This window comes from Micromonospora sp. LHW51205 (genome assembly GCF_003315815.1).
Lineage (GTDB): Bacteria > Actinomycetota > Actinomycetes > Mycobacteriales > Micromonosporaceae > Micromonospora > Micromonospora chalcea.
This window is the reverse complement of the sequence record NZ_QMEZ01000001.1, coordinates 622,874-737,371: the sequence shown is the minus strand read 5'-3', so window position 1 is coordinate 737,371 and position 114,498 is coordinate 622,874. Positions and strand designations below refer to the sequence as shown.

Below are 114,498 nucleotides of genomic sequence, written 5' to 3'. Positions count from 1 at the left end.
CCCAGCGGCAGGTCGCCGAGATCATGGGGGTCACGCCCGGCCGGGTGAGCCAGATCGAGAACGGCGACCTCGACGTCAACGAGGTGGCAACGCTGAGCCGGTACGCCAATGCCCTCGGAGCCCGGCTGCGGATCATCTTCGACTACGGCGACGACCTCCGGCAGATCGCCTGACCGGAGGCCGCCGAGACGGTCAGGGGCGGGCGCAGCGGGGGCGCAGGCGTACGGGCTCGGTGGTTTCGGTGATCGAGTTGGGCTCGATCACCAGGCGGGCGATCGTGGTGGCCGGGCCGGGGCGGAACCTGCCCTGGTCGGCGGGGATGGTCGCGGTCCAGGTGCCGGCGGTGCGCTCGTCGGTGCACGCGCCGATCACGCCGAACCCGAAGCCGTTGACCGAGCCGCGCCGCTGCTCCAGGTGCACCTCGATGTACGCGAGGCCGCGCTCGGCGCCGCAGTCGAACCGGCCGCCGACGGTGGCGGTGTGCGCCCGCCCGTCGGCCGTGCCGAACCAGTTGACGGAGATGCTGGGGGAGGCCGCCGGGGCGGCGACGGCGGCGCCGGGTGCGAGCCCGAGCGTGGCGGCGGTGGCCAAGGCGGTGAGGCCGGCGGCGAGCACTGGCTGTCGGACCGGGTGCATGGGCGGTCTCCTGTCGGGCGGTGGGATGCGACTCCGAAGTGGACGGCGTCAGCATCCCACCGCCGCGATGCCCGCGAGCTGCAAGATCTCGGACAGATCAGCGGTTCAGGTGGGACCGGATGAGGAACCGGACGCCCTCCGGGGCCTCCAGGGAGAAGCCGCTGCCCCGGCCGGGCACCACGTCGACGGTGAGCCGGGTGTGCTTCCACAGCTCCCACTGGGCTTTCGACATCCAGAACTCCACCGGCTCGGGTACGCCGTCGACAGTCAGCGAGGCGAGCAGCACGTCCGAGCCGCCGGTGCGGAACTCACCGGCCGGGTAGCACATCGGGGCGCTGCCGTCGCAGCAGCCGCCGGACTGGTGGAACATCAGCGGGCCGTGCTGCCCCCGCAGCGACCGGATCAGGTCGGCCGCCGCGGGGGTCACTGTCACGATGTCGCGCATCAGAAGAAGCCGAGCTTCTTCGGCGAGTAGCTGACCAGGAGGTTCTTGGTCTGCTGGTAGTGCTCCAGCATCATCTTGTGGTTCTCCCGGCCGATGCCGGACTGCTTGTAGCCGCCGAACGCCGCGTGCGCCGGGTAGGCGTGGTAGCAGTTCGTCCAGACCCGGCCGGCCTGGATGGCGCGCCCGGCCCGGTACGCGGTGTTGAGGTCCCGGGTCCACACGCCCGCGCCGAGCCCGTACAGCGTGTCGTTGGCGATCTTCACGGCGTCGTCCAGGTCGGCGAAGGAGGTCACCGACACCACCGGGCCGAAGATCTCCTCCTGGAAGATCCGCATCGAGTTGTCGCCCTCGAAGATCGTCGGCTGGACGTAGTAGCCGCCGGACAGCTCGCCGCCGAGGTCGGCCCGCTCGCCGCCGGCCAGGACGCGAGCGCCCTCCTGCCGCCCGATGTCCAGGTAGGACAGGATCTTCTCCAGCTGGTCGTTGGAGGCCTGCGCGCCGACCATCGTGTCGGTGTCCAGCGGGTGCCCCTGCTTGACCGCCTTCGTCCGCTCGACGGCGGCGGCGAGGAAGTCGGAGTAGTGGCCCTGCTGGATGAGCGCCCGGGACGGGCAGGTGCACACCTCGCCCTGGTTGAGGGCGAACATGGTGAAGCCTTCGAGAGCCTTGTCCAGGAAGTCGTCGGAGGCGGCGCTGACGTCGTCGAAGAAGATGTTCGGGCTCTTGCCACCGAGTTCCAGCGTGACCGGCTTGATGTTCTCGCTGGCGTACTGCATGATCAGCCGCCCGGTGGTGGTCTCGCCGGTGAACGCCACCTTCGCCACCCGCGGCGAGGACGCCAGCGGCTTGCCCGCCTCGACGCCGAAGCCGTTCACCACGTTGATCACGCCCGGCGGCAGCAGGTCGCCGATCAGCGAGAGCAGGTAGTGGATCGAGGCGGGCGTCTGCTCGGCCGGCTTGAGCACCACCGCGTTGCCGGCGGCCAGCGCCGGGGCGAGCTTCCACACCGCCATGAGGATCGGGAAGTTCCACGGGATGATCTGCCCGACCACGCCGAGCGGCTCGTGGAAGTGGTAGGCGACGGTGTCGTCGTCGAGTTCGCCGAGCGAGCCCTCCTGCGCCCGGATCGCCCCGGCGAAATAGCGGAAGTGGTCGATCGCGAGCGGGATGTCGGCGGCGAGCGTCTCGCGTACCGGCTTGCCGTTCTCCCACGTCTCGGCGATCGCCAGGGACTCCAGGTTGTCCTGCATGCGGTCGGCGATCCGGTTGAGGATCAGCGAGCGTTCGGCGACCGACGTGCGGCCCCACGCGTCGGCCGCGCCGTGTGCCGCGTCCAGCGCCTTCTCCACGTCCTCGGCGGTGCCCCGGGCCACCTCGCAGAAGGTCTGCCCGGTCACCGGGGTCGGGTTCTCGAAGTACTTGCCACCGTGCGGCTTCACGTACTCGCCGCCGATGTAGTGGTCGTAGCGGGACTGCCAGTGGGTGGGGGCGTCGTAGCGCGTCATGGGTACCTCCGCCGTCCGTCTGGGGTGGATGGCGGGCAGGCTAGTTTCCAGGACGTTGCAGGAACGTTGCGCGCGGCAGCGCGTACTCCTCGGCGAGCTGGCGGGCCCGCGCGAGCGCGAGCGGCCGGCGGGGCGCGCCCGGCGGCAGCGCCCGCGCCAGGGCCTGCCAGGCGGCCAGGTCGTCGGCGCCGGCCGCCGTCGCGGTCCAGGCCGCGAGCAGCCCCGGGTCGCCGCCGGCCAGCACGGCGGCGCGCAACTGGCCGTCGACCAGGCGGCGCAGTCGCGCGACTCCCGGTGCGTCCGACAGGGGCAGCAGGGGCCCACGGTACGCGCGCAGCGCCGCCGCCGGATCGCCACGTTCCAGCAGTTCGGTGACGGTACGGAAGTCGGCGCGTACGGTCGGGCGCAGCCGGTACGGGCGGGAGTCGAGCAGTTCCTCGCCGAGCACGCGGCGCAGCCGGGACAGCTCGGCGCGCAGCGTGACCGGGTGCCGCCTGTCGTCGCCGTAGAGGTCGAGGCCGAGCTGTTCCCCGGTGCGCCCCTCGGGATGGTCGACGAGCAGCACCAGCAGCTCGCTGTGCCGGCGACCGAGCCGGATGCGCCGGCCGCCGACGCGCAGCTCCGCCTCGTCGCGGCCGAGCGCCGACACGTACGCGACGTCCGGCGCGGCGGGCGCGACGCCGGCCAGGAACGCCTCGGCGGCCCGGGCGGTGGCCCGGACCAGAGCCAGGCTCTGCGGGTTGGCCAGGTGGTCCCCGCCGGTGATGTCGACGGCGCCCAGCAGCGCGCCGCTGACCGGGTCGTGGATCGGCGCGGCGGCGCAGGTCCAGCGCTGCACCGGCCGCACGAAGTGCTCGGTGGCGAAGATCTGCACGCCGTGGTCGACGGCGAGGGCGGTGCCGGGCGCGTTCGTGCCGGCGTGCGCCTCGTCCCAGCGTGCGCCCGGTACGAAGTTCATCCGCTCGGCGTGCCGCAGCACCCCAGGGTGGCCCTCCACCCAGAGCAGCCGCCCGGCGGCGTCGCAGACCGCCATCAGGTGCGCGCCGTCCTGCGCGATGCCGCCGAGCAGGTCGCGGAAGAGCGGCATCACCCGGGCGAGCGGGTGCGCGGCGCGGTACGTCTCCAGCGCGTCGTCGGTGAGGTCGACCGGCGCGGTGGCCTCCGGGTCGAGCAGCGCGGACCGCTCCCAGGAACGGGCCACCACCTCCCGGACCCGGCCGGATGTGGTGCCGGCGGTGAGGAACGCCTCGTGGGCGGCACCGACCTGCGCGATCCGCTCCGCCGGATCCGCGCCGAACTCCAGGGCGAGCCACGGGTCAGCCACCAGCGCCTCCTTCCACCCATCGTGACCCACCTCACGCCCGAGCGCCAATGCGTGATCCGGGTCACTTCAGCGGTGCTCGCGCCGCCCGCGGACCGGACGAACGGCCCAGACGGCCGTACGCCGGTTGTCGCAGCGTGGCCCGCGTGGAGGATGGCTGCTGCGGACGCTTACAGAACCCTTAACTCCGGCCTGCGAAGGTGTGCCGGACGACGAGGGAAGACACGGGGAGCGCAAGGTGCGGGTGCTGGTGGCGGACGACGAGCGGCTCTTGGCGGACACGGTCGCCGAGGGGCTGCGACGGTTCTCCATGGCTGTCGACGTCTGCTACGACGGCGACGGCGCGCTGGAACGGATCGGGGTCAACCGGTACGACGTGGCGGTGCTGGACCGGGACATGCCCGGCGCCACCGGCGACGAGGTGTGCCGGAGCCTGGCCGGGTCCGACGCCGGCACCCGGGTGCTGCTGCTGACCGCAGCCGCCGGCATCCGGGACCGGGTCGCCGGCCTCGGGCTGGGCGCCGACGACTACCTGACCAAGCCGTTCGCGTTCGCCGAGCTGGTGGCGCGGGTCCAGGCGCTGGGCCGCCGGTCCACGCCGGCGCTGCCGCCGGTGCTGGAACGGCACGGCGTGGTGCTCGACGTGGCCCGGCACACCGCTACCCGGGACGGCCGCCCGCTCGGGCTGAGCCCGAAGGAGTTCGCCGTCCTGCACGTGCTGATGCGGGCCGGCGGCCGGGTGGTCAGCGCCGAGGAGCTGCTGGAACAGGCGTGGGACGAGTTCGCCGACCCGTTCACCAACGCGGTCCGGGTGACGGTGATGACCCTGCGCAAGAAGCTCGGCCAGCCGTCGGTCGTCCACACCGTGCCGAAGGCCGGCTACCGGATCGGCGAGCCGGAATGAGCCCCCGTCGCCGCATCCTGCTGGTCGGGCTGCTCGCCCTGCTCGCCGGGTTCTTCGTGCCCAACATGGTCAAGTCGCTGCTCGAACTGGTGTGGGGGCAGGCCCAGTGGTTCTGCGGCCTGGCCACCATCGGCGCGGTGTGCGAACCGGGCCGCCCGTTCGTCCCGCTGTTGCCGCTGCTGGTCCAACTGCTGGTGCTGGTGGCCGCCGGATTCGCGGTGTGGGGAGCGGCCCGCTGGTGCCTGCGTCCGGTGCGCGACCTGGCCGCCCCGATGGCGAACCTGGGCCCGCAGAACCTCGGTTACCGCATCCGGCATCGCGGCCGGGACGAGCTGGCCGGGCTCGCCCGCGCGATCGACGCGATGCTGGACCGGGTCACCGCCGGGTACGAGGGGCAGCGGCGGTTCGCCGCGAACGCCTCCCACGAGCTGCGTACGCCGCTCGCGGTGCAACGCACGCTGATCGAGGTCGGCATGGCGCAGTCGCTCACCGGTGAGCAACTGGAGCTGCTGACCGCGCAACTGCTCGCCACGAACGAACGCAACGAGCGGCTGATCGAAGGGCTGCTGGCGCTCAGCGAGAGCGACCAGGGCCTGCGGTCATCCACCCCGCAACGCCTCGAACAGATCGTCAGCGGCGTGCTGGCCGCGTACGCCGACCGGGCCGCCGAGGCCGGCGTGACGGTGGAGCCCCGGCTGTCGCCCCGGATCGTGACCGGGGAACGGGTGTTGCTGGAACGCCTGGTCACCAACCTGGTGGAGAACGGCATCAAGTACAACCGCGCGGGCGGCCGGCTCGTCGTCACCGTCGGCGGCGACCCCGCGCTGACCGTCACCAACAGCGGGCAGGCCGTGCCCGCCGAAGCGGTCGACGGGCTGTTCGAACCGTTCCGGCGCCTCGCCCGGGACCGGACCAACCAGGGCGGCGGCGCCGGGCTCGGCCTGGCCATCGCCCGCTCCATCACCCAGGCGCACGGCGGCATCATCGCTGCCCGCCCAGGTGACGACGGCGGCCTGCGGGTCGACGTCCACCTGCCCCACGTGGGCTGACCACCCCACATACGACTCCGGGAGCCGCCGTCGCGGCATCCCGCGATGACACCTGCCCGAGGACCGGACCGGCGGCACCGCCGCCTGCCCCGGAGAGGGCCGGAGAGGAGACCGCAGTGCCGACGCGTACCGAGGGGAGCGCACCACCCGGTGACCGGGTGGCCTGGGCCGACGTGGCGAAGGGCGCCTGCATCGTGCTCGTGGTGCTGTGGCACGTCGTCGTCAAGGACTACCTGCGCATCGACTGGCGGGCCGGCCTGCCGGTGCCGGGCGCGTGGGGGCTGCTCGGCGAGCAGTTGCTGCCGCTGCGGATGCCGTTGTTCTTCGCGATCTCCGGCATCTTCGCGGCGAACGCGGTGGCCCGCCCGTGGCGGGTGTCCGGACGGCCCCGGATCGCGCGGAACCTCTACCTGTACGCGATCTGGCTGCTGATCCACACCGCGCTGCTGGCGCTGGCGCCCGGCTTCCCGACCGACCGGGCCACCGACCCGGGTGAGCTGCTGGCCCAGCTCACCGTGACGCCCTCGAACCTGTGGTACCTGTACGCGCTGGCGCTCTACTTCGTGCTCGCCAAGGCGCTGCGCCGGGTCCACCCGGCGGTGCTGCTGACCGCCGCGGGCGCGCTGTCCGCCGTGGCGGCCACCGGGCTGCTGGACAGCCCCGGCAACCGGGGGCAGGTCTACCAGAACCTGGTGTTCTTCCTGGCCGGGGTGCGCCTGAAGCCGTACCTCACGCGGTGGGCGGACGGCGCGAGCACCCGGCGGCTCGCCGGCACCGGCGCGGCGTACGCGATCGGGCTGGCCGCCATGGGCCTGGCCGGCGCGCAGAGCTGGCCCGGCGCGTACCTGTTCGTCTCCGTGCTCGCTGTGGCGTTCGGGCTGACCGCCGCCGCCCGGCTGGCCCGGCACCGCCTGGCCGGTCCGGCGCTGGCCCGGCTGGGCCGCCGCACGCTTGGTGTCTACGTGATCCACATGCCGGTGCTGGCGCTGCTCGACCGGCTCCTCGCCGCGCCGGTGGCCGGTCTGGGCGGACCCGGCCGGGCGCTGCTGGTGACCGTCTACCCGGTCCTGCTCACCGCGCTCGTGCTGGCGCTCAGCCTCGCCGCGCACCGCGGCCTCACCGTGCTCGGCGCGCGCTGGCTGTTCGACCTGCCGCGCCGCCGCGTCCACTCGAATCCCGAAGGAGAGACCATGCCCCGAATCGACGGGCCGGCGCTGCCGGACCGCACACATGTCGAGGAGGCCGCCCGCGCGCTGTCCGGCCGGGTGGTGCGTACCCCGGTGCTGCACAGCCCGGTGATCGACCGCCTGGCCGGCGCCCGGATCCTGCTCAAGGCGGAGAACCTGCAGGACGGGGGCTCGTACAAGATGCGCGGCGCGATGCTGGCGGTGGGCCGGCTCGCCGCCGCCGGGCACACCGGCGTGGTCGCGCAGAGCACCGGCAACCACGCCGTCGCGGTGGCGCTGGCCGCGCGCCGGCACGGGCTGGCCGCGACCGTCGTGCTGCCGGTGGACGCCGCGCCGGTCAAGGTGGACCGGGCGCGGGCCGCCGGGGCTCGGGTGGTCCGGGCCGGCACCACGGTCGAGGAGCGCCTCGCCGTCGCCCGGCGGATCGCCGAGGTGGAGGGCCACCCGCTGGTCGACGCGTACGACCACCCGGATGTGGTGGCCGGGCAGGGCAGCGCCAGCCTGGAGCTGATCGAGGAGGCGGCGCGTCGCGGCACACCGCTGGACGCGCTGGTGGTGCCGGTGGGCGGGGGCGGCGGCATCGCCGGTGCCTGCCTGGCCGTGGCCGGAACGCCGATCCAGGTGTACGGCGTGGAGCCGGTCGGGTGCGACTCGCTGGCCCGCAGCCTGGCCGCCGGACGGCCCACACCCGTCGCCCCGGCGCCGAGCCTCGCCGACGGGCTGCGCCCCGGGTGCGTCGGCGACCTGCCGTTCGCGGTGGCCCGCACCGGTGTGCGGGGCGTGGTCCGGGTCGACGACGACGCGATCGTCGAGGCGTTCCGGCTGCTCCTGCTGGACCTGAAGGTGCTGGTCGAGCCGTCCGGCGCGGCCGCGCTGGCCGGCGCGCTGCGGCTGGACGAGGTGAGCGGTCCCGGCAGCTCGGGCGCCGGGACGCGGCGGACGGTCGGCGTGGTGCTGACCGGCGGAAACGTGGAAGCGGACCTGGTGGCCCGGCTGGCGGGCGACCCGATGACTGTGGGAGTTGCGGCATGAGGTCGACAGTGCGGATCGGTGTCCTGTTCGGAGGCCCGTCGGCGGAACATGAGGTCTCCTGCGCCTCGGCGCTGGGCGTGGCCCGCGCCCTGGCCGAGCAGGGGCACCGGGTGGTGGCGCTCGGCCTCACCCGTACCGGCGGGCTCCGGCTGCTGCCCGAGCCGGTGCTCGCGCAGCATCTCGGCACGGTGGCGGCCGGACGGGCGATCGACGACCGGCTGCCCGTCACCGGCGAGGCGGTGGAGCTGCGACGCGGGGCAGCCGCCGGCACCGTCGCGGTCACCGCCGCCGACGCCCCGGCCACCGTGCACGCCGAGCTGGACGTGGTGTTCCCGGTGCTGCACGGCCCGTACGGCGAGGACGGCGTGGTGCAGGGGCTGCTGGAATCACTCGGCGTGCCGTACGTCGGGTGCGGCATCCTCGCCTCCGCCGTCGGCATGGACAAGGTGGCGATGAAGCGGGCGCTGCGCGCCGAGGGCGTCCCGACGACGCCGTACGTCTGGTTCGACGAGCCGACCTGGCGGGCCGCGGCGGACCCGGAGAAGCTGGTCGTCGGGCTGCGCGGGCCGCTGTTCGTCAAGCCGGCCCGGATGGGCTCCTCGATCGGCATCTCCCGGGTCGCAGGCGGCGACGACCTGGTCGCGGCCGTGGAGGAGGCGTTCCGGCACGACCACGTGGTGCTGGTCGAGCAGGGCGTGACCGGCCGGGAACTGGAGTGCGGCGTGCTCGGCGGCTGGCAGCCCGAGGCGTCGGCGGTCGGCGAGGTCCGGGTCGCGGGCGGCTGGTTCGACTACCGGCAGAAGTACTTCGGCGACGCCGACCCGATGATCGTCCCGGCCCCGCTGCCGGACGAGGTCACCGAGCGGATCCGCGAGCTGTCGGTACGGGCGTTCACCGCGATCGGCGGCTGGGGCCTGGCCCGGGTCGACTTCCTCTACGACGAGAGCACCGGCGACCTTTACGTCAACGAGCTGAACACGCTGCCCGGCTTCACCGCGCACTCGATGTACCCGAAGGTGTGGGCCGAGTCCGGCGTCGCGTATTCCGAGGTGGTGGACCGGCTGGTCGCGCTCGCCTTCACCCGGCACGCGGCCCGGCCGTCCACCGCGCACCCCGGGGGTACGCCGTGATCCTCCTCTCCGACCCCCGCGTCGCCGCCGTGTCCAGCCGGGACGACGGCGAACCCCTGGTTGACCTGCGCGAGGTGCCCGGGCTGCGGGTGGACGCGCGGGCCGCCGACCCCGCCGGGGCGTACGCGCGGGTGCGGTGCGGTGTCGCGGACCGCCTGCTGGCCGCGCAACGCGCGCTGCCGGCCGGGCTGCGCCTGCTCGTGGTCGAGGGCTACCGGCCGTACCGGGCGCAGCTCGACATCTTCACCGGCTACCGGGACGAGCTGCGGCGGCGGCACCCGGACTGGCCGGCGGACCGGCTGCACCGGGAGACCACCAAGTTCGTGTCGCCGGTCGAGGTGGCCCCGCACAGCACCGGCGGAGCAGTCGACCTCACGTTGTGTGACGCCGACGGGGTGGAGTTGGACATGGGCACGGCGCTCGACGCCACCCCGGAGGAGAGCGCCGACGCCTGCTTCACCGCCGCCCGGCACATCCCGGTGAGCGCGTGGCGCAACCGGAACGTGCTGGTGGCGGCGTTGAGCGGCGCGGGGATGGTGAACTACCCGACGGAGTGGTGGCACTGGTCCTACGGCGACAGGTACTGGGCGCTGATGACCGGGGCGCCGCACACCCGTTACGGTCCGTTGTAGCCCGTCGGCTCAGGTGAACGTTCCGGCCCTCCCGTCCGTACCACGCGGGGAACGACAGTGACGACGGGAGAGAACGTGAGGGTGCAGCGTAAGCACGCGATGGCGGCAATCGTGGCGGTGACCGCCACGGTGGCGGTCTCGGTGGGAACCGGACTGGGATTCGCGGACACCGCGCCGGTCGGGCGGTCGGCCTGCGCCGGGTCGGTGACCTTCTCGGCCGAGAGTGGCCCGCCGGCCGCGACGAGCGACAGGTTCCCGGTGGGCACACGCCTGCGGGTGACGAACCTCGACAACCGCAAGGTGGCCACGGTGACGGTCACCGGGCCGTCCGGTAGCTGCGTGCTGCTCAACGCCGCCGCCATGGACCTGGTACGCGAGCCGGGCAAGAACGTCATCCGCCGCAACGTGGTGGAACGCCTCGACGGCGCCGCCGCTCCGGCCCCGGGCACCCAGCCGGGCGAGACCCGGCCCGGCGCCGCGCAGCCGATCGGCGGCAGCGTCTGCTCCGGCGCGCTCACGTTCTTCGCCGAAGGTGGGGCGCCGGCCGCCACCAGCGGCCAGTTCCCGCTCGGCACCCGGCTGCGGGTGACGAACCTCGACAACAACAAGGTGGTGACGGTGACTGTCACCGGGCCGTCCGGTAGTTGCGTGCTGCTCAACACCGCCGCCATGGACGCCATCCGGGAACCGGGCAAGAACCTGGTCCGGCGCAACACCGTCGAGCTGATTCGCTGAATTCCGGGGTGGGACACCATGGGCCGGTCCTGGGGATGATCGGCCCATGGTGTTCCACGTCCGGGGTCAGCCGAAGGCGGCCGCCAGGATGTCCAGCCCTCGGCCCAGCTCGTCGTCGGAGATGACCAGCGGCGGCAGGAACCGCAGCACGTTGCCGTAGGTGCCGCAGGTCAGCGTGAGCAGCCCGGCCGCGTGGCAGGCCGCCGAGATCGCCGCCGTGGCGGCCGGGTCGGGGGTCGACGTGCCCGGTACGACGATCTCCACGGCGAGCATCGCGCCCCGGCCGCGTACCTCGGCCACGCGCGGGTCACCGGCGGCGATCGCGCGCAGCCGCTCACCCATCACCGCGCCGATCCGGCGCGCGGCGGCGGCCAGGTCCAGCTCCCGCATCGTCTCGATCGACGCGAGCGCGGCGGCGCAGGCGATCGGGTTGCCGCCGTACGTGCCGCCCAGACCGCCGACGTGCACCGCGTCCATCAGCTCCGCCCGGCCGGTCACCGCCGCCAGCGGCAGCCCGCCCGCGATGCCCTTGGCCAGCGTGATCAGGTCCGGCTCGACGCCCTCATGCTCGCAGGCGAACCAGTCGCCGGTGCGGCAGAAACCGGTCTGGATCTCGTCGGCGACGAACACCACCCCGGCCGCCGTCGCCCACTCGCGCAGCGCCGGCAGGAAACCCTCAGCGGGTACGACGAAACCGCCCTCGCCCTGGATCGGCTCGATCAGCAGCGCGGCCACGTTCTCCGCGCCCACCTGCTTCTCGATCATCTCGATCGACCGGGCCGCCGCGATGGCGCCGTCCAGCCCGCCGTCGCGCAGCGGGTACGACATCGGCACCCGGTAGACCTCACCGGCGAACGGCCCGAACCGGTGCTTGTACGGCATGTTCTTCGCGGTCAGCGCCATGGTCAGGTTGGTCCGGCCGTGGTACGCGTGGTCGAACACCACCACCGCCGGCCGCCCGGTCGCGTGCCGGGCGATCTTCACCGCGTTCTCCACCGCCTCGGCGCCGGAGTTGAACAACGCCGAGCGCTTCCCGAAACCACCCGGTGTCAGCGCGTTGAGCTGCTCGCAGACCGCCACGTACGACTCGTACGGCGCGACCATGAAGCAGGTGTGGGTGAACCGCTCGACCTGCGCGCGTACCGCCTCGACCACACGCGGCGCGGAGTTGCCCACGTTGGTGACGGCGATGCCGGCGGCGAAGTCGATCCACTCCCGCCCGTCCACGTCGGTGATCGTGCCGCCGCCCGCCCGGTCCACGTACGCGGGAATGGTGCTGCCGACGCCCCGCGCCACCGCCTCGACCCGGCGCTTGTGCAGCTCCTCGCTGGTGGCCATCGCGATCAGCCCTCGATGTTGTGCATGACGTGCTTGACCCGGGTGTAGTCCTCCAGGCTGTAGACCGACAGGTCCTTGCCGTGGCCGGAGTGCTTGAAGCCGCCGTGCGGCATCTCCGAGACGAACGGGATGTGCGTGTTCACCCAGACGCAGCCGAAGTCCAGCCGCCGCGTCATCCGCATGGCCCGGCCGTGGTCGCGCGTCCACACCGAGGCGGACAGGCCGTAGTCCACGCCGTTGGCCCAGCGCACCGCCTCGTCCTCGTCGGAGAAACGCTGCACGGTGATGACCGGCCCGAACACCTCGTCCTGGATGATCTCGTCGGCCTGGCGTACGCCGGAGACCACGGTCGGGGCGTAGAAGAAGCCGCGCTCGCCGACCCGCGACCCGCCGGTGGTGACGTTCGCGTGGTCCGGCAGGCGGTCCACGAACCCGCTCACCCGGGCGAGCTGGTTGGCGTTGTTCAGCGGGCCGTAGAGCACGTCGGCGTCGTCCGGCGCGCCGGTACGGGTGTTGCGGGCCTGCTCGGTCAGCGCGGCCACGAAGTCCTCGTGGATGCCCGGCCCGGTCAGCACCCGGGTGGCCGCCGTGCAGTCCTGACCGGCGTTGAAGTAGCCGCCCATCGCGATCGCCTCGGCCGCCGCCGCCACGTCGGCGTCGTCGAAGATCACCACCGGGGCCTTGCCGCCCAGCTCCAGGTGCGTCCGCTTCAGGTCCGGCGCCGCCGCGGCGGCGACCTCCATGCCCGCGCGGGTCGAGCCGGTGATCGACACGAGCTGCGGGGTCGGGTGGGAGACCAGCGTACGGCCGGTGTCGCGGTCGCCGCAGACCACGTTGAACACACCCGGGGGCAGGTGCTCGGCGGCGATCTCGGCCAGCAGCAGCGTCGACACCGGCGTGGTGTCCGACGGCTTCAGCACCACCGCGTTCCCGGCGGCGAGGGCCGGGGCGATCTTCCAGACCGCCATCATCAGCGGGTAGTTCCACGGCGTCACCTGGGCGCAGACGCCGATCGGCTCGCGCCGCACGTACGAGGTGTGCCCGGCCATGTACTCACCGGCCGAGCGGCCCTCCAGCAGACGCGCGGCGCCGGCGAAGAAGCGCAGCTCGTCCACCGCCGGCGGCAACTCCTCCTCGGTGGTGAGCTGCCGGGGCTTGCCGGTGTTGCGGACCTCGGCGTCGACCAGCTCGGCGGCCCGCGCCTCCACCGCGTCGGCGAACTTCAGCAGCGCCCGCTGCCGCTCGGCCGGGGTGGTGTCGCGCCAGGTCTCGAACGCGGCGGACGCGGCCTTCATCGCCGCGTCCACGTCCGCCGCGCCGGAGACCGGGGCCTGGGCGAAGACCTCGCCGGTGCACGGGTCGATCAGGTCGGCGTAGCCGCCGTCCACCGGGTCGACGTACTCGCCGTTGACGAAGTTGCGCAGCTGCTGCTGGTCGCTCATCAGAAGTCTCCGAGAAGGTGGCCGGGGAGAGGGTCAGCGGAGGTTATCGCAATCTGACTGCCATCTTGGCTACTAAATCCGAGGCAGACAAGGGTTTGAGCAACTGTTTCCGCGTGGGCACCTGTGGTCTAGGCTGCCGGTCGTGGAGCCGAGAGCCTTCTACGTCGCCGGTCGCCCCGTCCACGGCGAGGACGAACTGACAGTCACCCACCCGTACGACGGGCAGCCGGTGGGGCGTACCACGCTCGCCACGGCCGACCAGGTCGAAGCCGCAGTCGCGGGGGCCGCCCGGGTAGCAGCGGAGGCCGCGGCCCTGCCCGCGCACGCCCGCGCGGCCGCCCTCGACCACGTCTCCCGCCGGCTCGCCGAGCGGGCCGACGAGGTCGCCGCGCTGATCACCGCCGAGAACGGCAAGCCGGTCAAATGGGCCAAGGCCGAGGTGGGACGCGCGATCTCCACGTTCCGCTGGGCCGCCGAGGAGGCCCGGCGCTTCTCCGGCGACCTGCAACGACTCGACACCGACCCCGCCGCCACCGGCCGGATCGCCCTGGTCCGGCGGGTGCCGCGCGGGCCGGTGCTCGGCATCACGCCGTTCAATTTCCCGCTCAACCTGGTCGCCCACAAGGTCGCCCCGGCGCTCGCCGTCGGTACGCCGATCGTGGTCAAGCCGGCCCCGGCCACCCCGCTCACCGCGCTGCTGCTCGGCGAGATCCTGGCCGAGACCGACCTGCCCGAGGGCATGTTCTCGGTGCTGCCGCTACCGAACGAGCGCGCCGCCGAACTGGTCGCCGACCCGCGCCTGCCGGTCGTGTCGTTCACCGGCTCCGGGCCGGTCGGCGCGGCCATCCGCCGGGCCGCCCCGGACAAGCACGTCACGCTGGAACTCGGTGGCAACGCCGCAGCGGTCATCTGCGCGGACTGGTCGGCGGACGACGACCTGACGTTCGCCGCACAGCGCATCGCCACGTTCTCCAACTACCAGGCCGGGCAGTCCTGCATCGCGGTGCAGCGCGTCTACGTGCACGAACGGCTATACGACGGCTTCCTGCCCCGGCTCGTCGCGGCGGTACAGGCGCTGCGAACCGGCGACCCGCGCGCCGAGCTGACCGACGTCGGCCCGCTGGTGTCGGTCGAGGCGGCGCAGCGCGTCGAGACCTGGGTGGACGAGGCGGTCACCGCCGGCGCCGTCGTCGAGGTCGGCGGGCGGCGCGACGGCGCGACCTATCCGCCCACAGTGCTCAGCGGCGTACCGGCCGACGCGAAGGTGTGCGCCGAGGAGGTGTTCGGGCCGGTGCTCGTGGTCGCCCCGGTCGCGGACGACCGGGCCGCGTTCGCCGCCGTCAACGACTCCGCGTACGGCCTGCAGGCCGGCGTCTTCACCCACCGGCTCGACGTGGCGTTCGACGCCGCCCGCACGCTCGAAGTGGGCGGTGTGATCGTCGGGGACGTGCCGTCGTACCGGGCCGACCAGATGCCGTACGGCGGGATGAAGGGCTCCGGCGTCGGGCGGGAAGGGCTGCGCAGCGCCATGGACGACTACACCGAGCCGCGGGTGATGGTGCTGACGGGCGTGCCTCTCTGATCGCTCGGCCTCACCACGTGCCGTCGTCGCGGACCCGGGCGGGGGCACGGCCGAGCAGCAGGGTGGTGAGGGCGGCGTCGATGTCGGCGCCGAGGAACCACTCGCCGGCCTGGTCGAGGGCGAAGATCCGGCCGTGCTCGTCGACGGCGAGGATGCTCTCCTGACGTTCGCTGCCGAGCGGGAAGAGGCGCGCGCCGATGACCGCGCCGAAGTCGGCGAGAGAGTCGGCGCTGTGCGCCACCTTTCGCGGTCGTATCTCGAAGCGCGAGATCCACACCGCTTCGCCCGGACCCTGGCGCGCGGTCACCAGGCCGGGAAAGGCGGTGAGTGTCGCCAGCGCGGCGGGGAAGGAGGCATGGGTGTGCTTGGTGCCGCTGACCTCGGTGACCTTACGGACCGAGGTGGCGGCGGAGACCTCGTCGCCGAAGTGCGGGCGCCAACCGGCGATCACCAGCGCGTTCGCGACCTCGGTGGGAAACCGGCCGGGCTCGGGGGGTGTCTGTGGCTCGGACTGCCATTCCTCGGCGTAGGCCAGTTCCGGCCAGGGAAGCACGTTGACGTGCACGAGGAATCTGATGCACGACTCGCAGCGGAGGTCGGCCGGACCGCCCGCCGGGTCACCGGGCTCGCGCACCCGGAAGCTCTCGATCCGGCTGGTGCCGAGCAGGTCGCGGGCGTCCTCGATGGTCAGTGGCGGCAGACCCTCGGCGGCCCGGCGGTGGTCGTGCTCGTACAGCGCGTCGGAGACCACGATCATCTCGGCGTGCCGCTCGCCGCCCCGCACCAGATGGCCCGGGGTCAGATCGTCCAGGTAGGACTGCACCAGCGGATGGTGCCGGACCTCGACATCTCCTTTGGCACCCTGCGCGACGTGCCGGCGGCCGTCGAGCGTGAGGTGCGCCGCCGCGCCCGGCGTGGGCAGCCGGGTCAACTCGCGCAGCAGTTGGGCGGCCGGGTCGACGGCGCGCGGCGCACGGGGTTCATCGGGCCGCTGCTGCCGGTACATCGCCTCGACCGCCGGCGCCGGAATCCGCGGCCAGGTGGAGACCTCGCCGGTCTCCTTGTCGATGACTGTGGTCGGCAGGTCGCCGGGCAGCGCCCGGGCATCGGCGGACACAGTGGACAACACCACGTAGCCCAGGTCGAACTCCTCGACCACCGGCGTGCAGGGAAAACCGAGGCGGTCGGAGTCCCGCCGGGCCCATACCGAGGCGATCTGCTCGGCCTGCTGTCGCTCGATCACCACTTGAAATTACCGGACCCCACGGATTTCGTGGCACCCGGTATGGTCGGGCCTACCCACGGTGACGGAAGGGGTGCGGCGGTGGCCGAGAGTGCGGACCGGGATGCGAACCGTGCACTACGCGCGCGATTCGACGAGGTGTACGGCCAGTACCAGCGGTTGCGGTCCGGTCTGGACGAACTTCAGGTCAAACTGGCCGAGCTGCGGGTCACCGAACGCTCCGACGACGGTCAGGTGACCGCTGTGGTCGGCGCGCGAGGCGAGCTGATCAGCGTCGAGGTGAGCCCTGCCGTCTTCCGGGACCGGGATGCCGGAGGGCTGAGCCGGAAGATCACCGAGACCGTGCTGCGCGCCTCCACGGCCGCTGTCACCGCCACCCGTGAGCTGGTCTCCGGCTATCTGCCCCCGGGTTCACCGTCGGTCGAGTTCCTGCGTACCAATGACTTCGGCGCGCTGCTCGGCCGGGCCGACGCCGTGCTGGCACGCGGCGAGTGACAGGTGGCCGGGGGAGAGATCTGGCTGGACCCGGACCGGGCCCGGCGCGGCGGCGCCGACCTGACCCTGTCCGGTAAGGCGATGAGCGCGGCCCGGCGGGAGACTGGCGACCCGATCGCGGCCGCGAGCGACCAGCGACCCTGGGGCCGCGACGACATCGGCGCCGCCTTCGACAAGCACTACCAGGGCTACGCCGAGACGCTGCTGCGGGCGTGGGAACAACTCGGCCGGTCGCTGGAGGTCCTCGGGTCGGACGTCGTCCGCTCGGTCGCGGCCACCGTGGAGACGGACCTGAGCAACGCCCGTGACCTCGGAAAGATCCCCCAGCAGGGCCACAACCCGCGTCGGCCCTGGCGCTGACCACCGGAGGATCCGCGCGTGAGCATGCTGCCCAGCCCGATCCCGCACCCGCTCGACTTCTGCCCGTGGGACGTGCCCGGCTGGATCTACGAAGCGCTCGACTGGGTCGTGGGCGTCGAGTGGCCGGAGGGCAACGAGCGCTCCGTCTGGGACCTGGCCGACCAGTGGTACGGCGTCGCGGGCGTCCTGACCGGTCCGCGCGACGACGCCACCGCCGCCGCCGGTGAGGTGAAGAGCGGATACGGCGGCGTCGGCCTGGTCGCCGGCGCGTTCGACAGGGCCTGGCACAAGCTCGCCGAAGGTGAGGATGCGCCGCTGCACGTCCTCGTGGCGGCCACCGACGAGTTGGGCCGGCTGGTCGACTCCTGCGGCTGCGACATCGAGGGCGCGAAGCTCGAAGCCTGGATCGAGCTGGGCATCCTGGTGGTGGAACTGCTGGCCCTGGCGGTGGCCGCCGTGCTCACCCTGGGCGCCGCCTCCCCGGCGGCCGCCGCCGCGATCACCGCGACGAGGGTCGTCGTCCAGCAGATCTTCAAGCGCCTGGTGGCCCAGCTCGCCCGCAAGGCGGTCAAGCAGGGGCTCAAGGAGGCGGGTGAGCGGGCCGCGAAGGAGGCGGCGAAGGCCGGTGCCCGTGGACTGGCCCGACGGGCGGCGCTCGGCGGCCTGGTGGAGGCCGGTCAGGAAGCGGGTACCAACCTCGCGACGCAGGCGTATCAGAACACCACGGGCCGACGTGACGGCTTGGACCTGACCGACGTGAGCACGTCGGCTCTCGGCGGCTTCGCCGGTGGGGCGGTCGCTCCGCTCGCGGGTCTGGGCCGTCATGCGAGCGGGCGGTTCGCCGAGATCGGCGAGCGGTTCGGCCGGGAGATGGCCGGGGAGACCCTGGCCGAGACCGCGGCCGGATTGGCCACCGGTCACGGCCCGTCGCTGGAGGATCTCGCGCGCGCCGCGGCGTCCGGCGCGACCGGCTCCGCCACCGGCCAGACCGACTCCGCGCTGCAACGCCGCCTCGACGGGCAGTTGAGCGGGCTGACCGTTCCGCCGGTCGGGCTGGACGTGCCACCCGTCGGCGACCCCGTCGGGCTCATCCCGGCCCAGCGGGTCGCCGAGCCGCTCGTCCAGGGCGGCGAAGCGGTGGCGGGCCAGGTCTCCCCGACACCCGCACCCGTCCCACCGCACGCTGCCGCCGCTCACCCGCTGGCGGTTGACCCGCCGCGTCCGGCGCCGGAGACGGCGACGCCGCCGGTGGCCGGTGCCACCCCACCGGACGTGACGCGGCTATCGGTCGCTTCCAGCCCCACGTTGTCCTCGGTGATCACGGATGTGCCCATCGCGTCCCCTGCCGAGCAGGTCGACCCGCGAACCGGCACGGGTTACCCGCCCCTGATGCCCGGCAGCAACTCCCCGCCGCCATCGACTCCGGTCCAGGCGGCAGCGGGACCGGCCACGCTGTCCCCATCGATCGGGGAGCACCCGCAGTCGGCGGCGCCACCACTGTCGGACCGGACTGCCCCCGACGTCGGGCACCCCGCACCGTTGAGCGCCCCGCCGCCACAGCCGCAGTCCGCCTCACCCCAGGGGCCGCTCGGGCCGGACCCCCGCCCGACGCCGAACCCGCGCTTTCCGCTGCTGGAGTCCCTGGCGCCGCCTCGGCCCGCCATCGATCCGCCGCCATCCAACCCCGGCCCGGTCGACCCGCCGCCTCCCGACCTACGGACCATCCAGGAGCGCGCCGCGCGCCTCGCGGCCGACCGGGAGTCGTTCGACCGGCGCCGCTACCACGGTTACCTGCAGGCCCAGCGGACGTGGTTCGAGGATCGCCGACGTCAGACCAGGGCCGACTGGCTGCACGAGCGTGCCGCCTATCACGAGGAAAGGGCCAGCGACTGGGCCGCGCAGGCGATGGAACTGCGTCGCACCGGGCGGACGCTGGCGGCGCAACGATGGCACCGCGAAGCGCACGAGGCGGATCTCGAGGCGGCCGACCTGCGCGAGGAGGCTCGGCAGGTCCTCGCCGGGCGACTCGTGCCGGAGCAGGTGATGGTCGAGGACGACCTCGACTTCTACCGGATCAACGACGACGTGGCGGACCTGGCCGTCGGCGCGGTCGAGACGGCCGACCATTCCGCGCTCACCGGCCACGGCCACCCCGAACCGATCGACAGGTCCCGGCCCTACGGCCGCCGGGGAGGGCTCCGGCCACCGCTCGCGCTGCATCAGACCGACCTGGAACGGCAGATGCCCCGCAACCCGGACGGCAGCGTCGCGCGTACCGCCGATCCCCGGCGTGGCGGATGGTTCCGCCTGGCGAACGACGGCGGACCGGCGGCGGACGCGACCCGGGGCATCAACTGCCTCGACTGCACCCTGTCGCTGTTTGAGACATGGGTCCACGGACGGCCGCGGGTCGCCGCTCCGCGTACGTTCGACGGCTACCTCGGCGGTGACGTGCTCCGCCCGGTGGGCGGCGAGGCGGACGGACCGCTGCGGGTCGAGCAGACCACTGGCGGCCGGTTCCAGAACCTGTGCCCGGTCGACCGGCCCGGCATCACCGGCCCGCAGCGCCAGTGGCTGGTGGATCGCGGCTACCGCGACCTCTACGCGCAGTTGGCGTCGGGCGGCCACGGCAGCTACGCCTTCCTCATCACCAGCTTCGAGGGTGGCGGATCGCACGCCTGGGTGGCGTTGAACCAGAACGGCACGGTCCTCTTCCTCGACCCGCAGTCGGGCGCCGTCGCCGACCGGCCGCTCTACCACCACAGCGGTCGCCCGTTCGAGGGCAACGTGGTCGGCGTCGACGCGCTGGTGCTCGGCCCTGACGGACGGCCTATGCCGCTCACCGGCCGCCCGCCCGGCACGTTCAACGTCCTGCCCGAGCCCTTACCCCGCCCGGCGCCGCCACGCCTGTCCGAGCCGCCGCCGGCCGACGACGGGAACGCGCCGGACTTCAATCACGTCCACCTGCTCGGCGAGTCCACCACTTTCCACACCCGGGCGGACGCACCCCCGCCGGGCAGCGCGCCGCCCGTCGAGCCGCAACCCGACCGGGTACGCGAGGAACACCGGCAGGCGCACGCCGACCGGATCGCCGGCGGGCTCTACGTACGCGACGTGCTCGCCGAGAGCGGAAGCCTTGACGCGGCCTTCGCCGCCGGGGTGACACCCGTGGAGCTGGCGCAGGCCGCCGACGCGCCGACGCTGCGGCGGCTCGCACCCGGGCTGGACGATGCCGCAGCGGCCGACCTCGGCCGGTTGTTCGCCGACCCGCGCGTGCAACGGATGCTCGACCAGAGCTGGGAGGCGCCGCCGCGACGGGAGGAGTTGCTGGCCGAGACGCTGGTACAGCAGCTCGCCGAGCGGCCCGACCTGGTCCGGATGATCCTGGCGACACCGGAACTCGCGAACTCGCTGACCGCGCGGCCGCTGACCCTGCATCACCTGGCCAGCTACCAGCAGGCCATCGACGTACTCAGTGAGGTCATGAACGACATAGCCGTCCGCGGGGCCGAGGCGGTGATCGCGCCAGAGCCGCTGAAACCCCACCCGACGCCTGTCAGCGAAGAGCAGCGGGAACTCGGCGAGCGGGTCGCGAGGCGCGGCCAACGGCGGTTGCAGCTCGGATTCGATAGGGCCCGCCGAAATGACGAGGTGTATCGGCTCGCTTACGTGGACCGGCTGTACGCGGATGCGGCGGTAGCCCAACAGGAGCTGAACACGCTTGCTGTTGTGCTGGCCGCTGATCAAGGCAGGCCTGGTTGGAGGAAGGAGCCCAAGAATCGCGAACGCGTACTCGACAAGTTGGTCGAGTACGAGAACGACGCGTCAAAGCTCAAGGATTTGGCGGGCGCAAAGGTGCAATTCGACACTCTTGACGCTGTTTACCATGCGCTCGGACGACTGGCAGCCGACCCGAAGGTAGTGATCCTGCATGTCAAGGACCGGTTCCTCGATCCGCAGGACAGCGGTTACCGGGATATCTTGCTCAACCTTCGAATGTCGAACGGCCACATGGCGGAACTGCGACTGCAGCTCGCGGCGATCGAGGGGGTCGCGGAATGGGAACATGCGCTGTACGAAGTCCGACGCGACCTGGAAGCGGTCTCAGAGAGTGAAGGCAGGTCGTTGACACACACAGAACGCGCCATCCTCGACGGACTCCTCCGGCGAGCGCAAGGCACTTACTGGAGCAAGGTGCGGGAGGACATCGGAGAGGTGCCGCCGCAGTGAGGCCGGCAGAGGGTTTGACGCTCCCCAAGTTCTTCAACTACTACGACTCCCCGGTGAAGTTGGTCGCCACCGCTGACGGTGGCATGGCTGGCTGGAGGCTGTCGAAGGACACCGGGGGTTGGCGTGAGGCCAACAACCTCATCAACAAGGTGCTGTTCGTGGGCGGTGACGAGGTCTATGAGATTTCGCCTGAAGAGTTCGTGCAGCTCACGGAGCTTGAGAGGAGCCTCTACCTTCGTGGCGACGGGCCGATCTTTGCCCTCTACGAAACCGTCCGGGCTATTGAGGACACGCTCCAGGTGGAACGCCGATATCCGACGCCGCAGGAGCAGGCGCTGATCAGGGGAGTCAGGCGGCGGACCTTTGTGATGTTCGAGGAGCAGCTCCAGCAGGCCGGTGACCCCGCCGCCGACCCCACCATCGCCGCCACCCCCTCCTGACACGCCATGTCCGTCGACGAAGATCCGGGCGTGCCGTACGTGCCGCCCGCCGACGCGACGGAGGCGAGGCGCGTACAGGAGGAGCTGCGGTCGCGGGTGGACCTGGTGGGGCCCGGTCCCGCCGCGCCCGCGACGGTGGCCGGCCTGGACGTGGCGTACGCGCAGGACGGTGATTTACTCGCCGCCGCCGTCACGGTGCTGGACGCAGTCAGCCTCGCCGTGGTGGACGAGGCGGTGTGCGTGGGGCGGCCCGCCTTTCCGTACGTGCCGGGGCTGTTCGCCTTCCGGGAGATGCCGGCGCTGCTGGCCGCGTTGGACCGGCTGACCGTCCGCCCGGAACTGCTGGTGTGCGACGGGCACGGGCTGGCGCACCCGCGCCGGTTCGGGCTGGCCTGCCATCTGGGTCTGGTGACCGGGCTGCCCGCGATCGGCGTGGGGAAGACGCCGCTCGTCGGCTCGTGGACCGGGCCGGGCCCCGAGCGTGGTGACAGCGCCGACCTGTGTGACGAGGGCGACGTGGTCGGGCGGGTGCTGCGTACCCGGGAGGGCGTCCGGCCGGTCTTCGTCAGCGTCGGGCACCGGATGGGGTTGGACAACGCGGTCGAACGGGTACTGGCACTGACGCCCCGGTACCGGCTGCCGGAGACGACCCGGACGGCCGACCAACTGTGCCGCCGGGCGCTCGCCTCGGCCGTCGTCTCCGGCGGTGACCTGGACCGGCGGTGATCGCGTGGCGCGGCACACATGTGGCGTGGTCGATGCGGAGGTGCCCTCCGGGCCCGGTAGTAACCTGACCGGCGGATCCGGTCCGGACGCAACGGTGAGGTGGGGATGTCGGTGGGGAGGCACGCGGCGCGGTGGGCCATTGTCGGCGCGCTGCTGGGTGGCCTGATCGCCGTCCCGGCGTCGCCGGCGTCGGCCCGGGACGACCGGGTCGGGCTGCGCTCGGCGGGCAGCTTCACCGCCGGGGGTTCGCCGGGTGGCGTGACTGTCGAGGTGCGCAAGCGCACCGACGGCTGCGTGCAGCTGCGTACCGCGATCGGGCTCCGGTTGGAGGGCCTTCGGGCGGACCAGGTGCGGGTGCAGGTGGCCGCCGGGGACGGCTGGACGCCGGTGCCGGTCTCCGGTGGTGACGGCGCGGTCGCCACCGCCCAGGTCGCGCCGGTCGACCGGCCGCTGTGCAAGGGCAAGGGCGCCACCGTGCGCTACCGGGTGTCCTTCCTGGCCGGCGTCGTCGGCGGGCGGTTGGAACTGGCGGGCGAGGCGAGCGCCGCGAACGGTGACGTGCTCGGCCGGGCCGGTGGGTCGGCCCGGCTGGTGGGCGCGCCGCGTACGCCGAGCCCGAGTCCGTCCCGTAAGCCCTCGCCGACGCCCAGCGCGAGCGAGACCACACCGGCCGAGGCGACTGACACGTCGCCGGTCGCCGCTGCCGTCGCCCCGGCCACCGCCGCGGCCGACGACTCGTCGTTCGGAGGTTCCATGATCATGTGGTTCGGTATCGGGCTGGTGCTCGTCGGCGCCGCGCTCATCGTCCTGCTGCTGCGCCGCAGTCGCGCCGACCGCAGCGGCGGCGGGCCGGTCGCCGACCAGCCGCCGGTCCCGCTGCCACGCAGCACCACCACCTACCGCTCCGGCGCCACCGGGCCGGCCCCCACGGTGTACGGCGGCACGCCGGCGCCCCGTCCGGCGGGCAGCGTGTACGGCGCGCCTTCGTCCGGTCCGACCCCGCCCGTCTCCGGGTCGACGCCGCCCGCGCCCGCGGGCGGGGACGCGACGAGCCTCCTGCCCCGCTTGCCGGACTGAGGCCGAACCCGACCGGCTCCCGGGGTTACCGTGACGGTGGGTGGTCACGCCGTGACCCGGTGGCCGCCACCTGCCCGGCCGGAGGACCGGACACCGGGGCCGAACGGGGCCCGGTGCCGGGGCCGGTTGGCCGATAAGATCGCGTGCGCCGATCGGCACCGCCGACCGGTGAGACCGCATACGTGGAAGGAGCCGCGCCGTGGCCCTGGACCCGCAGTTGCTCGAGATCCTCGCCTGCCCGGACACGCATCACGCCCCGCTCGACTACGACGCGCAGGCGCAGACGCTCACCTGCACCGAGTGCGGTCGCATCTTCGAGGTCCGCGACGACGTACCGGTGCTCCTGCTGGACGAGGCGCGCGGTGGACCCGCGGCCGACGAGGCGCGGGGCGGGTCGTCGCGGTGATGGAGGGTACGGCCGGGGTCAGCGGGCACCGGCACGCCGATGAGGCCCTGCTCGACGACGCGGCGCTGCTGGCCGAGCGCGACCCGGGCGGCATGCTCCGGCACACCGCGTCCGCCGGCGCGCAGGTGCGTGAGTCGGCGGCGCTGGCCGCCGAGGCCAACCTGTCAGTGCTCGCCGACGACGGCCGGCCGCGCGCGGTGGTCATCGCCGGCATCGGCACCGCCGGGCGTACCGGTGACGTGCTGGCCACTGTCGCCGGGCCGCGCTGCCCGGTGCCGGTCATCCCGCACCGCAGCGCCGGCGTGCCGGGCTGGGTGGGCGCGGCGGACGTGGTCATCGCGGTGAGCGCGTCCGGGCGCAGCCCCGAGGCGCTGGGCGCGGCCGAGGCGGCGCACCGCCGTGGCGCCCGGCTGGTGGCGGTGGGCGCGCCCGACTCGCAACTCCAGTCGGTGGCGGAGCGGGCCCGGGCGCCGTTCATCCCGGTGCCCCGGCGCGCGCCGGCGAGGGCCAGCCTCTGGGCGCTCACCGTGCCGGTTCTGCTCGCCGCCCGTACCCTCGGGCTGGTGAAGGTCAACGAGGCCGACCTGGCGGAGACGGCGGCCCGGCTCGACGCGGACGCCGATCGATGCCGGCCGACCGCGGAGTCCTTCGTCAACCCGGCGAAGTCGCTGGCGCTGGGGCTGTCCGGCTCGATCCCGATCGTCTGGGGTTCGTCTCCGCTGGCGACCGTCGCGGCCCGGCGGTTCGGCGACACGTTGTCCGCCAACGCCCGCTACCCGGTGGTCGCCGGCGCGCTGGGCGAGGCGGGGCGGGGTCGTGTCGGCCTGCTCGACGGCGTGTTCGGCGGCCTGACCGAGGGCGAGCGGGACATCTTCGCCGACCCGGGCGACGACGAGTCCGACGGCACCCGGCTGCGGCTGGTGCTGCTGCGTGACGGCGGGCTCAACGCCGACGACGACACCGACGAGCCGCTGGCGGTCGAGGAGCGCCGCGCGGACGCGGTGCAGACGCTCGCCGAGCGCCGTGGGGTGCGCTGCGACGTGGTGACCGCCGAGGGCGGCTCCGCGCTGGAGCGGCTCGCGTCGCTGGTGGCGGTCCCCGACTTCGCCTCGATCTACCTCGCCCTGGCACACGGCCTGGACCCGATGGCGGTACCGGCCATCACGGAGATGAAGGAGCTGGCGAACCAGTGAGCACACGGGGCATCGAGCGAGGCGGGGAATGAGCGCGAACGGGGGCACGAAGGCGATCGTCGCCGCCCTGGCGGCGAACCTCGGTATCGCCGTCACCAAGTTCGTCGCGTTCGCCCTCACCGGCTCGTCGTCGATGCTGGCCGAGTCGATCCACTCGGTGGCCGACTCGGGCAACCAGGGCTTGCTGCTGCTCGGTGGCCGGCGGGCCAAGCGGCAGGCCACGCCGCAGCACCCGTTCGGGTACGGCCGGGAGCGCTACATCTACGCGTTCATCGTGGCGATCGTGCTGTTCAGCCTCGGTGGCCTGTTCGCGCTCTACGAGGCGTACCACAAGGCGTCCGATCCGCACCCGATCGAGAGCTGGCAGTGGGTGCCGGTGGCGGTGCTGGTGGCCGCGATCGTGATGGAGGGCTTCTCCTTCCGTACCGCGATCAAGGAGTCCAACCTGATCCGGGGCAACCAGACCTGGGTGCGGTTCATCCGCCGGGCCAAGGCCCCGGAGCTGCCGGTGGTGCTGCTGGAGGACTTCGGCGCGCTCGTCGGTCTGGTCTTCGCGCTGTTCGGCGTCGGCATGACGCTGATCACCGGAAACGGCATGTGGGACGCGGCGGGCACCGCGATGATCGGTGTGCTGCTCGTGGTCATCGCGGTCACGCTGGCGATCGAGACCAAGAGCCTGCTGCTCGGCGAGGGCGCGGAGCAGGGCGAGCTGGCCAAGATCGAGCAGGCCGTCACGAACGGTCCCGAGGTCGAGCGGATCATCCACATGAAGACGCTCTACCTGGGCCCCGAGGAGCTGATGGTGGCCGCGAAGATCGCGGTGCCGGCCTGGGAGACCGCCGAGGACCTGGCCCGCGACATCAACGCGGTCGAGGCCCGGATCCGGCGTGAGGTGCCGACCGCCCGGGTGATCTACCTGGAGCCGGACATCTACTCGCCGGAGGCGGAGCGGGCGGGCACCGGGCAGGCGGCGGCGACCGCCGTCCCGGAGGCCGCGACCACCGGCGAGGCGCACGCGGCCGACGAGGTGGCCGGGCGGCCCGGGAGCTGACCGATGGAGCTGTTGCAGGGCCGGATCCGCGACTACGCCTGGGGCTCGCGCACCGCGATCGCCGAGTTGCAGGGGCGGCCGGTGCCGAGCAACGGGCCGGAGGCGGAGCTGTGGCTGGGCGCCCACCCGGGCGCACCGGGCACCGTTCAGCGGGACGGCCGTCCGGTCAGCCTCACCGAGCTGCTGGTGGCCGAGCCGGGCCACTGGCTGGGTGAGCGGCTGGTCGGCCGGTTCGGCACCCGGCTGCCGTTCCTGCTGAAGGTGCTGGCCGCCGACTCCCCGCTGAGCCTCCAGGCCCATCCGGACGCCGAGCAGGCCCGCGCCGGGCACGCCGCCGACGTGGAGCGGGTCAACTACGTCGACCCGTACCACAAGCCGGAGCTGCTGGTGGCGCTCTCGGAGTTCGACGCGCTGTGCGGCTTCCGCGATCCGGGGGAGTCGGCGGCGGCGATCGCCGCGTTCGGCGTACCCGCGCTGGAACCTGTGGTGGCGGCGTTGCGCGCCGGGCCGGCGGGGCTGCGGGAGGCGGTACGCCTGCTGTTGAGCTGGCCGCGGGCGGAGCGCGCCGGGCTGGTGGCGGCCGTGCTGGCGGCGGCGGACGCCGGTCCCGGGTCGGCGGACGCCGAGCTGGTACGCACGCTGGCGGCCGGCTATCCGGACGATCCGGGCGTGGTGGTGGCGTTGCTGCTGCACCACGTCCGGCTGGCGCCCGGCGAGGGCATCTGGATGCCGGCCGGGAACCTGCACGCCTACCTGCGCGGCACCGGCGTGGAGATCATGGCGGCCAGCGACAACGTGCTGCGTGGCGGGCTGACCCCGAAGCGGGTCGACGTGGACGAGCTGCTGCGGGTGCTCCGGTTCGAGGTGCTGACCGAGCCGGTGCTGCGGCCGGAGACGGTGGCGCCGGGGGTGCTGACGTGGCCGGTGCCGGTGGAGGACTTCGCGCTGCACCGGGCCGAGGTCGCCACCGGGTCGCCGGGGGCGCGGTTGACGCTGCCCGGGCCGCGGGTGGTGCTCTGCCGGACCGGGAAGCTCACCGTTGACGACGGGGTGGGCGTGGTCACGCTGGGCGCGGGACAGGCCGCTGTGGGCACGGCGGCGGGAGGTCCGCTGACGCTGAGCGGGGACGGCGAGGCGTTCGTCGCCACCTGTGGCCTGCGCTGAGCGCTCAGCAAAAGCCGCAAGTCCGACTTTCCCGAAATAGCTTGACGGCCCACTGGCGTGGTGTGACCCTATGGGTACGCAGCGTTGTCGCGACGAAGGTCCGATGACGTGCGGGGGAACCAAACCGGGGGGATGCACGGGGCGGCCGGGCCGTGGACGGAAAGTCCGTCCACGACCGACCGCCCCGTGCGCTGTCCGCCGACCGGCCGATTGTGTGCTCGGTCAATCGGGCACCGGCCGGGTGGGTCGCGCGCGTAAGGTGGAAGGCTGCGCACCACATCGTTCGACAGGAGCTTCCATGACCAGCACCCTCCCCGCGGCCTCCAGCGGCGCGTCGTCGCAGGCTCGGCCGAGCACCCTCGCCGAGGGCGACTACAAGGTGGCGGATCTGTCGCTCGCCGCGTTCGGTCGCAAGGAGATCCGGCTCGCCGAGCACGAGATGCCCGGCCTGATGGCGATCCGGCGTGAGTTCGCCGAGGCCCAGCCGCTGGCCGGCGCCCGCATCACCGGCTCGCTGCACATGACCGTCCAGACCGCCGTCCTGATCGAGACCCTTGTCGCGCTCGGCGCGCAGGTCCGCTGGGCGTCCTGCAACATCTTCTCCACCCAGGACCACGCCGCCGCGGCGATCGTGGTCGGCCCCGAGGGCACCCCGGAGGCCCCGGCCGGCGTGCCGGTCTACGCCTGGAAGGGCGAGACGCTGCCGGAGTACTGGTGGTGCACCGAGCAGGTGCTCGCCTGGCCGGACGGGCAGGGCCCGAACATGATCCTGGACGACGGCGGCGACGCCACCCTGCTCGTCCACAAGGGCGCCGAGTTCGAGAAGGCGGGCGCCGTGCCGCCGGTCGAGTCCGCCGACTCCGAGGAGTACGCGGTCATCCTCGAACTGCTGCACCGCTCGCTGGCCGAGGACAACCAGCGCTGGACCCGGATCGCCGCCGGCATCAAGGGCGTCACCGAGGAGACCACCACCGGCGTGCACCGGCTCTACGAGATGCACCGCGCCGGCACGCTGCTCTTCCCGGCCATCAACGTCAACGACTCGGTGACCAAGAGCAAGTTCGACAACAAGTACGGCTGCCGCCACTCGCTCATCGACGGCATCAACCGGGCCACCGACGTGCTGATCGGCGGCAAGATGGCAGTGGTCATGGGCTACGGCGACGTGGGCAAGGGCTGCGCCGAGTCGCTGCGCGGCCAGGGCGCCCGGGTCGTGGTGACCGAGGTCGACCCGATCTGCGCGCTCCAGGCGGCGATGGACGGCTACCAGGTCGCCACGCTGGACGACGTGGTCGAGCAGGCGGACATCTTCATCACCGCGACCGGCTGCTTCGACGTCATCACCAACGAGCACATGGCCCGGATGAAGCACCAGGCCATCGTGGGCAACATCGGCCACTTCGACAACGAGATCGACATGGCCGGTCTGGCCAAGCGCAGCGACGTGACCCGGGAGAACATCAAGCCGCAGGTCGACGTGTGGCGCTTCGACGACGGCCACGCGATCATCGTGCTCTCCGAGGGCCGCCTGCTGAACCTGGGCAACGCCACCGGCCACCCGAGCTTCGTGATGTCGAACTCGTTCGCCAACCAGACGATCGCCCAGATCGAGCTGTTCACCAAGACCGAGGAATACCCGATCGGCGTCTACGTGCTGCCCAAGCACCTGGACGAGAAGGTCGCCCGGCTGCACCTGGACGCGCTCGGCGCGAAGCTGACCACGCTCACCAAGGAGCAGGCCGCCTACCTGGGCGTCTCCACGGAGGGCCCGTTCAAGCCCGACCACTACCGCTACTGAGTTCACACTCCGGAAGGGACCGGGGTCGGCCGCCGCGCGGCCGTCCCGGTCCCTTTTCGCGTACGGGGTGGGCCGGCGGGTGCCGAACCGGGTGACGTTACCGCGATCAGCTTGACGTTTGCTGTGAACAGGAGGAAGGTATGCCTGCCCTAAGTTAGCGACCACGGAGCAGCTGATGTTCGCCACGTACCTGATCGGCCTGCGCGAGGGCCTGGAAGCGACACTTGTGGTCAGCATCCTCGTCGCGTTCCTGGTGAAGTCGCAGCGCCGCGACCGGCTGCCGCAGGTGTGGACCGGCGTCGGCCTGGCCGTGGCGCTCTCCGTCGGCTTCGGCTCGCTCATCCAGTACACCTCGACCTCGCTGCTGCGGACGTCGGAGTCGCGCGAGCTGTTCGAGGCGGTCACCTCGGTCGCCGCCGTGGTGTTCGTGACCTGGATGATCTTCTGGATGCGCCGGGCCGCCCGCACCATCGCGGGTGAGCTGCGCGGCAAGCTCACCGACGCGCTCGCGGTCGGCTCCCTGGCGGTCGCCGGCATGGCGTTCCTCGCGGTCATCCGGGAGGGCCTGGAGACCGCGCTGATCTTCTACGCCGCCGCCGAGAGCGCGGCCGGCGGCACCGGGCCCGGCTCGCTGCTCGCCCTGGCCGGCGGCATCGCCACCGCCGTGGTGATCGGCTTCCTGCTCTACCGCAGCGCCGTCCGGATCAACCTCAGCCGGTTCTTCACCTGGACCGGCGCACTGCTCATCCTGGTGGCCGCCGGCATCCTCAAGTACGGCGTGCACGACTTCCAGGAGGCGGGCGTGCTGCCCGGCCTGAATGACCTGGCCTTCGACATCTCCACCACGCTCGACCCGAACGCCTGGTACGGCGCGCTGCTCGCCGGCATGTTCAACGTCACCGCCGCGCCGACGGTGCTGGAGCTGGTCGCCTGGGTCGCGTACGCGGTCCCGGTGCTCGTGCTCTTCCTGCGCAAGCCCGCCCGGACCGCCAAGCCGGTTCCGGCCGCCGCCACACCCAGCGCGCCGGCCGACGTCGCCGCTGTTCCGTCCCCCCGCGCCTGAACCACCCGTTCCCGAGGAGACCCGCACGATGCGTACCACCCGACTCGTCGCGCCCGCCGCCGCCGGGCTGCTCGCCGTCGCCGGACTGACCGGCTGCGGGGGCGGTGACGACGCCGACGCCAAGAACGGCGGGCCGATCGCCGTCAAGGCCACCGACACCGTCTGCGAGGTCGCCGACACCGAGATCGACGCCGGTCAGGTCACGTTCAAGGTGACGAACAACGGTTCCAAGGTCAACGAGTTCTACGTCTACGCCGCCGGTGACCGGGTGATGGGCGAGGTGGAGAACATCGCCCCCGGGCTCAGCCGGGAGCTGCGCGTCGAGCTGGCCGCCGGCACGTACGAGACGGCCTGCAAGCCGGGAATGAGCGGCCGGGGCATCCGGGGTGCGCTGAAGGTGAGCGGCACCGCCGCGACTGTCGCCCCCGACGCCGCGCTGACCCAGGCCACCGAGAGCTACCAGCGGTACGTGCGCAGCCAGACCGCCGCGCTGCTGACGAAGACCGAGGAGTTCGTGGCCGCGGTCAAGGCGAACGACGTGGCGAAGGCCAAGGCGCTGTACCCGGTGGCCCGCACCTACTGGGAGCGGATCGAGCCGGTCGCGGAGAGCTTCGGCGACCTCGACCCGAAGATCGACGGCCGCGAGGAGGTGGTCGAGGAGGGCATGGAGTTCACCGGCTTCCACCGGATCGAGAAGGACCTCTGGACCACCGGCGACGTCAGCTCCGACGGCCCGATCGCCGACCGGCTCCTGGCCGACGTGAAGGCGATCGTGGCCAAGGCGGACGCCGAGAAGCTCACCCCGCTCCAGCTCGCCAACGGCGCCAAGGCGCTGCTCGACGAGGTCGCCAGCGGGAAGATCACCGGCGAGGAGGAGCGCTACTCGCACACCGACCTCTGGGACTTCAACGCCAACCTGGAGGGCTCCAAGGCGGCCGTCGCCGCGCTGCGTCCGGCGCTGGAGCAGCGCGCGCCCGACCTGGTCAAGCAGCTCGACAGCGAGTTCGCGAACGTGGAGACCACGCTCGGCAAGCACCGCGCCGGCGACGGCTGGAAGCTGCACACCCAGCTCGGCAAGGACGAGCTGAAGGAGCTGTCGGACGCGGTCAACGCGCTGGCCGAGCCGGTCAGCAAGGTCGCGGCGGCAGTCGCGCGATGACCGGCCCGGCCGGCGGTGACGCGACGAGCGAGCCGAACCGCGAGCGGACCGGCCGCGGCCTGTCCCGGCGCCGGGCGATGACCCTGGCCGGCGTCGGAGTGGCCGGTATCGCCGGGGTGGCGGGTGGCGCGGGCGCGCTGCTAGCCGGCGGGAACGAGGCATCAGCGACCGGATCGGCCGCCGGTTCCGTGCCGTTCCTCGGCGAGCACCAGGCCGGCATCACCACCCCGGCCCAGGACCGGCTGCACTTCGTCGCGTTCGACGTGGTCACCAAGGACCGGGACCGGCTCGTCGCCATGCTCCAGGAGTGGACCGCCGCCGCGGCCCGGATGACCGCCGGGAAGGACGCCGGGGTGATCGGCGCGGTCGGCGGCATGCCCGAGGCTCCGCCGGACGACACCGGCGAGGCGCTCGGGCTGCCCCCGTCGCAGCTCACCCTCACCGTGGGCTTCGGACCGACGCTGTTCCGCGACGCGCAGGGCCGGGACCGCTTCGGCATCGCCGCCCGGCGTCCGGCCGCCCTGGCCGACCTGCCGCACTTCGCCGGGGACGCGCTGCGGCCGGAACTGTCCGGCGGCGACATCTGCGTCCAGGCGTGCGCCAACGACCCGCAGGTCGCGGTGCACGCCATCCGCAACCTCGCCCGGATCGGCATGGGCGTGGTGAGCGTCCGCTGGTCGCAGCTCGGCTTCGGGCGTACCTCGTCGACGTCGCGGGACCAGGCCACGCCGCGCAACCTGTTCGGCTTCAAGGACGGCACCGCCAACCTCAAGGCCGAGGACGCCGCCCTGCTCCGCGACCAGCTCTGGGTGCAGCCCGGTGACGGCCCGGACTGGATGACCGGCGGCTCCTACCTGGTCACCCGGAAGATCCGGATGCTGATCGAGACGTGGGACCGCAGCCCGCTGGCCGAGCAGGAGATGATCGTCGGCCGGACCAAGGGCAGCGGCGCGCCGATCGGCCGCCGGGACGAGTTCGACGAGCCGGACTTCGCCGCCAGGGGCGACGCCGGCGAGCCGCTCATCGCCGACACCGCGCACGTACGGCTGGCCCACCCGGACACCAACGACGGCGCCCGCCTGCTGCGCCGCGGCTACAACTTCGTGGACGGCTCGGACGGGCTGGGCCGGCTCGACGCCGGGCTGTTCTTCATCGCCTACCAGCGCGATCCGCGCCGGCAGTTCGTGCCGATCCAGACCCGGCTGGCCCGCAACGACGCGATGAACGAATACCTGCGGCACGTCTCCAGCGGCCTGTTCGCCTGCCCGCCCGGCCTGCGCGACGCAGCCGACTGGTGGGGGCGCGCGCTGTTCTCCTGAGGCCGGCTCAGCTCAACCGAGGCGGCTCAGCGGCGTACCGGATCGGGTTCGACCTGCGGCGCGGCGGGCCGCAACCGGCCCGCGCCCGGCCCGGCGGGGCCTGGCAGGACGGCGCCCGGCCCGGTGGAGCCCGGCACCACGGCGGGCGCCGGGACCAGCTCCGGCCAGAGCGTGGCGGCGACCGCCCGGCTGCGGCCCAGCCGGTGCGCCGCCCGCCGCCCCCGCTCGGCGAGCACCGCCGACAGGTACGCCCAGTCCGGCGCGGCCCACGGCGGAGGCGGCGAGGTGACCGCCGCGACCTCCGTCCACAGCCCCCGGCCCAGCCGGAACCGGTCCGGTTCGGCGAGCTGGGGCAGCCGGTCCAGGTACTGCCGCACGGCCAGCGCCAGCCCGTCGTCGAGGCGGGTCAGGTCGAGCGTGCCGGCCCAGGCCAGCAGCGGCGGCGCGGCCGGCGGCAGCGGCCGCCACAGCGTCGCGCCCCGGGTGTGCACCACGAGCGTGCCGGCGACCAGGTCACCCAGCCGGCGTCCGCGCGGGTCGGTGAGCATCACCGTGACGCTCGCCGCCCAGCTCAGCAGCGGCAGCACCAGCCCGGGCCACTCCACCGCGACGCCGACGAGCGCCCGCGTCAGCGACTGGCCCACCCCCACCGGGCCGCCGTCGGCCCGGACCACCCGCAGCCCGACGGCCAGCTTGCCCACCGTCCGGCCACCGGCGAAACGTTCCATCACCACCGGATAGCCGATCAGCACCAGCACCAGCAGCACGATCTGCAGCGCCCCCGCCAGGGCGGCGTCGAGGTAGTCCCCGAGCAGGGCGAGCGCCACCATCCCCAGCACCGCGCCGAGCACGAGCGCCAGCGCGAGCTGGATCACCGCGTCGACCAGCAGGGCCAGCACCCGGGAGCCCAGCCGGGCCGCCCGGACGTCCAGCTCCACCGCCTCGCCGCTGACCAGACCGGCGTCGGCCCACCGGGGCGGTGGGGGAGGTTGCGCGCGCACCCCGACAGTGAACACCATGGACGCCGAACGGGGGAGGGCGAGTGGATCTCGATGCGTACGTGGCCGAACACAACGCCGAATGGCGGCGGCTGGAGTACCTGACCGGGCGGCGTCGCCTCGACGCGGCAGAGGTCGACGAGCTGGTGGCGCTCTACCAGCGCAGCGCCACGCACCTGTCCGCCCTGCGCGCCCGGGCGCCCGAGCCGGCGCTGGTCAACCGCCTGTCCCACCTGGTCCTCGCGGCCCGCGCCCGGGTCACCGGCCGTCAGCGGTTCTCCTGGGCGGCGGTGGGCCGGTTCCTGGCCGCCGACCTGCCCGCCGCCCTCTACCGGGCCTGGCCGTGGTGGTGCGGCGTGGCCACCGGGTTCAGCCTGCTCACCGCGTTCCTCATCTGGTTCGTCGCCGGCAACCCGGACACCGCCGCCGCGTTCGTCGGCGACGAAGCCGCCCGGGAACTCGTCGACTCCGGTTTCGCCGGCTACTACACCGAGTTCGCCGCGCCCACCTTCGCGTTCCACCTGTGGACGCACAACGCCTGGCTGGCCGCCCAGTGCCTGGCCGCCGGCGTGCTCGTGGTGCCGGTGCTCTGGCTGCTGTGGCAGAACGCGCTGAACATCGGCGTGGTCGGCGGCGTGATGGTCGCCTACGGCCGGGGAGACGTCTTCTTCGGCCTGATCACACCGCACGGCCTGCTGGAACTGACCGGCATCTACGTCGCCGCCGGGGTCGGACTGCGTACCGCCTGGGCCTGGATCGCCCCGCCCGCGGACCTCGGGCGCGGCCGGGCGGTCGCCGAGGCGGGCCGGCTCGCCGTCGTGGTCGCGGCCGGGCTGGTCGGCCTGTTCGCGGTCTCCGCGCTGGTCGAGGCGTTCGTCACCCCGGCGCCGCTGCCGGTCGCGCTCCGGGTGGCCGCCGGCGCCGCGGTGTGGCTGGCCTTCCTCGCGTACGCGCTGGTGCTCGGCCGGCGCGCGGTCAGAGCTGACCGAGGGACTTGAGCCGCAGGTAGGTGTCCGCGACGGCCGGGGCGAGCCGGTGCGCCGGCACGTCCACCACCGTCACCCCGTAGCGGGACAGCGCGGCGCGTACCCGGTCCCGCTCGGCCAGCGCCCGCCACGCCGACGCGGCCGCGTACGGGTCGTCCGGGCCGGTCGGGGTGGCAGTGGCGAGCCTGCTCAGCACCGGGTCGCTGCCGGCGGCCAGCACCACCCGGTGCCGGGTCGCCAGCCGGGGCAGCACCGGCAGCAGCCCTTCGCCGATCGCGCCCGCCTCCAGCGCGGTGAACAGCACCACCAGGCTGCGCTGCCGCTCCCGGCGCAGCACCTCGCCGGCGATCAGCTCGAAGTCGGTCTCGGCGAGCGTCGGCTCCAGCGGCGCCACCGCCTCGACCAGCCGGGCGAGCAGGGCCGGACGGCCGCTGCCGGTCACCCGCGCCCGGATCTCGGTGTCCGCCGCCAGCAGGTCCACCCGGTCACCGGCGCGGGCCGCGAGCGCGGTGAGCAGCAGCGCCGCGTCGATGGCGGTGTCCAGCCGGGGCTCGTCGCCCAGCCGGACCGCCGAGGTGCGGCCGGTGTCCAGAACGCAGACCAGGCGCCGGTCCCGTTCCGGGCGCCAGGTGCGGACCAGGATGTCGGCGCGGCGGGCGCTGCCCCGCCAGTCGATCGAACGGACGTCGTCGCCCACCGCGTACTCGCGCAGCGTGTCGAACTCGGTGCCGTGGCCGCGCCCCCGGGTCACCTGCACACCGTCGATGACCCGCAGCCGGGCCAGTTTCTCCGGCAGGTGCCGGCGGGAGTCGAACCGGGGCAGCACCCGCAGCGTCCACGGCGGGGTGGCGGGCTGCCCGGCGCGCTGCCGGGCGCCCAGGCGCATCGGCCCGAGCGAGCGTACGGTCAGCGCCACCGCGGGCCGGTCGCCGCGCCGGGTCGGGGTGAGCCGGACCGGCAGCGTGGCGACGCCACCGGGCGGCACGGTTAGCAGGCGCTGCGGCGGCACGTCCGGGCGGGCCCCGGCCGACGGCACCCAGGCGTCGCGCACCTGGGCGTACAGCGTGTGGTGGGTCGGGTTGGTCAGGTGCAGCGTGACGGTGGCGGTGCCGCCGAGCCGCACCGTACGGTCGCCGGAGCGGGTCACGGTGAGCGCGTGCGGCGGGGCGGCCATCGCCCGGTCGAGCGCCACCAGCAGCAGCACCACGACGGTCAGCACGGCCACCCCGACGAACGGCGCCGGCCAGAACGGCAGCGTCAGCGCGCCCAGGCCGAGCAGCAGACCCGCCCGCCAGGTCATCGCGGCGTCGGCACGGTGGCCAGCACCGAGTCCAGCACCGCGTCCACGGTCACGCCCTCCAGCTCCGCCTCCGGGCGCGGCCGCAGCCGGTGCCGCAGCGTGGGCCGGGCCACCGCCTTCACGTCGTCCGGCGTGACGTGGTCCCGGCCGGCCAGCCAGGACCACGCCTTGGCGGTGTTCAGCAGCGCGGTGGCGCCCCGGGGCGACGCGCCCAGCTCCAGCGCCGGGGCGGAACGGGTGCCCCGGCACACGTCCACGATGTAGCCGAGCACCGGCTCGGCCACGTGCACCCGCTGCACCTCGGCCCGGGCCGCGGCCAGGTCCGCCGCACCGGCCACCGGGCGTACGCCGGCGGCACGCAGGTCACGCGGGTCGAAACCGGCGTGGTGCGCGCGGAGCACACCCAGCTCCTCCTCCCGCTCCGGCAGCGGCACCGTCAGCTTGAGCAGGAAGCGGTCGAGCTGCGCCTCGGGCAGCGGGTAGGTGCCCTCGTACTCGACCGGGTTCTGGGTGGCCGCGACGATGAACGGGTCGGGCAGCGGACGGCGCTCGCCCTCGACCGAGACCTGCCGTTCCTCCATCACCTCCAGCAGCGCCGACTGCGTCTTCGGCGGGGTGCGGTTGATCTCGTCGGCGAGGAGCAGGTTGGTGAAGACCGGCCCCTCCCGGAACGTGAACGCGGCGGTGCGCTGGTCGAAGATCAGCGAGCCGGTGACGTCGCCGGGCATCAGGTCGGGGGTGAACTGCACCCGCTTGGCGTCCAGGTCGAGCGCGGCGGCAAGCGTCCGCACCAGCAGCGTCTTGGCCACCCCCGGTACGCCCTCCAGCAGCACGTGCCCCCGGCAGAGCAGCGCGATCACCAGCCCGGTGACCACGGCGTCCTGCCCGACGACGGCCTTGGCCACCTCGGCGCGCAGCCGGTGCAGGGCGGCGCGGGCGCCGGACGGGGCGGTGGTCGTGACGGGTCCGGTCACCGGGTGTCTCCTTCGCTCGGATGCGGGGCCAGGGTACGGGTCAGGGCGTCCAGTTCGCGGGCCAGCTCCAGCAGCTCGCGGTCCTTCTCCGGGGCGGGGCCGTAGAGCAGTTCGGCCACCCGTTCCGGGTCGGCGCCGGCACGCTCGGCGATCCGGGCGGCCACCTCGTCGTCGGGCGTGTCCGGAGGCAGGTTGAGCCGGGGCAGGAGCCGGTCCAGCGCGGCGGCGCGCAGCGTCTCGGCGACCGTGTCCCGGGCGCCCGCCCGGCGGTAGAGCCGCGCCCGGCCGCGTACCGTCTCGGCGGCCCGCACGGTCACCGGCAGCGGCTCCGACACCGGTGGCCCGAGCCGGCGGGCCCGCCAGAGCACGACGAGCAGCCCGGCCAGGGCGAGCTGCGCCAGGAGCGCCCAGAACCACTGCGGGAAGGCGCCCCAGAGCGGGTTCTCCCACGGCGGGTCGGCGCGGTCGGGCGGGTCGGGCCGTTCCGACCGTTCGCCGTCGCCGCCCTGGGCGGGCTCCTCGGTGAAGGGTTCCGGGGACCAGCTCGGGCGGGTCGGGGCCGGTACCGGCTCGGGCAGGTCGAGCCAGACGAGCGGGCGGTTCCCGCCGAGCAGACCGGTGGCGAGGGCCTCGTTGCCCCACTCGCCGATCCGGTCGTTGCGGAACGGGTCGCTGGCGCCGGCCAGCACCACCTCGACCCGGCCGGGGACGCGCAGCAGCGCGCCGCCGTAGCAGTGGTCGACCTCGGCCGGCCCGGCGTAGCGCTGCAGGTCGATCGCGGCGGCACCGGCCCGGACCGCCTCGGGCAGCGGGCACGGCGTGCCGTCCGCGTCCGGCGGCACGGCCCGCGCGGCCCAGCGCCGGGCGGCCGGCTCGACCGGCGTGTCCAGTTCGGCGAGCACCCGCGGGGAGGGTTCGACGAACACCAGGCGGGTGCCCGGGGGCAGGGCGGTCAGGCGGTCGAGCAGGTCCGGGTGCACCAGTCCGGGCGCGGGCACGAAGACGGTGCTCGGCGCGATGCCGGCGGTCTGCAGCACCCCGTCGAACGCCGTCTCCCGGCGCACCGACACACCCTGCGCGCGCAGCGCCTCGGCGAGCCGGCTGCCCCCGTCGTCGTCGGTGGCGACCGGGGAGAGGAAGCCGGGCTCGTCGGTGTCGGGCCGGTCGACGGCGTGCAGCACGAGCGTGGTCACGATCAGCAGCACGGCCAGCCCGAGCGGGACGAGCAGCCGGTGCCGCCGACGGCGCGGCGTCGCGGCGGTGGCCGTCTCCGCCGGCGTCACGGTGGCGGTCATCGCGGCTCCTCCCCGGTCAGCTCGCGACGCAGGTCGGCGGCGAGTTCACGCATCCGGTGGTCGTGCGCGGCGGTGGCGGGACGCTGGGCGTACCAGAGGTCGGAGAAGATCGCCCCGGCGGTGTGCAGCGTCGGCCGCACCTGGGGCCGGGCACGGGCCGCCGCCTCGGTCAGCTCGACCACTGTGAGCCCGGGGCGGGGCTCCACGACGTGCCGCGTGACCAGGAGCCGGACCATCTCGCGCAGCCGTTCCCGGACCGCCTCGGCGTACCGGCCCTCTGCCGCGAGCCGGTCGGCCAGCCCGGGCGCGCCGGCCGGCACGGCCTCCGGGGTCCGGGGCTCGGGCACGCGTACCGGCGGCGGATCGGAGCGGCGGCGGCGCGCGGGCCGGCGCAGGCGGGGCAGCCGCAGCCGGGGCAGGCGCGGCAGGCGCAGCCGGGGCAGTGAGAACCGGGGCAGCCGGCGGGGCACCCAGGCCGGGAAGAAGTACCAGCCCAGGGCGGTGAGCAGCGCGACCGCCAGCAGGATCAGCGCGGCCAGCGGCAGCGGCAGCAGGTCACCGAGGGCCGCGACCGTCTCGGTCCACCACCGGCTCACCGCTGCGCCGCCAGCAGGACCGGTTCCGGTACGCCGGGGCGCGCGCGGGAGAGCCGGATGTCCAGCCCTTCGGTGCGGATCCGGGTCTCCAGGTGCAGCACCGCGTCCAGGCAGGCCAGCGCCGGGTACGCCAGCGCGTTCACCGCGGCGAAGGCGGCGACGGTCACCGGCAGCGCCCAGGCGGACACGTCGAACAGGCCCAGCATGCCGAGACCGTGATAGACGCCCAGCCCGATGCCGAGCCGGATCAGCCACCAGCCCAGGTAGCCCAGCAGCCGGACGGCGGCGGCCCGCGCGCTCACCCGGCCCGCCAGGCGGATCGCCCGCCACGGGGCCCGGTGTCCGGGCACCCCGTCCAGCACCAGCACCGGCACCACCAGGCCGAGCAGCCCGTACGCCAGGAACCAGCCCGGCCCGGTCAGTGCGGCGAGCGCGACGACGGGGCCGATCGCGACGGCGGCCAGCAGCGCGGCGCCAGGGCGGGAGCCGCGCAGCAGCTCGGCCGGCCCGGGACGGCGCCCCAGCAGGGCCGCGCCGGCGCCGCGCGCGGCCGGGCCGCCCAGCAGCGCGATGATCGCCGCCTCGGTGCCGGCGCCGGTCGCCAGCAGCAGCCAGTACCAGGGCAGCGAGTCACCGAGGTCCGCCGGCCACCACTGCGGCGGGTCGGCCTCGACCAGCAGCCGCAGCGGGTGGAGCACCGCCTGCTCGGCGAGGGCCAGCACGAGGGCGAGCGGGACGAGCACCCGGGCGTGGTCGCGCAGCAGCAGCACTGCCGCGTCGAGCAGTTCGCCGACGGTCAGCGGACGGCGCGGCAGCACCGCGGTCGGGCCGGCGTCGGGCACGCGTACTCCTGGCGGGCAGGGCGGAGGTGGCGGGCGGCGCGGCGCCCGAGGGATCATGGTTGCACGGCGGGTCCGCATCCGGTGGACCCGTCCGCCCTGACGCGCCACGCTGTGCGGCCACGCCGCTTGCTGTGGTGCGCGGGCCCGCTCGGCGCTACCGTGCCGTGGAGACGCCGAACCCCTCCAGACGAACGGGGATGGAACGATAAACCCCATGAGAGCCCGGGTACTCGTGGTCGACGACGACCCCGCCCTCGCCGAGATGCTCGGCATCGTGCTGCGCAGCGAGGGCTTCGTGCCGTCCTTCGTCGCGGACGGCGAACGGGCGCTGGCCGCTTTCCGCGACAACCGACCCGACATCGTCCTGCTCGACCTGATGCTCCCCGGCATGAGCGGCATCGACGTGGCCCGCGCCATCCGGGGCGAGTCCGGCGTGCCGATCGTGATGCTGACCGCCAAGAGCGACACCGTGGACGTGGTGCTCGGCCTGGAGTCCGGCGCCGACGACTACGTGGTCAAGCCGTTCAAGCCCAAGGAGCTGGTGGCCCGGATGCGGGCCCGGCTGCGCCGGGGCGAGGACGTGGCCCCGGAGATGCTGACGATCGGGCCGCCCGGCAACCAGATCACCATCGACGTGCCGGCGCACACGGTCAGCCGCGACGGCGACGAGGTGAAGCTGACCCCGCTGGAGTTCGACCTGCTGGTCGCGCTCGCCCGCAAGCCGCGCCAGGTCTTCACCCGCGAGGTGCTGCTGGAACAGGTCTGGGGCTACCGCCACGCCGCCGACACCCGCCTGGTGAACGTGCACGTGCAGCGGCTGCGCGCCAAGATCGAGCCGGATCCGGAGCGACCCGAAATCATCCTGACCGTGCGGGGCGTGGGTTACAAGGCGGGTACCGGATAGCCTGGTCAGCACTGTGGTGACCACCCCGCTGCCGGACACGCCGACCGCCGAGCCCCGCCGGCTCCACGCCGTGCGGGCGCTCTGGCTCGCCCTGAGCGGCCGGGTCGCCCGGCTGGTCGCCGCGGTGCACCAGGCCTGGCGGCGGTCGCTCCAGGTGCGTGTGGTCACCATCACGCTGGTGGCGTCGAGTCTGCTGGTGGGCGGTTTCGCCTACCTGATCGCCGACAAGATCACCAGCATCCTGCTGGAGAACGCCGAGACCGACGTGCGGCTGCGGCTGAGCAACGGCAGCGAGTACGCGGCGAAGCAGTTCAACCTCTACAGCCAGCCGCAGGAGGCGCAGCTCCAGAACACCATCGACGGCACGGTGAACTACCTTGCCGGCGGTGACCCGACGCAGACCAGCGGCGTCGTGGTGGCGATCACCGCCGACAACTTCGCCGAGTTCATCGAGCCGCGCACCACGCCCGAGGTGCCGGTGGGCACGGTGATCGGCGACGAGCTGCGGGCCGCCGTGGCCTCCGGCAAGGTCGCCCACCAGATCCGCACCGGGTCGCTCGGCGGCGAACGCACCAAATACCTGGTCTACGGCTCCCCGGTGCCCACCAAGTTCGGGCAGGTCGAGCTCTACTACCTCGTACCCCTGGCCCGGCAGGACGCGACGGCGGCCGACGCCCGGGCCACGGTGGTCGCCACCGGCGTCGCGCTCGTCCTCCTGCTCGGCCTGCTGGCCGCCCTGGTCACCCGCCTGGTGGTGACGCCGGTACGGGTGGCCGCGCGCACCGCGCAGCGGCTCTCCGCCGGCCTGCTCGACCAGCGCATGGTGGTCTCCGGCGAGGACGACCTCGCCCTGCTGGCCGCCTCGTTCAACCAGATGGCGACGAACCTGCAACGGCAGATCCTCCGGCTGGAGGAGATGTCCCGGCTGCAACGCCGGTTCACCTCCGACGTCTCGCACGAGCTGCGGACCCCGTTGACCACGGTCCGGATGGCCGCCGACCTGATCTTCGCCGAGCGGGACGAGTTCGACCCGGCGGTGGCCCGCAGCGCCGAGCTGCTCCAGGCCGAGCTGGACCGGTTCGAGGAGCTGCTCACCGACCTGCTGGAGATCAGCCGGTTCGACGCCGGCTTCGCGGTGCTGGACAGCGAGCCCACCGACCTGGTGCCGGTGGTGCACCGGGTCACCGAGCGGCTGGCCGGGCTGGCCGAGCGGGTCGGGGTCACGATCGAGCTGGACCTGCCGGACACTCCGGTGATCGCCGAGGTCGACCCGCGCCGCGTCGAGCGGGTGCTGCGCAACCTGGTCGGCAACGCGGTCGAGCACGGCGAGGCCAAACCGGTACGGATCACCCTGGGCCAGGACCGCAGCGCGGTGGCGATCACCGTGCGGGACCACGGCGTCGGCCTCAAGCCGGGGGAGGAGAAGCTGGTGTTCAACCGCTTCTGGCGGGCCGACCCGTCGCGGGCCCGGCAGACCGGCGGCACCGGGCTCGGCCTGTCGATCAGCCTGGAGGACGCCCGCCTGCACGGCGGCTGGCTGGAGGCGTGGGGCGCGCCCGGCCAGGGCGCCCAGTTCCGGCTCACGCTGCCGGCCCGGGCCGGGGACCGGCTCACCACCTCCCCGCTGCGGCTGGTGCCGGCCGACGCCACGGTGCCGTTCGGCGGTCCCCGCGACGGCGGCCTGCTCGCCATCGGCCCGGGCACCGACGCCGGAACGCTGGCCGTGGAGCCCGCCACCGACGGCGACCGGGCGGAGGTCCGGCCGTGAGCCGCCGCGCCCTGGCCCTGCTGCTGGCCGGCGCCCTGCTTCCGGCCGCGCTCGTCGGCTGCGGCATCCCGGGTGAGACAGACGTCCAGATCGACGGCTCGGTGCCGGCCGCGCAGGGCGGGGCGCTCAACGGCAGTCCGGCCCGGCCGCCCGAACCGGCCGACAGCAGCGAGCCGGTGCCGTTCATCGAGAACTACCTGCGGGCGGCGGCGGCCGGGGAACGCGACCAGGCGTACGCCCGGGCCCGGAAGTTCCTCGCCGAGGAGTCCCGCGACCTGCTCCCGGGCAAGCCGCAGACCAGCGAGGTCGAGTTGACCGTGGTGCGGCTGCGGGAGAAGCCGGAGAGCACGCCGCCGAACAACCAGGGCACCAGCACGGTGACGCTCAAGGTGCAGCAGGTCGGCGTGCTGCGGGCGGACGGCACGCTCGGGCCGCCGGTGGCCAGCGACACGCAGTACGTCTTCGAGCTGCGCCGCGCCGAGCCGGCCGGGACCGGGCTGCTGATCACCGAGGCGCCGAACGTGCTGCTGGCCAGTGACTCGGCGATGCGTGAGTACTACCGCCCCCGCACCGTCTACTTCTGGAACTCGGACCAGACCCGGCTGGTGCCGGACCAGCGCTACCTGCTCTCCTCGGCACCGACCGAGCGGCGGATCACCGAGGTGATGAAGTGGCTGGCGGACCGCCCCTCGGACTGGCTGGCCGCCGGCGTGACCGGGTTGCCCGACGGCACCCAGCTGATCAACAACGCGACCGGGACGGACGGGCACTGGGAGATCAACCTGAACATGCCGGGGGCCAACGAGCAGCGGCTGAACCGGCTCGGCACCCAGTTGGCCTGGTCCCTGTCGGACCTGGACGGCGTGGTCGACCTCAAGATCCAGAACCAGAAGCGGCTGACCGTCGCCCTCCGGCGGGAGCGCGTCTCGGTCGTCGCGTACCCGCGCGGGGCGAACCCGATGCGGCTGGGCGTCTACGACGGTGCCGTACGCCCACTGGCGTTCGGCAACGAGCCGCGGGCCGCCGTGCCGCTGCCGCCGGAGGAGAACCGCAACGTGGTCTCCGCCGCGCTCGCCCGTGCCGAGGAACAGGTGCTGGCCGCGCTCGTCGTCACCGGCGCCGACAACCGCAAGCGGCTCAAGGTGGGCTCCGGCGCGGAGCCGGTGGCCACGCTCAACGCGAGCGACCGCACGTTCCGCGCGATGAGCCGCCCGACCTGGCTGCGGTCGCTGACCAAGGCCCGGCCGGGTGGCCTGGTGGCGGCAGACGGCAAGCTCTACCGGTTCGACGGGTCGGGCCGGATGAGCGAGATCGCGCTGTCCGTGTCCGGCCCGGTGACGGCGGTCGCCGGTTCCCTCGAAGGCCACCGGGTCGCACTGGTCAGCGGCGGCGCGCTCTACGTCGCCGCGGTCAGCGTCGACGGCGGCGTGGTCAACCTGGGACAGCCGCGCCGGGTGGCCACCCTGCTCACCGGCGTGACGGTGGTGGACTGGGTGGCGGAGAACGAACTCGTGCTGGCCGGCAACGAGGCGGACCGGCGTTCGGCGATCCACCAGCTCAGCGTCGACGGCGTGTGGGAGACCCCGCTGGCGGTGGAGATCGGCGCCCCGGTCACCCAGCTCGCCGGGTATCCGGGCGGCAGCGACCGGGGCCTGGCCGCGTTCTCGTTCATGTTCGAGACGGACGGGGCGGCCTGGCGGAACAACCCGTTCGACTTCGTCAAGCGGGAGCAGGTGCTCGACGTGCCGGCCGGCAGCCGGGCGACCAACCCGACCGCCCCGTTCTTCCTCTACTGAGCCGCCGTGCGTGACCTCGGCGGGCTCTGGTCGGACCTGACCGACCTGGTGCTGCCCGCCGGGTGCGCCGGCTGCGGCGGGGGAGCGGCGCGGCTGCGGCAGGGCTTCTGCCCCGGCTGCGTACGCGAACTGGAGTCGCTGCGCCCCGCGCCCACCCGGCCCGATCCGGCCCCGCCCGGCCTGCCGCCCTGTGTCGCGCTCGGCCCGTACGGCGGGGCGCTGCGCGAGGCGCTGCTCGCGTACAAGGAACGGGGCCGGCACGGGCTGGCCCGGCCGCTCGGCGCGCTGCTGGCGGAGGTGGTCGCCGAGGCGGTGGGGCCGCCCGGCCCGGTGACGCTGGTGGCGGTGCCGGACACGGCCCGCGCCGCCCGGGCCCGGTACGGCGACCACCTGGACCGGCTGGTCCGCCCGGCGGCGTCCCGGCTGCGCGCGGCCGGCTGGCCGGTACGCGTGCTGCGACCGCTGCGGGCACTGTCCCGGCCCGACTCGGTGACGCTGGACAGCGCCGGACGGGCCACCGCGGCCGAGGCGGCGTTCCGGTTGCGCCGCCCCGTGACCGGACACCGCCCGGCCGGGACCGTGGTGCTGCTGGACGACATCGTCACCACCGGCGCGACGCTCGCGGCGGTGAGCCGGATGTTGCACCGCGCGGGAATGACGCCAAAGGCCGCGGCCGTGCTCGCCGCAACGCAAAAGCGGCACGTTCGGTGACGCTTCGTGTATCCGTTTCACCCCATGGTGTATGAGGTGTTAAATTCCGCAACCCCTTTCGGCAACCAGGGGTGACGGTTGGCGGTAGAGGAGTTAGCGTTTCGGTGTCGGGGGTAGAGAGGATGCCAACCTTCCCCCGGCGCTGGAAGGAGGCGTAGCCGAACACCACCGGTCGACGCCGAGCGGGGCCCTCCCGGGCGGGTCGACCGGATTCTCCGGACCGAACGACCGTCCGAACAAGGGAGGTCACGTGGACATCGTGGTCAAGGGCCGTAACGTCGAAGTGCCGGACCATTACCGGGTGCACGTAGCCGAGAAGCTCGCGAAGATCGAACGCTACGACCAGAAGCTCATTCGCGTGGACGTCGAGTTGTTCCACGAGCGCAATCCACGCCAGGCGGACCACTGCCAGCGAGTGGAGATCACCTGTGTCACGCGCGGCCCGGTGATCCGGGCCGAGGCCTGCACGAGCGACTTCTACAGCGCGCTCGACGCCGCAATCGCCAAGTTGGACACCCGCTTCCGCCGCGCTGCGGACCGCCGCCGGGTGCACCGGGGGCGGCACGCGCCGATCTCCGTGGCCGCCGCGACCGCCGGACTGCCGGTGGCCGAACTCGACGGGCCCGGCCTGGCGGCGCGCGACGGCCACGGCGCCGCCACCGCCGTCGCCGAACGTCCCGACGAGGACGGTTACGTCGAACCCGACGACCAGCCGTGGCACATCGCCCGGGCGAAGGTCCACCCCGCCGATCCGATGACCGTCGACGACGCGCTGTTCCAGATGGAACTGGTCGGCCACGACTTCTACCTGTTCCAGGACAAGGAGTCCGGCCGCCCGAGCGTGGTCTACCGGCGGCACGCGTACGACTACGGGATCATCCAGCTCGACACGTGACCCCTTGACCGGTGAGACGGGCCCCCGCACGCGCGGGGGCCCGTCTCAGTTCTCGTCGGTGGCGAGCCGGCCGTAGACCACCGAGTCGACCCGGGCGCCGTCCGGGCCGGGCAACCGCCCGCGCAGCAGCCCTTCCCGCCGGAAGCCGGCCCGTTCCAGCACGCGCTGCGAGGCCACGTTGTCCGGCCGGGTGCCGGCCCAGAGCCGGGCCACCCCGATGCCGAACGCCCACCCGGCGACCAGCCGGACCGTACGCGCGGCCAGCCCGCGCCCGCGCGCCTCCGGCAGCAGGCTGTAGCCGATCATCGCCTGGCCGGTGGCGGGCTCGTCGTAGAACAGCGCGCACCCGCCGACGACAGCGCCGGTCACCGCGTCGACGATCGCCAGGTCGGCAGCCTCGCCGGCCAGCCAGCGGCTCGCCGCCAGCCGGCAGCGCCGCGCGAGCGCGGCCCGCTCCGGCGCCACCGGCGGCACCCGGTTCGCCACCACCTCCGGCAGCGAGTGCAGCCGGTGCAGCACGTCGGTGTCCGCCGGCCCCACCGGGCGCAGCGTCACCACGCCGTCGGTGAGCCGGCCGCCGGGCAGGTCCGGCAGCAGACGGCCGACCGGTCCCGGCGGGTCGTCGGCCAGCCGCACCCAGGCGATCAGATCCTCGCGTACGCCGCCCGCGCTCGCGCCCGCCGCCCGGCGTACGCCCTCGTGCCGGTAGCCGCAGGCCAGGGCGATGCGCTGGCTCGGCACGTTGTCGACGCGGGTGAGCAGTTCCAGCCGGGCCGCCCCGGCGGCGAACGCACGCTCGGTCAGCAGCCGGGTGGCGGCGCTCGCCACGCCCCGGCCGCGCGCCGCGGGACCCACCCAGTAACCGATCTCGTAGCTCGCCCGCTCCGCGCTGAGCCGGCTCAGGCCGATGCTGCCGAGGAGCCGGTCGGTGGCCGGGTCGGCGATCGTGTACGCGGCCCCACCCGCCGCCCACGCCGCCGGCGAGCCCTCGGTGATCCACCAGCGGGCGGCGTCCTCGTCGTAGGGATCGGGCAGCAGGGGCATGAACCGGCGGGTCTCCGGGTCGGCGCACCCGGCCACCATGTCCGGCACGTCCCCGAGGTGGCACGGCCGCAGCCGTACGCCGTACCCCTCGATCGTCTCCGGCGTCACACCAGGTCCTCCGGCAGCAGCGCGCCGATCCACGCGTCCTGGCGCTCGCCGCGGTGCTGGACGCCGCCGCGCAGCGTGCCCTCGACGGTGAAGCCGGCCTTCTCGGCGGCCCGCCGCGAGGCGGTGTTGCCCACGTTGGCCCGCCACTCGATCCGGGCCAGGCCGAGCGTGGTGAAGCCCCAGGCGCACACGGCGGTGAGCGCGGCCGGCAGGTAACCCCGGCCGCGCGCGTGCGGCGCGGTCATGTAGCCCACGTCGGCCACCAGCGGGTCGTTGGGGAGGATGCGCAGGTCGATCGAGGCGACGTAGCTGTCGTCCGGGTCGGCCACGGCGAACGTCGCGGCGGTGCCCCGGGCCCAGGCCGGGCGGACCAGGTCGTGCAGGAAGCCCTCGGCGTGCTCCGGCCGGTACGGGTGCGGCACCGTGGTCCAGCGGATCGTCTGCTCGTCCTGGCAGGTGCGGGTCACCGCGGGCAGGTCGCGCTCCTCCAGCGCGCGCAGCCGCAGCTCGGTGTCCCCGGCGGTGGCGAACAGGACCGGCTGCGGGCGGCCGAAGACCGCCGCGCGGCGGGCCTGCAGCGTGTCCGGCCCGTAGGGGACCGGGTCGCCGGGCGCGGCCAGCTCGGCCGGGAACAGGGAGCCGATCCAGCCCTCCGGACGGCCGCCGGCGCTGGGGTGGGCCAGCCGCAGTTCACCCTCGACGCGGAAGCCGGCGCGCAGCGCGACCAGCCGCGAGGCGTGGTTGCCGATCTCGGCCTGCCAGATGAGCCGGCGCAGCTTGAGCGCGTCGAACGCCCAGCGGGCGAGCGCGCGGGTGGCGCGGACCGCGACGCCCCGGCCCCGGGCCCACGGCGCGGTCCAGTAGCCGACCTCGGCCGAGTCCAGCTCGCGGTCCACGGAGACCAGGCCACACGAGGCGAGCAGCTCCCCGGTGCCGGCGTCGCAGACCGCGAACGGTGCGCCCGCGCCCTCGGCCCAGGCGGTCGCGCTGAACGTGGTCACGAACTCGGCGGCGTGCTCCGGCAGGTACGGGCGAGGTACGGTGGTCCAGCGCTGGATGTCCGGATCCTGGCAGGCACGGTGCACCGCGTCGGCGTCCGCCGCACGCCAGGGGCGCAGCAGCAGGCCGTCCTCGATGATCTCCACAGGCTCCATCCGAGCCATCGTGCCGGATCGTTCGCGCACGGCGTAACCCGATTAGCGGCCGGTGGCGCACGGTCGCGGCGTTATGTCGGGTTCCGGAGCCCGGACCGCCGCCACCAGTGACCATCGTCGCCTCCGAGCGCCTACGATGGTTCGAGACCGTCTAGGGGAGCGTTGATCCGTGTCGATTCTGGAAAAGGTCCTTCGCGCCGGCGAGGGGCGCATGGTGCGTCGGCTCAAGGCCATCGCGGCCGCCGTCAACTCGATCGAGGACGACTACGTCAACCTCAGCGACGACGAGCTACGCGGCATGACCGACCAGTTCAAGGAGCGGCTCGCTGACGGCGAGACCCTCGACGACCTGCTGCCCGAGGCGTTCGCGGTGTGCCGTGAGGCGGCCTCCCGGGTGCTCGGCCAGCGTCCCTACGACGTCCAGGTCATGGGTGGCGCGGCGCTGCACTTCGGCAACATCGCCGAGATGAAGACCGGTGAGGGCAAGACGCTCACCTCGGTCATGCCGGTCTACCTGAACGCGCTCGCCGGCAAGGGCGTGCACGTGGTCACCGTGAACGACTACCTGGCCGAACGCGACGCCGCCTGGATGGGCCGGGTGCACGAGTTCCTCGGCCTGCGCGTCGGCGTGGTGCTGCCCAACCGGCCCGCCACCGAGCACCGCGCGGCCTACGAGTGCGACATCACCTACGGCACGAACAACGAGTTCGGCTTCGACTACCTGCGCGACAACATGGCCTGGTCGAAGGACGAACTGGTCCAGCGCGGCCACTTCTTCGCCGTGGTCGACGAGGTCGACTCGATCCTCATCGACGAGGCGCGTACCCCGCTGATCATCTCCGGTCCGGCCGAGCACTCCGCCCGGTGGTACCAGGAGTTCGCCACCGTGGTGGCCCGGCTCCAGCCCGGCACCGACGGCGAGGGCGACTACGAGGTCGACTACGCCAAGCGCACCATCGCGATCACCGAGCGCGGCGTGGCCAAGGTGGAGGACCGCCTCGGCATCGACAACCTGTACGAGTCGGTGAACACCCCGCTCGTGGGCTACCTGAACAACGCCATCAAGGCGAAGGAACTCTACAAGCGCGACAAGGACTACATCGTCAACGACGGCGAGGTCCTGATCGTCGACGAGTTCACCGGCCGCATCCTGCACGGCCGCCGCTACAACGAGGGCATGCACCAGGCGATCGAGGCCAAGGAGGGGGTGGAGATCAAGCAGGAGAACCAGACCCTGGCCACCATCACCCTCCAGAACTACTTCCGCCTCTACGACAAGCTCTCGGGCATGACCGGTACCGCCCAGACCGAGGCGGGCGAGTTCAACAAGGTCTACAAGGTCGGCGTCGTGACCATCCCGACGCACCGGCCGATGGTCCGGCTCGACCGGCCCGACGTCATCTACAAGACCGAGAAGGCCAAGTTCAACGCCGTCGTCGAGGACATCGCCGAGCGGCACGAGCAGGGCCAGCCGGTGCTCGTCGGCACCGTCTCGGTGGAGAACTCCGAGATCCTGTCGCACATGCTGCGCCGCCGCGGCATCCCGCACTCCGTGCTGAACGCGAAGTTCCACGCCAAGGAGGCGGAGATCGTCGCCCAGGCCGGGCGCAAGGGCGCGGTCACCGTCGCGACCAACATGGCCGGCCGCGGTACGGACATCCTGCTCGGCGGCAACCCCGAGTTCCTCGCCGCGAACGAGCTGCGCCAGCGCGGGCTCGACCCGGTCGAGCAGCCGGAGGAGTACGCCAAGGCGATGGAGGAGATCCTTCCGACCTGGAAGCAGGCGTGTGACGTCGAGGCGGAGGAGGTCGCCGCCGCCGGTGGCCTCTACGTGCTGGGCACCGAGCGGCACGAGTCCCGCCGGATCGACAACCAGCTGCGCGGTCGCGCCGGCCGGCAGGGTGACCCGGGCGAGTCCCGCTTCTACCTGTCGCTGCAGGACGAGCTGATGAAGCGCTTCCGGGCCGGCGCGGTCGAGGCCGTGATGGACCGCTTCAACATCCCCGAGGACGTGCCCATCGAGTCGAAGATGGTCACCCGGCAGATCAAGAGTGCCCAGGCCCAGATCGAGGGCCAGAACGCCGAGATCCGCAAGAACGTCCTCAAGTACGACGAGGTGCTGAACAAGCAGCGCCAGGTGATCTACGCCGAGCGTCTGCGGGTGCTCAACGGCGAGGACCTGTCCGACCAGGTCCGCAACATGATCGACGACGTGGTGACCGCGTACGTGGTCGGCGCGACAAGCGACGGCTACGCCGAGGACTGGGACCTCGATCAGCTGTGGTCCAGCCTCAAGCAGCTGTACCCGGTCGGCGTCACAGTCGACGAGCTGGAGGAGGAGGTCGGTTCCCGCTCGGGCATCGACCAGGACTTCCTGCTCGCCCGCCTGAAGGAGGACGCGCACGCCGCGTACGACAGGCGCGAGGAGAGCCTCGGCGAGGAGGCGGTCCGCCAGCTCGAGCGGATGGTCCTGCTCCAGGTGATCGACCGCAAGTGGCGCGAGCACCTCTACGAGATGGACTACCTGCAGGAGGGCATCAGCCTGCGGGCGTACGCCCAGCGCGACCCGGTCATCGAGTACCAGCGCGAGGGCTTCGACATGTTCGCCACCATGATGGACGGCATCAAGGAGGAGACGGTCGGCTTCCTCTACAACCTGGACGTGCAGGTCGAGGAGGCCGAGCCGGAGGCCGAGGAGGTGCAGCTGCTGGAGAAGCCGGTGGAGATCCGGGCGAAGGGTCTCAACCGCGCGCCGCAGCAGCAGGGCCTGCAGTACTCCGCTCCCGCCGTGGACGGCGAGGCCGGTCGCGGCGCTCCGGTGATCGAGCGGCCCGAGCAGCAGGCGCCGGCGCTCGGCATCGGCCAGCAGTCGGAGCGCCCTGCCGCCGCCGGGCCGCGCCGGGCTCCGGCCGGTGCGAGCGGCCAGGCGGTCGCGGCGAGCACCGCCCGGCGGGCCGCCCCGGGCCAGGTCGACGGCGGCGAGGGCCCGTCCCGTAACGCGCCCTGCCCGTGTGGCTCGGGCCGCAAGTACAAGCGCTGCCACGGCTCGCCCAACGGCGGCAACTGACCCCGAACGCCCACGACGGGCCCCGGCCTCCCGGCCGGGGCCCGTCGCCGTCCCTGGGTTCCCCCAGTGCCCTCGCTCTCTCCCGCGATCTTGCAGTTCCGGCCCTCATCATGCCCGATTCATGACGTTATCTACGGGACGGAAGTGCAAGATCGGCGCCGGTGGAGGCGCGGGTGGCCGCGGCGCGGTCGAGCCGGGTCGGGGGGCCACGACCGGGCTCAGAGGACGTCCAGGACGAGGCACAGCCAGGTGCCTCGGCGGCGTTCCAGGCGTATCGCAACGGCCCAGCTCGTGCCTCCGACGCCGGCGAACACGGCGGTGGCCTCGACCGCGCCCGCGCGGGGCTCGCAGACCCGCAGACGCCGCAGGAGCAGAGTCGGCCGGGCGGTACGGCGGCGGACCGGGGTCACCCGACGGGCTGCTCGGGTCAGCTCGGCCGCGACCGGGCCGGCCGACTCGGGCACGCAGAGCGGCCGGAGCTGGCCGGGTGGCCGGAAGCCGTTGACGATCTCCAGGAAGGTGCGGACGAACCGGTGTGCGGCCCGCGTTCCCTCGGGTGCGGCGGACGCGAGGGCTGACGCGGGGGTGCCGGTCCAGCGTGGCCAGGCGGGTGCCGGGTCCGGGGCGCGGCCGGCGGGGCGTGCGGCGGCACCGCGGCGCGGATCGCTCAGGTCGAGGGTGAGCTGCCCGACGGGACTCCACAGCGGCTCCTCGTCGACGCACGGCGGGTCGAGTGGCGGGGCGGGCCGGAGACGGACCGGCGGGCGGGGTGCGCGGGGACGGCGGGTGTCGACCATCTCGAATCCTTGCGTTTGCCTTCGTTTGCCTCCGACAGGGCTTCATCTTCCCGGAATGGCGTCACCGGCGTCAATGGCCGACGGTCCTCGGGTGGTCACTCCTCGTCGCGCTCACCGAGCGGGTTCCCGCGTACCCACTCCGCCGTCTCGGCGTACTTCCGCTCGATGTATTCCTCCAGCCGGGAGCGCTCGACCCGCCACTGCCCCCGACCGCCGATCTTGATCGCCGGCAGCTCGCCACTGCGAACCATGTGGTAGACCTGCGAGTCCGAGACGTTCAGCTCGGCGGCGACGTCGGACAGCAGCAGGAACCTCGACTCCACGGTGACTCCCGGGGTTGGCTTCGTTTGCCTTAGTTTGCCATCACCGGCTGACATCGCCCCATGCCCGTTCGCCTGACACACCGGCGGGAGACTTCACCCGCGCGGATGCCGGGTGTATGACGGTCCTGGCGTACGGCATGATCGGCGCCCGGAGCCGGCGTCCGCCGGTGAGTGGCCTGAATGCGGGAGTGACCGGTGACCGACGAGCTTGTCCGGGTGTACCTGCCGGCGACCGTACCCATGCTCGCCCGGCTGCGCGAGGAGGGGCTGACCGCCGAGGCGGCGCACGCGGTCACCCCGGAACTGCGCGAGTGGTACGCCGAGGGCGACGAGGAGGAACTGGAGTACGTGGCCTTCACCCGGGCCGCCCAGGACGCGCTGTTCCTGCTCCGGAGCGACCCCGCCGCGCCCCGGCGACGGGTTGTCGTCTCGGCCGACCTGCCCGCCCGGGCGGTCGGACGGGTCGGCGGCGAGCTGGGGTCGAGCGTGGTCCGGCCGGCCGGACCGGTGCCGGTGAAGTCGGTCGCCGCGCTGCATGTCGACGGCGCGGAGGCGGTCGAGGACGTGGCCGCTGCCGTCGAGGTGGTGGCCGAGGCCCAGGCCGGGGACCCGGACGCCCAGTTCACCGTCGACGGTGCCGAGGACCACGAACTGGAGTGGTACGACGTGACCGAGCTGGACCTGCTGCTGCGCGAGGCCGGCTGAGCCGGCGGCTCAGGACGCCGCCGACTCGTCCGTCTCGTCCTCGACCGGGCGGGGGCCGAGCGTGCGGCCGAACACGATGAGCGTGGTCAGCGCGCCCACGAAGAGCACCCAGATCCCGTTGTCCACCCGCGAGGTGCCGAGCGCGGTCTGCGCCACCTCGTCGGCCTCGCTGAGCGCGGCGGCCAGGTCGAGCAGCCCGCGGCCGCCGATCCGGATGATCACCTCGGTGAGCAGCAGGAGCAGGCCCGCGCCCGCGCCGGCCACCAGGTACGCCGGCCAGCGCAGCGGCGACGCCACGCCGTCACGGCGCTCGGCCCGGCGACGGGACCAGGTCAGATAGAGGTACGCGGCGAGGCCGGCGAGCAGGCCGGCGAGCAGCGATTCGGTACGCGAGACCCACTTGGCGGCGTCGAGCACCGACTGCTGGGTCTCCCCGGCGCCGAACAGGTCGGACAGCGGGTCCCGGGCGCGGCTGAACAGCACCACGAAGATCTGCGCGGTGAGCGTCGCAGCGGTGATCGCACCCACCACCCGGGCCTGACGCGCGCCCGCCATCGCGCCGCCGATGATCGCGGCTGCCGCCGTGGTCCCGGCGATCGTGTTCGTGGTGGCGTTGTCCGCGTACGTCAGGTTGATCGCCACCGCGGCGAGCAGCCCGACCACCAGGCCGGTCCCGACGGCGGCCAGGAACCGCAGCGTGGCCCGGCCGAGCCGGTTGGTCGCGGCCAGGGCGACGGTGGCGCCGGTGACCAGCGCCGCGGTGATGACGCCGGGCAGCGCGTACGCGGAGAGGCTGATCGCGGTGACGCCGGCCGCGGTCGAGTGGATCGCCTCGCGGGTCGACCAGAGCATGGCGGCCAGCCATCCGAGCGAGAGCAGGGCGAGCACGAGCGCGCCCGGGGCGAACTCCGCCCGCCCGCCGGTGACAGTCCCCTCGTCCCCATGCGCGGGTCCGGCTGCGTCCTCGCCCGTCCGAGCCTCGCTCGCCGGTGCCTCTCCGGAGGGCGCCTTGACGGAGGGCGCCTTGACGGAGGACGCCTTGACGGAGGACGTCTCGACGGCGGCCCCGTCGCCCGTGGTCGGCCCGACGGTCTCGGGCTGATCCGTCTCCGCGGCCGTGGAGCTGCCGGGCTGGTTGCTCATCGTCTTCCCTTCGACGGTCGCCGGATCCCCGAGCCGGGCCGGGCAGGTCACCGGTCATCCAGCGTACGCGGCGCATCACCACTCCTCGGGTGGGCCGTGTGCCGTGTGCGCGTTGATCGACTGCAGTACGGCGATGTGGTGGCATCCCGAGGGCCCGGATACCACCATTTCCCCGAGGTGGAGTGGATCAATGGCCGATAACCGCCAGCCCGGCGGTCCGTGTGGTGCCGTTGGTCGACTCCAGCTCGGGGAGGTGCCGCCCGGAGGCCCGGAACACCGCCACCCCCGAGGTGGGCTGGATCAAAGGTCGAGTGAGCGCCGACGAATCGTCGACCAACTGGGGTGCGATCCGATGTTTCGTCGGATCCGGGCGGGTTGGGGCCGACGGTCCGGAGATGAACCGGCCGTACGGTGTGCCAGGGAGGCGCGTCCGGCGAGGGCTTGTCGTGACAGAATCGGGCCAGGTCCCGCCGCCGCCCACCCCGCGGCGCCCCGGTGTCCGGCCGCCCGGCCGGCGCCCGCGGGTCCGGTTTCGCCGTCGCCGTCGAGATCGCCAGGAGCCTGTTGATGGACGCCGTGTTCTCCGTACCCGAGCCGCTCAACGAGCCGGTCCACTCCTACGAGCCCGGCAGCGCCGACCGGGAACGGCTCCAGCGGCGGCTGGCCGAACTGGCCGCCGAGCGGATCGAGCTGCCCATGACGATCGCCGGCGAGCGGCGGATGGCCGGCGGCGCGTCGATCGACGTGGTGCAGCCGCACAACCACGCGCACGTTCTCGGCGTCACCGGGCACGCCACCCACGACGACGCCCGCGCCGCGGTGCAGGCCGCCAAGGACGCCGCGCCGATGTGGCGCGCGCTGCCGTTCGAGGAGCGGGTCGCGATCTTCCTGCGCGCCGCCGACCTGCTGGCCGGCCCCTGGCGGGACACGCTCAACGCGGCCACCATGCTCGGCCAGTCCAAGACCGCCGTGCAGGCCGAGATCGACTCGGCGTGCGAGCTGATCGACTTCCTGCGCTTCAACGTGCACTTCGCCCGGCGGCTCCTGGCCGAGCAGCCGCTGTCCTCGCCCGGGGTCTGGAACCGCCTCGACCACCGGCCGCTGGAGGGCTTCGTCTACGCGATCACCCCGTTCAACTTCACCGCGATCGCCGGCAACCTGCCGTCCGCGCCGGCCATGCTCGGCAACACGGTGGTCTGGAAGCCGTCCCCGACGCAGCAGTTCGCGGCGCACTTCACGATGCGCCTGTTCGAGGCCGCCGGCCTGCCGCCCGGCGTGATCAACATGGTCACCGGCCGCGGCGAGGAGGTCTCCGAGGTGGTGCTCGCCGACCCGGACCTGGCCGGCATCCACTTCACCGGCTCGACCAAGGTGTTCCAGCACCTGTGGAAGACCGTCGGCGACAACATCGCCCGCTACCGCGGTTACCCCCGCCTGGTCGGCGAGACCGGCGGCAAGGACTTCGTGGTCGCGCACACCAGCGCCGACGTGGACGCGCTGCACACCGCGCTGATCCGGGGCGCCTACGAGTACCAGGGGCAGAAGTGCTCGGCTGCCTCCCGCGCGTACGTCCCACGGTCGATCTGGGAGGGCGGGCTGCGCGACCGGCTCGCCGCCACCGCGGACTCGCTGACCTACGGCGACGTGACCGACTTCAGCAACTTCGGCGGCGCGGTGATCGACGACAAGGCGTTCGGCCGGCACACCGCCGCGCTGGAGCTGATCAAGGGTGACGACTCCTGCCGCATCCTGGCCGGCGGCACCGCCGACGACTCGGTCGGCTACTTCGTCCGGCCGACGCTGTTCGAGTGCTCCGACGCGGCGCACGAGACGTTCACCACCGAGTACTTCGGGCCGATCCTCGGCGTGCACGTCTTCGACGACGCCCGCTTCGACGAGGTGGTCACCCAGGCCGAGTCGATCGCGCCGTACGCGCTGACCGGGTCGATCTTCGCGACCGACCGCCGGGTGGTCGACCAGGTGGCGGAGAAGATGCGGTACGCGGCCGGCAACTTCTACATCAACGACAAGCCGACCGGCGCGGTGGTCGGGCAGCAGCCGTTCGGCGGCGCCCGGGCCAGCGGCACCAACGACAAGGCGGGTTCCTGGCACAACCTGGTCCGCTGGATGTCGCCTCGGACGATCAAGGAGACGTTCGTTCCGCCGACCGATCACACCTACCCGCACATGGGCTGAGACGCTCGAAGAGGGCCCGTCCCGGCCGGGACGGGCCCTCTTCCTCATCCGACAGTGCACATCGGACCGGTCCGCGGGTGCCGAAATAGGCAAATCCTGGACGCCAGAGCCGACAAAGTGGCAGCTTAGAGGGCATGGCGGATTCCGGAGTCAACCCGACGGCGGCAGCTTTGCTCGGCCTGCTGCACGACGGCCCGATGACTGGCGGCCAGTTGATGGCCGCGGCTGAGCGCCGGCTGGCGCCGTACTGGTCGATGACCCGCAGTCAGGTCTACCGGGAGCTACCGGTCCTGGCCGAGAAGGGTCTGGTGCGTCTCGGCAAGCCCGGGCCGCGCATGAGTCAGCCGTACGCGCTGACAGCTGCCGGTAAACGGACATTCTCCCGCTGGCTGGCGGAGAATCCCGGCAAGGACACCATCCGTAACCCGATAGCGCTACGGATGGCGTTCGGCAACCTGCACTCGGCGAGCCAGCTCAAGAACCTCTACGCGACGGCGAACGAATACCACACCGAGGCGCTGGCGGCGGTGCGGGAGCAGGTCAAGAACGCCAAGAAGGAAGGCGAGAGCTACGACGCCAGCGCGCTGGAGTTCGCCGTCGCCTACCACAAGGCGGCGCTGTCCTGGCTCAAGACCGCGCCGGTCGGCTGACCACCTGCAGCAGGTTGAGGGAACGACGCAGTAGTCTTGTCTGTCGTGACCGCTGCCGATTACGCCGAACAGCTCAAGGAACTCGACGCCACGCTGCGCAACATCGAGGCCGTGCTCGACCTCGACAAGCTGCGCGAGCAGAAGGCACGGCTGGAGCAGGAGGCCTCCGCGCCCGACCTCTGGGACGACCAGGCCAAGGCGCAGCAGGTGACGTCGCAGCTGTCGTACGTCAACGGCGAGATCACCAAGCTCGGCGACCTGCGCTCCCGGCTCGACGACGCCGGGGTGCTGCTGGAGCTGGCCCAGGCGGAGGACGACCCGGGCGCGCTGACCGAGGTCGAGTCGGAGATCGCCGGGCTGACCAAGGCCATCCAGGAGATGGAGGTCCGCACGCTGCTCTCCGGCGAGTACGACTCGCGGGAGGCGCTGGTGGCGATCCGGGCCGGGGCCGGCGGCGTGGACGCCGCGGACTTCGCCGAGATGCTGCTGCGGATGTACCTGCGCTGGGCCGAGCGGCACGGCTACCCGACCGAGGTCTACGAGACCTCGTACGCCGAGGAGGCGGGCCTGAAGTCGGCCACCTTCACGGTGAAGGTGCCGTACGCCTACGGCACGCTCAGCGTGGAGTCCGGCACGCACCGGCTGGTGCGGATCAGCCCGTTCGACAACCAGGGCCGCCGGCAGACCAGCTTCGCCGGCGTCGAGGTGCTGCCGGTCACCGAGCAGACCGACCACATCGACATCCCGGAGAACGAGGTCCGGGTGGACGTCTACCGGTCGTCCGGGCCGGGTGGGCAGAGCGTCAACACCACCGACTCGGCGGTGCGGCTGACCCACATCCCCACCGGCATCGTGGTGACCTGCCAGAACGAGAAGTCCCAGCTGCAGAACAAGGCCTCCGCGATGCGGGTGCTCCAGGCCCGGCTGCTGGAGCGCAAGCGGCAGGAGGAGGAGGAGAAGATGGCCGGCCTGAAGAGCGGCGGCACCAGCTCCTGGGGCGACCAGATGCGCTCGTACGTCCTGCACCCGTATCAGATGGTGAAGGATCTGCGTACCGAACAGGAGACGGGCAATCCGTCCTCGGTCTTCGACGGTGACCTGGACAGCTTCATCGAGGCGGGAATCCGCTGGCGGAAGCAGCAGCAGCTCAGCGCTGACGGTGCGTGATCACGTTCGGACTGAGCGCGTCATCGATCCCGTTCTGACCGGGTAAATCGATGACGCGCACCGCTTCGGCGGGCCTGGGGGCTTGGCTCTGCGGTTACACCGCGTAGACTACCGACCCGTGATTCAGCTTGAGCAAGTGACGAAGACGTACCCGAAGGCGTCCCGGCCTTCGCTCGACAACGTGTCCGTCTCGATCGAGAAGGGCGAGTTCGTCTTCTTCATCGGTCCATCCGGCTCCGGCAAGTCCACCATCATCAAGTTGCTGCTGCACGAGGTCACGCCCAACAAGGGTCGCGTCGTCGTCAACGGCAAGGACGTGACGTCGATGCGTTCCTGGAAGCGACCACACTTCCGGCGTTCCATCGGCTGCGTCTTCCAGGACTTCCGGCTGCTGCCGAACCGCACCGCGTACGAGAACGTGGCGTTCGCGCTGGAGGTGATCGGCAAGACGAAGGCGGTCGCCCGCCGGGTCGTGCCGGAGGTGCTGGAGCTGGTCGGTCTCGGTGGCAAGGAGCACCGCTACCCGCACGAGCTCTCCGGTGGTGAGCAGCAGCGTGTGGCGGTGGCCCGGGCGTTCGTCAACCGGCCACTGATCCTGCTGGCCGACGAGCCCACCGGAAACCTGGACCCGGACACCTCGATCGAGATCATGCGCCTGCTGGACCGGATCAACCGCACCGGCACGACCGTCGTGATGGTCACGCACGACTCCAACATCGTGAACCAGATGCGGCGCCGGGTGATCGAGATCGAGAGCGGCCGCATCGTGCGCGACCAGGCCCGCGGCGTCTACGGCTGAGCCGTACGACGTTCCGTAGACCCTGACGACGAACCCTCACGCCGGAGAGCCGGAGGAATATCCCGATGCGGATGAAGTACGTCCTGTCCGAAGTACTGGTCGGGCTGTGGCGCAACGTCACCATGACCATCGCCATGATCATCACAATGGCGGTGTCGCTGTTCATGCTGGGCGGCAGCGGCCTTCTGTACCAGAAGGTCGGCGACATGAAGGACCTCTACTACGAGAACGTCGAGGTCTCGATCTTCCTGAAGACCGACGCCACCAAGGAACAGGTCGACGCGCTGGGTCAGCAACTCGACCAGGACCCGCTGGTCAAGGACTCGACGTACGTCAACAAGGACCAGGCGTACGAGCGCTTCCAGCAGATGTACGCCGACGCCCCGGACCTGGTCAGCGCGGTCAAGCCGGACCAGCTTCCCGAGTCGTACCGGGTGAAGCTCAACGACCCCGAGCAGTACAAGGCGATCTACGACAAGTACAAGACCGCCGAGGGCATCGACACGATCGTCGACCAGAGCAAGCTGCTCGACAAGGTCTTCGGCGTGCTCAGCGGCTTCCAGAACGGCGCGCTCGCGATCGCTATGGTGATGGCCGTCGCCGCCCTGCTGCTCGTCGCGAACACCATCCAGGTGGCCGCGTACAGCAAGCGGCGTGAAGTGGCGGTCATGAAGCTGGTCGGCGCGTCGAACTGGTTCATCCAGGCGCCGTTCGTGCTGGAGGCGGTGGTGGCCGGTCTGTTCGGCTCCATCCTCGGCCTGCTGGCGTTGATCGCGGTGAAGGTGCTCGCGGCCGGCAGTTCGATGGCGGCCCTGGAGGGCCTGATCACCCCGATCTCCTGGTCCGACATCTTCCTGACCTTCCCGCTGATGGCCGCCGTCGGTGGCGTGGTCAGCGCGGTCACCGCCTGGGTCACGCTCCGCTTCTACCTGCGGGTCTAGTCACCCGTCCGGCTCCGGCAAGGGCCCTCCCACGCGGAATAAACCGCGCGGGAGGGCCCTTGTGGTTCCGGTAGCATGATCTTCGCTCGCCGGCCGGTGGCCGGCGACGGACCGGGAGGGAGGTGGCGCCGATGCCACGGGAAAAGGGTCGCAAGGTGGTCGCCTCCAACAAGAAGGCGCGCCACGACTACGCCATCCTCGACACGTACGAGGCGGGCATGGCGCTGACCGGCACCGAGGTGAAGTCGCTGCGGGCCGGGCGGGCGTCGCTCGTCGACGCGTTCGCCCAGGAGCGTGACGGCGAGATCTACCTGCACGCCATGCACATCCCGGAGTACGCCCAGGGCACCTGGACCAACCACGAGCCCCGGCGTACCCGCAAGCTGCTGCTCAACCGGATCGAGATCGACCGGCTGCTGGGCAAGCTCAAGGAGAGCGGCCTGACGCTGGTGCCGTTGCAGGTCTACTTCTCCGACGGCTGGGCCAAGGTGGAGATCGGCCTGGCCCGGGGTAAGAAGTCGTACGACAAGCGCCAGGACCTGGCCAAACGGGACGCCGCCAAGGAGATCGCCCGGGCGGTCGGCCGGCGCGGCAAGGGCATGGCTGAGTGATACGTCCGGTTCGTCCGGCTGTCCGCGTCGGGCGGGCCTCGGGATGAATCCGGTTGCGCCAGGCGTTAGGCTTGGTGTGCTGCCGACAGGGGCAGCGCTTCGAGGGGGTGACTGGTTTCGACTTCGTACGCAGCGACAGGGGAAGCGAGCCGAGGAAGCCGACGTCGTCTCGAGAATCGGTCGTCGGAAACCAATAAGCGCCAAGAACAATCGCGCTGACTTCGCTCTCGCCGCCTGAGGCGAGTAGCAAGTCTGTCGGCCTGGGAGCGCCTTCGACCCAGTTAGCCGGCATCAGCTAGAAGGCTGGCCAATCGGACCCGGTCGCGGGGTCCGTGCGGCGAGATCAATCAGCGACTGGGCCCGTCACACCAACTTGCTCGCGTGAGCGGTGGGGCCGAGTAGAGGCACAGCGAGCTGCGCTCGGAGAAGCCCTGACAAACCGGCGAAGGACCCGGGTTCGATTCCCGGCACCTCCACTACACGGCCTGTGCGCCCCGGTCCACGAGGACCGGGGCGCACAGTCGTCTGAGGCCTCTGAGCCAGCCGGGGCAGATGGTGCCAATGCGGCAGATGAGGCGCGTCGCAGCGCTGGACAGCGCCGCGTACCGGGTCCACCATCGCCATACGGGTTCGCCCAGCAGCGGGAGGTGTCCCATGGTCACCAGTCCGATCCAGCAGCCGATCTCCGTGCTCCCCACCGCTCCCGGTGACCTGCGCGCCCTCGCCCGGGCCACCGGCGGTCCGCGCTGGCGGGAGCGCCTGCTCACCGACCTCGACCCGGTCCGGCGGGGCTTCACCGAACACGTCCGCGTCACCGAAGGGCCGGGAGGCCACTACGCCGACCTGGTGCGCGCCGCGCCGCGGCTGCACCGGGGCGTACGCCTGCTGGTCGCCGAGCACGCCGCGATCCTGGCGGCGCTGGCCGCGCTCCAGCACACGGTCCGGCTGCCCGGGGCGTCCGCCGCCCAGGTGCGGGCCCGCACCGTGGACCTGCTGCGCGCGCTCGACCGGCACCGGCGCCACGGTGCCGACCTGCTCTGGGAGGCGTACCAGGCCGACCTCGGCGGCGAGGACTGAGCCGGAACCGTTCCGGGCCGGCACCCGTCCAACCCGTATGCGTCGCGTGCTCGCCCTGCTCGGGATCTCGTTGCTGACCCTCTCCGCCTGCGCCACGCCCGGCGCCGCTCCCGTCCGGACGCCGCCCACCGGTCCGGACCAGCGGCCCGCGTTCACCGAGCGGGCCGAGGAAGTCGCCGCCGGCTGGCGTCCCGGGCCGGGCTGGCGCGACGGGTACGTGCCGCTCCAGGACGCCACTGTGCTCACCGGCGACCCGGGCTTCACCGACGAGACGAAGGTGGCGTTCGGAGCGGGCTGGTACCGGGACCAGACCCCGATCCCGGCCGCCGTGCCAAAGGACGGCACGATCCGGTTCCCCGACGGCACGCTGCGGGTGCCGCTGGTCAGCGCCGCCGACGCGTACGCCAAGCTCCGCCAGGGCGACCCGCCGCCGTGCGACGGGCGCCCGGCCGCGCCGGACCCGGCACCGACCGGACGGCCCGGCCCGAACGACCCGGTGTCGACCTCGGCGCCGACGCCGTGCGTCCCGCTCACAGTGACCGAGGTACGGCTGGGCAGCGCGCCGGTGTGGACCAGCCGGGGCCGCGCCGACGTGCCCGCCTGGCTGTTCACCGTGGACGAGCTGGCCGTACCCGTGGCCCGGATCGCCGTCGCGCCGCGCGTGACCGGCCGGGCGCCCGGCGGCGCGGTGCCCACCCGGCCGCTCCCGGCCGGCCTGGTGTCCGCTCAGCAGTTGCGGGCGGTCGAGGGCAACCGGATCGACTACGTGCTCGGCGTCGGCGCCTGCGACGGCCCGCCCACCCCGCTCGTGCTGGAACGGCCGGACGTGGTGGTGATCGGCGGCGCCGTGATCGCCTCCACCGGCGTCTGCACCGCGCAGCTCGTGCTGAAGCCGGTCAGCGTCACGCTCGACGCGCCGCTCGGCGGCCGGGCCGTGCTGGACGCCGCCAGCGGCGCCCCGCTGATCGTCCAGCCCGGCTGAGTCTCAGAGGATCCGTGGCACGTCGGTGCTGATCGGCACCGGCAGCACCGTCGGCCGGTCCGCGGCCAATGCGGCGTCGAGCGCGGTGCCGAGCCCGTCCAGCGTGGTCACCGCACCGGCGCAGCCGTAGCCGTGCGCCACCGCCGTCACGTCCAACCCGGGCAGATCCAGCGCCGGCACACCAGGGGTGTGCTTCAGCTCGGCGAACGCCTTCAGGATCGCGTACTGCTGGTTCACCGGAACCACGACGGCGAGCGGCAGGCGCAGCCGCGCCGCCGTCCACAACGCCTGGACCGAGTAGTGGAACGAGCCGTCGCCGACCACCGCGACCACCGGGCGGCCGCGCCCGGTGTCGCGTTCGGCGAGCGCCATGCCGACCGCCGCCGGCAGCCCGAAGCCGAGCCCGCCGCTGGCCATCGTCAGGTACGAGCGCGGCCGCTCGATCGGCAGCCGGCGGCGCAGCGCGGCCAGGTTGGACGGCGACTCCTGCACCAGCACCCCGTCCGCCGGCCACGCGGCGGCCAGCGCGGCGAACAACGCGTCGGCGCTGGGCGGGTCAGCCTGCTCCGGCGGGGCCGGCTGCGGGCGCGGTGACGGCGCGGGACGGTCGGTCGCCGGAAGCAGCTCGCACAGCGCGGCCATGGTCAGGCGGGCGTCGCCGAGCAGGCTGTCCCCGACCGGGGCGCGGGCCGCCTCGTCCGGGTCGTCTGTGACGTGCAGCAGCCGCGCGTCGCCGGGCAGGTAGTCGCCCGGCACGTGCGGGTAGTAGCGGAACACCGGCGCACCCACCACCAGCACCACGTCGTGGCCGCGCAACGCCTCCGACAGCGGCCCGATCGCGTACGGCAGCACGCCCCGGAAGTGCGGATGCCGCTCGGGGAACACGGCTCGCTCCGGCGCCGGGGCGGCCCAGACCGGGGCGGCCAGACGCTCGGCCAGCGCGACCGCGTCCGCCCAGGCGTCCGACCGGTCCACCGCCGCGCCGAGCACCAGCGCCGGGGCACGGGCGGCGGCCAGCGCGTCGGCGAAGCTCCGCAGCCGGTCCGGGTCCGGCGCGATCCGGGTGGCGACGGTACGCACCTGCGGCGGCGGGTCGGCCGGGCGGTCCCAGTCGTCCATCGGCACAGAGAGGAAGACCGGCCCGGCCGGTGGCTGCACCGCCGAGGCGTACGCCCGCATGAAGGCCGCCGGGATGTCCTGCGCGCGGGCCGGCTCGTGGGCCCACTTGACGTACGGCTGGGCCAGCTCGACCGCCCGGGGGCTGGCCAGGCGCGGCTCGATCAGCAGCATCTCGCGGGTCTGCTGGCCGGCGCTGACGATCAGCGGCGTCCGGTTGTGCCAGGCGGTGACCAGGTTGCCCATGCCGTTGCCGGTGCCCGGCGCGGTGTGCAGGTTGACGTGCGCGGGCCGGCCGGTGCCCTGGGCGTAGCCGTCGGCCATCGCGACCGCCGACGCCTCCTGCAGCGCGTGCACGTAGTGGAAGTCGGCCGGGAACTCCTGCAGGAACGGCTCCTCGGTCGAGCCCGGGTTGCCGAAGACCGTGGTCAGCCCGAGCGCGCGCAGCAGGTCGTAGGTCGCCTCCCGCACCGTCGCCATCGCCGGCTGCCTCCGTCCTCCACGCGGATGCCGGAGACGGCCCGGTGCCCGGTCCCCCGACCAGCCGAATCTATCGGGCCGAGGCCGACTTTTCGGGCGCTTCCCGCGCTCAGGGCAGCGGGAACGGCAGCTTGATCCCGTCCAGCGCGTGCCCGCACCCGCACTCCCGCTCGGCGGGCAGCGCCGCCACGGCGTCCAGCAGCAGCCCGCGCAGCCGGTCGGTGTTCTCCGCGAAGACCCGGAACACCTCCTCGTGGGTGACCGACTCGCCCGCCTCGACGCCCGCGTCCAGGTCCGTCACCAGCGCGATCGACGTGTAGCAGAGGGCCAGCTCACGGGCCAGCACCGCCTCCGGGTGGCCGGTCATGTTGACGATCGTGCCGCCCATCGAGGCGAACCAGCGCGACTCCGCCCGGGTCGAGAAGCGCGGACCCTCGACCACCACGACGGTCCCGCCGTCCACCGCCGGCACGCCCCGCCCGGCCGCCGTGTCCAGCAGCGTGCGCCGTCCCACCGGGCAGTACGGATCGGCGAACGACACGTGCACCGCGCCCCGGTCGTAGTACGTCTGCACGCGCCCGCTGGTGCGGTCGATCAACTGGTCCGGCACCACGAACGTGCCCGGACCCAGCTCCGGCCGCAGGCCGCCCACCGCGCAGGGTGCCAGCACCTGGCGTACGCCCAGCGACCGCAGCGCCCACAGGTTCGCCCGGTAGGGGATCAGGTGCGGCGGGTAGCGGTGATCACGCCCGTGGCGGGGCAGGAACGCCACCCGGCGACCGCCCACCTCGGCGACGGTGATCGGGCCCGACGGCTCGCCGTACGGGGTGTCCACCACGTGCTCCACCCCGTCGAGCAGGGCGTAGAGACCCGACCCGCCGATCACCGCCAGTTCGGCCTGCGCCGCCATCCGACCCTCCCTCGATCCGTCGTGATCACCCGCCGTCAGACCTTAACCAGCGGGCCGGACGCAGGCTATGGTGCGTGACATGGCGTTGACAGGATGGACGGTCGACGGCCTCGGGCCCGTACGGGCGCACGGCTGACGGGTGTCGGACATGCAGAGTGAGGGGCAGGCGATCGGTGGCCGAGCCATGGAGTCGATGACCGGACGACTGCTGGTCGCGACACCAGGGCTCAAGGATCCGAACTTCGACCGTACGGTCGTGCTGCTCGTCGCCCACGAACCCGGCGGCGCCCTCGGGGTGGTGCTGAACCGCGCCACCGAGGTCTCGGTGGCCGACGTGCTCGGCGACTGGAGCGACCTGGCCCGCGACCCGGCCGTGCTGTTCGAGGGTGGCCCGGTGCAGCCCGACTCCGCCATCTGCCTGGCCCGGATGCGGCACCCCGTCCGGCCGGTCAAGGGCTTCCACCGCGTCTCCGGCGCGGTCGGCACCATCGACCTCTCCGTCGACCCGGAGAAGCTGCGCGAGGCGGTCGGTGGGATCCGGGTGTTCGCCGGCTACTCCGGCTGGGGCGCCGGACAGGTCGAGCGCGAGATCGAGGAGGGCTCCTGGTTCGTGCTCGACGCGCTGCCCGGTGACGCCTTCGTCGACCGGCCGGATGATCTCTGGCCGATGGTGCTGCGCCGGCAGGGCGGCATGATGGCGGCGGTGGCCCACTTCCCGCCGGATGTGGCACTGAACTGACCCCCTCGGTGGGGGACCCCCGCGAGATGACCATGCGGGGCGGCGTGTGTATAGTTCTTCCCGTGCCCGGGCGACCGGGGACGATCGCAAGGGGCCGTGGCGCAGCTGGTAGCGCACCACACTGGCAGTGTGGGGGTCAGGGGTTCGAGTCCCCTCGGCTCCACCCTTGAAGCAGGTCAGCGGCCTGGTCGAGTAATCGTCGACCGGGCCGCTGATTCGTTGGAACGTGATCACGCTTTCTCATGAGCCTTGCGTGCTGCATCCAGAAATCGAGCCTTGTCGGCTGCTGCCCACATGACCGGCGCACTGCGCCCTTCTTGTTCCCCCTTGCCGCTACCCGCAGGCCGGCAGTCTGGCAGTCGCCCAATGTCTGCGGTCGACGAGCGAACCATGCGTTCGTGGGGCGACGCACGGACGGTGTCTGCTGACGTCATCAGAGAAATCCTGCTCGGTCGGGCCGGGCAGCATGTAGATCCCCGAGGGCTCCGGCTGCGTGGCGCGCGCATCGCCGGGCGCCTCGACTCGAGTATGTGCACAGCGATGTGCGGCTTCATTTGATCATGACCGCCATAGGAGCATCGGGATGCCGAGGTGTTCTTGATCAGTCTTCAGCTGCGCACCTAGTGGTATCGAAGAACGGGCTGGCGATCGCGCTGAGCAATTGCCTGGCCGGTGCAAAGTTTGGATCCACGTGGCGGCCGAGGATGACGGCGGCAACGGTGGCGGCACCGGCGACCTTCAGTGCGTGCGCCAGGGACTGTGTTCGCGCCCCGGTCGTCCAGGTGTCCTCGAGGATCAGCGCATGAACGGGCGCAAGCGAAGTGGGGAGGGACGGCTTGAACCAGTCGGCGTGAAAGTCGTGATCCTCCGGACCGTAGCTCGGGTTGACCGTGCTGTTGATCCAGGGCAGCCGGAGCCGGTCGCCGACAAGGTCGGCAAGCGGATGTGCGCCAGTGCGGCTGCGGGTGCTCGGGACGGTGATGACGTGCGTTGGGGAGGCTCCCGTACTGGACGTTATACACGCGAGATGGTCATGCAGGAACAGCAGCAGGAGCGCAAGCAAGCTTCGCCGAGCCTGCTCGGACGGAGCTGTGCCCTTGTACGTCCGGAGGTTGTAGTGGTGTTGCCAGGTGCGTGGCGAGTAGGAGATCGGTAGTACGAGGTCCGCGAGAAGGCCCTGGGACCGAGCGACGTGGGACTGGCAGCGGAAGCAGAGCGAGTAGCCCTCGTTCCGTACTCCCCGGCACGTCGGGCAGATCCAGGGGTGTGCCGGTAACGGGTTGCGCAGGTAGCCGCGCTGGACCTCGACGTGCCGGCTGATGATGGTCCAGCGCTGGTCAGCGGAGGGCGAAGTCAGGGAAGTTCTCCAGGCCGGCGTCGGTGGGCTGGTAGCTGAGGATGTCGTCGACGGCTTCCAGCAGCTGCGCGGTGCCGTGGACGACGTAGACGCCCGGGTTCTCGGCGAACGTCTTGGCCCAGTCGCACCGCATGACCTGGCTCGTCAGCACGACGGGACGGCCGTGCTGGAGGGCGAGCCGGGCCTGGATCCGTGCTCCGCTGGTCTCACCCGCCTCGACAACGACCGTCGCGACTGCGTACCCGCTCATGACGGCGTTGCGCATGGGGAAGCTCTGCCTGCTCGGCGGGGCGTCCGGCCAGAACTGGGAGATGACGAGCCCGACCTCGGCAATGTGGTCCTGCAGGCGCTGGTTCGCGGAGGGGTAGTACCGGCGGATCCCGGTGCCGATGACCGCGACCGTTCGCCCACCTGCCTCCAGCGCAGCTGAGTGTGCGGCGGTGTCGATGCCGGCGGCCAGCCCGCTGACCACGGTCACCCCGCGGCCTGCCAGGGTGGTGGCGACGGCTCGGGCGATCCGCAGCCCTTCCTCGCTGGCCTTGCGACTGCCGACGACGGCCACTGCCTGGTCGTGAACCCGTAGATCACCTCGGCTGAACAGGAGCGGTGGCATCTCCCGGATGCCGCGCAGCTGTGCAGGGTAGGTGTCTTCGAAGAAGGCGTGGACGCCGACTCGATCAGCTTGCCAGCCGGTGATCTCGGCGACGGCAGCGCTGATCAGCTCGGTGGTTGAATTCCCGTCCGGAAAGAGCGTGTCGGAGTGGCCGACCGTACGGTCCAGGACTGCCCTGGCGCTGCCGTTTTCCTGGATGTCGAGAGCGATCTCCGACCAGCGCGCGCGAGGCCGGCGAAGTAGCGCGACCAGGGAGGCCCGCTCGATCGTCGCCGTGTCCATGGGCACGATCGTAGGCCCTGGGCTGCGTTCCTGGCTCAGCCATCCTGGCCTGTGTTGATGACGAGAACCCCCGGCGGACGTCATCGCTAGAACGTATGTTCGATTCTGGCTGGAATCAAGAGCGGACCGACACTGGGCGACCGATCCTGCTTCCCCTTGCTGTCCAGGTGAGCGAAGGCTGGGGTTCGGCGGCGGCGCAACACCGCCGCGCTCGATCGGACGGCACGCCTTCCTTGCCTGGCAAGAGCGCCGCCGTGTTGAACGACCGGCGGGAACAGCGCGGGCCGAACGGGAGCCGTCATCGGTAGATGCGCCGTACCGGCCGATGCCGTCATCGAGGACGGCCCGAAAGCAGGATCATCAGGTGGTGGCTCCGGGGGATGATCATGAGCGTCCGCCCGTGATCCGACCGTGAGGGAGAGCACCGTGAACGACGCCATCCGCATCCGCCAGGCCGGTCCGGACGACGCGGCCGTGGTGGACGCCCTGGTCCGGGAGATCGCGGCCCACGAGGGGGAGAGCGAGCACGTCGGCGCGACCCCCGACCGGTGGCGCGAGGTGCTCGGCCGCGCCGACGTGACGGTCCTGCTTGCCGAGCGGGACGGTGAGACGCTCGGCTACGTCTCCGCGCAGCGGCGGCTGCACATGTGGAGCGGTGAGGACATCCTCGCGCTCGACGATCTGTTCGTCCGCGCCGAGGCCCGCGACGGTGGCGTGGGCCGGCGGCTGATGACCGCGCTGGCCGAGCGGGCCGCCGCCGAGCGGCTGGTCATCCGCTGGGAGGTGAAGCCGGAGAACGAGGCGGCACAGCGGTTCTACCGGCGGCTCGGCGGGACGCTCTACCCGAAGGTGGTCGTCCGCTGGCTGCCGGAGAGCTACCTGCCGCTGATCGAGGACAAGGCGTAGCGGCTCAACCGGCCGCCCGGCCCGCGAGCACCAGCGCCCAGCACAGCGCGCCGAACCCCGCAGTGCTCGCCACCGCCCGGACCACGTTCCAGGTGACCCAGGCGGACTCGAAGCGCTCCCGTTCCGCTCCGAGATCGGCGGAACCGGCCGCCGCGAGCGCGTCGTTCAGCGGCACGTTCACCGCCACCGTGACGACGAACATCACCAGGTAGAGAGCGAGCCCGACGACGATCCACGGCAGCGCCGGCCGGACCACCCCGCGCCACGCCAGCACCGCCGCGAGCGCGGCCAGCACCGGCGTACCCAGGAAGGCCAGCAGGAACCAGCCGTTGACGATGGTGACGTTGATGCGCTGCATCGCGTCCACGAACGTGCGGTCGTCCGCGCCGCGCAGCGCCGGCATCACCGCGTACGCGAACGCGGCGAACAGGCCCGCCATCAGCCCGGCCCCGACTGTGGCGCCGACCAGCGTCAGTTGTTGTACGAGTCGCATGTCCTCATCGAACCGCCGCGCGGTGAGACGGCCCATGGCCAGGACGCGCGATCCTGTGTTCAATCGTCTCCGTGGACGCCGTCTCCGGCCTGCTCGACGGTCCCCGGGCGCGGGGCGCCTTCCTGCTGCGCTCGATCCTCACCCCGCCCTGGTCGATGCTGATCCGGGACGAGGCGCCGCTCACGCTGGTCGCCGTGGTGCGGGGGGACGCCTGGATCGTGCCGGAGGAGGGGGAGGCCGCGCGGCTGACCGGCGGTGACGTGGCGATCGTGCGTGGCCCGGCCCCGTACATGGTGGCGGACGACCCGGCCACGGCGCCGCAGGTGGTAGTGCACCCGGGCCAGCGCTGCACCACGCCGGACGGGCGGGAGCTGTTCGCGATGACGCGGTGGGGCGTACGCACCTGGGGCAACGGACCGGACGGCCGGACCGTGCTGCTCACCGGCACGTACCCGGTGCGGGGCACTGTCGGGCGGCGGCTGCTCGACACGCTGCCGCCGCTGGCGGTGGTCCGCCGTGAGTCCTGGGACTCTCCGCTCGTGCCGTTGCTGGCCGACGAGATCGTCAAGGACGACCCCGGCCAGGATGCGGTGCTGGACCGCCTGCTGGACCTGCTGCTCATCGCCGCGCTGCGGGAGTGGTTCGCACGGCCCGGGGCTGCCGCGCCCGGCTGGTACCGGGCGTACGCGGATCCGGTGGTCGGCCGCGCGCTGCGGATGCTGCACCACGACCCGGCCCGGCAGTGGACGGTGGCGTCGCTGGCCGCCGAGGTGGGGCTGTCGCGGGCGGCGCTGGCCCGGCGGTTCACCGCCCTGGTGGGCGAGCCGCCCATGGCGTACCTGACGGGCTGGCGGCTGGCGCTCGCGGCCGACCTGCTCCGCGAGCCCGGCGCCACTGTCGGCGCGGTGGCCCGCCGGGTCGGCTACGGCAGCTCGTTCGCGCTGAGCACCGCGTTCAAACGCCGGTACGGCGTGAGCCCTCGTCGGCACGTCGACGCGGCTAGATTGACCGGATGACTGTCGACCTGTTCGCCGGCGTCCCGATCCATGACATCGCCGTGTCGACGGCCTGGTACGAGCGGCTGCTCGGCGCCCCGCCGCAGTTCCTGCCCAACGACCACGAGGCGGTGTGGGAGCTGGCCGAGCACCGCTACCTCTACATCGAGGTGCGGCCCGGGGACGCCGGTCACGCCATGCAGACTGTCTTCGTCGAGGACTTCGACTCCCGTCTTGCGGCGATCGCCGCCCGAGGGCTGGAGCCGGCTGCGCAGGAGACCTACGACAACGGCGTCCGGAAGGCGATCTTCCACGACCCGGACGGCAACGAGATCGGCTTCGGCGGCGGCCCCGCCTGACCGGGCCGCGGCGATCCGCGGCCCGGTCGGCGACGTCAGCGTGGGCCGCGCGTCTTCGGCAGGTCGAACTGGTCCGCCCGGCGGCAGTCCTTCGGGCCGCCGACCGCCTGCGGGCCGACCTCCTCCAGTGCCTTGCGGGCGCGCTGCCGACCGAGGTTCCAGGCGTACCAGGGGTCGGGCTCGGCGAGGTCGTCGGCTATCCAGCTCAGCGTGCACCGGCGTACCGGGTCGGGAAGCTTGGCCAGCGACGGCGTCGCGTCGGCGGACAGCGCCCGCAGGTACCAGGCGTCGATCTTGCCGGTCTGCTCGTACCGCAGCGTGTTGCGGCGGGCGACGTAGTCCTCCGGGTTGAGCACCGCCAGGCCGAGCAGCATCGTCACGGCTAGCGCGACGGTGGCGCCGGGAATCCACCGGCCCTTGAACCGGACGCCGGCCAGGATGATCATCAGGAAGACCGTGCCGAGCAGCATCTCGAACGCCATCACGAAGATCCGCTCGCCGGTGAAGCTGTAGACCTTCTGGTACGTCCACATGCGGGACAACGCCGACGCCACGATCACCACGCTCAGCGCGCTGATCAGCCCGAGCAGCACACGCAGCAGGACGCGCTCGACCGGCCGCTCCCGGCGCGCCCAGCGGCCCACGCCACCGAGCACCGCCACCGTCAGCAGCGTGACGAAGAGCAACTGCCAGAAGCCGCTGCGCGCGTACTCGGCGTAGCTGAGACCGGCGACCCGCTGCACGTGCTGCTGCCCGCCGAAGAGCACAGTGAACTGCACCACCACGAACCCGGCGAACAGCAGGACGAGCGCGCCGATGGCCGGGGCCCACTCCAGCAGGCCGATCCGCCGCTCGCCGGACCTGTCCACGGTGGACAGGTCGGGCGGCGCGGCGAGCGTGTAGACCGCGGCCACCGCGATCAGCCCGCCCACCACGGCCAGGAACACCCAGCTGAACACCGAACCCATGTCGGTCTCGGGAACGAGCGAGCCGAGCGCCTCGGAGAACGCCGCGTCGGCGGAGGCGAGCAGACTGCCGAAGACCACGAGCACCACGACCGTGGCGACCACCGAGACGGTCACCTTGCTCACCGTCGCCGCCGACGCCGAGGCGGTGACGTGCCGGCGTACCCAGGGCAGGCCGCGTAGCGCCGCGAACGGCGTGGCGACCAGGCCGAACAGGATCGATCGCACCAACCGTCCGCCGACGATCGCGAGGGTGGCGCAGCCCAGCGCGCCGAGCACGCAGAACGTCACGAGCCACCAGGCGTTGCGGAACGCCGGCACGGCCATCAGCGCCAGCGCGGCCGCCGCCCACCCGGCCCGGATGAGCCGGTCGGCGCGCGGCAGGTCAGCGGTCTTCGACCGGATCGCCAGCACCACCGCGACAGTGAGCGTGAGCCACCCCAGGAACCAGCCGACGCCGACCCGGCCCAGCGGCACGAAGACCGCGCCGCCGACCGCGCCGGCCAGCACCGCGAGCGGCACGGCCCGGCCGGTCGCCGCCTTCGGGCCGGGCCACCGCGCGCCGAGGAACGAGGTCCGCGGCGTCGGCGGTCGCGGCGTCCAGACCGGCGCCTGCGGGTGGCCGGTCCACCCGACACCGGGGTACGGCGGCGCGCCCACCGGCCGACCGGGAGGCTGCGGCATCCCCGGAGCGTGCGGTGTGACCGGCGCGGGCGACGCGCCGGGGATCGGCGGCGTGCTCGGGGTCCCGGGCCGGCCGGAAGTGTGCGGCGTGCCGGGCGCGCCGGAACCGGCCTGCGGGTGCGCACCCGGTGCGCCCGAACTGGCCAGTGTGCCGGAGCCGGCTTGCGGGTTCGGCTCATCCGACGGGGACGAACCCGGGGTGGCAGGCGAACCGGTGGCCGGAGCCGTCGTGCCGGCGCCCGAGGTGGACGGACCCGCCGATGCGGCGTCCTCGGCAGCCGAAGGGGTTCCGTCGGCTCGGGTGGCGGCAGGCCGGGCCGCCGGTGCGGCGTCCGGCGTGGCGGCGACGGGCTCCGCCGGACGGTCGGCCGGTGCGGTGGCGGGCTCCCCATGATCAGCCGCCCCCGTCGAACCGTCCCCGGCCGGGGACACGCCCGCGCCCGCGGAAGCCGGCGGCGTCTTGGCGACGTCGCCGGTGGTGGGGGAGAGGGCGGCATCCTCCACCGGGGAGCGTTCGACGGCCGGTGCTGTCGCCTGGGCAGGCACCGCGCTCGGCTGGCCGGCCGCCGGCACCAGCGGGACGAACAGCGCGTACCCCTGGGTGCCGGGCGGGACGGTGACCGGAATCGCCCAGCCGGGCTGCCCCTCCGCGCCGGGCCACGGCACCGGTGGGGGCGCGCCCTCCATGCTGGGCATCACCAGCAGATAGGGCTGGGAAGGCGGGACGTCGCCCGCGGGAGGCCCGTTCGCCGGGGCGGCGCGGGAGGGCTCGGGGGACGGTTCCGGCTCGGGCAAGGGACGCTCCTCGATCACAGGGTTTCGTCACTCTAGGTCCACCCACATGCGCCCCGCCGCCCCGTCTGTCCGTTCGGTCACGTCGGCCCGGCCGATCGGCGCGGATCGAACCTTTGACGTCTCGCGGCCGTACCAGTGCGCGGGAGGTCGATCACATGGCCGCACGCCGCGCGCTCGTCGCGCTCGCCGCCGTCGCCGTGACGGTGCCGCTCGCCGCCACGCCGGCCGGCGCGCACGGTGCGCCGACCAGCCCGCTGAGCCGGGCCGCCGCGTGCGGGCCGGAAGGTGGTGGCCGGGCGCGGACGCCCGCGTGCCGGGCCGCGATCGCCGCCGGAGCGGCGGTACGCGAGTGGGACAACATCCGGGTCGCCCGCGTCGACGGGCGGGACCGGGAACGCATTCCGGACGGGGAACTGTGCAGCGGCGGGCTGTCCGCGTACCGGGGGCTGGACCTGCCGCGCGCGGACTGGCCGGCCACCACGCTCACCGCCGGCGCCCGGCACACGTTCCGCTACCGCACCACCATCCCGCACCAGGGCACGTTCCGGTTCTACGTCACCACCGGCTCGTACTCGCCGCAGCGGCGGCTGACCTGGGCGGACCTGGAGAAGAAGCCGTTCCTTCAGGTCACCGACCCGCCGATCCGCTCCGGCGCGTACGAGATGCGGGGGCGGCTGCCGGCCGACCGCACCGGCCGGCACATCGTCTACGTCATCTGGCAGAACTCGGACACCCAGGACACCTACTACTCCTGTTCGGACGTGATCTTCCGGGCGGCACGCGGTGAGCCGGACGCGACACCGGCAGCGCCGGAGGCGAGCGCGTCGCCTCCGCGTACCCTCGCCGGGGCGGCGACCGACGACGAGCCGGCGGTGCCGGTGGCGACGGTGACCGACGGCGGACCGCTGTCCCGGCCGCTCGTGCTCGGCGCGGCGGCGCTCGTCGTCGCGCTGCTCGCCGCGGCGGTGGTCGGACGGCGGCTGAGCCGGGCCGGCGGCCCTCCGCCCGGACGGCCGTGCGGTGTCCGCAACCACCGCGCCGGGCGGCGCCGCGTCTGGTGAGTCAGCCGAGCAGGCGCTCGATCTCGGCCAGGTCCTCACCGGCGAGGTCGAGGTTGTCCAGCGCGGCCACGTTGCCCTCCAGCTGCGCCACGCTGCTCGCGCCGATGATGAGGCTGGTCATGCGCGGGTCGCGCAGCGCCCAGGCGAGGGCGAGCTGCGCGAGCGTCTGACCGCGCCGCTCGGCCACCGCGGCGAGCCCCCGGACCGTCGCCATCGTCTCCTCGTCGAGGTCGCTCTCGTTGAGGAAGACGCTCGTGCGTACCCGGGAGTCGGCCGGGATGCCGGTGAGGTAACGGTCGGTGAGCAGGCCCTGGGCGAGCGGGCTGTACGCGATGCAGCCGGCGCCGACGCCCTCCAGCGTGTCCAGCAGGCCGTCGCTCTCCGTCCAGCGGTTCATCATCGAGTACGACGGCTGGTTGATCAGCAGCGGCGTGCCCAGGTCGCGCAGGATCTCGGCGGCGCGCTCGGTCTGCTCCGAGTCGTAGTTGGAGATGCCCACGTAGAGCGCCTTGCCGGAGCGGACGATCGCGTCGAGCGCGCCCATCGTCTCCTCCAGCGGGGTCTCCGGGTCGAAGCGGTGCGAGTAGAAGATGTCGACGTAGTCCAGCCCGAGGCGGCGCAGCGACTGGTCCAGCGACGAGATCAGGTACTTGCGCGAGCCCCACTCGCCGTACGGGCCGGGCCACATCAGGTACCCGGCCTTGCTGGAGATCACCAGCTCGTCCCGGTACGGCTTCAGGTCGCCTGCGAGCAGCCGGCCGAAGTTCTCCTCCGCCGAACCGGGCGGCGGGCCGTAGTTGTTGGCCAGGTCGAAGTGGGTGATGCCGAGGTCGAAGGCGCGGCGGACGATGTCGCGCTGCCGCTCGAAGGGCCGGTCCGGTCCGAAGTTGTGCCACAGGCCGAGGGAGATGACGGGGAGCTTCAGCCCGCTCCGGCCGCTGCGCCGGTAGATCATCTCGTGGTAACGGTCGTCGCTGGCGAGGTATGTCACGGGGCCATTCTGTCCGCAGCGGAGTGCGGCCGCAGCGGCGCGGGTACGTTCGGCCACATGCGTTACGTGCAGCTCGACACCCCCAAGCCCATCTCCAAGATCGGCCTCGGCACCTGGCAGTTCGGCTCCAAGGAGTGGGGCTACGGCCCCGACTACGAGCGCCGCGCCGCCGAGATCGTCCGGCGGGCGCTCGACCTGGGCGTCACCCTGTTCGACACCGCCGAGCTGTACGGCTTCGGCCGCAGCGAGCGCATCCTCGGCGCGGCGCTGGGCGACGACCGGAGCAAGGTCGTCGTCGCCAGCAAGATCTTCCCGCTGCTGCCGGTCGCCCCCGTCGTGCAGCAGCGCGCCGTCGCCTCCGCCGCCCGGCTCGGCGTCGACGGCATCGACCTCTACCAGGTGCACCAGGCCAACCCGGTGGTCGCCGACACCACCACCATGCGCGGCATGCGCTCGCTGCAGGACGTCGGACTGGTCGGCGAGGTCGGCGTCAGCAACTACGGCCTGCGCCGGTGGCGGTTCGCCGAGGCCGCGCTGGGCCGCCGGGTGCTGAGCAACCAGGTCCGCTACAGCATGATCGACCGCGGCCCCGAGGAAGACCTCATCCCGTACGCGGAGCAGGCCGGCCGGATCGTCATCGCGTACTCCCCGCTGGCGCAGGGTTTCCTCTCCGGCCGCTACGACGCCACGAACCCGCCCGCCGGGGCGGTACGCCGGGCCAACCCGTACTTCCTGCCGGAGAACCTGGAACGCGGCACCGCGCTGATCGCCACGCTGCGCGAGGTCGCCGACGCGCACGACGCCACGCCGAGCCAGATCGCGCTCGCGTACGTGCTGCGGCACCCGAACGTGGTGGCCATCCCCGGCGCGTCCGGGGTCGAGCAGATGGAACGCAACGCGGCCGCCGCCGAGATCGACCTGACCGACGACGAGTACGCCGCGCTGGTCGCCGCCGCGCACGCGTTCCGCCCGGTCACCGGCCTGGCCGCGGTGCCCCGGATGGTCCGCGCCCGCCTCGGGAGGTGAGCGGCGCTCCGGCGGCGTCAGTGGCGACGGGCGCCGCCGGTCACCGGAGCGCGCTAGCGTGGATCGGGTGACCGCTCCCAACCAGGTTCCCCCGGTCCCGCCCGCCGAGCTGCCGAGCACGCTCGGCGCGTTGCGCGCGGCCGGCCACCAGTACCGCACGGTCAAGCAGGAACTCCGAGACAACCTCCTCGCCCGGATGGGCTCCGGCGAGGACCGCTTCCCCGGCATCGTGGGCTACGAGGACACGGTGCTGCCCGAGGTAGAGCGCGCGCTGCTCGCCGGGCACGACATGGTGCTGCTCGGCGAACGCGGGCAGGGCAAGACCCGGCTGATCCGCTCGCTCGGCGCGCTGCTGGACGAGTGGACCCCGGTGATTCCCGGCTCGGTGCTCAACGAGCACCCGATGCACCCGATCACCCCCGCCTCCCGGGCACTGGTCGACTCGGCCGGCGACGACCTGCCGATCGGCTGGCTGCACCGCTCGATGCGGTACGGCGAGAAGCTCGCCACGCCGGACACCAGCGTCGGCGACCTGATCGGCGACGTCGACCCGATCCGGCTCGCCCAGGGGCGCACGCTCGGCGACCCGGAGACCATCCACTTCGGGCTCGTACCGCGCACCAACCGGGGCGTCTTCGCCGTCAACGAGCTGCCCGACCTGGCCGAACGCATCCAGGTGGCGCTGCTCAACGTGCTGGAGGAGCGCGACATCCAGGTCCGTGGCTACCAGCTGCGGCTGCCACTGGACCTGCTGCTGGTGGCCAGCGCCAACCCGGAGGACTACACCAACCGGGGCCGGATCATCACGCCGCTCAAGGACCGGTTCGGCGCGGAGATCCGTACCCACTACCCCCTCGACCTCGACCTGGAGCTGTCGCTGATCCGGCAGGAGGCCGACCTGGTCGCCGTCGTGCCGGAACACGTGCTGGAGGTGCTGGCCCGGTTCGCCCGCGACGTGCGGGAGTCCCCGTCGGTGGACCCGCGCTCCGGTGTGTCCGCCCGGTTCGCCATCGCCGCCGCGGAGACGGTGGCCGCCGCCGCGTTGCGTCGTTCCGGTCTGCTGGCCGGTGCCTCTGCTGCCTCGGGTGGCGGGGCCGGGTCGGCGCCCCGGCCGGAGGCGCCGGTGGCCCGGATCGGCGACACCGTGTCGGTCACCTCCACGCTGCGCGGCAAGGTCGAGTTCGAGAGCGGCGAGGAGGGACGCGAGATCGAGGTGCTCGCGCACCTGCTGCGTACCGCCACCGCCGAGACGTTCCGCGCCCGCCTGGCCGGGCTCGACCTGTCCGGCTTCACCGCGATCGTCGCCGAGGGCGGCGCCGTGGAGACCGGGGAACTGGTCTCCTCGGCCGAGCTGCTGCGCCAGGTCGGCACCGTACCGGGGCTGGCCAAGGTGCTCGACCGGCTCGGGCTCGGCGACGCGCCCAGCCCGGAGGAGGCCGCCGCCGGCATCGAGTTCGTGCTGGAAGGGCTGCACCTGACCCGCCGGCTCGGCAAGGACGTCACCGACTCCGGGCGCACCGTCTACGGGGACCGGGACTGACAATGGCCGGCGGCAACCGCTTCCGGTACGGGCAGTGGCGCGGCGGACCCGACCCGCTCGCCCCGCCGTACGACGTGCGCGCCGCGGTGGACGCGGTCGGCTCGGACGTGCTCGCCGGCGGCAGCCTGCGCGAGTCGCTGCGCGAGCTGCTGCGGCGCGGCCCGCAGGGGCGGGGCGGCCTGGACGACCTGGCCGCCCGCGCCCGCCGCCTGCGCCGGGAGGCGCTGCGCCGCGGCGACCTGGACGGCGCCGTAACCCGGGCCCGCGCGCTGCTCGACCAGGCGCTCGCCGCCGAACGCGACGAGCTGCGCGGCCGCGACGGCGACGACGCCCGGTTCGCCGAGGCCGTGCTCGACAACCTGCCCCGCTCCACCGCCCGCGCGGTGTCGGAGCTTTCCGGGTACGACTGGGCCAGCGCCGAGGCCCGGCAGACCTACCAGCGCATCCTCGACGGGTTGCGTGGCGACGTGCTGGAGCAGCGCTTCGCCGGGCTGCGCGACGCGGCGCGGGCCGCCGCCGACCCGGCCGCCCAGCGGCAGCTCGCCGAGATGATGCGCGACCTCAACGACCTGCTCGCCCGGCACGCCCGCTCGGAGGACACCACCGACGCGTTCGCCGAGTTCATGGGGCGGCACGGGGAGTTCTTCCCGGAACGGCCCAGGAACGTCGACGAGCTGATCGACGTGCTGGCCCGGCGGGCGGCTGCAGGTGAGCGACTGATGCGGTCGCTGTCCGACCGGCAGCGCGAGGAACTGGCCGGACTGATGCGCCAGTCGCTCGGCGACCGGCTCGCCGGTGAGTTGTCCCAGCTCGACGCGCACCTGCGGTCGCTGCGGCCGGACCTGAACTGGCAGCGCGGCGAGCGCGTACGCGGCGACCAGCCGCTCGGCTACGGCGAGGCCACCGGCGCGCTCGACGAGATCGCCGAACTCGACGAGCTGCTGGACTCCCTCGACCAGGACCAGCCCGGCGCCACGCTCGACGACGTCGACGTGGAGGCGGTCGCCCGCACGCTGGGCCGTGACGCCGCCGACGACGTACGCCGGTTGCAGGAACTGGAACGCGAACTGCGCCGCCAGGGCTGGGTCACCCGCGACGCGGAAGGGCTGACGCTCAGCCCGAAGGCGCTGCGCCGGCTCGCGAGCACCGCGCTGCGGCGCGTCTTCTCCGACCTGACCGCCGGCCCGCGCGGCCAGCACGACCTGCGCACCGCGGGCGCGGCCGGCGAGGTGAGCGGGGCGTCCCGCCCCTGGGAGTACGGCGACGAGCAGCCGCTGGACGTGGTGCGCACACTCACCCGCGCGGTACGCCGGGCCGGCCCCGGAGTGCCGGTGCCGCTCGCGGTCGAGGACTTCGAGGTGGTGGAGACCGAACGGCGGGCGTCGGCGGCCGTGGTGCTCTGCGTCGACCTGTCGTACTCGATGATCTCGCAGGGGCGCTGGGGCCCGATGAAACAGACCGCGCTGGCCCTGTCGCACCTGATGGCCACCCGGTTCCCGCAGGACGCGCTGCAGATCGTCGGCTTCGGCCGGGAGGCGATGCCGCTGACCCAGCAGGAACTGGCGGCGGTGGAGCCGGACATGCAGCAGGGAACCAACCTCCAGCACGCGCTGCGGCTAGCCGGCCGGCACCTGCGCCGCCACCCTGGTGCCGAGCCGGTGGTGCTCGTGGTCACCGACGGCGAGCCGACCGCGCACCTGGACCCGGAGGACGGCGAGGCGTACTTCCACTGGCCGCCGCTACCGGAGACCATCTCGGCGACGATCCGGGAGGTGGACCGGCTGACCCGGTACGGCGCGACGCTCAACCTGTTCATGCTGGGCGACGATCCGGGGCTGCGCCGGTTCGTGGACGCGGTGGCGCGGCGCTCGGGTGGCCGGATGTTCACCCCCGACCTGGACGACCTGGGCGAGTACGTGGTGTCCGACTACCTACGAGCCCGCCACGGCCGCCGCTGACCCGCGCTCCCTCGTCCTCCCGCTCCCGTCCCCCGCCTCCCCGCAGTTCTCCCATGTTCTCGTCGATCTTGGAGTTGTGGCGCCCAGGATGCCCGGCTTGACACCTTTCGCGAGGCACCACAACTCCAAGATCCCCGACCCCAGGCCCCCTGAGTGCGCGCGATCTTGCACTTTGGTACCCCGCAAACCGGGCAAATCGGGTGCTCGGAGGGCGCAAACTGCAAGATCGCGGGACCGGTCGCGGCCGCTCTCGCCCCCGTCCAGCGCACCGCCCTGCCCGCTCGCGTCGATCATGAACTTGGCGGCACCTGGTGTCCGTTATGTCGCCGCTAACCTCATGATCAACCCTGTGGTGGGTGCCCGGGGAGGCTTCTTCGAGGGTGATCAAGGGGTTTGTGTCCTTGTGGGTGCCGGAAAGGGCCGCAAACTCCTTGATCGCCGGGGTGCAGAGCGAGGTGTCCGGATGGGCTGGGCGAGTCTGGTCGGTGGTGTGCGGGTTGTCGGGTTCGGGGGTGGTGGGCGGCACTTTGGGGGTGGAATCGTGGGCGGGCCGGTGGCGTTGTAACCGGGTGAACGATCGAGCAGGGCCGCGCCCCCGGAGCGAGGGGGTGCGGGCTGTGGGAACAGTGCCGGTCGTTGAGTACGTGCGGCGGCGTGAGCCGCGGGGAATCATCCCGCCCGGCTGGTCGTTGAGCATGGTTCCGACGACGTGAGCCCCGCGCCGCACCCCCGACAGCGTGAGCTGGCCCGGGAATGATGCCGGGCCGACGGTCGTTGGACATGCTTCCGGTGCCGCGTAGAGGCCCCCCAGCCCCGCGAGCAGCCGAGATCCCCTGAGACTTTCTTGAGCGCCTGACGGTGCCCACGCACCCCCGGTCCCCCCGGGGGGTGTGTCGACCCCCGAATGGAGCCCCCATCATGAACACGATTCTGCGTAAGAGCGTTCTGGGTGTTGCTGGTCTGGCTTTCACCGGTGGCGTGTTCGCCGGCCCGGTCGCCGCCCACGCGGCCGACACCACCCACGCGGTCAAGCCGGTCACCGCCACGGTGCAGGGTGACAAGCTGATCCCGCACGGCGTGCAGGGCGCCCAGTCCCGCATCGACCTCAATGACGAGCAGACCAAGAACGTGAAGGCGATCATCGCGGCGACGAAGAAGGCCGGCATGGACGAGCGTGCCGCGGTCGTGTCGATCGCTACCGCGTTGCAGGAGTCGAAGCTGGAGAACCTCGGCCACCTCGGTGACCGTAACGACCACGACTCGCAGGGCCTGTTCCAGCAGCGCCCCTCCTCCGGTTGGGGCACGGTCGAGCAGATCACCGACCCCGAGTACTCCACCACCGCGTTCCTGAAGGGTCTGAAGCAGGTCGACGGCTGGCAGGACATGCCGCTGACCAAGGCCGCCCAGACCGTCCAGGTCTCCGCCTACCCGGACCACTACGCCCAGTGGGAGCAGCAGGCCGCCGACCTCGTCGCTGAGCACTGGAACAAGTAAGAGATACGAAGGCGGCACCCCGAACCAACGGGGTGCCGGCCTTCACGCCTGTCCGGACCCGTCCGGGTGAACCGGGCGCGGTAGCCGGGGTGGGCGCGGCAGCGGCGGGGGTTGGATGCGGGACATGGACGAGGTGGACGTCGCGGCACTGCGGCAGGCGTACGACGAACTGTTCGCGGAGATCGACGCGGGCGGGTTCGGGCCGCCGCCGGAGGGGCAACTCAGCGCTGAGCAAATCGTCGCGCACCTCGCCGCCAACGACGAGCTGATGAGCGAGGCGACCGAGGCGGTGCTGGCCGGTTCGCCGTTCGCCTACTACGACCTGGACACCATTCACCGGCCGCAGTTGGACGCGCTGGTGTCCGAGTGCGGCGGGCTGGACGGCCTGGCGGTGCTGTTCCGGGCCACCAGCCAGAAGCTGTGCGCGCTGGCCGACCGGCTCGGCCCGGCGGCGGAGACACCTGTGGACACGGTGCTACGCGAGGGCTTCGACCTGGACGTGGACGACTCGCTGCCCTGGGGCAGGGCGCTGGACCTGCACATCCGCGTGCACCTGCCGCTGCACCTGACCCAGCTCCGCGCCCTGCGCCGCCAGCCCCACCTCGCCTGACCGCGGGACCGCCCGCCGCCGATCCGCCCCGCCGCTGATCATGGAGTTGTGGCGGTGGACAACTCCGGCACGTCCGGCCTTCCAGGCGCCACAACTCCAAGATCGACGGGAGCGGGGCGCGGGGAACGCGGGGACGTCGCGGGGGACGCCGCGGGGGAAGGGTGGCGGAACGTGCGGCGGTAGGCGGTGGGGGCCACGCCGACCCGGGCGTGGAAGTGCTGGCGGAGCGCGGCTGTGGTGCCGAAACCAGCGTCCTGGGCGATGCGGTCGACGCTCAGGTCGGTGGTCTCCAGCAGCACCCGGGCGTGCTCGGTGCGCTGCTGGAGCAGCCACTGCGCCGGGCTGAGCCCGGTCTCGGAGCGGAAGTGCCGGGTGAACGTGCGGACGCTCATCCGTGCGTGCGCGGCCATCTCGCGCAACGCCACCGGCTCGTGCAGGCGCTGCCGGGCCCACTCGCGGGTGGCGGCGGTGCCGTGGTCGGTGCCCCGGGGCACCGGCCGTTCGATGTACTGGGCCTGCCCGCCGTCCCGCCACGGCGGCACCACGCAGCGCCGGGCCGCCCGGTTGGCCGCCGCGCTGCCGTGGTCGGTGCGGACGACGTGCAGGCACAGGTCGATGCCGGCGGCCACCCCGGCCGAGGTGAGCACGCGCCCGTCGTCGACGAAGAGCACGTCGGGGTCGAGGCGTACGCCGGGGTGCAGGCGACGGAAGCGTGGGGCGTACGCCCAGTGGGTGGTGGCCGGGCGGCCGTCGAGCAGACCGGCGGCGGCCAGCACGAACGCGCCGGTGCAGATGGACATGACGCGCGCTCCCCGGGTGTACGCGGCGCGCAGCGCGTCGGCCGCCTCGGCGGCCACCGTGCCGTCGAGCAGTGGCGCGCCGGCGTGGATGCCGGGGACGATCACGGTGTCGGCGGTGTCGAGGAGTTCCAGGCCGTGGTCGGGGAGCACCTGGAAGCCGGCGCTGCTGCGTACCGGCTGCCCGCCGGGGGTGCACGTGGCGACGAGGTACAGGGGGACGCCGCCGTCGGTGCGGGCGGCGCCGAAGACCTGGGCGGGGGTGCCGAGGTCGAGTGCCACCACGCCGTCGAGGGCGAGGACGGCGACCCGGTGCGGTACGGACATGGCCCGATTATTGCGCACGATGGCTTTCCGGCCACTCGTCGGCGAGGCCACCCCGGTCCGAGACTCGGCTGGTGAACCGATCCCGCCTGCACCCGGCCTGGCTCGTCGCCGCCGTCGCCTTCGTCGCGCTCGTCGGCGCGGCCGGTTTCCGAGCCACCCCGGGCGTGCTGCTGCACCCGCTGCACGCCGAGTTCGGCTGGCCGCTGGCGACCATCTCCGCCGCCGTCTCGGTCAACCTGCTGCTGTACGGGCTCACCGCGCCGTTCGCCGCCGCGCTGATGGACCGGTTCGGCATCCGCCGGGTGGTGGCCGGCGCGCTGGTGCTGGTGGCCGCCGGAAGTGGCCTGACCGTGGCGATGACCGAGAGCTGGCAGCTCATTCTGTGCTGGGGCGTCCTCGTCGGGCTGGGCACCGGCTCGATGGCCCTGGCGTTCGTGGCGACGGTGACCGGGCGCTGGTTCGTCAAGCGCCGGGGCCTGGTGACGGGTGTGCTCACCGCGGGTGGGGCGGCCGGGCAGCTGGTCTTCCTCCCGCTGCTGGCGGTGCTGGTGCGCGACCACGGCTGGCGCACGGCGGCACTCGTCGTGGCCGGGGCCGCGCTGGCGGTCGTACCCCTTGTGGTGTGGTTGTTGCGCGAGCACCCGGCGGATCTGGGGCGGCCCGCCTACGGCGCGACGGAGGTCGTGCCGCCGGCCCGGCCGGAGGGCGGCGCGGCGGCCCGGGCGGTCGGCGCGCTCGCCGCCGCCGCGCGGACGCGGCCGTTCTGGCTGCTCGCCGCTGGTTTCGCGATCTGCGGCGCGACCACGAACGGCCTGGTGGGTACGCACTTCGTGCCGGCCGCGCACGACCACGGCATGCCGGAGACCACAGCGGCCGGGCTGCTCGCCCTGGTCGGGCTCTTCGACATCGCCGGTTCGATCGCCTCCGGCTGGCTCACCGACCGGGTCGACGCGCGGCTGCTGCTCGGCGCCTACTACGCGTTGCGCGGGGCGTCGCTGCTGGTGCTGCCGAGCCTGTTCGCCGGGTCGGCCCGGCCGAGCATGCTGGTCTTCATCGTCTTCTACGGGCTGGACTGGGTGGCGACGGTGCCGCCCACCGTGGCGCTGTGCCGGGAGTGGTTCGGCGCGTCCGGGGCGGTGGTGTTCGGCTGGGTGTTCGCCGCGCACCAGTTCGGGGCCGCGCTCGCGGCCACCGGCGCGGGCCTGGTCCGGGACCGGCTCGGCGACTACGCGATGGCCTGGTACGTGGCGGGCGCGCTGTCGGTCGGCGCGGCCGGGCTGTCGCTGCTGCTGCGCCGCCGTCCCGCCGACGAACCGGCGTTCGCGCTCCCGGTGGTCGCGGGCCGGCGGGCCTGGAGCTATCGGGGTTGACGTCCGCGCTGCCGGTCAGCCGACCGCCCACTGCTGCTCCGGAGCGCCGCTGCACGGCGCCTGCTCCAGCTCACGGCCGGGCTCGGTGCCCGCGTCGTCGACCTGCGCGCACTTGCCGCTGTGCACGGCGACCAGCAGCGCCACGCCGTCGCCGGCCTGCTGGAACCGCCACTGCTGGTTGGCCTGCCCGTTGCAGGACCACTGCTGCACGTCCGTGCCGTCGTCGGTCTTCGCCTCGTTGACGTCCAGGCACTTGCTGCTCGCGGCGTTGACCAGCAGGTAGGTGTCGTTCGTGACCGGCGTGACCACCCACTGCTGCTCGGGCCCGCCGGTGCAGTCGGCGAGCGCGGCCTGCGCGCCCTCGGCCTCGTCGCCGGTCACGCCGAGGCAGCGCCCGGACGGCACGCCCCGGAGCACCTTCGGCGTGGCCACCGGCGCGGCCGGGGTGGTCGGCGCCGCGCTCGGCGAGGGCGACGGCGTGGGCTCCGCCGACGGTTCCGCGCTCGGCTCGCTCGCCGTCGCGGTCGGCACTGCCGCCGCCGGCACCACCGGCCGCTCGTCGCCACCGCCGAGCACGCCGGTGGCGAAGAAGGCCCCGAGGAGTACGCCGGTCACGCCGACGCCCAGCGCGATCCGCATCAGCGGGTCCTGCGGCAGCCGGAGACCACGGGCGCCACGGGCGCGGCGGGCCCCGTAGACGGTGCCGGACGGGTCGGAGTGCGGGTCGGCCATGGGAGCATGGTGACCCACCGGGGCCGCCGGGTGCCAGTCACCCCGGCGGTACGGTGACTCAGTCGACGACCCGGACGTCCTTCCAGAACGCCACCCGGTCGCGGACCATCTCCGCCTCCGGCTTCGGGTCGCTGTAGTACCAGACGGCGTCCGGGCTGGTCACGCCGCCGTGTTCGAGCGTGTAGTAGGAGGCGGTGCCCTTCCACGGGCAGACCGTGTGGGTGTCGGAAGGGCGGATCAGGTCCTCGCGCAGGGCCGTACGGGGGAAGTAGTGGTTGCCCTCGACCAGCACCGTGTCGTCGCTCTCGGCAACGACGAGGTCGTTCCAGACGGCTTTCGGCATGTCCTCCACGCTATGCCGCCGGCCCTCCACCGGCCACCGCTCAGCGCGTCGGCTCCTCGTCTGTCACGTCGGCCACAGTCGCGCCGAGCGCGGCCAGCGCGGTGTCCGCGTCGACGGCGACGGCGAGGCCGTGCTCGCCCGCGCCGAGCGTGATCTCCCGGCCGCGCAGCCGCTCGTCGGCGACCACCGGCCAGGCGGTGGTGGAGCCGAACGGCGTGATGGTGCCGCGCGCGTACCCGGTGGCGGCCTTCGCCGCCTCGGCGTCCGGCATCGACAGCCGGCTGACACCGAGCAGGGCGCGCAGCTTCGGCCAGGAGATCACCCGGCCGCCGGGGGTCAGCACGAACAGCAGGTCGCCCTCGCCGCGGCGGACCACGATCGTCTTGACCACGTCCGGCACCTCGACGCCGCGCGCCGCGGCCGCCTCGGCGAGGCTCGCCACCGGGCCGTGCCGGATGACCCGGTACGGCAGGCCGGTGTGGTCGAGAGCGGTCAGCGCGGGATTCGCCATGGCGGTCACGGTAACGCGCGCGCCGACCGTGAGTCGGCGAGGCCATCGTGGACGTCCCCCGAATTGTCGTACCCGCGCGTAAGGTGATCTCATGCACGCTGTCCGTGATCATGAACGGGCGGTGGACACGCTGCGGCGCTCCTACGCCGCGGTGCCCGCCGGGGAACCCGTACGGCTGGCCAAGCAGACCTCGAACCTCTTCCGGCCACGTTCCGCTCCACGTACGCCGGGTCTGGACGTGAGCGGCCTGACCGGGGTGCTCGCCGTCGACCCGGCGGCCCGCACCGCCGACGTGCAGGGCATGTGCACCTACGAGGATCTGGTCGACGCGACGCTGCCGCACGGCCTGATGCCGCTTGTCGTGCCGCAGTTGCGCACGATCACGCTGGGCGGCGCGGTGACCGGGCTGGGCATCGAGTCCACCTCCTTCCGCAACGGCCTGCCGCACGAGTCGGTGCTGGAGATGGACGTGCTCACCGGCTCGGGAGAGATCGTCACCACCCGGCCCCGGGGCGAGCATGCCGAGCTGCACCGGGCCTTCCCCAACTCGCTGGGCAGCCTCGGCTACGCCACCCGGCTGCGCATCGAGCTGCAACCGGTACGCCGTCACATGGCGCTGCGCAACATCCGGTTCACCCGGCTGGAGGAACTGGTCGACGCGGTCGGCGAGGTGGTGGCCAAGGGCGCCTGGGGCGGCGAGCCGGTCGACGCCATGGACGGGGTGATGTTCAGCCCCGGCGAGGCGTACCTCGTGCTCGGCACGTTCACCGACGAGGCCGAGGACGGTCCGTCCGACTACACCGGCCAGGAGATCTACTACCGCTCGTTGCGCCGGCGCACCCGGGACACGCTCACCGCGTACGACTATCTCTGGCGCTGGGACACCGACTGGTTCTGGTGTTCGGCGGCGTTCGGGGTGCAGCACCCGGTGGTGCGGCGGCTGTGGCCGCGGCGCTACCGGCGCAGCGACGTCTACCACCGGATCGTGCGGCTGGAGCACCGGCACCAGGTGGCCGCGCGCGTCGACAGGTGGCGGGGCCGCCCGGCCCGCGAACGGGTGGTGCAGGACGTGGAGGTCCCGCTGGACCGCACGCCCGAGTTCCTGCGCTGGTTCGCGGCGAACGTGGGCATGACGCCGGTGTGGCTGTGCCCGCTGCGGCTGCGCGAGCCCGCCGGCCCCGGGTCGGCGAAGGCGTGGCCGCTATATCCGCTCCGACCGGGCGAAACGTATGTGAACATCGGCTTCTGGGGAAGCGTGCCCATCGCGGCGGGCGCCGCCGACGGGGACGTCAACCGCCAGATCGAGCGCATGGTGTCGGAGGTGGGCGGTCACAAGTCGCTCTACTCCGACGCGTACTACGACCGGGGCGAGTTCGACCGGCTCTACGGCGGGGAGACCTGGCGCGCCGTGAAGGACCGCTACGACCCGGACCACCGACTCACCGGACTGTACGAGAAGGCGGTAACCCGAGCATGAGTCTGACCGACCGAACACCGGGGGCGGCGAGCGCCCCGGCCGGCCCGCCGGCGGGCGGCCGGCGTACCGGACCCACAGTCGCGGACGTGGTCCGCGCGGTCACCACCGGCGACCTGCCCGTCCGGGTGACCGGCTACGACGGCAGCGCGGTGGGCCCGGCCGACGCCGGCATCACCCTGGCGATCCACACCGAGCGCGGCCTGTCCTACCTGCTCACCGCGCCCGGCGACCTGGGCATGGCCCGGGCCTACGTCAGCGGCGACCTCGGGCTGGAGGGTGTGCACCCGGGCGACCCGTACGAGGCGCTGCGGGTCATCAAGGACGAGGTGCCGTTGCGGATCCCGGCGATGAGCGAGGCGCTCGCGCTGGTCCGCGGGCTGGGCTGGGAACGGCTGCGTCCGCCGCCGCCCCCGCCGCAGGAGGCGGCCCCGCGCTGGCGGCGGCTGATGACCGGGCTGCGTCACTCGCGTACCCGGGACAGCAGCGCGATCTCGCACCACTACGACGTGTCGAACGCCTTCTACGAGAAGGTGCTCGGGCCGTCCATGACGTACACCTGCGCGGTCTTCCGCAGCCCCGGCGACACCCTCGAAGAGGCGCAGCGGGCCAAGTACGACCTGGTCGCCGGCAAGCTGGCGCTCAAGCCGGGAATGCGGCTGCTGGACGTCGGCTGCGGCTGGGGCGGCATGGTCCGGCACGCGGCCCGGGAGTACGGCGTCAAGGCGCTCGGCGTCACCCTGTCCCGCGCGCAGGCCGAGTGGGCACGGGCCGCGATCGAGCGGGAGGGGCTGAGCGAGCTGGCGGAGGTGCGCCACCTCGACTACCGGGACGCGCCGCACGAGCAGTTCGACGCGATCTCCTCGATCGGGCTGACCGAGCACATCGGCGTGCGCAACTACCCGGCCTACTTCGGCGCGCTGCGCTCCCGGCTCAAGCCCGGCGGGCGGCTGCTCAACCACTGCATCACCCGGGCCGACAACCGGGCGCCGCACCGCTCCGGCGCGTTCATCGACAGGTACGTCTTCCCGGACGGCGAGCTGGCCGGTCCGGGCCGTCTGATCAGCGAGATCCACGACGCCGGGTTCGAGGTGCACCACGAGGAGAACCTGCGCCAGCACTACGCGCTGACGCTCGCCGGCTGGTGCCGCAACCTGGTCGAGCACTGGGACTTCTGCGTCGGCGAGGTCGGGCCGGGCACCGCCAAGGTGTGGGGCCTCTACATGGCCGGCTCCCGGCTGGCGTTCGAGCGCAACGGCATCCAGCTGCACCACGTGCTCGCCACGCACAACGGCCCGGAAGGGGTGAACGGGTACCCGCTGCGTCCGGACTGGACGCCCTGACCGGTCGTACCGACGAGAGGCCGCGCGGACCGCGCGGCCTCTCGTCGAAGTCATTGACAAAGAAGTTTTGTACGTACAAACTGATTTTGCCATGAGAGACGTCCTGTACCTGGAACAGCGCGAGCAGGCCGAAGCCCTGCTCAAGCCGCAGCGCATCGAGGTGCTGCGGCAACTGGCCGAACCCCGCACCTGCACCGAGGTCGCGGCCCGGCTGGAACAGACGCCGCAGCGCGTCTACTACCACGTCAAGCAGCTCGTCGCGGCCGGGCTGGCCGAGCAGGTGGCGCAGCGCCAGGTGCGCGGCATCACCGAGGGCATCTACCAGGCCGCCGCCCGGTCGTACTGGCTCTCGCCCCGCCTGGTCGGCCGCATCGGCGGCGCCCGCCGCGCCCGCGACGAGCTGAGCCTGGGCTACCTGCTCGACCTCATGGAAGAGGTCCAGGCCGACATCGCCGCGCTCGACCGCGCCGCCCCCGAACTGCCGTCCATCGGCGTCTCCGGCGAGATCCGGGTGCCCGCCGAGCGGCGGCAGGAGTTCCTGCACGACCTGCAGACGACGCTGCAGGACCTGTTCACGCGCTACGGCGGCGCCGAGGGCGACGCCTTCAAACTCGCCGTGGCCTGCTACCCGAAAGGCGACACGCATGACTGAGCCGATGACCATCCGCGCCCGCCTCGCCGCACCCGTGGCCACCGTCCGCCGGGCCCTGACCGACCCCGCCGAGCTGCGCGTCTGGCTGGCCGAGCACGCCGAGGTCGAGCTGCCCCGGCGGTACGAGTTCTGGGGCCGCTACACGCCCGAGGGCGACGCGCCACACCAGCGGCTGCTGCACGTCGACGACCGGACGCTGCGCTTCGCGTGGACGCTCGACGGGGTGGAGACCACCACCGAGTTCGAACTGGAGCCCGACGGCGACGGCACGATACTCACGCTGCGGCAGAGCCACTTCGACTACGCGGAGGCGATGAGCGGCAGCAGCATCCGGGGCGTGCTCCAGACGTACTGGTACCTGGCGATCGCCCACCTCAACGACCACCTGGACGGCCGGCCGCTGCTGCCGCGTACCGACTTCACCTCCGCCGACCTGAGCGGCGAGGTGGTCATCGACGCCCCGATGGACAAGGTGTGGACGTCGCTCACCGACTCGGAGCAGGTCACCGCCTGGTTCGGCTATCCCATCGGCGTCGAGCCCTGGGAGGGCGGCCGGTACGCGATGGGCGGCCTCGACGCCGGTGAGGCCGCGAAGGTGTTCGACGTGACGCCGGGGCGGGCGCTGTCCATCGACTGGGGGCCCGTCGGCGTGACGTCCTGGGAACTGGCGGAGTCCGACGGCCGGACGAAGCTGACGTTCGTGCAGTCCGGCTTCGACGAGGGCAACCCGCCGTACGCGGCGTGGAGCGGCAACGTGGCCGGGTGGGCCGAGCTGCGGCGCTTCCACGAGGTGCCCAACTGGAAGCCGATCTGGCTGTAAGGAAGGGCCCCCTCTTAACGCCTCCGGTAGAGGAGGGGGCCCCTTTTAACACGGCGCCCGGGTGGGTAATGCCGGGCGATGTTCTTCATCTTCGGGCTGCGGACCAAGGTCGTCCGGTCCGGCGTCGTCACCGAGGTCTGCCGCAACTGCGGCAACCAGGCCGCCCAGGTGATCACCCGCCGGGTCACCAAGTTCAGCCTCTTCTTCGTCCCGCTGATCCCGCTGCGCACCCGGTACGCGCAGCAGTGCACGTTCTGCGGCGCCGAGTACGACATCTCCCGCGCCGAGGCCCAGCGCCTCCCGGTCGGCTGACCGTGACCCGCTTCCTCTACTGGCTGATCGGCCGGCAGCCGGCCGCTCCGGCCGCCCCGCCGGTGCACACCGCCGCCCGTCCACCCTGCACGCCCGGGCGCCGGCACCACCGCCGGCGTCGCCGGGTCGCGGGCGCGCAGTCGCCCCGCTCGCCCTGGAACCGTTCCGCCGACCGCTGACGCACCGTGTTAATAAGGGGCCCTTCCTCTACCGGAGGCGTTAACAGGGGGCCCTTCCTTACACTTCATCGGGTGGAAGATCGGCTGGCACGGATCAGGGGTGGTGGGCCGCCCCGGCGGCACAACGCCCGTACCATCGCCGCGCTGACCGGCAACCCCGGCTGCACCCGCCGCGCCGTGCTGGACAGCGCGGGCGCGGACAAGCCGGCGCTGGCCGAGCGACTCGGCTTCCCGGCCCGCTTCGGTCAGTCCCGCTTCGCGATCACCCGCGGCAACGCATTCGAGGCGCAGGTGAAGGCCGACGGCGGGAAGGAACTACTGCGCCTGGTCGCGGAGCGGCTCGGCGTACCCGTCCCGGAAGGCGCGACCTGGACCGACCTCGGCGCCGACGACGACCGGCCGGAACGGTCCCGGGCGGCGCTCACCGCGAGCGGCGACGGCCCGGCGCTGTTCGACCACCCGCTGCTCGGCCTGGACGTGGCGGGTACCCGGGTGCACCTGGAACCGGATCTGGTCGCCGCCCGGCTGGCGGGCCGGTTCCACGTCGTGGAGATCAAGTCGTTCCCGGTGATCGACGGGCAGGCCGACCCGGGCAAGGTCGCCGCCGCCGCGATCCAGTCCGCCGTCTACGTGCTGGCGTTGCGCGAGCTGCTCGCCGCCGAGGGACACGACCCGGAGCTGGTGTCGCACGAGGTGGTGCTGGTCTGCCCGCGCGACTTCGCCAACCAGCCGGTGGCCAGCCTGCTCGACGTGCGCCGCCAGCTGCTGGTGCTGCGCCGCCAGCTGGCCCGGATGGCCCGGGTCGAGGACCTGCTCGCCGCCGTACCGGCCGGGTTCACGGTCGACCCGGCGGCCGATCCGGCGACGCTCGCCGCCGCGCTGCACGAGGTGCCGGCCCGCTACGCGCCTGATTGCCTGGCCGCCTGCGAGCTGGCGTACTTCTGCCGGCACGAGGCGCGCGGGCAGACCGGCGCGCTGGGCCGGCCGGTCCGCGAGGCGCTGGGCGGCGTCGAGGAGGTGGCGGACGTGCTGGCGCTCGCCGAGGGCTCGGCCGCGCCCGAGCCGGGGCAGGCGGAGGCCGCCGCGCTGCTGCGGGCCGCCGCGCGCCTGCGCGCCGACGCCCTCGCCGGGCAGACCGCATGAGTACGCTGCGCGCGCTCGCCCGGGCGCAGGCGGTCGTCTCCGGGCGGGCCCAGCCGGTGGCCACCGTCCGGCACCTGCACCTGTCGGAGCGGCCGTTGGTGCTGGTGCCGCTCGCGCTCGCCGGTGAGGCGAACGCCCCGCTCGCCGCGATGGTCGGCGCCGCGCCCGACGAGGCCCGGCTGCTGGTGGTGCCGCAGCCGCGCAACCGGGACCAGCGGTTCGCGTTCGCCGCCGAGCTGGCCGCGATCGTGCTGCCGTACCTGGACGAGTTCCGTGACCTGACCGAGGCGGTGCCGGTGGACCGGGGCCGCGACGTCCGCCACCGGTACGTCGACGCGCCGCAACTGCTGGTGCCGAACCCGGCCGGGATCACGTTCCTGCGGCTGTTCGGGCGCTCGACCCGGTTCCGCCGTACCGACGGTGACTATCCGGTGCACCAGTCGGTGCCGCTGCTGGGCCGCTGGCTGACGTTCTTCGCCGAGCGTGCCGAGCAGCCCGGCTCGTCGGCGCTGCTGGCGTTGACCGAGGCGCTGACGCTGCACTGGGCGACCGGGCAGAGCGTGGTGGAGGACCTGCACCTGCCGGCGGTGCTGGGCTGGCTGGACCCGCCGGCCGGGCTGACCGGGGCCGAGGCGGCGGCCCGCGCCGAGGACCCGGCACACTGCCCGCCGGCCGGGCCGGCCACCGACCCGGACTTCGACAACCGTCGGCTCGCCCCGGCGATCGAGGCGTACACCCGGGCCGAGGACGACCCGGCGGCCCGCGCGGCCGCGTACGACGAGCTCGCCGGCCTGCTGCGCGACCAGCTCGCGCCCACCTGGGAGCTGATGTGGCGCGGCGTCGGCCTGCTGCGGACGCTGCCGGCCGGTGCTCGGGTGGCCGGCCGGTGGGCCGGTGACCGGGACGCGTTCACCGCGCACGCCGAGCACGTCGACGCCGGGGGCGGCCCGCAGCCGCGGCGCGACGGCGCGGTGGCGGCGGCGCTGCGGTTGCAGCGGCTGGAACGGGCGTCGACCGCGTGGGCGGTGCAGCGCGCCTACGACGATCCGCTGGTGATGGCCGAGCACCGGCTGTCCGGTGAGGCGTTCGTCGGCGAGGTGACGCTCGCCGACCCGGCGCGGGTGGACGACTCCGGCAAACGGCCGGTGCTGCGCCCGCGCATCCAGGTGGTCACCACCGAGCCGGTGCCGATGCCGGTGGGCGCGAGGCTGTACTCGCCGCAGCGCCCGGCGCAGAAGGCGACTGTGGTGTTCGTGACGCCCGGCGCGGACGGCAAGACCGAGGTGGTGCTGGAACTGTCCGGCGGGATGGGCCGGGGGCTGACCGCGCCGCCCGGCAGCGTCCCGGAGGTGGGCGAGCGGATCTGCCTGACCAGCCTCTCCGACGGTTTCCTGCCGGGTGGCGCGTTCCCGGCGCCGGAGGAGACGCCGTGGACGCACGGCGGCCCGCCCGGCACGGCCGCCGCACCGCCGGACCCGGCCCCGGCGGAGGACTGGTCCTGACCGTCACGGTCCGCTGACCGACAGCCGTCGACTCTGGCGGCGGCCCCCGGCGCTGACTAGGCTTGCGCCGTCCGTCGTCCTGCCCTCGGCGTCGAGGGTGCACGTCTGGAAGAGAGCCGGAGCGCATCGTTGTACCCCAGCTCGACGTGAGCCTCGCCGCCGCTGCGCCGGCCCGTCATCCGCTCGCCGGCCGTGTCGGACTTGTCGCGGCCGCCGTCGTCGTACTCGGGGAGACGGCCTGGCTGGTCGCCCGGCTGCCCGGCGCGGCGCTGGTCAGCGACCTCGGCGCGGTGGCGGTGTCGAGCCTCGCGGCGGTGCTCTGCGTCGGCGCGGCGCGGCGCCACCCGGTCGCGCTACGCCGGTTCTGGGAGCTGCTCGCGGTCACCATGGTCCTCGCCGCGCTCGGCCGTACGGTGTGGACGGTCGAACGTCTCGGCGGGCTCGGGCTGCCGCACACGCCGCTGGTCGCCGGACTGTTCGCCGGCGGCATCGTCACCGGCACCGCCGCCCTGCTCAGTTTCCGCGCCGGCCCGCGCAGCCTGATCGGCCGGGCACGCACCCTGCTCGACGGGGTCATCGTCGGGCTGGCCCTCCTCCCGATCGGCTGGGTGGTGGTGTTCCAGGAGATCACCGAGGCCGGCCTGGCCGATCCGATGCGTACGTTCGGCCTGCTCTACCCGACGTTCGACCTGATGCAGCTCACCATCCTGGTGGCGGTCGCCGGTCCGGGCCGGCCGATGTGGCGGGCGCTCACCGTGATCGGGGCGGGCCTGGCGATCCGGGCCGGCGCGGACGCCGTCTACGTCTCCCTGGTCGCGCACGGCAACTACACGCCCGGTCACCCGGTCGACATCTGCTGGCCGCTGAGCTACCTGCTGGTCGGCCTGGCCACCCGCTATCCGCCGCCGGTCGACGAGGACGGCGACGACGACGTGGTCGAGTCACCGCTGCCGCCGTGGTGGCGGGTGGCGCTGCCGTACCTGCCGGTGGGCGGCGCGATCGTCGCGGTCATGCTGTCGCGGCGGCCCAGCGGGCAGACCCCGCACGTGGTCTTCGTCGGCATGATGGCCCTGCTCGGCGTACTGGCGCTGCGTCAGGGGCTGGCCGCGAACGAGAACCTGCGGCTGGTCGGCCGGCTGCGTCGGCTCGCGTACTCCGACCAGCTCACCGGCCTGCCGAACCGGCTGACGTTCGTCCGGCGGCTGCGGCGGGCGTTGCGCATCGGCGGGCCGGTCGCCGTGGTGCTGCTCGACCTGGACGGCTTCAAGCAGGTGAACGACAGGTTCGGGCACGCCGCCGGGGACCGGCTGCTCACCGCCACGGCGGAGCGCATGCGGGACGCGGTCGGCCCGGACGGGATGATCGCGCGGCTGGGCGGCGACGAGTTCGCGGTGCTGGTCGCCGGGGACCGCGCGGTGCCGCCCGAGCGGCTCGCGATCCGGCTGCTGGCCGCGCTGGAGCCGCTGCCCGGCGAGGAGGACCTGGGAGTGCACCCGTCGGCGAGCATCGGCATCGCCGAGTACGGGCCGCAGCACGCCTCGCACACCGACCTGCTCCGCGACGCCGACATCGCCATGTACGCGGCGAAGGCGGCCGGCAAGGCCGCGTACCGCACGTGCACGCCGCAACTGCGCGAGTCGGCGGTCAGCCGCGCCGAGCTGATCGCCGACCTGCGCCGGGCGGTGGACGAGGGCCAGTTGCTGATGGAGTTCCAGCCGATCGTCGACCTCGACACCGGCGCGGTACGCAGCGCCGAGGCGCTGGTGCGCTGGCGGCATCCCCGCCTCGGCGTGCTCACCCCGGCCCGGTTCCTGCCGCTGGCGGAGGAGACCGGGCTGATCGTGGCGATCGACAGGTGGGTCATCCACGAGGCGTGCCGGGCCGCCGCGACCTGGCGAGCGCACGCGCCGGAGGTGACGGTCGCGGTCAACATCGCCGCCGCCCACCTGTGCCGGCCCGACCTGATCGCCACCGTCACCGGCGCGGTCGCCGCGGCCGGCCTGCCGCCCCGCGCGCTCACCCTGGAACTCACCGAGTCCGCGCTGATCGAGGGCAGCGAGGCGGTGCTGGACCGGCTGTCCCAGCTGCGTGACCTCGGCATCCGTATCGCCATCGACGACTTCGGCACCGGGTACTCCTCGCTGAGCTATCTGCACCGCATCCCGGCCACCGAGCTGAAGATCGACAGGTCGTTCGTGTCCCGGCTGGACGCCGGGGACAGCCGCGCGTACGCCACAGTCGAGATGGTGAACCGGCTGGCCGGCGCGTTCGACCTGGCCGTGGTGGCCGAGGGGGTGGAGACGGTCGCGCAGCACGCGGCGGTCACCGCGATCGGCTGCCGGCAGGGCCAGGGCTGGCGGTACGGCCGCCCGGCCGCCCTGACCGATCTGCTTCCCGCGTTGTCCGGGGCGGGCGCGGACCGCTGACCGGCCCGGGTCCACGGGGGCCGAAGGTCCCGGACGGGACAGGGGGTTCGACCCTGCTCACGGGCGGTCCGGCACCGCCATGATGGTTCTCGTCAACAAGACGAACACACCCTCCACACGGGAGCTTGATATGAAGCGACGGACTCTCGACCTGCTGTTCAGCATCGGTGGGCTGGGCCTGGCGGTCCTGCTGCTCGTCGTCGGCGTCGTCCTGACGACGAACGCCAACTTCGCCAACGACTACGTACGCAGCCAGCTCGGCGAGCAGAACATCACCTTCACCCCGGCGGACAAGCTCTCCGACGAGGAGAAGAAGTCGGACTGCCTGCGCGAGTACGCCGGCCAGAAGATGACCACCGGCAAGCAGGCGGAGTGCTACGCCAACGAGTACATCGGCCTGCACCTGAAGAACATGGCCGGCGGCAAGACCTACGCCGACCTGGGCGAGCCGCAGAGCGCGCTTCGTGAGCAGGTGGCCCAGGCCGAGCAGAGCAACGCCGCGAACCTGGCCGACCTGCAGAAGCAGCTCGCCGAGGTGACCGCCCAGCGGGAGACCGTGTTCAAGGGTGAGACGCTGCGCGGCCTGCTGCTCACCTCGTACGGCTTCAGCGAGTTCGGCCGCAAGGCCGAGCAGGGCGCCCTGGCCGTGTACCTCGGCGCGGGCCTGCTCCTGCTGCTCTCCGCCGCCGGCCTGGTGCACGCCTTCCGCACCCCGCCGACCGCGACCTTCGCCGCCCCGGAGAAGGAGAAGGTCACCAACTGACCGCACCGACGACGCCCCCGGCCGATCCTGGTCGGGGGCGTCGTCGTGTTTTCCGGCTTGACCCTCACGCAGCGGAAGGCGGCAGCCTTGGTCGCGGAAGGGAGGGAACCATGGCGTACACGGTGGGGCAGGTGGCGCGGGCGGCCCGGGTGACGGTCCGGACGCTGCACCACTACGACGAGATCGGGCTGCTGCGGCCCAGCGGGCGCACGTCGGCGGGCTACCGCCGCTACGACGAGGCGGACCTGGACCGGTTGCAGCTCATCCGCTACTACCGGGAGCTGGGGTTCCCGCTGGAGGAGATCGCCGAGATCCTGGACGATCCGGACGCCGACCCGGTGGCGCACCTGCGCCGGCAGCACGAGCTGCTGTCCGGGCGGATCGGGAAGCTCCAGGAGATGGTCGCGGCGATCGAACACGCGATGGAGGCGAGGACGTTGGGGATCCAGTTGACGCCGGAGGAGCGGTTCGAGGTGTTCGGGGACTTCGACCCGGACGAGCACGCCGAGGAGGCGGAGCAGCGCTGGGGTGGCACCGAGGCGTACCGGCAGTCGCAGGAGCGCGCGGGCCGCTACTCGAAGGAGGACTGGCTGCGCAACAAGGCGGAGAACGAGGAGTGGGGGCGGCGGTTCGCCGCGCTGATGGACTCGGGCGCGCCGGCTGACGGCCCGGAGGCGATGGCGCTGGCCGAGGAGCACCGGCAGCTCGTCACCAAGTGGTGGTACGACTGCTCGTACGAGATCCACACTGGTCTGGCCGACATGTACGTGGCGGACCCGCGGTTCACCGCGTACTTCGAGGCGCTGCGGCCGGGGATGGCCGCGTACCTGAACGAGGCGATCCACGCCAACGCGATCACCCGGTCCTGACCGGGAGCGGGTGGCAGGATGGCCGGCATGCTCATCGTCGCCGGCACCCTCTACGTCGATCCGGCCCGGCGGGACGCCTACCTGGCGTCCTGCGAGGCTGCCGTCCGCGCGGCCCGGGACGCGCCCGGCTGCGTGGACTTCGCGGTCAGCGCGGACCTGGTCGAGCCGGGCCGGATCAACGTCTACGAGCGGTGGGAGTCCGACGAGCAGTTGCTGGCGTTCCGGGGTTCCGGCCCGGAGGCCGAGCAGGTGACGGAGATCCTCGGCGCCGAGGTGCACAAGTTCCGCATCTCCGGCGTCGAGGCCCCCTGACCGCCTTTAGATGAAGATGTCGAGCAGCAGGACGCCGAGGAAACCGACCACCGAGATGATGGTCTCCATCACCGACCAGCTCTTGATGGTCTGCCCGACGGTCAACCCGAAGTACTCCTTGACCAGCCAGAAGCCGGCGTCGTTGACGTGGGAGAAGAACAGCGACCCACAGCCGATGGCGAGCGCCAGCAGCGCCACCTCGGGGGCGGCGAGCGTGTCGGCCAGCGGCGCGACGATGCCGGCGGCGGTGATGGTGGCGACGGTGGCCGAGCCGGTGGCGACCCGGATGCCGACAGCTACCAGCCAGCCGAGCAGCAGCGGGGAGAGGTTCGCGCCGTCGGCGGCGTTCGCGACCAGGTCGCCGACGCCGGCGTCGACGAGCACCTGCTTGAAGCCGCCACCGGCGGCGACGATCAGCAGGATGCCGGCGATCGGCGGCAGCGAGCCGCCGAGGAAACCGGAGACCTGGGTACGGCTGAAGCCGGACCGGTAGCCCAGGAAGATCATGGCGAAGACGACGCCGGCGAGCAGGGCGATGATCGGGGTGCCGACGATGTCCAGCGCCTTGCGGCCGGTGGTGTCCTCGCCGAGCGTCAGCTCGCCGATCGCCCGCAGCAGCATCAGCACCACCGGCAGCAGCACGGTGACCACCGCCGCCCACAGCGCCGGGGCGCGGCGCGAGCGCCGTCCGTCCGGCTCGTCGATCGCGCCGCCGGGCCGCCCGGTGCCCGGGTTGACCAGGTCGTCCTCGGTGACCAGGTCGCCGTCGGCGTCGAGCCGTCCGTCACCGGGCCGGGTCGGGCTGCGGTCGTCGGCGTCGCGCCGGGTCGGCAGCAGCTCGGCCGGGGCGGTGGCCCTCACGTACCGGGCGATGAAGTTACCGAAGACCGGCCCGGCGATGATCACCGTGGGGATCGCCACCAGCAGGCCCAGGGCGAGCGTCTGACCGAGGTTCGCGCCGAGCGCGTCGATGGCCACCAGCGGGCCCGGGTGCGGCGGCACCAGGCCGTGCAGCACCGACAGGCCGGCCAGCGCGGGAATGCCGATCTTGATCAGCGGCACGTTCACCCGCAGCGAGACGAGCAGCACGATCGGCACCAGCAGCACCACGCCGACCTCGAAGAACAGCGGCAGGCCGATGAGCGCGGCCACGCCGGCCATCGCCCAGGGCAGCGCGGTCCCGGAGACCCGGCCGACCACCCGTTCCACGATGCCGTCCGCGCCGCCGGACTCGGCCAGCAGGCCGCCGATCATCGCGCCGAGCGCGATCAGCAGGCCCACGCCGCCGACCGTGGAGCCGACCCCGCCGCTGAACGACGTGACGATCTTGTCGACGGGTACGGCGGCGACCACGCCGAGCACCGCGGCGCCGAGGATCAGCGCGAGGAACGGGTGCACCTTGCCCCACGCGATGAGCAGGACGACAGCGGCGATGCCGAGCAGGGCGGCGAGGACGAGCTGGGTGTCACCGGCGTTCGTGAGCGGTTCCGCTGGTGCGGCGAGCAGTGTGACCACGGCTATCACGCCCTTCGGTCGGTCAGCGGGGTGGTGCGGTGGGTGGGGGTTCCGGCGGCAGGCTCGGCGCCATCCGTCGCAGTGAGGCGAAAGTGGGTACCAGTGCGTCGTACAGCTCGGAGAAGAGGGGGAGCAGCGCCGCGTACGTGGCGGCGGAGGCGGGATCCGGGCGGACCGTCTCCTCGATCCGGACCAGGTCGGCGGCGACCTCGATCGATTCGATGAGGCCGAGCGCCTGCATGCCGAGCAGCGCCGCGCCGAAGCCGGACCCCTCGTGCCCGGCGGGGAACCGCACCGGCATGCCGAGCGCGTCGGCGAGGATCTGCCGCCACAGCGGGCTGCGGGCGAAGCCGCCGCTGGCGCGGACCTCGCGTACCTCGTTGCCGGCCGCCCGGACCGAGGCGAGGACCAGCGCGAGTTGCTGGCAGACGCCCTCCAGTGCGGCCCGGACCAGGTGCGCCCGGCCGTGGCCGTGGGTCAGCCCGACGTACGCGCCGCGCGGCAGCGCGCTCCAGTGTGGTGCCCGTTCGCTGAGCAGGTACGGCAGCATGATCAGCCCGCCGGAGCCGACCGGTGCCGTGGCGGCCAGGTCGAGCAGTTCCTCCTCGGCGTGCTCGCCCAGTTCGGGGGCGAGCGCGTCGTTCGCCCACTGGAGGACGATCCCGCCGTTGTTGATGGCGCCGCCGACCACCCAGCGGTCCTCGGTGAGGGCGTAGCAGAACACGCCGCCGAGCGGGTCCACGCCGGGGCGTTCCACCATCACCCGCATCGCGCCGCTGGTGCCGATCGAGCAGGCCACCACGCCGGGGCGTACCGCGCCGAGGCCGAGGTTGGCCAGCGGCCCGTCGCCGGCTCCCACCACCAGCGGGGTGTCCGCCGGCAGGCCGGTGGCCCGCGCCGCCTCGGCGGTGAGCCCGGGCAGCACGTGCGTGGTGGGTACGAGCTGGGGGAGCTGCTCCTCGGTGATGCCGGCCAGGCGTAGCGCCTCGGTGTCCCAGGCCAGCCGGTGGATGTCCATCAGCCCGCTGGCGGAGGCGACCGAGTGGTCGGTGACGAGCGCGTCGGCGAGCCGCCGCAGCACCAGATCCTTGATGCTGACCCAGTGCGCGACCCGCTCGTGCAGTTTCGGCTCCTGCTCGGCGAACCAGACCAGCTTGGGCAGCGGCGCCATCGGGTGCACCGGGGTGCCGGTGCGGCGGTGCAGCGTGAGCCCGGACGGCACCGCCCGCAGCCGCTCGGCCTGCGCGCTGGCCCGGGAGTCGGCCCAGGTGATCGACGGGGTCAGCGGGGTGCCGTCGGCGTCCAGCCCGATCAGGCTGTGCATGGCGGTGCTGAACGACAGGCCGGCGATCGGCGCGGCCAGCTCGTCGACGACCGCGCGGATGACGCCGAGCACCGCTTCGTAGATGAGGTCCGGGTCCTGCTCGGCCCAGCCGGGGTTCGGCTCCTCCAGCGGGTAACCGATCGAGTGGCTCGCCAGTTGCCGGCCGGAGGTGTCGAACGCGACCGCCTTGGAACTGGTGGTGCCGATGTCCACGCCCACCACGACGGCCGGGTCGCCCACCGGTGCACCTCCTCGCCGCCCGGGGGCCGCGGTACGCCCCGCTGTGCGGCTGACGTTACCGACGTGCTCCCGCGCGCGCATGACGAAGCAGCGCCGCCGGGAAGCGCGGGGGAGTTTCCGTCGATAGTGTCGGTCAATCAGCCGATCGGTCTAATTGGCGACTTTCGCGTGTCTTCGTACCCCTGCCGGATCGTTGACATGAATGACACCCCGATTGGTGGGCTCGCGCGGCGGAGGAGTCGGCGTGACGAAGACTGATTCGACGGGTTCCACATGGCGGTACCGGTGGGCGCACCGGCAGAACGAACGGCGGCAGCGGGCCTTCCGCGCGGCCGACGAGGCGTGGCGACGCCGCGACGACGAGTTGCGCCGCCTGCGTACGCTCGCGGTGTCCTTCCACGGCTCGGCCCAGGCGGGCGTCGGCCTGCCGATGGAGCTGGCCCCCGGTGAGGTGGTCTTCTGGACGCTCCCGGCCGCGCAACTGGTGGAGGTCCGGCACACCGCAGTGCTGCCCGCCCCCGAGCTGACGGTCGACCCCGACCCGCCCGTGCTGCGCCCGCGCCGCCCCGAGGGGGTCAAGGTGGTCGACGCCGGGCTCGCCGTGCTCACCAACCGCCGGCTGGTGCTGCTCGGCGGGCGAGGCCGGCGCGACTGGGCGTACGGCCGGATGACCGGCCTGTCCCACGACCCCGGCGCGCCGGTCACCCTGATCCAGGTGCTGGACCGGCGACGTACCTCCGGACTGCTGCTGCCCACCGGCGCGGTGGCCGACTTCCGGTTCACGCTCACGCTCGCGTTCGCCGACGCCATCGAGCAGCGCGCCGCGGTCGTGGCCGAGCTGGACGAGCTGATCGAGGAGCACGCGGCGGAGCGCCCCCAGCGCCCGCCCGTGCTCACTCCCGCCCAGGCCCGGGTCTCCGCGCTGGTGCCCGGCGGCCGGCGCACGGTGGCCGTCGGCGCGGCGCTCGCGCTCGTCGTCCCGGCGATGCTCTTCGAGTCCAACCCGCCGACCCGGGCCGGCTCGGAGCGCGCCGTCGCGGCCACCCCGGCGGCCACCGGCACTCCCGCGCCGCCGCAGGTCGCGCCCGCCGTCCAGGTCCGGCCCACCACCAGCCCCGAGCCGTCGCGCGCCCGTCCCGCGCCGCCGCGCGGCACGCCCCAGCCGCCGGTCGAGCGCCGCTGCGGCGCCCCGGCGAACCCCTTCGGGTACGACTTCTGCGGCGGCCAGCGGATCCGCAGGCCGGCCGCCGGGGTGTGCGACTGGTTCGAGTGCGTACCCGGGTTCTGGTCCGATCGGGGCTGGCTGGTGCAGTGCCGCGACGGGTCGATCAGCCGCACGGGTGGCCAGCGCGACGTGTGCGCCGGGCACCAGGGGTTGCGCCGCACCGTCTGGCGGTGAATCCGCTCGCCTCCCGTCGGGGCGTCCGGCTACCGTCCGGCCGTGTCCCGCACCGTCACGCTGATCCTGCTCGACGCCGCTGGCCGTCCGCTCGGCGCGCTGCCGCCGTTCGGCGTACCGGAGCCGTGGTGGCAGGAGGTCGCCTCGATCGTGGCCGAGGTTCGTCGTCGCCACGGTCTGGCGGTCGCCGTGCTGCGGCTGCTCGACGCCGACCGCCCCGCGCCGCCCGGCGGCCACGTCCGCTACCTGGCGCAGACCGCCGACGCTCCCGCCGTACCCCTGGAACCGGTTGCCGTGGACCTCGCGCCGCACCCGCTGCGCCAGTCGTGGGCGCAGGCCGGCGGCCCGGCGCGCAGCGTCGCCTGGGCGGCGGGTGAGCTGCGCCGGCTCGGCCGTCGGGTGACGGCGGTGGCGCAGCAGCGCACCTGGAACCTCTCCGCCATCTGGTGCCTGGACACCGACGCGGGCCCTACGTGGCTGAAGCAGCTACCGCCCTTCGCCCGCCACGAGCCCACGGTCCTGGCGTTCCCCGGTGACACGAACTCCTTGGTCAACGGGCCGACGGTGCTCGCCGCCGACGGGGAGGGGCGGATGCTGCTGGCGGACGTGCCGGGGCAGGACCGGTACGGGGCCGGGGAAGGGGAGCGTGCCTCCATCGCGGTAGAGCATCATGCGGTGCAACTGCGGGCGTGTGGGGTCGTCGGTGAGCTGGCCGTCGCCGGGGTGCCGGATCTGCGCGGGACGGGGCTGGCGGACTGGATCCGCGAGCGGCTCGCCGGGCACGACGTGTCGGCGGCCGCCGGCCTGCTCGACGGGCTCGACCACCGGCTCCAGCAGGTCCGGGACTGCGGCCTGCCCGACACGCTCGTGCACGGCGACCTGCACCCCGGCAACGTGCGCGGCGACGGGCGGCGGCGGACGGTGATCGACTGGGCGGACTCGTTCGTCGGCCACCCCGCCTTCGACATCCTGCGCCTCACCGAGGACGTCGACGCGGACGCCGCCGCCCGGCTGATCGGCGCGTGGGCGCGGCGCTGGCGCACCGACGTGCCGGGCAGCGACCCGCACCGGGCCGTCGACCTGCTCCGGCCGGTCGCGCCGCTGCGGCTGGCCGCCGTGTACGCGATGTTCCTCGCCGCCATCGAGCCGGGCGAGCATCCGTACCACGTACACGACGTGCCGGCCGCGCTGGCGCGAGCGGCAGCTACTCCCTAGACCCGGCGGACCGGGATCCACAGCTCCGCGTCGGCGGTGCCGCCGTCCTCGGCGACCCGCACGCGCGAGATCTCCGGCCCCGGGCGGGCCTCGTACGGGTTGGACGGGAACCAGGACGTGAACACGGCCCGCCACAGGTGCTGCACCGCCACCGGGAACGCCCCGGAACTGGAGAACACCGCCCAGTCACCGGCCTCGACCGGCAGGCTGTCCAGGCCGTCCGGCACCTCCGCGCCGGTCACCGCCGCGTACCAGTAGTCCAGCTCGGCGCCCTCGTCGCGGGAACCGGCCAGCTCGGCGCTGACGTTGACGATCCCGCGCGGCTCCTGGTCGGACAGCGCCTCGATGCGGCGTACGGTGGCCGGGTCGATGCCCCTGACGAACGCCACGATGTGCGGGTTCATCCCCTCGTGCACGAGCGGCACCCGCGCTTTCAGCCCGGCGAGCCGGAAGGCGTCCTTGGTCACGATCCGGTAGTCCATGCTGGTGTTCCCTTCGACGACGAGCCGGAAGGACAGCCGGGGCTGGGACCGCAGCACCGCCCCGGCCTGCCGGGCCTGCGTCGGCCCGACGCCGTGCACGGCCCGGAACGCGCGGGCGAACGCCTCGTTCGAGCCGTAACCCCAGCGGACCGCCACGTCGAGCAGTGACTCCCGCCCCGCGAGCACGTCCGCGCCGGCCAGCGTCATCCGGCGACGGCGGACGTACTCCGACAGCGGCAGCCCGGCCAGCGCCGAGAACAGCCGGCCGAAGTGGTGCTCCGAGACGCCCGCGATCCGGGCCAGCGCGGCCACGTCGAGCGGCTGCTCGAGCCGCTGTTCGAGGTAATCCAACGCGGCGTTGAGCCGATCCAGCACCCGATGTTCCTTCCTGGTGACGACCTCGACGCTAGGTTCCCGGCCGTCCACAGACCCGATCACACCGGACCCGGTCCGGTCGCCTCATTCGACACTGGCGGGCGTGTCGCATCATGACGTGGTGATCTTCCGGAAGCGGCACCGCCACAAGAAGAAGAGCCGGGACTGGTGCAACTGCGACGTGCCCACCTGTGACGGGCCGGGCTGCTGCGACCTGGGCCTCTTCTCGATGCTGCTCACCCTCGGCTCGGTGACCGCCGGCGTCGTGCGCCGACCCGCCGTGGACCGCGCCGGCCGGGCCGCCATCCTCGGCTACCGGCGCTGGCTGTCGCACCGCTGGCCGGCGACCTGCCGCTACACGCCCACGTGCAGCGCGTACGGGCTCGCAGCGGTCGAGCGGTACGGGCTGGCGGTGGGCGGTCGGATGGCCGCCGACCGGGTACGCCGATGCCGTCCCGACGTGCCGCACGGCACCCACGACCCGTTGCGCTGACGCGCCCTCGCCACGTCGGGGAGGTGGCGGTGTCCCGGTGCGCGGGATGCCGCCACTCCGGCGACCTGGTGTCGATCAAGGCGGTGGCGGTCACCCGACCGACGCGGGGCCGCCGAAGACGACCGGGACGCCGGGGGAGTAGAGCACGCTCACCGGTGGGCCGTCCGGCGCGGGCAGGCCGGCGGCGGTGACCAGTTCGTCGTCCAGGTCCAGCAGTTCGGCACGGTGCAGCGGCCACTGTGGATGCCAGTTCGGCACGTGAAGGGTGCGGCCGTACGCGCGGGTGTGCAGACCCCAGCGCGCGGTGAGGAAGTGCTCCAGCGGCGTCGGCTCGGCGATCGGCGCGCCGACGCGCACCGTCATTCGGCTGGACGCGCCGGACGGACCGGGCCAGCGGCGGCGGCACCGGTAGGTGAGCGTGTCGCCGGAGCGGTCCAGCCGCATCGCCGACCACTTGTAGGGCAGGCGCAGACTCAGCTGGGCCACCAGCACCGGCACCAGCCGGGACGCGTCGAGCGAGCGGAACACGACGGCGCGCCGCCCGGAGCCGTCGACGGAGTAGAGCCGGACGTTCGTCTCCCAGAACGTGCCGAAGTACGGCACGCCCGGGCCGACGCCGAACCCCAGCCCGACCATCTGGAACCCGATCAGCCCGACGTAGGTGAGCCCGTCGAACGTGTCCGGCCGGGTGCCGGCGGGCAGCAGCGGCGCCACCCGTTCCGGCGGGACCGCCCAGTGCAGGAACGTCAGGTCGTGCCAGCGCTGTGCCAGCCAGGACCGGCGGATGGCGCGTACCGGAGCGTGCTCGACCGGTTCGATCTCCACCGGTCCATCCTGTCTCGCCGACGCAACCTGACTCACTCCGGACGGTGGCAGACCGCCTCGACGTTGTTGCCGTCCGGGTCGCGGACGAACGCGCCGTAGTAGGTGGCGTGGTATTCCGGCCACTCCTTCGGCGCGTGCAGCACCTCCGCGCCGACCGCGACAGCCGCGTCGTGGAACGCGCGCACCGTGGCACGGTCGGCGGCGGTGAACGCGATGTGCACCGGCGCCGGCGTGGCGTCGGACGGCGCGGGTTCCACCCAGAAGTCGGGCTTGTCGACGCCGTAACCGATCGGGCCGGGCTCCATGAGCCGCCGCGCGCCCAGCGGGGCGAGCACCGTGTCGTAGAAGGCGCCGCTGGCCGCCAGGTCGCGCACCGCTACGGAGAAGTGGTCGAGCACGTCGCCTCCCTGCGATCGTCGTTGACCGCGCCAGGCTACGAGCCCTCTACGACACTTTCGCCGCCCGGTTTGCGTCGCGCCCGCCGCCGGGCAGCCGTCGCGGTGACGCCAGCCGTCGTCGAGCGCCCTGGCTCGGTGGTCCAGCCTCGTTGAAGATGTGTGCCATCCAGAGCGATATACCTCAGAGTCATGATTATGACTTTGAGGTATATCGCTTCTGTCTCCATGTATTTCCGGCGGCGGTAAGGACCGTCGGGCGGGACGCGCGTCGCCGCCGGGCGGTGAATGAACTCGCCCACCGCGCCCCGGATTTCCGCACGCCACCCACCACGTAGTGGGTTCTGTCCTCGGCGCCGAGCCGTACCGTGCTCTGCGCCAAGCAGCGCGCCGAACACGACGGCGTACCCGATCAGCGGCGGGGCGTCGGGGTTGGTGGACCGTCAGCACGGGGGCGAGCACCGGCGCCGCGAGCACGGGCCACCAGCGCGGTGGAGACCGGATCGTCGACGAAGTCCGCGAGCCGTCCGAAAGGGATTGCTCACGCAGCGTAGGATCGCGTGCGACACAGCCGAACACACGGGGGAAACGATGTTCGAGCGCCTGGGCAGATTCGTCGTGGGCAAGGCGTGGTGGGTGATTGGCGGCTGGGTCGTCGCCGCGATAGCGATCATCGCCGCCAGCCCGTCACTGAGCGACATCACCTCAGCCGACCAGGAGAGCTTCCTGCCGAGCTCCTACGAGTCTGTGCAGGCCACCGAGCTGGCCGGGAAGTCGTTTCCACAGGCGGCCACCGCCACCGCCACCGTCGTGGTCAAACGCGGCGACGGCAAGCCGCTCACCGCGGCCGACGAGGCGCGCGTGGGGCAGCTCGCCGCCGCGCTCAAGGCGCGGAACATCCCGCAGACCTCCGGCTACCTGACCGGGCCGCAGGCCGTCGCGCCGGACAAGTCGGTGCAGGTGGTCACCGTCGGTCTCGACGCCGACAGCCCCGACGACCCGGGCCTGCTCGACGCCGTACGCGATCTGCGTGCCGCCCTCGGGCCGGACCTGGCCGGCAGCGGCCTGACCGCCGGGGTGGCCGGCGACGTGGCCAGCTTCGTCGACAACGAGGACACGTTCAACGAGGCGTTCGCGGTGGTCGGCGTCGCCACCATCGTCCTCATCATCGGGCTGATCCTGATCATCTTCCGCAGCCCGTTCGCCGCGCTGCTGCCGGTGGTGGTCATCAGCGTCGTCATGTCCGTCACCACCGGGCTGGTCGCCGCCGCCGGCAAGGCGTTCGACCTCAACGTCAGCCAGGACCTGCAGACCATCCTGCTGATCGTGCTGTTCGGCATCGGCACCGACTACATCCTGTTCCTGCTGTTCCGCTACCGGGAGCGGCTGCGCGCCGGTGACGACAAGCGCACCGCGATGGTCGTCTCGGTGCAGCGGGTCGGCGAGGTCATCGCCTCCGCCGCCGGTGCCGTCATCGTGGCGTTCCTGGTGCTGCTGCTCGCCTCGCTCGGCTTCTTCGGCTCGCTCGGCCCGGCGCTCGCCATCGCCGTCGGCGTCATGCTCGTCACCTCGCTGACCCTGATCCCGGCACTGGTGTCGCTGCTCGGCCGGTGGGTGTTCTGGCCGTCGAAGGCGTGGCAGCGCCCACCGAAGGCGACCCTGTCCCGGCGGCTCGGCGCCGCCGTCGGCCGTCGCCCGGCCGTCGTCGCAGCCGCCTCCGGTGTGCTGCTCGTCGCGCTAGCCGCCGGGGTGCTCGGCTACAAGGCCGACTACGACTTCAGCGCCGGCTTCCCGCAGGACACCGAGTCTGCGCGGGCCGCCCAGGACCTCCAGCGCGGCTTCGCCGCCGGTGCGCTCGCGCCCACCGAGGTCTACCTGACCACCGGCAGCGGCACCCCGCTCACCGACCAGCAGGTGAACGACTTCGCCGCCGCGTCGGCCAAGGCGCCGGGCGTCGGGCGGGCGCAGCCGCCGGAGCGCAGCGCCACCGACCCGAGCGTCGCCCGGATCAGCCTGCTGCTGAACGAGAACCCGATGTCCAACGAGGCGATCACGCTGGTCCGCGACGACCTGCGGGACGCGCTGCACGCCGCCGCGCCGCCGGGCACCAAGGCCTTGGTCGGCGGCGCCACCGCGATCTTCGCGGACATCAACTCGGCGAACAACAGGGACCTCTCGGTCATCCTGCCGGTTGCCGCCGGCCTGATCGCGCTCATCCTCGGGTTGCTGCTGCGCAGCCTCGTCGCGCCGGTCTACCTGGTGATCGCGGTGCTGCTCAACTTCGCCGCCACGCTCGGCGCGACCGTGTACGTGTTCCAAGGGCTCCAGGGCAACCCCGGCGTGACGTTCCAGCTGCCGATCATCCTCTACCTGTTCGTGGTGGCGATCGGCACCGACTACAACATCCTGATGATCGCCCGGCTTCGCGAGGAGGCGCGCGAAGGGCACGAACCGCACGAGGCCGCCGCGATCGGGGTGGAACACGCCGGCCCGACAGTCGCCGCGGCCGGGCTGATCCTGGCCGGCACGTTCGGGGTGCTGATGCTCGCGCCGATCTCATTCCTGCAGCAGATGGGTTTCGCGGTGGCGATCGGGATCGTGCTGTCCGCATTCGTCATGTCGATGTTCTTCGTACCGGCGCTGACCGGGCTGATCGGCCACACGGCATGGTGGCCGGGGCACGGCGACGAACGGCGCAACGGCGGTGGCGGTGGCGGCCGGCACGCCGCGCCCGAGCCGGCCGACGCGACGCCGGTCTGACACTCACCCGCCCCGGCGCGGCTCAGCCCTCGCCGGGGCGGACCAGCCCGCTCTCGTACGCGATCACGACGAGCTGCGCCCGATCCCGGGCGTTCAACTTCTGCAGTAGCCGGCTCACGTAGGTGCGGGCGGTATCCGGGCTCAGGAACAGCGCCTGCCCGATCTCCGTGTTCGACCGTCCGGCGCCCACCTGCGCGAGCACGTCCCGCTCCCGCGCGGTCAGTCCGGCCAGCCGCGCCGGGTCGGCCACCGGCGAGCGGGCCGCCGCCGCGAGCACCCGCCGCGTGACGGCGGGGGACAGCAGCGCGTCGCCACCGGCCACCGTCCGGACCGCGTCCCGCAGGGCGTCCGGCGCGGTGTCCTTGAGCAGGAATCCGGCCGCCCCGGCGCGGATCGCCTCGAACAGGTACTCGTCGTCGTCGAACGTCGTCAGCATGAGCACCTGCACGCCGTCCAGCGTCGGGTCGGTGAGGATCCGCCGGGTCGCCTCCAGCCCGTCCCCGCCGGGCATCCGTACGTCCATCAGCACGATGTCGGGCCGCTGCTCGCGTACCACGGCGAGGCCGCTGCGGCCGTCGCCCGCCTCGCCCACCACCTCGATGTCCGGCGCCCGGTCGAGCAGCGCCCGCAGGCCGGTACGGACGAGGTGCTGGTCGTCGACGAGGACGACGCGGATCGGGCTCACGCGGCGACTCCCGCCAGCGGCAGGCTGACCGCCACCCGGAAACCGGTACCGCCGGATGCGGCGGTGCCGTTCTGGACTGTGTCGGTTTCGACGGTGCCGCCCAGCAGGGCGACGCGCTCGGCCATGCCGCGAAGGCCCTGACCCCTCCCGTCCGCCCGACCGGCGGGTGGGCCGCCGCGACCGTCGTCCACCACTTCAAGCGCGAGCCGAGCGGCCGTGGCGCGCACCGTGACGGTGACCCGGGTGGCCCCGGCATGGCGCAGCACGTTCGTCAGCGCCTCCTGCACGACCCGGTAGACGGTGCTGCCCACCACCGCCGGAAGCCTGTCCACCGGCCCCTCGACGCGCAGGTCGACTGCCAGCCCGCCCTGGCGTACGCCCTCCACGAGCGCCGGGAGCCGGTCGAAGCCGGGGGCCGGCTCCCGTGGCCCCGGTTCGCGGCGCAGCGTGCCGAGCGTGGCCCGCAACTCCGCCATCGCGCTGCCGCTCACCGACCGGATCGCTGCGAGCGCGCTCTCCGCCTGCGCCGGATCGCTGTCAGCGAGCGCCTCCTGGGCGACTGCGGACTGCAACGTGATCACCGACATGGTGTGGCCGAGCGTGTCGTGCACCTCCCGGGCGATGCGCAGCCGTTCCGCCTCGACCTGACGGGCCGCCTCCCGGTGGCGCTCCTCGTCGGCCGCGACCGCCTGCCGGATCAACGCCGCCCGGAGCGACCTGCGGTTGCGTACCGCATCACCGAGGGCGATGACGGCGAGCAGCAACGCCGCCTCCGAGCCCAGTTGCGTACCGACGACGACGCCGACGTCGTCGCCCTCGGCCAGCCGCGCGACCACCGATACGGCCAGCAGGCTCCCGGCGACCACAGCAGCAGGGACCACCCGCCCGCGTTCCGACGCCCGGTAGAGAACTGCGGCGGCCGGAGCGGCCACGCCGACCGGCGGCAGGTCCAGCGCGTAGTACAAAAGAATGGCGACCGCCGTGGCCAGCAGCGCCGGCACCGGCCACCGCCTGGCGCACAGCACCAGCCCACCGAGCCCCGCGCCGAACACCACGGCGAGCGCCGCGCCGCCGGCAGCGGGCCGCTCGGCCGCCACGGCCACCGCGACCAAGCCGAGCGTGGCAGCGGCGAGCAGCGCGTCGGCACGTGTGGACAGGGCGTCGGGCACGCTTCGAGCCTAGGTCCGCGCGGCCCTTCGCCGCTGTCGTCCGCAGGCGTCAGGGACAACCCCGAGGCGTACGCCGAGAAGCGACAACCGGTCGCGCGGCCACGCGGACGACGGTGCCCGGCCCCCGACCTAGCGTCGATGGCGTCCCCGAAACGTGAGGAGAACCCTCGTGGTACGCACACGACTGACCTGGATAGCCCTAATTGCGATGGTTTGGGCTTCGATGATGTCGTTCGGCGGGGTCGCCGCCGAGACAGTCATGCTCTACCCGAACATCTTCAACGACGCGCCCGCCTCCCTCGACCGGGCCCGCGAGTTCCTCGTCCACGGCGGCCCGCACGACTACTTCCCGCCGCTCGGCGCGTCGGTGATCCTGAGCAGCGTCGCCGCGACCCTGCTCACCTGGCGCGACGGCCGGCTGCGCTGGTGGATCGCCGGCGCCACAGCCGTCTTCGTCGTCTGCGAGTTCCTGTTCTCGGCGGTCTTCTTCTGGCCGCGCAACGAGATCATGTTCGTGGACCCGGTGGGGACGCACTCGCCGGAGTACCTGCGGCAGGTCGCGGCCGAGTTCGTCGCCGGTCACTGGGTGCGCGTCGCCGGAGGAGCGGTCACCGCCGTCCTGGCGTTCGTTGCGCTGTTGAAGTTCGTGCGCTCGACCGCGCCGGCCCCGGTTTCGGCTCCCGCGCCTGCTTCTGTTTCGGTTGCGGATTCTTCCGACGTGACGCGATGAGCGGGGCCCGCCGTACCCTCGGGTTCTCCTGGCCGGCGCTGGTCGCGCTCGCCGTGCTGGCCGCCCCGCGCGTGGCTCTGCACGACCTGGGCGTCGTGCCGGAGGGCACGATCGTGGCCGCGCTGCTGGCGGTCGGGCCGCCGCTGTGCTGGGTGGCCGCCGTGCTGTGGCGGCGACCGCCGCGCCCGTTCCTGACGCTCGTCGTGGTCGGGGCGCTGTACGGGGTGTTCCTCGCGGTCGGTCACCAGGTGTTCTGGGACTCGTCGCTGGGGATGGACGCGCCGGGGCTGGCCGGGCTGGCGCCGAAGGCGCGGGAGGCGTTGTTGCGGGGTGCTGCGGTGATGTCGAGCCTGGTCACCGGGACGGTGGTGGGGGTGGTGGCCGGGGCGGTGGCGTTGCTGCTGGGGCGGCTGCTGCCAGCCCGTAGGCATCGGTCACCCGGCTGAGGATCGATTGCATCTGCTGGGCTCTCGCGTTCGGGCCCGTTAGCTCGGCAAAATCGCCAACGATCCACCCTTGAACACTTCCCGACGGTGCCAAACGATGTGGGCTGGAGCCGGAACTGGTGTGCCCGGGCGAGGACGGAGTCGCCGGCCGTGTAGGTCGTACACCCTTCGGCCTGCGACGGTGCGGGACGTGAAGAATGTCGATACTGTGATGCGTAGATCATCGTCCAAGCCCAGCGCGCCGAAGTCGAAGAGCTTGTGATGCAACACGCACAGCGCAAGGCCGTTGTCGGAACTGTTCGGGCCGTCGAACGCCCACCAGCGTACGTGAGCTGCCTCAACGCCGACGGTGGCGCGACCCAACTGCCCGTCGTATCCGCAGAACGCACATTGGCGATCCCACGCCAGAAGTATCTCCGCACTCCATCTGGCGGAACGGCGTTGCGTGGACGTCTGTGTAGGCACCTGGGACTGAAGGACGCTGTCGGGATCCAGCCCAACCGCGAGCAGGACGTCGGGAGCGATCGTGGGTGGGAAGTGCTTCTCCACCAAGGTACGGGCGACCTGACGAAGTAAGTCGGGGCTGCGGCGTAGCTCCGCCTCCAGACCGGCATCGAGCCGGCCGTGAACACGGTGGCGTGTCAACGGACCTACCAGGTCCATCGGAACGTCCCTGCTCAACGTCCATATCCCGTCACTGCGTAGACGAGTAAATGGGTATGCGGCGCTTTGCGTACGCCCTGTTCTCGATACGGGGCCGAAATCGGCGATGAGATCACTCAATCGATCCGCTGTTTGAGCCCACTGCAGCTCGCTAGACCCGCAGCGGGCAAGCTCCCCCAGTACCAGCAGGATCAGTAGTGGCTTGTGCGGTGCCCGGCGGCCGTCCCGCTGATGAAGGCGGAGCGAGGTAAGTCGCTCCAGCGTCGACTGGGTCATGCGGCGATGGCTCGGGCGGCGGCGTACATGTCGGCGGGCAGCGGAGTCCGCAGCTCCCAGAGGATCCGCATCGGCCGGTCGCCGCTGTGCTCCTGGTACGCCATCGGCCCCGCGTACAGGTATGGCGGAGCGCCGAGATCCCGGTCGGCGATCTTGGTCTCGCGGACGAACAGGTGGACCGTCGAGCCCTGCGCGACGTGGTTGACGTACCGCCGCCCGGTGGCCGAGCCCGACGACGTGGTGCTCTGCGACTCCCACTGGAACAGGCGGTCGGTGATGGCGCGGTCGGCGTACATCGTGGTGGGGGAGTAGTGCTCCTCGGACTTCACGAGCGTGACGAAGAACAGATCCGCTCGCTCGTCGGGCAGCCACTTCACGCCCTCGCGCAGCGAGCCCGGGTTGGTCATGCCGAACGCCGCGCACGCCTCGTTGCGGCTGTAGCGGGCGTGCACCCGCAGCGGTACCCGATCCTGGGCAGGCGGCTCGGTGACCCGGTGGATACGGTCGCGCAGTACCTCGGCCACTTGCCGCAGTTCGGCGCAGCGCGCCGGTTCCGCCCACAGCCGCTTGAGCCGGGCGTCGCGTTCGGTCAGCGGCACCGACGGACCCCACAAGCTGAAGTGCAACATGTCGAGCAGCCGTCCGGCGGCGGGGCGCTGGCCGGCGGCGACCCGGGCGAGCAGATCCAACCTGTCGACGTCGTCGGTGTGCAGCATCCGGCCGATGGTCCGGCTCAGGTCCCTGTCGTCCGGGCCACCGGCCGTCGTGTCGAGGCCGGCCAGGCGGCGTAGCCCGGCCCAGCCGCCGATGCTCCCCGACCGGTAGACGTCCTCAATCTCCAGGCCGGTCTCGCGCAGGAAGTCGGACAGGCTCACGTCACCGAGCTGCCGTAGCTCGGCCACCAGCGCGTTCTTCGACGTCGGCATCGCCGACTTGAGATTGCGGAGGACGATGTCCTTCGCCACCCGGTCCAGTTCGATGTGGCAGCCGCTTGGCAGCGAGGGGAAGTCCTCCCGCACGGCGGCTTCGACAGCCCGTCGGCTCACCCCGGCAAGTGCCCGCCAGCGCAGATCGAAGCGGAAGTTCGCGTGCTGGCCGCCGATGAAGTCGAGCACTGTCAGACACGGCTTGCCGTCGTCCAGCCGCAGGCCCCGGCCGAGCTGCTGGAGGAAGATCGTGGCGCTCTCGGTGGGGCGCAGCATGAGGATGGTGTCGACCATCGGCAGGTCGACGCCCTCGTTGAACAGGTCGACGGTGAAGAGCACTCTCAGCTCGCGCTTGCGGAAGCGGTCAATCAGCGCGTGCTGATCTGCCCGCTTGATGCTTGATGTCACGGCCGCCGATGGCACACCGTGCCGCGTGAACCAGTCGGCCATGAACCGCGCGTGCCCACGGCTGACGCAGAAGCCGAGCGCACGCATCTGCCCGACATCAGCGATGCGTGTGACCGCTTGCAGGATGAGCCGGGCCCGAGCGTGGTTGCCCGTGTAGACGCCTTCTAGTTCGCTGGTGTCGTACCCCTGCCCGCGCTTCCACCGCACGTGGGACAGGTCCACGTCGTCGTGCAGCCCGAAGTACTGGAACGGCGCCAGCAACTGCCGTTCGAGGGCATCCCACAGGTGCAGCTCCACCGTCGCACGGCCGTCGAACCACGAGCGCACGTCCCGGCCGTCACTCCGCTCGGGAGTCGCGGTCAGACCCAGGAGCACGCGCGGCCGAAGCCGCTTCAGCAACGCCGTGTAGGTGTCCGACTCGGCGTGGTGGAA

105 protein-coding genes, 1 tRNA gene and 1 other RNA gene (2 of these 107 only partly in view) are annotated in these 114,498 nt (G+C 72.9%); 69 read left to right on the top strand and 38 right to left on the bottom strand.

The annotated features are described in order from the left end of the window. Positions 1-173, top strand: partial view of a helix-turn-helix domain-containing protein gene (locus tag DQE82_RS03400; protein ID WP_013284175.1) — the 3' portion only. The gene continues 139 nt to the left of window position 1, outside the view; the window shows 173 of its 312 coding nt (coding positions 140-312); its start codon lies off the left edge, out of view; it ends in the stop codon at positions 171-173. A gap of 19 nt (positions 174-192) precedes the next feature. Here the strand turns inward: DQE82_RS03400 and DQE82_RS03395 are convergent, their stop codons facing one another. The 4 genes from DQE82_RS03395 to DQE82_RS03380 form a co-directional block, all read right to left on the bottom strand. After that, the gene (locus DQE82_RS03395) at positions 193-636 is read right to left on the bottom strand and encodes a hypothetical protein (protein WP_113971987.1); all 444 of its coding nucleotides are present in this window, start codon (positions 634-636) and stop codon (positions 193-195) included. Positions 637-733: 97 nt separating this feature from the next. Beyond that, positions 734-1,081 carry a DUF779 domain-containing protein gene (locus tag DQE82_RS03390; RefSeq protein ID WP_113971986.1) on the bottom strand — a complete coding sequence of 116 codons (348 nt, stop codon included), beginning with the start codon at positions 1,079-1,081 and terminating at the stop codon, positions 734-736. Beyond that, complete coding sequence (gene adh / locus DQE82_RS03385) at positions 1,081-2,586, bottom strand: aldehyde dehydrogenase (protein ID WP_043326441.1); 1,506 nt, start codon at positions 2,584-2,586, stop codon at positions 1,081-1,083. The genes DQE82_RS03390 and adh overlap by 1 nt, the downstream gene beginning before the upstream one ends. Positions 2,587-2,626: 40 nt before the next feature. Beyond that, a complete protein-coding gene (locus DQE82_RS03380) occupies positions 2,627-3,910 on the bottom strand; it encodes a hypothetical protein (RefSeq protein ID WP_064447716.1) in 1,284 nt (427 codons plus the stop codon). A 235-nt stretch (positions 3,911-4,145) separates the two neighbouring features. Between DQE82_RS03380 and DQE82_RS03375 the strand changes: the two genes are divergently transcribed. The 6 genes from DQE82_RS03375 (at position 4,146) to DQE82_RS03350 (ending at position 10,576) form a co-directional block, all read left to right on the top strand. After that, a complete protein-coding gene (locus tag DQE82_RS03375; protein ID WP_043326436.1) occupies positions 4,146-4,811 on the top strand; it encodes a response regulator transcription factor in 666 nt (221 codons plus the stop codon). Further along, a complete protein-coding gene (locus DQE82_RS03370) occupies positions 4,808-5,860 on the top strand; it encodes a HAMP domain-containing sensor histidine kinase (protein ID WP_113971985.1) in 1,053 nt (350 codons plus the stop codon). The genes DQE82_RS03375 and DQE82_RS03370 overlap by 4 nt, the downstream gene beginning before the upstream one ends. Positions 5,861-5,976: 116 nt before the next feature. Beyond that, positions 5,977-8,079, top strand: coding sequence for a pyridoxal-phosphate dependent enzyme (locus DQE82_RS03365; RefSeq protein ID WP_113971984.1), 2,103 nt, complete (start codon positions 5,977-5,979; stop codon positions 8,077-8,079). Beyond that, positions 8,076-9,209 carry a D-alanine--D-alanine ligase family protein gene (locus DQE82_RS03360; RefSeq protein WP_113971983.1) on the top strand — a complete coding sequence of 378 codons (1,134 nt, stop codon included), beginning with the start codon at positions 8,076-8,078 and terminating at the stop codon, positions 9,207-9,209. Before DQE82_RS03365 ends, DQE82_RS03360 begins: the two co-directional genes overlap by 4 nt. Beyond that, complete coding sequence (locus DQE82_RS03355; protein WP_113971982.1) at positions 9,206-9,841, top strand: M15 family metallopeptidase; 636 nt, start codon at positions 9,206-9,208, stop codon at positions 9,839-9,841. Before DQE82_RS03360 ends, DQE82_RS03355 begins: the two co-directional genes overlap by 4 nt. A 75-nt stretch (positions 9,842-9,916) precedes the next feature. Further along, a complete protein-coding gene (locus DQE82_RS03350) occupies positions 9,917-10,576 on the top strand; it encodes a hypothetical protein (RefSeq protein ID WP_113971981.1) in 660 nt (219 codons plus the stop codon). 66 nt (positions 10,577-10,642) lie between these two features. On the opposite strand, the gene gabT is transcribed toward DQE82_RS03350, so the two are convergent. Beyond that, complete coding sequence (gabT, locus tag DQE82_RS03345; RefSeq protein WP_113971980.1) at positions 10,643-11,914, bottom strand: 4-aminobutyrate--2-oxoglutarate transaminase; 1,272 nt, start codon at positions 11,912-11,914, stop codon at positions 10,643-10,645. A gap of 5 nt (positions 11,915-11,919) precedes the next feature. Further along, entirely contained in the window at positions 11,920-13,356 is a 1,437-nt protein-coding gene (locus DQE82_RS03340) for a gamma-aminobutyraldehyde dehydrogenase (RefSeq protein ID WP_043326424.1), read from the bottom strand. A 142-nt stretch (positions 13,357-13,498) separates the two neighbouring features. Between DQE82_RS03340 and DQE82_RS03335 the strand changes: the two genes are divergently transcribed. Continuing rightward, positions 13,499-14,938 carry an aldehyde dehydrogenase family protein gene (locus DQE82_RS03335; RefSeq protein ID WP_113971979.1) on the top strand — a complete coding sequence of 480 codons (1,440 nt, stop codon included), beginning with the start codon at positions 13,499-13,501 and terminating at the stop codon, positions 14,936-14,938. Between the two features lie 10 nt (positions 14,939-14,948). Here the strand turns inward: DQE82_RS03335 and DQE82_RS03330 are convergent, their stop codons facing one another. Then, complete coding sequence (locus DQE82_RS03330) at positions 14,949-16,184, bottom strand: SUKH-3 domain-containing protein (RefSeq protein WP_113971978.1); 1,236 nt, start codon at positions 16,182-16,184, stop codon at positions 14,949-14,951. A 78-nt stretch (positions 16,185-16,262) separates the two neighbouring features. Between DQE82_RS03330 and DQE82_RS03325 the strand changes: the two genes are divergently transcribed. The 14 genes from DQE82_RS03325 (at position 16,263) to efeB (ending at position 32,662) form a co-directional block, all read left to right on the top strand. Continuing rightward, positions 16,263-16,676 (top strand): YbaB/EbfC family nucleoid-associated protein, encoded by a 414-nt coding sequence (locus tag DQE82_RS03325; RefSeq protein WP_043326418.1) that lies wholly within the window; start codon positions 16,263-16,265, stop codon positions 16,674-16,676. A gap of 3 nt (positions 16,677-16,679) precedes the next feature. Beyond that, positions 16,680-17,036: a hypothetical protein gene (locus DQE82_RS03320; protein ID WP_113971977.1), complete on the top strand. Its 357-nt coding sequence runs from the start codon at positions 16,680-16,682 to the stop codon at positions 17,034-17,036. 24 nt (positions 17,037-17,060) lie between these two features. Then, on the top strand, positions 17,061-21,266 hold the full coding sequence (locus DQE82_RS03315) for a toxin glutamine deamidase domain-containing protein (RefSeq protein WP_233514580.1): 4,206 nt from the start codon (positions 17,061-17,063) through the stop codon (positions 21,264-21,266). Then, positions 21,263-21,706, top strand: a complete 444-nt coding sequence (locus tag DQE82_RS03310) for a hypothetical protein (protein WP_069087454.1) — start codon at positions 21,263-21,265, stop codon at positions 21,704-21,706. Before DQE82_RS03315 ends, DQE82_RS03310 begins: the two co-directional genes overlap by 4 nt. A gap of 6 nt (positions 21,707-21,712) precedes the next feature. Continuing rightward, positions 21,713-22,432, top strand: a complete 720-nt coding sequence (nfi, locus tag DQE82_RS03305) for a deoxyribonuclease V (protein WP_113971975.1) — start codon at positions 21,713-21,715, stop codon at positions 22,430-22,432. Positions 22,433-22,537: 105 nt separating this feature from the next. Further along, positions 22,538-23,509: a hypothetical protein gene (locus DQE82_RS03300; RefSeq protein WP_113971974.1), complete on the top strand. Its 972-nt coding sequence runs from the start codon at positions 22,538-22,540 to the stop codon at positions 23,507-23,509. Positions 23,510-23,708: 199 nt separating this feature from the next. Further along, positions 23,709-23,915 (top strand): Trm112 family protein, encoded by a 207-nt coding sequence (locus DQE82_RS03295; RefSeq protein ID WP_030501390.1) that lies wholly within the window; start codon positions 23,709-23,711, stop codon positions 23,913-23,915. Beyond that, positions 23,912-25,108, top strand: a complete 1,197-nt coding sequence (locus tag DQE82_RS03290; protein ID WP_113971973.1) for an SIS domain-containing protein — start codon at positions 23,912-23,914, stop codon at positions 25,106-25,108. The genes DQE82_RS03295 and DQE82_RS03290 overlap by 4 nt, the downstream gene beginning before the upstream one ends. A 28-nt stretch (positions 25,109-25,136) precedes the next feature. After that, complete coding sequence (locus DQE82_RS03285; protein ID WP_069087457.1) at positions 25,137-26,159, top strand: cation diffusion facilitator family transporter; 1,023 nt, start codon at positions 25,137-25,139, stop codon at positions 26,157-26,159. Between the two features lie 3 nt (positions 26,160-26,162). After that, positions 26,163-27,323, top strand: coding sequence for a mannose-6-phosphate isomerase, class I (gene manA / locus DQE82_RS03280; RefSeq protein ID WP_113971972.1), 1,161 nt, complete (start codon positions 26,163-26,165; stop codon positions 27,321-27,323). A 298-nt stretch (positions 27,324-27,621) separates the two neighbouring features. Further along, positions 27,622-29,121, top strand: a complete 1,500-nt coding sequence (gene ahcY, locus DQE82_RS03275) for an adenosylhomocysteinase (RefSeq protein WP_043326405.1) — start codon at positions 27,622-27,624, stop codon at positions 29,119-29,121. Positions 29,122-29,296: 175 nt separating this feature from the next. Continuing rightward, positions 29,297-30,184, top strand: a complete 888-nt coding sequence (gene efeU / locus DQE82_RS03270) for an iron uptake transporter permease EfeU (protein WP_113971971.1) — start codon at positions 29,297-29,299, stop codon at positions 30,182-30,184. A 28-nt stretch (positions 30,185-30,212) separates the two neighbouring features. Continuing rightward, on the top strand, positions 30,213-31,343 hold the full coding sequence (gene efeO, locus DQE82_RS03265; RefSeq protein ID WP_113971970.1) for an iron uptake system protein EfeO: 1,131 nt from the start codon (positions 30,213-30,215) through the stop codon (positions 31,341-31,343). Beyond that, complete coding sequence (gene efeB / locus DQE82_RS03260; RefSeq protein ID WP_113971969.1) at positions 31,340-32,662, top strand: iron uptake transporter deferrochelatase/peroxidase subunit; 1,323 nt, start codon at positions 31,340-31,342, stop codon at positions 32,660-32,662. Before efeO ends, efeB begins: the two co-directional genes overlap by 4 nt. A 26-nt stretch (positions 32,663-32,688) precedes the next feature. On the opposite strand, the gene DQE82_RS03255 is transcribed toward efeB, so the two are convergent. Next, positions 32,689-33,681: an RDD family protein gene (locus DQE82_RS03255; RefSeq protein ID WP_113971968.1), complete on the bottom strand. Its 993-nt coding sequence runs from the start codon at positions 33,679-33,681 to the stop codon at positions 32,689-32,691. A 23-nt stretch (positions 33,682-33,704) separates the two neighbouring features. On the opposite strand from DQE82_RS03255, the gene DQE82_RS03250 reads away from it, so the two are divergent. Continuing rightward, positions 33,705-34,658: a stage II sporulation protein M gene (locus tag DQE82_RS03250; RefSeq protein ID WP_064447730.1), complete on the top strand. Its 954-nt coding sequence runs from the start codon at positions 33,705-33,707 to the stop codon at positions 34,656-34,658. On the opposite strand, the gene DQE82_RS03245 is transcribed toward DQE82_RS03250, so the two are convergent. The 5 genes from DQE82_RS03245 to DQE82_RS03225 are packed head-to-tail and all read right to left on the bottom strand — an operon-like array spanning position 34,636 to position 39,653. After that, positions 34,636-35,946, bottom strand: coding sequence for a DUF58 domain-containing protein (locus DQE82_RS03245; protein WP_113971967.1), 1,311 nt, complete (start codon positions 35,944-35,946; stop codon positions 34,636-34,638). The genes DQE82_RS03250 and DQE82_RS03245 overlap by 23 nt on opposite strands. After that, positions 35,943-36,920 (bottom strand): MoxR family ATPase, encoded by a 978-nt coding sequence (locus tag DQE82_RS03240; protein ID WP_064447732.1) that lies wholly within the window; start codon positions 36,918-36,920, stop codon positions 35,943-35,945. Before DQE82_RS03240 ends, DQE82_RS03245 begins: the two co-directional genes overlap by 4 nt. Further along, positions 36,917-38,215, bottom strand: coding sequence for a DUF4350 domain-containing protein (locus DQE82_RS03235; protein ID WP_113971966.1), 1,299 nt, complete (start codon positions 38,213-38,215; stop codon positions 36,917-36,919). The genes DQE82_RS03240 and DQE82_RS03235 overlap by 4 nt, the downstream gene beginning before the upstream one ends. Next, a complete protein-coding gene (locus DQE82_RS03230; RefSeq protein ID WP_113971965.1) occupies positions 38,212-38,811 on the bottom strand; it encodes a DUF4129 domain-containing protein in 600 nt (199 codons plus the stop codon). The genes DQE82_RS03235 and DQE82_RS03230 overlap by 4 nt, the downstream gene beginning before the upstream one ends. Further along, positions 38,808-39,653 (bottom strand): hypothetical protein, encoded by an 846-nt coding sequence (locus tag DQE82_RS03225; protein ID WP_113971964.1) that lies wholly within the window; start codon positions 39,651-39,653, stop codon positions 38,808-38,810. The genes DQE82_RS03230 and DQE82_RS03225 overlap by 4 nt, the downstream gene beginning before the upstream one ends. A 214-nt stretch (positions 39,654-39,867) precedes the next feature. Between DQE82_RS03225 and mtrA the strand changes: the two genes are divergently transcribed. From mtrA to hpf, 5 genes are all read left to right on the top strand, one after another. After that, the gene (gene mtrA / locus DQE82_RS03220) at positions 39,868-40,557 is read left to right on the top strand and encodes an MtrAB system response regulator MtrA (protein ID WP_030501405.1); all 690 of its coding nucleotides are present in this window, start codon (positions 39,868-39,870) and stop codon (positions 40,555-40,557) included. A 16-nt stretch (positions 40,558-40,573) separates the two neighbouring features. After that, positions 40,574-42,325: an MtrAB system histidine kinase MtrB gene (mtrB, locus tag DQE82_RS03215; RefSeq protein WP_370446772.1), complete on the top strand. Its 1,752-nt coding sequence runs from the start codon at positions 40,574-40,576 to the stop codon at positions 42,323-42,325. Beyond that, positions 42,322-44,121 (top strand): LpqB family beta-propeller domain-containing protein, encoded by a 1,800-nt coding sequence (locus tag DQE82_RS03210; RefSeq protein WP_113971963.1) that lies wholly within the window; start codon positions 42,322-42,324, stop codon positions 44,119-44,121. Before mtrB ends, DQE82_RS03210 begins: the two co-directional genes overlap by 4 nt. Before the next feature lie 6 nt (positions 44,122-44,127). Next, entirely contained in the window at positions 44,128-44,832 is a 705-nt protein-coding gene (locus DQE82_RS03205; protein WP_043326388.1) for a ComF family protein, read from the top strand. Between the two features lie 250 nt (positions 44,833-45,082). Further along, on the top strand, positions 45,083-45,727 hold the full coding sequence (gene hpf / locus DQE82_RS03200) for a ribosome hibernation-promoting factor, HPF/YfiA family (protein ID WP_064447737.1): 645 nt from the start codon (positions 45,083-45,085) through the stop codon (positions 45,725-45,727). Between the two features lie 45 nt (positions 45,728-45,772). Here hpf and DQE82_RS03195 read toward each other — a convergent pair whose 3' ends face one another. Both DQE82_RS03195 and DQE82_RS03190 read right to left on the bottom strand, forming a co-directional pair. Next, positions 45,773-46,879: a GNAT family N-acetyltransferase gene (locus tag DQE82_RS03195; protein WP_113971962.1), complete on the bottom strand. Its 1,107-nt coding sequence runs from the start codon at positions 46,877-46,879 to the stop codon at positions 45,773-45,775. Then, the gene (locus DQE82_RS03190; protein WP_113971961.1) at positions 46,876-48,033 is read right to left on the bottom strand and encodes a GNAT family N-acetyltransferase; all 1,158 of its coding nucleotides are present in this window, start codon (positions 48,031-48,033) and stop codon (positions 46,876-46,878) included. The genes DQE82_RS03195 and DQE82_RS03190 overlap by 4 nt, the downstream gene beginning before the upstream one ends. 169 nt (positions 48,034-48,202) lie before the next feature. Here DQE82_RS03190 and secA point away from each other — a divergent pair, with 169 nt between their 5' ends. Continuing rightward, positions 48,203-51,100 carry a preprotein translocase subunit SecA gene (gene secA, locus DQE82_RS03185; protein WP_043326381.1) on the top strand — a complete coding sequence of 966 codons (2,898 nt, stop codon included), beginning with the start codon at positions 48,203-48,205 and terminating at the stop codon, positions 51,098-51,100. A 218-nt stretch (positions 51,101-51,318) separates the two neighbouring features. On the opposite strand, the gene DQE82_RS03180 is transcribed toward secA, so the two are convergent. Further along, positions 51,319-51,897: an Rv3235 family protein gene (locus tag DQE82_RS03180; RefSeq protein ID WP_043326379.1), complete on the bottom strand. Its 579-nt coding sequence runs from the start codon at positions 51,895-51,897 to the stop codon at positions 51,319-51,321. A 95-nt stretch (positions 51,898-51,992) separates the two neighbouring features. Further along, positions 51,993-52,274: a helix-turn-helix domain-containing protein gene (locus tag DQE82_RS03175; RefSeq protein ID WP_247660237.1), complete on the bottom strand. Its 282-nt coding sequence runs from the start codon at positions 52,272-52,274 to the stop codon at positions 51,993-51,995. A gap of 141 nt (positions 52,275-52,415) precedes the next feature. Between DQE82_RS03175 and DQE82_RS03170 the strand changes: the two genes are divergently transcribed. Further along, complete coding sequence (locus tag DQE82_RS03170) at positions 52,416-52,925, top strand: hypothetical protein (protein WP_043326377.1); 510 nt, start codon at positions 52,416-52,418, stop codon at positions 52,923-52,925. Positions 52,926-52,934: 9 nt separating this feature from the next. On the opposite strand, the gene DQE82_RS03165 is transcribed toward DQE82_RS03170, so the two are convergent. Further along, positions 52,935-54,068, bottom strand: a complete 1,134-nt coding sequence (locus tag DQE82_RS03165; protein ID WP_113972355.1) for a hypothetical protein — start codon at positions 54,066-54,068, stop codon at positions 52,935-52,937. 567 nt (positions 54,069-54,635) lie between these two features. Here DQE82_RS03165 and pruA point away from each other — a divergent pair. From pruA to DQE82_RS03120, 9 genes are all read left to right on the top strand, one after another. Next, the gene (pruA, locus tag DQE82_RS03160) at positions 54,636-56,264 is read left to right on the top strand and encodes an L-glutamate gamma-semialdehyde dehydrogenase (protein ID WP_113972354.1); all 1,629 of its coding nucleotides are present in this window, start codon (positions 54,636-54,638) and stop codon (positions 56,262-56,264) included. A 134-nt stretch (positions 56,265-56,398) separates the two neighbouring features. Next, a complete protein-coding gene (locus DQE82_RS03155; protein ID WP_043326375.1) occupies positions 56,399-56,914 on the top strand; it encodes a PadR family transcriptional regulator in 516 nt (171 codons plus the stop codon). A 45-nt stretch (positions 56,915-56,959) separates the two neighbouring features. Then, the gene (prfB, locus tag DQE82_RS03150) at positions 56,960-58,081 is read left to right on the top strand and encodes a peptide chain release factor 2 (protein WP_043326373.1); all 1,122 of its coding nucleotides are present in this window, start codon (positions 56,960-56,962) and stop codon (positions 58,079-58,081) included. A gap of 118 nt (positions 58,082-58,199) precedes the next feature. Next, positions 58,200-58,880 (top strand): cell division ATP-binding protein FtsE, encoded by a 681-nt coding sequence (gene ftsE, locus DQE82_RS03145; RefSeq protein ID WP_013284225.1) that lies wholly within the window; start codon positions 58,200-58,202, stop codon positions 58,878-58,880. Positions 58,881-58,945: 65 nt separating this feature from the next. Next, entirely contained in the window at positions 58,946-59,821 is an 876-nt protein-coding gene (gene ftsX / locus DQE82_RS03140; RefSeq protein ID WP_030501420.1) for a permease-like cell division protein FtsX, read from the top strand. 131 nt (positions 59,822-59,952) lie between these two features. After that, positions 59,953-60,432, top strand: coding sequence for an SsrA-binding protein SmpB (gene smpB, locus DQE82_RS03135; RefSeq protein WP_030501421.1), 480 nt, complete (start codon positions 59,953-59,955; stop codon positions 60,430-60,432). A gap of 103 nt (positions 60,433-60,535) precedes the next feature. Then, positions 60,536-60,911, top strand: a transfer-messenger RNA (tmRNA) gene (gene ssrA / locus DQE82_RS03130). Between the two features lie 175 nt (positions 60,912-61,086). Then, complete coding sequence (locus tag DQE82_RS03125; protein ID WP_043326371.1) at positions 61,087-61,509, top strand: hypothetical protein; 423 nt, start codon at positions 61,087-61,089, stop codon at positions 61,507-61,509. Between the two features lie 37 nt (positions 61,510-61,546). Further along, a complete protein-coding gene (locus tag DQE82_RS03120) occupies positions 61,547-62,491 on the top strand; it encodes a hypothetical protein (protein ID WP_113971960.1) in 945 nt (314 codons plus the stop codon). Positions 62,492-62,494: 3 nt separating this feature from the next. Here DQE82_RS03120 and mdlC read toward each other — a convergent pair whose 3' ends face one another. Both mdlC and DQE82_RS03110 read right to left on the bottom strand, forming a co-directional pair. Continuing rightward, positions 62,495-64,087, bottom strand: coding sequence for a benzoylformate decarboxylase (gene mdlC, locus DQE82_RS03115; RefSeq protein ID WP_113971959.1), 1,593 nt, complete (start codon positions 64,085-64,087; stop codon positions 62,495-62,497). A 109-nt stretch (positions 64,088-64,196) separates the two neighbouring features. Next, positions 64,197-64,997, bottom strand: coding sequence for an S-methyl-5'-thioadenosine phosphorylase (locus DQE82_RS03110; RefSeq protein WP_064447741.1), 801 nt, complete (start codon positions 64,995-64,997; stop codon positions 64,197-64,199). A 148-nt stretch (positions 64,998-65,145) separates the two neighbouring features. On the opposite strand from DQE82_RS03110, the gene DQE82_RS03105 reads away from it, so the two are divergent. After that, on the top strand, positions 65,146-65,736 hold the full coding sequence (locus DQE82_RS03105; RefSeq protein ID WP_043330624.1) for a YqgE/AlgH family protein: 591 nt from the start codon (positions 65,146-65,148) through the stop codon (positions 65,734-65,736). A gap of 90 nt (positions 65,737-65,826) precedes the next feature. Beyond that, positions 65,827-65,899: transfer RNA gene (locus DQE82_RS03100), tRNA-Ala, on the top strand. Positions 65,900-66,337: 438 nt separating this feature from the next. Here DQE82_RS03100 and DQE82_RS03095 read toward each other — a convergent pair. After that, positions 66,338-66,799 carry a hypothetical protein gene (locus DQE82_RS03095; RefSeq protein WP_223201227.1) on the bottom strand — a complete coding sequence of 154 codons (462 nt, stop codon included), beginning with the start codon at positions 66,797-66,799 and terminating at the stop codon, positions 66,338-66,340. Positions 66,800-67,073: 274 nt separating this feature from the next. Continuing rightward, positions 67,074-67,988: a DNA-processing protein DprA gene (locus DQE82_RS03090; RefSeq protein ID WP_043326361.1), complete on the bottom strand. Its 915-nt coding sequence runs from the start codon at positions 67,986-67,988 to the stop codon at positions 67,074-67,076. 426 nt (positions 67,989-68,414) lie between these two features. Between DQE82_RS03090 and DQE82_RS03085 the strand changes: the two genes are divergently transcribed. Continuing rightward, positions 68,415-68,894, top strand: coding sequence for a GNAT family N-acetyltransferase (locus DQE82_RS03085; RefSeq protein ID WP_064447769.1), 480 nt, complete (start codon positions 68,415-68,417; stop codon positions 68,892-68,894). Positions 68,895-68,898: 4 nt separating this feature from the next. On the opposite strand, the gene DQE82_RS03080 is transcribed toward DQE82_RS03085, so the two are convergent. Continuing rightward, the gene (locus tag DQE82_RS03080) at positions 68,899-69,387 is read right to left on the bottom strand and encodes a DUF1772 domain-containing protein (RefSeq protein ID WP_199495921.1); all 489 of its coding nucleotides are present in this window, start codon (positions 69,385-69,387) and stop codon (positions 68,899-68,901) included. 71 nt (positions 69,388-69,458) lie between these two features. Between DQE82_RS03080 and DQE82_RS03075 the strand changes: the two genes are divergently transcribed. Continuing rightward, the gene (locus tag DQE82_RS03075) at positions 69,459-70,403 is read left to right on the top strand and encodes an AraC family transcriptional regulator (protein ID WP_113971957.1); all 945 of its coding nucleotides are present in this window, start codon (positions 69,459-69,461) and stop codon (positions 70,401-70,403) included. Beyond that, entirely contained in the window at positions 70,400-70,741 is a 342-nt protein-coding gene (locus DQE82_RS03070) for a VOC family protein (RefSeq protein ID WP_113971956.1), read from the top strand. The genes DQE82_RS03075 and DQE82_RS03070 overlap by 4 nt, the downstream gene beginning before the upstream one ends. 35 nt (positions 70,742-70,776) lie before the next feature. Here DQE82_RS03070 and DQE82_RS03065 read toward each other — a convergent pair whose 3' ends face one another. Next, positions 70,777-73,185, bottom strand: coding sequence for a DUF4153 domain-containing protein (locus DQE82_RS03065; protein WP_113972353.1), 2,409 nt, complete (start codon positions 73,183-73,185; stop codon positions 70,777-70,779). A gap of 155 nt (positions 73,186-73,340) precedes the next feature. On the opposite strand from DQE82_RS03065, the gene DQE82_RS03060 reads away from it, so the two are divergent. Continuing rightward, complete coding sequence (locus DQE82_RS03060; protein ID WP_113971955.1) at positions 73,341-74,246, top strand: lytic polysaccharide monooxygenase; 906 nt, start codon at positions 73,341-73,343, stop codon at positions 74,244-74,246. Position 74,247: 1 nt separating this feature from the next. Here DQE82_RS03060 and mgrA read toward each other — a convergent pair whose 3' ends face one another. Next, positions 74,248-75,237 (bottom strand): L-glyceraldehyde 3-phosphate reductase, encoded by a 990-nt coding sequence (gene mgrA, locus DQE82_RS03055; RefSeq protein ID WP_113971954.1) that lies wholly within the window; start codon positions 75,235-75,237, stop codon positions 74,248-74,250. Positions 75,238-75,294: 57 nt separating this feature from the next. On the opposite strand from mgrA, the gene DQE82_RS03050 reads away from it, so the two are divergent. The 5 genes from DQE82_RS03050 (at position 75,295) to DQE82_RS03030 (ending at position 81,865) form a co-directional block, all read left to right on the top strand. Continuing rightward, the gene (locus tag DQE82_RS03050; protein WP_113971953.1) at positions 75,295-76,263 is read left to right on the top strand and encodes an aldo/keto reductase; all 969 of its coding nucleotides are present in this window, start codon (positions 75,295-75,297) and stop codon (positions 76,261-76,263) included. Between the two features lie 58 nt (positions 76,264-76,321). Continuing rightward, positions 76,322-77,803, top strand: a complete 1,482-nt coding sequence (locus tag DQE82_RS03045; RefSeq protein WP_113971952.1) for a magnesium chelatase — start codon at positions 76,322-76,324, stop codon at positions 77,801-77,803. Between the two features lie 2 nt (positions 77,804-77,805). Beyond that, positions 77,806-79,761 (top strand): VWA domain-containing protein, encoded by a 1,956-nt coding sequence (locus DQE82_RS03040; RefSeq protein ID WP_113971951.1) that lies wholly within the window; start codon positions 77,806-77,808, stop codon positions 79,759-79,761. Between the two features lie 918 nt (positions 79,762-80,679). Beyond that, complete coding sequence (locus DQE82_RS03035) at positions 80,680-81,255, top strand: hypothetical protein (RefSeq protein WP_113971950.1); 576 nt, start codon at positions 80,680-80,682, stop codon at positions 81,253-81,255. A 133-nt stretch (positions 81,256-81,388) separates the two neighbouring features. Next, on the top strand, positions 81,389-81,865 hold the full coding sequence (locus DQE82_RS03030; protein ID WP_199495959.1) for a hypothetical protein: 477 nt from the start codon (positions 81,389-81,391) through the stop codon (positions 81,863-81,865). A gap of 38 nt (positions 81,866-81,903) precedes the next feature. On the opposite strand, the gene DQE82_RS03025 is transcribed toward DQE82_RS03030, so the two are convergent. Beyond that, on the bottom strand, positions 81,904-82,989 hold the full coding sequence (locus DQE82_RS03025) for a GlxA family transcriptional regulator (protein WP_199495919.1): 1,086 nt from the start codon (positions 82,987-82,989) through the stop codon (positions 81,904-81,906). 71 nt (positions 82,990-83,060) lie between these two features. Here DQE82_RS03025 and DQE82_RS03020 point away from each other — a divergent pair, with 71 nt between their 5' ends. Beyond that, entirely contained in the window at positions 83,061-84,359 is a 1,299-nt protein-coding gene (locus tag DQE82_RS03020; protein ID WP_064446869.1) for an MFS transporter, read from the top strand. Between the two features lie 15 nt (positions 84,360-84,374). Here DQE82_RS03020 and DQE82_RS03015 read toward each other — a convergent pair whose 3' ends face one another. Genes DQE82_RS03015 through DQE82_RS03005 form a run of 3 tightly spaced genes read right to left on the bottom strand, consistent with a single transcriptional unit; the run spans position 84,375 to position 85,945 of the window. After that, positions 84,375-85,091, bottom strand: coding sequence for an RICIN domain-containing protein (locus DQE82_RS03015; RefSeq protein ID WP_113971947.1), 717 nt, complete (start codon positions 85,089-85,091; stop codon positions 84,375-84,377). A gap of 58 nt (positions 85,092-85,149) precedes the next feature. Then, complete coding sequence (locus DQE82_RS03010; protein ID WP_043330617.1) at positions 85,150-85,434, bottom strand: DUF427 domain-containing protein; 285 nt, start codon at positions 85,432-85,434, stop codon at positions 85,150-85,152. Positions 85,435-85,474: 40 nt separating this feature from the next. Continuing rightward, positions 85,475-85,945, bottom strand: coding sequence for an aminoacyl-tRNA deacylase (locus DQE82_RS03005; RefSeq protein WP_069087588.1), 471 nt, complete (start codon positions 85,943-85,945; stop codon positions 85,475-85,477). Positions 85,946-86,036: 91 nt separating this feature from the next. Here DQE82_RS03005 and DQE82_RS03000 point away from each other — a divergent pair, with 91 nt between their 5' ends. The 12 genes from DQE82_RS03000 (at position 86,037) to DQE82_RS02950 (ending at position 97,740) form a co-directional block, all read left to right on the top strand. After that, a complete protein-coding gene (locus tag DQE82_RS03000; protein WP_069087569.1) occupies positions 86,037-87,422 on the top strand; it encodes an FAD-binding oxidoreductase in 1,386 nt (461 codons plus the stop codon). Continuing rightward, on the top strand, positions 87,419-88,762 hold the full coding sequence (locus DQE82_RS02995; protein ID WP_069087568.1) for a class I SAM-dependent methyltransferase: 1,344 nt from the start codon (positions 87,419-87,421) through the stop codon (positions 88,760-88,762). The genes DQE82_RS03000 and DQE82_RS02995 overlap by 4 nt, the downstream gene beginning before the upstream one ends. A gap of 91 nt (positions 88,763-88,853) precedes the next feature. Further along, positions 88,854-89,414 carry a helix-turn-helix domain-containing protein gene (locus DQE82_RS02990; protein WP_113971946.1) on the top strand — a complete coding sequence of 187 codons (561 nt, stop codon included), beginning with the start codon at positions 88,854-88,856 and terminating at the stop codon, positions 89,412-89,414. Beyond that, complete coding sequence (locus DQE82_RS02985) at positions 89,407-90,234, top strand: SRPBCC domain-containing protein (RefSeq protein ID WP_113971945.1); 828 nt, start codon at positions 89,407-89,409, stop codon at positions 90,232-90,234. Before DQE82_RS02990 ends, DQE82_RS02985 begins: the two co-directional genes overlap by 8 nt. Positions 90,235-90,312: 78 nt before the next feature. Continuing rightward, complete coding sequence (locus tag DQE82_RS02980) at positions 90,313-90,546, top strand: zinc-ribbon domain-containing protein (RefSeq protein ID WP_073830721.1); 234 nt, start codon at positions 90,313-90,315, stop codon at positions 90,544-90,546. Between the two features lie 2 nt (positions 90,547-90,548). Next, the gene (locus DQE82_RS30625; protein ID WP_157539057.1) at positions 90,549-90,725 is read left to right on the top strand and encodes a hypothetical protein; all 177 of its coding nucleotides are present in this window, start codon (positions 90,549-90,551) and stop codon (positions 90,723-90,725) included. A gap of 72 nt (positions 90,726-90,797) precedes the next feature. Then, complete coding sequence (locus tag DQE82_RS02975) at positions 90,798-91,868, top strand: hypothetical protein (protein WP_043326330.1); 1,071 nt, start codon at positions 90,798-90,800, stop codon at positions 91,866-91,868. Next, positions 91,865-93,370 (top strand): hypothetical protein, encoded by a 1,506-nt coding sequence (locus DQE82_RS02970; protein ID WP_113971944.1) that lies wholly within the window; start codon positions 91,865-91,867, stop codon positions 93,368-93,370. Before DQE82_RS02975 ends, DQE82_RS02970 begins: the two co-directional genes overlap by 4 nt. A 146-nt stretch (positions 93,371-93,516) precedes the next feature. Continuing rightward, positions 93,517-95,796, top strand: coding sequence for a bifunctional diguanylate cyclase/phosphodiesterase (locus DQE82_RS02965; protein WP_199495917.1), 2,280 nt, complete (start codon positions 93,517-93,519; stop codon positions 95,794-95,796). 130 nt (positions 95,797-95,926) lie between these two features. After that, positions 95,927-96,559 carry a hypothetical protein gene (locus tag DQE82_RS02960; protein WP_043326326.1) on the top strand — a complete coding sequence of 211 codons (633 nt, stop codon included), beginning with the start codon at positions 95,927-95,929 and terminating at the stop codon, positions 96,557-96,559. A 110-nt stretch (positions 96,560-96,669) separates the two neighbouring features. Further along, positions 96,670-97,428 (top strand): MerR family transcriptional regulator, encoded by a 759-nt coding sequence (locus DQE82_RS02955; protein ID WP_113971943.1) that lies wholly within the window; start codon positions 96,670-96,672, stop codon positions 97,426-97,428. 27 nt (positions 97,429-97,455) lie between these two features. After that, on the top strand, positions 97,456-97,740 hold the full coding sequence (locus DQE82_RS02950; RefSeq protein WP_013474158.1) for a putative quinol monooxygenase: 285 nt from the start codon (positions 97,456-97,458) through the stop codon (positions 97,738-97,740). 6 nt (positions 97,741-97,746) lie between these two features. Here the strand turns inward: DQE82_RS02950 and DQE82_RS02945 are convergent, their stop codons facing one another. After that, a complete protein-coding gene (locus DQE82_RS02945; RefSeq protein WP_113971942.1) occupies positions 97,747-99,255 on the bottom strand; it encodes an SLC13 family permease in 1,509 nt (502 codons plus the stop codon). Positions 99,256-99,277: 22 nt separating this feature from the next. Beyond that, on the bottom strand, positions 99,278-100,819 hold the full coding sequence (locus DQE82_RS02940) for a gluconokinase (protein ID WP_113971941.1): 1,542 nt from the start codon (positions 100,817-100,819) through the stop codon (positions 99,278-99,280). Positions 100,820-101,063: 244 nt separating this feature from the next. On the opposite strand from DQE82_RS02940, the gene DQE82_RS02935 reads away from it, so the two are divergent. Together DQE82_RS02935 and DQE82_RS02930 are read left to right on the top strand one after the other, a co-directional pair. After that, positions 101,064-102,218: a hypothetical protein gene (locus DQE82_RS02935; RefSeq protein ID WP_043326319.1), complete on the top strand. Its 1,155-nt coding sequence runs from the start codon at positions 101,064-101,066 to the stop codon at positions 102,216-102,218. 42 nt (positions 102,219-102,260) lie between these two features. Beyond that, complete coding sequence (locus DQE82_RS02930) at positions 102,261-103,433, top strand: aminoglycoside phosphotransferase family protein (RefSeq protein WP_113971940.1); 1,173 nt, start codon at positions 102,261-102,263, stop codon at positions 103,431-103,433. Here the strand turns inward: DQE82_RS02930 and DQE82_RS02925 are convergent. Then, positions 103,430-104,290: an AraC family transcriptional regulator gene (locus DQE82_RS02925; RefSeq protein WP_113971939.1), complete on the bottom strand. Its 861-nt coding sequence runs from the start codon at positions 104,288-104,290 to the stop codon at positions 103,430-103,432. The two genes, DQE82_RS02930 and DQE82_RS02925, sit on opposite strands and share 4 nt — an antisense overlap. 103 nt (positions 104,291-104,393) lie before the next feature. Here DQE82_RS02925 and yidD point away from each other — a divergent pair, with 103 nt between their 5' ends. Beyond that, entirely contained in the window at positions 104,394-104,783 is a 390-nt protein-coding gene (gene yidD, locus DQE82_RS02920) for a membrane protein insertion efficiency factor YidD (protein WP_233514578.1), read from the top strand. Positions 104,784-104,873: 90 nt separating this feature from the next. On the opposite strand, the gene DQE82_RS02915 is transcribed toward yidD, so the two are convergent. Next, on the bottom strand, positions 104,874-105,608 hold the full coding sequence (locus DQE82_RS02915) for a YqjF family protein (protein WP_113971938.1): 735 nt from the start codon (positions 105,606-105,608) through the stop codon (positions 104,874-104,876). Between the two features lie 32 nt (positions 105,609-105,640). Then, positions 105,641-106,006: a VOC family protein gene (locus DQE82_RS02910; protein ID WP_113971937.1), complete on the bottom strand. Its 366-nt coding sequence runs from the start codon at positions 106,004-106,006 to the stop codon at positions 105,641-105,643. 588 nt (positions 106,007-106,594) lie between these two features. Between DQE82_RS02910 and DQE82_RS02905 the strand changes: the two genes are divergently transcribed. Next, complete coding sequence (locus tag DQE82_RS02905) at positions 106,595-108,763, top strand: MMPL family transporter (protein ID WP_113971936.1); 2,169 nt, start codon at positions 106,595-106,597, stop codon at positions 108,761-108,763. 22 nt (positions 108,764-108,785) lie between these two features. On the opposite strand, the gene DQE82_RS02900 is transcribed toward DQE82_RS02905, so the two are convergent. Continuing rightward, the gene (locus DQE82_RS02900) at positions 108,786-109,448 is read right to left on the bottom strand and encodes a response regulator transcription factor (protein WP_113971935.1); all 663 of its coding nucleotides are present in this window, start codon (positions 109,446-109,448) and stop codon (positions 108,786-108,788) included. Next, positions 109,445-110,617 carry a sensor histidine kinase gene (locus tag DQE82_RS02895; protein WP_113971934.1) on the bottom strand — a complete coding sequence of 391 codons (1,173 nt, stop codon included), beginning with the start codon at positions 110,615-110,617 and terminating at the stop codon, positions 109,445-109,447. The genes DQE82_RS02900 and DQE82_RS02895 overlap by 4 nt, the downstream gene beginning before the upstream one ends. A 208-nt stretch (positions 110,618-110,825) precedes the next feature. Here DQE82_RS02895 and DQE82_RS02890 point away from each other — a divergent pair, with 208 nt between their 5' ends. Next, positions 110,826-111,347, top strand: a complete 522-nt coding sequence (locus DQE82_RS02890) for a DUF1772 domain-containing protein (protein ID WP_233514577.1) — start codon at positions 110,826-110,828, stop codon at positions 111,345-111,347. Further along, complete coding sequence (locus DQE82_RS02885) at positions 111,344-111,793, top strand: hypothetical protein (protein WP_113971932.1); 450 nt, start codon at positions 111,344-111,346, stop codon at positions 111,791-111,793. The genes DQE82_RS02890 and DQE82_RS02885 overlap by 4 nt, the downstream gene beginning before the upstream one ends. Before the next feature lie 39 nt (positions 111,794-111,832). On the opposite strand, the gene DQE82_RS31405 is transcribed toward DQE82_RS02885, so the two are convergent. Both DQE82_RS31405 and DQE82_RS02875 read right to left on the bottom strand, forming a co-directional pair. After that, positions 111,833-112,732 (bottom strand): phosphorothioated DNA-binding restriction endonuclease, encoded by a 900-nt coding sequence (locus DQE82_RS31405; protein WP_113971931.1) that lies wholly within the window; start codon positions 112,730-112,732, stop codon positions 111,833-111,835. Next, positions 112,729-114,498: the 3' portion of a DUF3427 domain-containing protein gene (locus DQE82_RS02875; protein WP_113971930.1), read on the bottom strand. It continues 1,305 nt past the right edge of the window; only the last 1,770 of its 3,075 coding nucleotides appear in the window; its start codon lies beyond the right edge, outside the window; it ends in the stop codon at positions 112,729-112,731. Before DQE82_RS02875 ends, DQE82_RS31405 begins: the two co-directional genes overlap by 4 nt.

Excerpts from the sequence above, each read along its gene's own strand:
- efeU (WP_113971971.1), top strand. The coding sequence starts at position 29,297 with ATGTTCGCCACGTACCTGATCGGCCTGCGCGAGGGCCTGGAAGCGACA.
- gabT (WP_113971980.1), bottom strand. The coding sequence starts at position 11,914 with ATGGCCACCAGCGAGGAGCTGCACAAGCGCCGGGTCGAGGCGGTGGCG.
- DQE82_RS02970 (WP_113971944.1), top strand. The coding sequence starts at position 91,865 with ATGAGTACGCTGCGCGCGCTCGCCCGGGCGCAGGCGGTCGTCTCCGGG.
- DQE82_RS03090 (WP_043326361.1), bottom strand. The coding sequence starts at position 67,988 with ATGGACACGGCGACGATCGAGCGGGCCTCCCTGGTCGCGCTACTTCGC.
- ahcY (WP_043326405.1), top strand. The coding sequence starts at position 27,622 with ATGACCAGCACCCTCCCCGCGGCCTCCAGCGGCGCGTCGTCGCAGGCT.
- efeO (WP_113971970.1), top strand. The coding sequence starts at position 30,213 with ATGCGTACCACCCGACTCGTCGCGCCCGCCGCCGCCGGGCTGCTCGCC.
- DQE82_RS03360 (WP_113971983.1), top strand. The coding sequence starts at position 8,076 with ATGAGGTCGACAGTGCGGATCGGTGTCCTGTTCGGAGGCCCGTCGGCG.
- DQE82_RS03315 (WP_233514580.1), top strand. The coding sequence starts at position 17,061 with ATGCTGCCCAGCCCGATCCCGCACCCGCTCGACTTCTGCCCGTGGGAC.
- DQE82_RS03120 (WP_113971960.1), top strand. The coding sequence starts at position 61,547 with ATGCGTCGCGTGCTCGCCCTGCTCGGGATCTCGTTGCTGACCCTCTCC.
- DQE82_RS02955 (WP_113971943.1), top strand. The coding sequence starts at position 96,670 with ATGGCGTACACGGTGGGGCAGGTGGCGCGGGCGGCCCGGGTGACGGTC.
- DQE82_RS03015 (WP_113971947.1), bottom strand. The coding sequence starts at position 85,091 with ATGGCCGACCCGCACTCCGACCCGTCCGGCACCGTCTACGGGGCCCGC.
- DQE82_RS03000 (WP_069087569.1), top strand. The coding sequence starts at position 86,037 with ATGCACGCTGTCCGTGATCATGAACGGGCGGTGGACACGCTGCGGCGC.
- efeB (WP_113971969.1), top strand. The coding sequence starts at position 31,340 with ATGACCGGCCCGGCCGGCGGTGACGCGACGAGCGAGCCGAACCGCGAG.
- DQE82_RS03110 (WP_064447741.1), bottom strand. The coding sequence starts at position 64,997 with ATGGCGGCGCAGGCCGAACTGGCGGTGATCGGCGGGTCGGGTCTCTAC.
- ftsX (WP_030501420.1), top strand. The coding sequence starts at position 58,946 with ATGCGGATGAAGTACGTCCTGTCCGAAGTACTGGTCGGGCTGTGGCGC.
- DQE82_RS02950 (WP_013474158.1), top strand. The coding sequence starts at position 97,456 with ATGCTCATCGTCGCCGGCACCCTCTACGTCGATCCGGCCCGGCGGGAC.
- DQE82_RS03370 (WP_113971985.1), top strand. The coding sequence starts at position 4,808 with ATGAGCCCCCGTCGCCGCATCCTGCTGGTCGGGCTGCTCGCCCTGCTC.
- DQE82_RS03390 (WP_113971986.1), bottom strand. The coding sequence starts at position 1,081 with ATGCGCGACATCGTGACAGTGACCCCCGCGGCGGCCGACCTGATCCGG.
- DQE82_RS02990 (WP_113971946.1), top strand. The coding sequence starts at position 88,854 with ATGAGAGACGTCCTGTACCTGGAACAGCGCGAGCAGGCCGAAGCCCTG.
- DQE82_RS03060 (WP_113971955.1), top strand. The coding sequence starts at position 73,341 with ATGGCCGCACGCCGCGCGCTCGTCGCGCTCGCCGCCGTCGCCGTGACG.
- smpB (WP_030501421.1), top strand. The coding sequence starts at position 59,953 with ATGCCACGGGAAAAGGGTCGCAAGGTGGTCGCCTCCAACAAGAAGGCG.
- DQE82_RS03190 (WP_113971961.1), bottom strand. The coding sequence starts at position 48,033 with ATGGAGCCTGTGGAGATCATCGAGGACGGCCTGCTGCTGCGCCCCTGG.
- nfi (WP_113971975.1), top strand. The coding sequence starts at position 21,713 with ATGTCCGTCGACGAAGATCCGGGCGTGCCGTACGTGCCGCCCGCCGAC.
- DQE82_RS03255 (WP_113971968.1), bottom strand. The coding sequence starts at position 33,681 with ATGGTGTTCACTGTCGGGGTGCGCGCGCAACCTCCCCCACCGCCCCGG.
- DQE82_RS03035 (WP_113971950.1), top strand. The coding sequence starts at position 80,680 with ATGAACACGATTCTGCGTAAGAGCGTTCTGGGTGTTGCTGGTCTGGCT.
- DQE82_RS02960 (WP_043326326.1), top strand. The coding sequence starts at position 95,927 with ATGAAGCGACGGACTCTCGACCTGCTGTTCAGCATCGGTGGGCTGGGC.
- DQE82_RS31405 (WP_113971931.1), bottom strand. The coding sequence starts at position 112,732 with ATGACCCAGTCGACGCTGGAGCGACTTACCTCGCTCCGCCTTCATCAG.
- pruA (WP_113972354.1), top strand. The coding sequence starts at position 54,636 with ATGGACGCCGTGTTCTCCGTACCCGAGCCGCTCAACGAGCCGGTCCAC.
- DQE82_RS03105 (WP_043330624.1), top strand. The coding sequence starts at position 65,146 with ATGCAGAGTGAGGGGCAGGCGATCGGTGGCCGAGCCATGGAGTCGATG.
- DQE82_RS03125 (WP_043326371.1), top strand. The coding sequence starts at position 61,087 with ATGGTCACCAGTCCGATCCAGCAGCCGATCTCCGTGCTCCCCACCGCT.
- DQE82_RS03300 (WP_113971974.1), top strand. The coding sequence starts at position 22,538 with ATGTCGGTGGGGAGGCACGCGGCGCGGTGGGCCATTGTCGGCGCGCTG.
- DQE82_RS03080 (WP_199495921.1), bottom strand. The coding sequence starts at position 69,387 with ATGCGACTCGTACAACAACTGACGCTGGTCGGCGCCACAGTCGGGGCC.
- DQE82_RS03005 (WP_069087588.1), bottom strand. The coding sequence starts at position 85,945 with ATGGCGAATCCCGCGCTGACCGCTCTCGACCACACCGGCCTGCCGTAC.
- DQE82_RS02985 (WP_113971945.1), top strand. The coding sequence starts at position 89,407 with ATGACTGAGCCGATGACCATCCGCGCCCGCCTCGCCGCACCCGTGGCC.
- DQE82_RS02905 (WP_113971936.1), top strand. The coding sequence starts at position 106,595 with ATGTTCGAGCGCCTGGGCAGATTCGTCGTGGGCAAGGCGTGGTGGGTG.
- DQE82_RS03245 (WP_113971967.1), bottom strand. The coding sequence starts at position 35,946 with ATGACCTGGCGGGCGGGTCTGCTGCTCGGCCTGGGCGCGCTGACGCTG.
- mtrA (WP_030501405.1), top strand. The coding sequence starts at position 39,868 with ATGAGAGCCCGGGTACTCGTGGTCGACGACGACCCCGCCCTCGCCGAG.
- DQE82_RS03070 (WP_113971956.1), top strand. The coding sequence starts at position 70,400 with ATGACTGTCGACCTGTTCGCCGGCGTCCCGATCCATGACATCGCCGTG.
- DQE82_RS03340 (WP_043326424.1), bottom strand. The coding sequence starts at position 13,356 with ATGAGCGACCAGCAGCAGCTGCGCAACTTCGTCAACGGCGAGTACGTC.
- DQE82_RS03285 (WP_069087457.1), top strand. The coding sequence starts at position 25,137 with ATGAGCGCGAACGGGGGCACGAAGGCGATCGTCGCCGCCCTGGCGGCG.
- DQE82_RS02885 (WP_113971932.1), top strand. The coding sequence starts at position 111,344 with ATGAGCGGGGCCCGCCGTACCCTCGGGTTCTCCTGGCCGGCGCTGGTC.
- DQE82_RS03040 (WP_113971951.1), top strand. The coding sequence starts at position 77,806 with ATGGCCGGCGGCAACCGCTTCCGGTACGGGCAGTGGCGCGGCGGACCC.
- DQE82_RS02890 (WP_233514577.1), top strand. The coding sequence starts at position 110,826 with ATGGTTTGGGCTTCGATGATGTCGTTCGGCGGGGTCGCCGCCGAGACA.
- DQE82_RS03235 (WP_113971966.1), bottom strand. The coding sequence starts at position 38,215 with ATGACCGCCACCGTGACGCCGGCGGAGACGGCCACCGCCGCGACGCCG.
- DQE82_RS03025 (WP_199495919.1), bottom strand. The coding sequence starts at position 82,989 with ATGTCCGTACCGCACCGGGTCGCCGTCCTCGCCCTCGACGGCGTGGTG.
- adh (WP_043326441.1), bottom strand. The coding sequence starts at position 2,586 with ATGACGCGCTACGACGCCCCCACCCACTGGCAGTCCCGCTACGACCAC.
- manA (WP_113971972.1), top strand. The coding sequence starts at position 26,163 with ATGGAGCTGTTGCAGGGCCGGATCCGCGACTACGCCTGGGGCTCGCGC.
- DQE82_RS03010 (WP_043330617.1), bottom strand. The coding sequence starts at position 85,434 with ATGCCGAAAGCCGTCTGGAACGACCTCGTCGTTGCCGAGAGCGACGAC.
- DQE82_RS03175 (WP_247660237.1), bottom strand. The coding sequence starts at position 52,274 with ATGTCAGCCGGTGATGGCAAACTAAGGCAAACGAAGCCAACCCCGGGA.
- DQE82_RS03395 (WP_113971987.1), bottom strand. The coding sequence starts at position 636 with ATGCACCCGGTCCGACAGCCAGTGCTCGCCGCCGGCCTCACCGCCTTG.
- DQE82_RS03165 (WP_113972355.1), bottom strand. The coding sequence starts at position 54,068 with ATGAGCAACCAGCCCGGCAGCTCCACGGCCGCGGAGACGGATCAGCCC.
- DQE82_RS03155 (WP_043326375.1), top strand. The coding sequence starts at position 56,399 with ATGGCGGATTCCGGAGTCAACCCGACGGCGGCAGCTTTGCTCGGCCTG.
- DQE82_RS03050 (WP_113971953.1), top strand. The coding sequence starts at position 75,295 with ATGCGTTACGTGCAGCTCGACACCCCCAAGCCCATCTCCAAGATCGGC.
- DQE82_RS02980 (WP_073830721.1), top strand. The coding sequence starts at position 90,313 with ATGTTCTTCATCTTCGGGCTGCGGACCAAGGTCGTCCGGTCCGGCGTC.
- DQE82_RS02995 (WP_069087568.1), top strand. The coding sequence starts at position 87,419 with ATGAGTCTGACCGACCGAACACCGGGGGCGGCGAGCGCCCCGGCCGGC.
- DQE82_RS03180 (WP_043326379.1), bottom strand. The coding sequence starts at position 51,897 with ATGGTCGACACCCGCCGTCCCCGCGCACCCCGCCCGCCGGTCCGTCTC.
- mdlC (WP_113971959.1), bottom strand. The coding sequence starts at position 64,087 with ATGGCGACGGTGCGGGAGGCGACCTACGACCTGCTGCGCGCGCTCGGG.